Origin of the sequence: Chryseobacterium sp. MYb7, from assembly GCF_002979455.1 — a bacterium.
Lineage (GTDB): Bacteria > Bacteroidota > Bacteroidia > Flavobacteriales > Weeksellaceae > Chryseobacterium.
Window position 1 is genome coordinate 229,146 of the sequence record NZ_PCOU01000001.1, and the last position, 115,343, is coordinate 344,488.

Below are 115,343 nucleotides of genomic sequence, written 5' to 3' on the forward strand. Positions count from 1 at the left end.
TGTTGCCTGAAAATGCTCCCGACTCAATATTGAGAACAGTTTGTGGAATATGTACAGATGCAATAAGGTTATTTCCGAAAGCATAATTTTTGATTTCAGTAACGTCATCAGGAATGATTACAGAAGTAAGTTTATTGGAGCTGAATAAAGTTTCTTCAATGACTTTAAGTTTCTTTGGAAGCAACAAATCTGAAATTTCATTACCTGAAAATGCGCCGTAACCAATCGCAGATAGATTTTCAGGAAGTCGGAGCGAGGTAAGTTTATTACTTGCAAATGCAAGTTTCTGAATTTCAGTAACGGTATTAGGGATCGTAATGGAAGTAAGTTGTGAGCTTAAAAAAGCATTTTCTCCAATACTTACGATACCGTCAGGTATTTGTATATCTGTTATCATTATGCCCATTGTAAAATATTTGGGAATCCTTAAAGTTCCCGGCGGTACAATTACTTTTCTTTTTAGAAAAAATTCCATTGAGGCATTTTTATCTTTATCCATCTCAGCGTAAATGATATTATATGTACCATTCTCGAGTCCTGAAACTTTTTGTGTGGAGATTTTCTCATCCTTATGCCAGTACGAGTTCTGCCATTCCCAAAAGTCTTCCTGCCTTGGGATATCTCCATTTTCAAAATAGAGTTTGAGTTGTTCTTTTGTTTTCATAACTGTTATGGATTTTACATGTCACTGATTAGAGTTCCTCCAACAACTGTAGTTTGGGCATCAAAAGCATCAGCGTAATATTGGGTAGATCTTTCCAGCCTTACATATTGTAAATTGGGATTGTTGCTAAATGCTTTGGAGCCAATCATAACAACTGTAGATGGGATGTACAGTGAACTGATTTTGTTATAGCTGAAAGCTGAGCTTTTAATTTCTTTCAGTCCTTCAGATAAGGATAATGTTGTGATTTGATTATTAGAAAATGCACTTTCACTGATGGTTTTAACCTGTGCCGGGAGACTTATTGATTTAATAAGATTATTACTGAAAGCTTCTTTTCCAATCTTAGTTACACTATTGGGAACTGATACTTCCGATATACCGGTATTGGAGAGAAACATGTCAGGAATAGACAATGTTCCTGCTTTAATAAATACTCTTTTGACACTTAAATGAGCCAGAGAAGCATTTCCGGTTTCATCGATCTCAGTATAAAAGTCATTAAAACGAGGTAATCCGTTTTCCAGACCTGCGATTTTAGTCATGTCAATTTTCTCGTCTTTATGCCAGTATGAGTTCTGCCATTCCCAAAAGGCTTCCTGCCTTGGGATATCTCCATTTTCAAAATAGAGCTTTAATTCTTCTTTTGTTTTCATTTTTTGATGTTAATAATTTTAAACAATGACCTTTTTGAGAAAGTATTGTTGCATTACTCTTCTGTGATCCTATCCAGAATAATTGCTGTTGCCGGAATACCTGCATTACTGATATCCAATCCTATTGGCTTTGCGACGGTCTGAAGAGATGAAATGGCAAATGCATTTTTTCCTACAAACCTTACCGAATCGGGAATTTCTAAAAATGTTATAGGACTTCCGGATAACTGAAATGCTCCTTCTTCAATAGTTTCAATACCATTTTCCAATATGAGTTTAGAGACACTGGCAACTGCACTTGCAAAAGCGTATGATTCTACAGTCTTGCATGATCCCGGAATCGTTAGAGTTCCTTTCAAATATTGTCCATTAAATGCTCTTGATTTTATTCTTTCCAAGGAGGTAGGAAATTTAATTTTAGAGATACGATTTTGATATGCCACTGCAAACTGAAATCCTCCGATAGTTTTTACTCCTTCAGGGAAAACCATGATAAAATCCAATCCTGTGATTTCTGTGCTGTCTGTTGGTGAATAAATAAATTCAGGGTAAGGAGCAAAATTAAGATGTGCTTTATCTATTTTTTCATCCTTATGCCAGTATGAGTCCTGCCATTCCCAAAAATTTTCCTGTTTTGGGATATCTCCATTTTCAAAATAGAGCTTTAATTCTTCTTTTGTTTTCATGTTGTTAATTGTTAGATGTCTGCGTAGTATAAGATGGTTGCTGTTGCTGGGATACCAGCATTACTGATATCTAAACCTTGTTTCACAGAAACTTTCTTTAAGGATGGGATATTGAATGCGTTTTGCCCCACTGATTTAACTGATTTAGGGATGTGTAAGTCTGTAATGGTCGTATTTCCAGCAAGTTGAAAAGCATAATTGTCAATAGTTTCAATACCATTTTCTAAGATGAGTTCAGACACTCTGGAATTTGAACCGGAGAATGCCGATGCTTCAATTATTTTGCATGATCCGGGTATTCTTAAAGTTCCGGTTATGAATTGGTTACCAAATGCATTAGCTTTTATTCTTTCCAAAGTACTTGGAAGAGTCACTTGTGTAATAATATTTTTTGCTGCTGCCTGATACAGAAAACCTGGTCCTCCAGCTATACCCCCAATAACTTTGATCCCTTCAGGAAATACAATTCTTTTTCCTATTCCCATAATCTCTGTATTGTCTGTAGGAGAAGGTAAAAATTCTTCATAAGTTATTAGCTCGAGAGAACTGTTGGGTAATTTTTCATCCTTATGCCAGTAAGAGTTCTGCCATTCCCAAAAGTCTTCCTGCCTTGGGATATCTCCATTTTCAAAATAGAGCTTTAATTCTTCTTTTGTTTTCATAAAACTTTGTGTGATTTGTTGGTTAATAAATTGATTGTTGTCTCCTTTTTTGGTGGAGGAGATTCCACTTTTGTACTATATTTTCAGACATAGTTCTGGCTGTCCAGCATTTTGTGAATGGTGAATTCAAAGGTGTTGAGACTGTTTAATGAGATTGCTGTGCGTGTATTATAGAGATTTCAAAGGTAATGGCGGACAGCGTCAGAACTTGTCGTGTTTTTATTATTTTAATTAAAAAGTATCTTCTTCAAGCACTCCTTCTTCAAAATCTTCTCTGAAGAAGTTTTCAATGTTATTGAGATAGTTTTCATAATCCATCTCTGCATTTTCGATGTCGCTCCATTCTATGGTGTAGAGATCTTCATCGAAGAGTGTATGGGTATTGTGATTGGGTGTTTCCATGTTTTGTGTTGTAAGGTGTTGGTTATATTTTGAACATATTTCAGGCTGTTCAGCATGAGAGAATGTTGAATTCAAAGGCTTTTAAAAATTTTTAAGGATTATTGTTTTGTGTCTTTTTGATACTCCAAAGGTAGTAGGGGAGAACGACAAAACTTGACGTGTTTTAAAAATATTTTCCAATTTTAAAATATAATTTTCAGAGCTTATATTGGGTGTTTATAAGGTAAAAAGCTTATATTTTATTTTTGATGAGTTTCTGAACAATTTGGTTTAATGTTTCTCTGTTATCATCAATATAGCTCAATCCTGCCTGGATCAGGTTTTCAATATTAGACCTTCTCACATTATCCATTGCTGGAGAAGCGTTTTTCAGAGAAGGATTCAGGCGGTAATAGTTCTTCTGGTTTCTAAGTCCCAGCGTTTGAAACATCTGTTCCAGCTGGTAATCCACTGTTTCTGCATTGGCAGACATTAAAATGTCGATAATAGGACTTACCCAGCCAATTTTTCCTGCTTTTTCAAGTCTTTTGAAAGGATAAGGTCTTGCTTCAATTCCTGTTCCGATAGAAATAATAATCATGTCGTTTACACTCGGATGATTGGCTTTCTGGTGGTTTTTTAACACTTCTGCAAAAGGAATTTTTCTTGCTTCTGCATAAGCACAAAGAGCAGGATTATTAGCGAACATTCCTCCGTCAATCAGGCTGAAGATCTGTCCATACATGGATTTGATCTGCACAGGGCTAAAATAAGTAGGAGCAGCTGAAGTTGCTCTGCAGATATCCTTTACAAAAAAGTTATCTGTGCTGAGGTGGGCTTTCCATGAGTTGAAAAGCTTAGCTCTTCTGTTCTCGATATCATAACTCATTATTAAACAAGGTTTTATTAATTCTTTTAATTCTAAATTTCCAAAAAAGTCATTTAAGTTTTTTTCAAGAGCTTCCTGGGAAATTCTTTCATTCAATAATCCGAATGGATTGACCAGTTTTTCCCAAAAGGAAACCTGGAAAATGTCGCCGCCTTTTTCAGCATATAATTCTAAGCCTTTCTGAATAGAATATTTTGCTTTTCGGGCTTCATCAGGAGATAAAATAATAGAAGCAATCAGACCTCCGGTGCTGCTGCCCGCTACCAGATCAAAATAATCTCCGAGCTTGGCAGTCGGTTTATCATAATACTGGAGCTGTTCTTCTATGTAACGTAGAATAATGCAGGTGATGATTCCCCTTATTCCACCTCCGTCCAAAGAAAGAATGGTTGTCTTTTTCATGTGATATTTTTAATGGTTTGTTAAAAGGACACATGCAATCTTAAATCTACAGAATCCATTGATTTTTTCAAAAAATGTTGAGATTCCATACTTGGATTTCATTGCTTTTTTCGTTGTTTTCTTATAAAGCAAAGGTAGGCCGGGGAAGCGACAGAACGTGTCGTATTATATTTAATTTCAAATAAATGACACTAAAAAATAACGTAATTCTGTTGGTCTCTTGGCATCTTCAAAAGCGTTCTCCAACTGGTTTTTACAGGACCTTTTTTAGACGGAATATTCTTTTTTTCGAAGTGGGGAAGATCCTTAAATGTTTTCCAGTTTCCACCCCAGTCCCAGCCATGGCGGGCAAAAATTTTTACACATTCGTACCAGTCGGCCACTTTATCATTGTCCCAGTCTTTTACGGTATCCCAGCTTGCTGTTTTTCCGTCAATCATAAGGCACATATCTACGGCAAGACCATAGTTGTGAATGCTCTGTCCTGCCTTAGCATTGGTTACCTTTTTTCCTGACGTAATTCTTCCGATCGCATACAGTTTTTCCTGTTCTTCAAAAGATCTTAACCCTTGGGTGATTCGTATTTTGGCTCTTCCGGTGAGTGCTTCATCACATTCCTGTATGATTTGTTTTACTTCATCTCTTACCAGCGGGTGAAGTTTTTGAATTCGTTCTAAGGTTACTTTGTCCATATTTCTTATTTTCTTATAGGACAAAAGTATAGCGTGGAAGCGACGAAACTTGACGTGTTTTATTTGAATTTTGTTTAAAATTCCAGAGTATTCATTCTGAGACAGTAACCCTATTTATATGACTAAAATTCATCTTTCAACATAAAAATTAGAAAAAAAATTGCTTTTAAAAAATAGAAGTAGTAAATATGACAGACAAAAAACACAATATCAAATGCATACCATCTTACCCTTTTTACTTGCTATGGTCGCAGCCATCGTGCTGCTCAATATGTGGGCTACTAAATTAAAAATTGCCTACCCAATTCTGCTTGTTGTATTTGGGCTTCTCGTTAGTTTTGTGCCGGGGCTTCCGGTCGTAAAGATCAATCCGGATCTTATCTTTTTTATATTCTTACCACCTCTGCTATTTGAAGCAGCATGGTCTATCTCTTTTAAAGAAATGAAAAGATGGTGGCGTATTATTGGAAGCTTTGCCTTTTTAGTGGTCTTTTTTACTGCACTGGCTGTGGCAGTGACTGCTAATTATTTTATTCCCGGATTTACGCTTGCCCTCGGCTTTTTGCTGGGAGGGATTGTGTCTCCGCCTGATGCCGTAAGTACAGGAGCAATCATGAAGTTTGTAAAAATACCATCTACTACTTCCGCTATTCTGGAAGGAGAAAGTTTACTGAATGATGCCTCTTCACTGATTATATTTCGTTTTGCCCTTGTTGCAGTTGGAACGGGACAGTTTATATGGCAGGAAGCTTCGCTTGATTTTTTATGGATGATTATTGGAGGTGCCGGAATCGGTTTAATATTGGCCTGGATTTTTGTACAGGTTCACAAAAGACTCCCTACGGAAGCTGCTTCAGATATTGCCCTGACAATTATTGAACCTTATCTCATGTATTGGATTGCAGAACAGTTTCATGCTTCCGGAGTTTTAGCTGTTGTTGGTGGAGGTCTGTATATGTCTGGCAAACGATTAATATTTCTTAACAGTACCAGCCGAATTATGGGCTATAGTGTGTGGCAGAGCTTTGTATTTATTCTGAATGGTATTGTATTTTTAATTATCGGTCTTGAACTTCCTGAAATTGTTGGCGGTCTGCGTTGGGAAGGAATTCCTTTGGGCACAGCCATTAAATATGGGGTATTTGTGACGGGAATTTTAATTGCTGCCAGAATTATAAGCTCTTATGCCGCCATGCTGGCCACATTGATTTTTAGGCCAAGTGTGGCACCCCGTGCATCTTCTAACAGGAGACGTTTGCTGATGCCTATTATACTTGGGTGGACGGGAATGAGAGGAGTCGTTTCATTAGCAGCAGCATTAGCCATTCCTATTACCCTTGAAAATGGGCTTCCTTTTCCGAATAGAAACCTTATCCTGTTTATTACTTTCGTGGTGATTCTGTTGACATTGCTCGTGCAAGGGCTTACATTGCCATACCTGATAAAATACGGGCATGTATTTGATGATTTTTCAGATGAGGAAAAAGACAAAAAAGCAAGAGAAGAAATAAAGCATAAACTGAAACAGCATGTTTATCACTTTCTGAAAGATAAGCATGAAAATGAGCTGAATAGCCATGCCGGATTAGAAAGAATGCTGAAACACTGGGAAGAAAAAATACAGACTAATGAAACCGAATGGATGAATGAAAAGACCAAAGATATCTTTTTTGAAATGTTGGAAAGTCAGAGACAGTTTCTTTCAGAACTCAATAAAGATACTTCTGTAAATGAAGAGATTATCCGCCATCAGCTCTACCAGCTGGATCTTGAAGAAGAACGCTTGAAAATGATTTAATCTTTGTTTTAATAAATGTTTTTTTGAATACAAAATTAAAGTGCTAATGCGACAAAACATGTCGTGTTTAAAAATTTTATTTATTTGTTTTTCAGACTGTTAAATATGATGTTAATTATGGTCTAAAAGATTATTTTATTCTTTAAAAACTATAATTTTGTATAGATATTTACTATACAATTGTCATGTACGCTCTGGTAGATTGTAACAATTTTTTTGTTTCCTGCGAAAGGACTTTAGATCCTGATCTTGAAGGCAAACCCGTTGTGGTTCTTTCCAACAACGATGGGTGTGTTGTGTCCAGAAGTAAAGAAGCAAAAGATCTGGGAATTCCTATGGCAGCTCCTGCATTCAAGTACAAAGAGCTTTTTCAGAAACATGATGTGAAAAGTTTTTCTGCAAAATTTGAACTGTATAATTATAAAAGCCAGCAGGTTATTAATATTGCTAAATCCTATGTTCTAGACCATGAAGTGTACAGTATTGACGAGCTTTTTCTTGATCTGACGGGATTCAAATACATTGATATTTACGCATATTGTCTTAAAATCAGAAATGAGATCCATGAGAAAGAAAATATCCCCGTAAGCATAGGAATTGCTCCTACTAAGACCTTATGTAAAGTAGCGAACAGAATTGTAAAAGAATTTCCGGATAATTTTAAAGGAGTGTATATCATGGATACTCCTGAAAAAATTGAAAAAGCCCTGAAATGGCTCAACATAGGAGACGTATGGGGAATAGGGCGAAGACTTGCCGTCAAAATGAATGACGGTGGCGTATATAAAGCATGGGATCTTCTTCAGAAACCTGAAATATGGGTCCGAAAAGTGATGGGAATTCACGGAGTAAGAATGATTAATGAATTGAAGGGAATTCGTCAGCTTGAATTGGATGCACCTTCTCCTAAAAAATCCATAGCCGTTACCCGAAGTTTTATGCAGATGCTCACCAAGAAAGAAGAAGTACGGGAAAGAGTAGAAACTTTTGGAATGTATTGTTCGGAAAGATTGAGAAAGCAGAATACCTGCTGTAAAATGATCACTGTTTTTGTACAGACGAACCGATTTAGAAAAGACCTGCCCGAATATAAAAATGCAATGACCCGCATTCTTTCCAATCCTACCAATTCATCCATCCTGATCGGAAGAGTAGTGAATGAACTTTTTGAAGCCATTTACAGAGAGGGATTCCACTACAAAAGAGCTGGAGTTATGGTGAATGATTTTGTTCCCGAAGATCAGAGACAGATCGGTCTTTTTGAGGAAGATATACAAAACCAGCATCTTCCCGTGATGAAAGCCATGGATGCTATGAACCGGAAATATGGAAAAGATAAAGTGCGTCTCGGAAGTATGAGCGGAGAAAATACCTTTGGCCGTGCAAAACTCTCCCCGGAATATGAAGCTTTTCTGAAAAAGAATACATTACCGGAAGCAAACTTCAGATTTCATTAGACTTAAATTTTTCCTCAAAAACATAGATTCTTTAAAAATTTCTATTGAAATAAGGTTTCTATTTTATTTTAAATAGTAAAATTCCGTATTTTGATAATGTAAAATAAAGTATTATTTTATTGTTTATCAGTTGATTATGTAATTGTGGCTGGTGTAGGGCTATTGTAGGACATATGCTTTTACATTTATCTTTGGCCAAGAATTGTACACGTTTTAAAACCACAAATTACATGAAAAATCTAAGTATTTTGATGAAGGGAATCCTGATTCCCTTATGCTTTACCATAAGCCACTCGAAAGCGCAGGTAGGTATTAATACTTCAAATCCTCAAACCACTTTCCATGTGGATGGGGCAAAAGATAATCCCTCATCCGGAGCACCATCTTCTACCCAAATTGCTAATGACGTTGCTGTCACTTCTGCCGGAGAAATAGGAATTGGAACTTTAACGCCAGCTGTTAAGATAGACACACGCTCGGTAACGAATTCAGACAACTCAATCGGAATAGGAGAGACCAGCCAAACCGCTTCAGTGGCAGGTGGAGGGGCTGTAAGATATAATCCACTGAATGGCGGAAAGATGCAGTATTCTGATGGTGTAGTATGGCAGGATCTTATTTCTTCCCCTACCAAAGCGGTAGTAGTAGCCAATCTTCAGGCCGCCAACTTTGCAGTTAAAATTCCCTATCAGGTTTCTACAGGGATTGCCGGATGGACGGAGGTTTCCGATCCAACAGGAAATTTTACTCCCGGAACAGGTGTTTTTACCGCTCCAAGAACCGGAGTGTATCTTGTTTCTTTTACATATGATTTTGTAAGAATTCCTATCGTTTCAGGCTACTTTTCAGAAGCAAGATATGTTGTAAACGGAAGTAGTACCGTAAAAAAATGCGTAAAATCTTATTCAAATATTTCAAAACAGGCACAGGTTGCAGGTTCTTGCGTAGCCGGGGTTCAGCTGAATAAAGGAGATACCCTTCAGCCTTATATCTACCAGTCTGTTTATAACGGAAGCCTGAGCCTGAGAACAGATACCTCTTCTGCAAGCAATGAATACGGCTTTGTAAATCTTTCTATTTTAGAACAATAACACATTTTGATATGAGAAAAAAATTAGGACTGGCTTTACTCATTTGCTGTGGCTTATGGATGAATGCTCAGATAGGAATCAATATGTCTTCTCCGGAAGGAGCAGTACACATTGACGGACAGAAGAAGACAAGTGCTTCAATACCTTCCACTTATTATGATGATGTAGTTATTACTTCCTCTGGAAGTGTAGGGATAGGAACAAAATCTCCGAAAACACGACTTGATCTGAGATCAGGAGAACGTTTAAATGCAATAGGGATTGGAGGAACTTCACAATCTGCTTCGGCAGCAAAGGCCGGAGCGATGAGATATAATTCCGGAACCCAGGATCTGAGCTATTCTAACGGAACAACATGGGTAGCATTGGCTCATAAAGCACCTAATGATTTTGTGGATGCTGAAAATGCTTCTACACAAAGCTTCAGCGATGGAGTACAGGCTGCTGTTATCGGCTGGACTAAGAAAACGGACGTGAATAGCAGTTTTAATGCAGGTACAGGAACTTTTATAGCCTCAAAAACAGGCGTATATATCGTATCCTTTACCTTTTCACTGGCTTCGGGAAGCATTGCAGATGATTCAAGGTATGAAACATTGATTCAGACCAATTCTACATCTTCTGCAACCGGTAAAGTTTTCAAATGTGTAGGAAGTTACCCGGGAAACAATACGATCGGAAACCGCGTTGCGGGGAACTGCTCCGGAATTTTTAACCTGAATCAGGGAGATAATATTACGGTAAGCCTGAATCAAAAACTGGGAAGTTCAAAAACACTGGATACCGATTCTACACTGACTTCTCTAAGTATTTTCGGATTATAAAAAGAAAAATGATGAAAAAAAATTGTTTATTGATTCTAATGACTTTAAGCTTCCAGTTTGCATTTTCACAAATTGGAATCAATACCCCAAACCCGCAGGGTATTCTGCATATTGACGGGCAGAAAGATAATCCTGTTTCAGGATCAACATTTACTCCCGCTCAGCAGGCTAATGATATTCTTGTGAACAGCGCGGGAAAAATAGGAGTGGGAACTTTGAGCCCCGCGGTAAAAGTAGACGCCAGAAATTCCGGAAACGGAGCCATTGGTTTTGGAACTTCCACCCTCACGGCAGTTGCAGCAGATGAGGGAGCGGTGCGTTATAACAGCGGAGTGGAATACTCCAACGGAAATGAATGGCTTCCCTTGCTGACAGCTCAACCTGCCAGTAATAAAGTGATTGTGATTGCGGCCAAAACAACGAATAATGTAAAGCTTGTAACGCCTGCCACACCAACAATAACAACTGGTTTGCAGAACAGAGCAAGTAATTATCTGGTAGACTGGAGTAAAACTTTTGAAAGTAATTCCGGGACGACTTTCAATGCCGGAACAGGTATTTTTACAGCGCCCAGAAACGGAATTTATGTAGCTACTTTCACCACAGATCTGGCTCCAATGGCTATTAATTATACAACAGATCCTTTAAATCCTATTCAGATAGAGGCGATCTGGCAGCTTTATGATAATACCGCAGGATTGACTGCCGCCAATATTGTCAATACCGTGAAATGTGCGAATACCATGTCCTCAAACAGTGTCGGAAATATTGATGCAGGAAGTAACTGCACCGCTTCTTTCTACATGACAGCAGGACAGAGGCTGATGCCTTACATCTGGTTTAATTTAAATAACTCAAACGTTGCAAATTTTTCGCTTAATAATACGGGCGGTTATAATAATTTGACCATAGCAGAACAGTAATCAGGAGATCTCATCAAGGGTTTTAATAAAAGCCGACGGATGCAATCCTGTGATTTTTTTGAACTCAAGAGAAAAGGCACTGTGAGATGAATATCCTGTGATTTCAGCAAGGTGATTGATCTTGTACTTTCTGTATTGTGGCTCGTTTTTCAACTGATTAACAATGTAATTGATCCTCAAGTGATTAATGTATTGGTTAAAATTGAATTTTTTATGTTTTTTAATAACCGTTGAAAGATATTTTGTGTTGATATTCAACGTGTTTGCAAGATTGTAACGAGAAATGTTTTTGTTGTTAAACTCAAGGTTTTCTTCAAAAATTTTTAATCCATCTAGTATGTTTTCCTCTACTTCAGGCGAAATTTTTATTTCAATCGGAGTAGGGGTGTTTTTTGTCTGAATATCCTCAGAAGTTTCCTGTGGATCTTCCTCATACACTACAGGTGAAATTCCATCTTTGTAAATTTTAGCAACCGCTTCTTTATGTTTTTTTCGCAGACGAATGCTATTGAAAATCATCGCTCCTAAAACAATTAGCAGAACAATACAGGCGATAATAAGCCATTTTGAAATACTGTGGCTTTCGTTGAGCTGCTGATGGAAACTTTTCTCTTTTTTTGATAATGTTTTGTTGACAGCCATGGATCTGTTGTAAGCAACGCTGTCTTTTAATTTAAGATTTTCAATTTTATACTTCTCGGTATTGGATTCGTCGTGGAGCTGGGCATACGCTTCTTCAAGGTTTTTGGTAACCTCGATCTTTTTTTCATTAAAACCATACTGATCTACAATGGCGAGGGACTTCTGAAAGTACAGCACCGCACTGTCTGGCTTATTTTGTTTTGAAAAAGAAAATCCGATATCATTAAGAATATTGGCCCGAAGATAATAATTACTTTCTCCCACCAATGAAAGAGCATTTGCAAAATAATATTTGGCTTCCTTAAATTTTTTCACCTCAGATAAATTATACCCCATATTGGTATAAGCAGAGATCAAAAGTTCATTTCGTCTGGCTGCATTTTTAAGCTTTTGAAACTCCTGAATAGCACTTTTAGAATAAAATGCTTTCTCTTTGTATTGCTCTTTATTGAGAAGAATCAAAAAAGAATTAAAGATCATCCCTTTCAGCTCATGTCCTTCTTCTGTAGTATTGTTTTTTACTTCTACTAAAGCATTTCGGAGACTTGTAGAAGACTCTCTAAGCAATCCAAGCTTTGCATACTGGGTTCCCTGCATTCTGTACGCCAGTGCTTTTCCAATGCTGTAATTGCTTTGAATAGATATTTTCAGTACTTTATCAGCAAAATCGAGACTTTTTTCAGCATCAGATTTCAAATAGCTGTTGAAAGACTTTAGATAATAAGCTTTTGCAAGAAATTCCGGGAAATTTCTCTTCTGCGCAGAATCTATAATCTTATTCAGAACAATTTCAGAGCTGTCAGGATTTTTAGAGGAAAGCATGCGGGCATACTTATATTGTCCCTCAAAATCAAACGACTGAGCGGGTGTAAAAAATGAAATAATAAGGAAGAAAAAGAGAATATTTTTTTTCTTCATTGGGTGTGTTTTTTATTTTTTCTGGTACTTCCAGTTTCGGCCTTTACCTTCGGCTATCCATTCCAAAGACTGTTCTAATCTTTTATTTCTGGTAGCTACTGTTTTGGCCTCGGAAACCCATGCAATATACTCTTTTCTGAAAGAAGGTGTTGCTTTTTCAAAAATTTCTTTTGCTTTTGGCTGGGCATTTAAAGCTGACTGAAAATAATCCGGAACATCCATTTCTACTTTGGATGGAGGGGCTTTTTTCATCGTAACTCCCATGTCTGTAAGCTCCATGGCTTCCTGGATAGCGCTTTTTAGCTGAGGTTTGGATGGAAGATCTTCAAGGCGGGTTACTTTTCCTAAACTGAACATTGAACTTTTTTCAGCAGTTGTTTCTATTTCCTGTAAAGTTTTCATTTCCTGATGAAGCCAGAATCCCAAACTGCAATATTGCTTGAAAGCAGTGATAGAACATAGGATTTTTCCTTTATACATGAACGTAGGAAATTTCCATTTGATAGCTTCTTCTGCATCAGGACAGGCTTCATGAATGGTTTCACGAAGATATTCTAAGATAGGTTTTGCAAAATCCGGAGATTTTTCAATGTATTCATCAACTTGTATGTTGTGTTTTTCCATAGTGTTTATTGGAATAATGGTACAATTTCATTCACAAAGAATCTGACCTGATCTGGTCTTCCTCTGTCATTTTTAGGATTGTTGGAATAGCTTCCGGTTTTTACGATAACGATATTATGCTCTGGAACCATAATAATATATTGTCCCTGCAATCCCAGGAAATAATAATGTTTGATTGGGTTGTCATGATTAATCCAAAGCCCCATTCCATAGATGTTTTCCGACTTTTCCGTAGGAGTTCTCATCTGTTCAATGAAGGCTGCATTAAGAATTTGCTGATCTCCAGCTTTTCCGTTATCCAGAAATAACTGCCCCAGCTTGGCAAAATCCCTCGCATTGGAATGAATACAGCAATACGTTTTTTCCATACCATGATTGTCTGTGCTCCATTTAGCGTTCTGTTCCATTCCCAGAGGAACCCAGAATTTTTCTGATAAATAGCTTGCTAATGGTTTATTCAATGCTTTTCTAAGGGCAAAGCCAAGAAGCTGTGTAGAACCGCTTTGGTATTCAAATCTGACTCCCGGTTCTTCTTTAAATTTTCTTGAGAATACCGCTTTTACAAGGCTTTTTCCATAATATGCTTTTGCATTAGGCAAAAACGGGTTGTTGTAATTTTCATCCCAGTCCAGCCCGGCTTCCATTTGAGCCAGATTTTTAAGAGTTACCTCATTTCCGTAAGGTTTATTTTTAAATTCAGAATAAAAATCAGACAGCTTTTCATCAATATTCGGAATAATGTCTTCTTCCAAAGCTTTCCCCAAAAGCATGACAGTAACTGCTTTGGCCATAGAAAAAGAATTGGTCTGCGAGAGCTGGTTGTAACCGTCCCAATACTGTTCATGAAGAATTTTTCCATTCTTTATCACTACAAAAGCAGCTGTTTTGGAGTGTTTTAAGTTTTCAACTAAATGTTTAGGTAATTCCTTTTTATTGTAATCAGGATCTTCTTCCCAGAGTTTAGGTTCTTCTGTAGCAATAGGATTGCTTGGGAAAAGATTTCCGTCATCAATGTAGGCACTTGATTTTCCTTTAAGATAGGTTTTGGAAATACCACTAAACAAATAATCATATCCCAGAAAATAAGCCGCCGCAGCACCTGCAACAGCTCCGCCTATCATATACTTTAGTATTCTCATCTTTTCATGAATGGGTCTTTAACAAATTTAGAATAATTTGGTTATAAAAATTAAAATGAATCATCAAATACGTTATTTTTGTTCTTATTTGATGAAAACAATGACCAGAAAACTGATTGTATTGGGATGCTTCCTATTTTCGATGTTAGGAATAGCCCAGATTTATAAACCAATAGATACTGCAGATTATATACAGAGAAAAACATTTCTAAAAAATTTTGAAGGAAATAATGAAGCGACTGTAAAGAGGTTAAAGTCCCAGTATTCCGGGAAAACAGGCTCAGAATTATCCAAAATTTATAAAGAATTCGGAACCGACTTTGAAAAACAGGTGAAGAATAAGGATTTTATCTTCAAATCTGAATTTGAAGCCAGTATACAGTCTATGATTCAACGTCTTAAAAAGAACAATCCTAAAATTCCCCAGGATCTTAAAATTCTGATCGCAAAAGACAATACTCCCAATGCCTATTGCCTTGCTGACGGCACTTTTGTAATCAATATGGGGCTCTATAGCTGGCTGAATAATGAAGAGCAGATTGCTGCGGTGATTTCTCATGAGCTTGGGCACAAAATAGAAGAACATTCCCTGAAAACTTTTTTAAAAATAATCGAACAGGATAACTTGGATAAAATTGTCGTTGAGAATATCAAATCCACAACAACAAGCAGGAGCCAGAGCCAGAATCAGAAAGCTTTTGATATTTTAAAAAATACAGTGTACAAAAAAAGTGTGGAGAGAAGACAAAGCGAAATGCAGGCAGATTCTCTGGGCTATGTCATTTTTAAAAACAGCGATTTCAAAAAAGCAGAATTTGTGAATGCGCTTCAAAGACTTCAGGCTTTTGATACCATTTCACCGAGAACACTAAAGGTTGAAACGTATAAAAAATTATTTAATTTCCCAAAACAGGCGTTCAATGAAAAATGGATGAAAAAAGAAGACTTCTCTCTTTACAACTATAATTTTTACAAAGAAAAACTGAACAAAGATTCTCTGGCATCACATCCCGAAGTCTCCAGAAGAATTGAAATGCTTAAAAAGACTTTTGCAGAACTTAAAACACCTGTTAGTCCGGAAAAACCTACAGATTTGTTTGTGACATTAAAGAAAACGGCAAGGATGGAAATTCTTCCCAATTATTTTCATTCGGAAGATTACGGATTGGGAATTTATACTGCCATGCAGTTTTTACAGGATGAAGAGGAAGAAAAGTATTATAAAAGCTGGCTGGGAAGATGTTTCTCCAAAATATATGAAGCTAGAAAAAATTATAACCTGAACCGCTATCTGGATAGGATAGAGCCCAAAAATCAGAGTGAAAGCTACCAGCAGTTTCTGAATTTTATGTGGAATTTAAGCCTTGATGAAATCAAAAATATCGCAGATTTTTATCAGGCGAATGAAACTATAGCGAAGGTAAACTGACCCTGATATAAATAGTTTATATATCAATAGGAACGGTATAATCCTGAGCTTTGACGAAGGGAGCCCGTTTTTTTAATAATAAAAAATTCCACTGGCTTCAGCCAAATCATAAAAGAAAGAACCCCGATGAAACATCAGGGTTCTTTTTGTATTAATAATTCAATTTTTCCAGACGGATCTTATTAAATTTTTCTTTCTCATTATACTCCCGAAGCAGGATATAACCTTCTTTTCCTACATACGGAGTTACTGCATAATTATCTTTTTCCGAAATTGGGATAATCTCCTGCTTAAATTTTCCATCAATAATGGTATTGATAAAAAGGTTCCATCTTTTCTGTTTCGTTACTTCATCTTTTTGATAGTCGCGGTAGAAAAATACCACGTCTTTTCCACCGTTGAGGTACTGTGAGAAGAGATAATCACTGTTCACCCATTTTGATTTTTCTTTCTCAAAAACCTGAACATTTTTCACTTTGAAATCTTTATCGGTGTAGATATAGACAAGATCTGTTGTTTTTGGAGCAGAGTATTGACCTTCGGGTTTGTATTTTTCTGATAAAATACCAACACTTCCATCGTTCATGAAGTACATGTCTTTGGTCTGAAGCATGTAGCCGCTTTCTACCATACCATTTTTATTAAGTTTGGGAAGAAAAGCTGAGATATTGGGCTCATAATTAATGGCTTTCATGTCTACTGAAAAGTCAGATTTGTTGAGGATCATTCTTGCAAATCCTACGGATTGGGAATCATCATAATTTCTTCCCAATAAAACTACTTTATCATCAAAAGTTTTATCATTATCAATTTTTCGGTAATTAGAGTAGAAGGTTTCAATATTGTCTATTGTATCATCAGATAATCCGGTAACGGGTTTGTTAGACTTTTCTTTTCCTGTTTTCATATCAAGAACAAGAAGACTGAATGTTTTCTGCTTGTCATTCACTTTTTTCATGATGCAGTACATATAATTCTCGTCTCTTTCCAGAACAGACAACGTAGTGTACAGCTTTTTAGTTCCGTCTGTGTTGTATTTATATCTCCAGACTTCTTTTTTATTTTCGTCAAACCTCATAAGGCTGTTGCTGTTTTCATACTTTCCGTAATCTTTGTATTCAACAGCAAAATAACCTCCTTCTTTCAGTTCTCCTACCGCAGAAACGTAGTTATAGCCTTTCTCTTTTTTCTCATCACGGTTGTCTTTACGCTGTTCTTTCCAGCTTTTCGGTTCGTTGATCTCCTTGAAAGTACCGTTTTCCAAATAGTCGTAATAGAGTTTTTTGGTAATGGAGTTGGTTTTAGGATCAATTACCATGGAAACCGGGGTGAATATCTCTTTGCTTTTTACAAGGGAATAATCCATCATAGAAGGCTTTAGGATAATCTGTCCTTTAAAATCAACATATCCTAAATAAGAGGCAGCAGTGATGTCTCCTTCAAATTCTTTATTGGCAACAGGGTTGAGGTTTTTATCCAGTATAACGTATTCAAACTTTTTGGTTTTATCACCGGATTTTCCGTAAGAATATAGAGAAACGTAACCGTAAAGATTGTCTTTATCATCGAATAGGGCATTCATGCCTACATGGTCTCCGGAAGCCAGTGTCGTCAGGTCCTGAGTTTGGGAAAATGCAAATGTCTGGATTAATCCAAACATCATCAGCGTTATTTTTTTCATGGTTAAAATTTGAGGGATAAAAGTAATAAATTAACTCATATGTTGTGAAAAATAAAAAAGCCCTGGAAATATTTCCAAAGCTTACAACCTAAAATGCAAAATAATTATTAATAGTACTCGTAAAGCCAGTTATGAGTACTTGTTCCATAGCCTGAGATATCATATGTAGTAACAGCTTTGGTAGGATAGTTGTCTCCGTTAAGCGTGTAAACTGCGGTAATTTTGTTGGTTCCATTGGATAAACCGGAATAACTCTCTGTTTGATTCAATAGATTATTATACCCTATTTGCCCGTCACTCACATCAAATAAATTGATCTTAACAAAACCTTTTATATTCTTCATAGGATTGTTGAAGGTGTCATAAGTATTGGTAATATTATAGGTAACTCCGTTATACGTATATTTAGCTGAAGCCACATTTCCTGCATTGGTTAAATTAACATCCACCTGTGCAAATACAAGATTGGAATACGTTCCTGTTGAAGGATTATAAGTTCCGCTTTTATATTCATCAAACTGAACATGGGCATCACTGAGATACTGATAAATTTTGGTATAGATCAGCGTTCCCTGTTCTTTATCAGTTATCTTTTCCGTTGAAAGTCTTCCATTGGAATAGGTGAATTCTCTCATAAGAACCAGAGAGCCGCCAATGAACTCTTCTGTCTTAGCAATATAATCTCCGCTGTAAGTATAAATTACTCTATCATCATCTGATGCGTTGTAGGTTTCTATAAGCTTGTCTCCATTATACTTAAATTCCACCACATAAGGCTGACCGCCAGGGTTGACGTCAGTTGCTTTTTTCAAGAGTGGAGAAGTACCCGTGTTATTGTTATGAGAGTTATTGCTGTTGTCTCTGTGGTCGGCAGGATTATCATTAGACACACAACTTGAGAGCACTGCCACAGCCAGTGATGAAAGTATTAGCTTTTTCATGGTTATTATTAGTTTAGTTTTTTAATCCGCTAAAAATAATCATTTTTATGGTAGGTTGATCCGGAATGTATGAAAAATAAAAAAGCCCTGAAAACCAGGGCTTTTAATTATATTTTAGAAAGTAAATTTCTGAAGTTTGTTTTCTCATCAATGATCCTTCTCAATTCTGAAACAGGAACTCTTTCCTGCTGCATCGTGTCTCTGTCTCTGATGGTTACTGTATGATCCGTTAAAGAATCGTGATCTACAGTGATACAGTAAGGAGTACCAATGGCATCCTGTCTTCTGTAACGTTTTCCGATGGCATCTTTCTCCTCGTAGAACAAGTTGAAATCATATTTCAGATCATTGAAGATCCTTTCTGCATATTCTGCAAGACCATCTTTCTTCATCAATGGAAGAATAGCGGCTTTAATTGGCGCTAATGCCGGAGGTAAAGATAAAACCGTCCTTTCTGAACCGTCTTCCAATACTTCGTCTCTTAAACAATGTGAGAATATAGAAAGGAATAATCTGTCTAAACCTACTGAAGTCTCCACTACATAAGGAACATAGTTTTCGTTTCTTTCAGGATCAAAGAACTGAAGTTTTCTTCCTGAGAATTCTTCATGCGCTTTTAAGTCGAAATCCGTTCTTGAGTGAATACCTTCCAATTCTTTAAATCCGAATGGGAAATTAAATTCAATATCAGCAGCAGCATTGGCATAGTGAGCCAGTTTCTCGTGATCGTGGAATCTGTAATTATCATTTCCTAAACCTAACGCTAAGTGCCAGTTCAGACGTTTTTGTTTCCATTGCTCATAGAATTCAAGTTCTGTTCCCGGAGCAACGAAGAACTGCATTTCCATCTGTTCAAATTCACGCATTCTGAAAATAAACTGTCTTGCAACAATCTCGTTTCTGAACGCCTTACCAATCTGTGCAATACCGAAAGGAAGTCTGTGGCGTGAAGTTTTCTGTACATTCAGGAAGTTAACAAAGATACCCTGAGCCGTTTCAGGTCTCAGATAAAGATCCATTGCAGAATCAGCAGAAGCACCTAATTTAGTTCCGAACATCAGGTTAAACTGTCTTACTTCCGTCCAGTTTTTAGAACCTGTATCAGGATCTGCAATTTCAAGCTCTTCAATCAACGCTTTTACATCAGCAAGATCTTCATTTTCCAGAGATTTTGCCAGTCTCGAAAGAATAGCCTCTCTTTTTGCTCTGTATTCCAAAATTTTTGGATTCGTTGCAACAAACTGATCTTTATCGAAAGCATCACCAAATCTTTTCGCTGCCTTTTCGATTTCTTTGTTCTCTTTATCTTCAATTTTAGCACAATAGTCTTCCACCAAAACGTCTGCTCTGAAACGCTTCTTAGAATCTTTATTATCAATCAATGGATCGTTGAAAGCGTCTACGTGGCCTGATGCCTTCCATGTAGTTGGGTGCATAAGGATCGCCGAATCAATGCCGACAATATTTTCGTTAAGCTGTACCATAGCTTTCCACCAATATTGTTTGATATTATTTTTTAGTTCGGCACCATTCTGTCCATAATCATAAACAGCGGATAAACCATCATAGATCTCACTCGATGGGAAAATAAAACCATATTCTTTAGCGTGAGAAATCACTTTCTTGAAAACATCTTCTTGCTTTGCCATAATTTTTTTACGTCTGATGTGCAAAAATATGAATTTGGAATCAAAATCATGAGTTTCAATAAAAAAAGCAGTTAATAAACAGACAAATATTTACATTTTAATTTTCCAGGAGCCGGGAACCTGCTTTCCGCTGTATCTTTTGCTCCATTGTATTTCGCAAAAGGATGTCGCTGCAATCAGGGCTATATAAGTCGAAAATTTCTACTTTTGCATCATGTTAGAAATTCTTTATCGCGACGAGCATCTTATTGCCATCAACAAACCCAGCGGATTACTGGTTCATAAATCTTTCTATGCGGGAGAAGCCGATACCTACGCTATTCAGGAGCTGAAGAAACAGATTGGGCAAAAAGTGTATCCCGTACACCGGTTAGACCGAAAAACTTCGGGTGTTCTGCTGTTTACCTTAGATAAAGATACCCTTAGAATCATGAGCGAACAGTTTGCTTCACGCGAAGTAGAGAAGAAATATCTGGCTATCCTTCGTGGCTGGACGAAAGAAGAAGAAACCATTGATTATGATTTGGTTAATGAAAATGAAGTTAAGCAAAATGCTGTTACAAAGTACCACCGTTTGCAGACTTCAGAAATAGATTTACCCTTTTTAAAACATCAGACCTCGCGATATTGTTTGGTAGAAGCCATTCCTGAAACGGGAAGATTTCATCAGTTGAGAAAACATTTTAAACATATTCTACATCCCATTTTAGGCTGCAGAAAACACGGTTGCAATAAACAGAATAAATTGTGGCTTCAAACATTTGAGATCAGCAAAATGACGCTTCACGCACACCAATTGATTTTTAATCATCCTATTTCTAACGAAAGAATTACAGTAAATGCAACCATAGATGATGAATTCAAAAGAGTAGGGGATATTCTGAAACTAGATCTGAGTGCTTACTCTTAATTTAAACCAAACGATTAAATCTACCTAGCTTCATTCACCCTATTCTCTCTTTTAGATTTTATAAATAAAACATTTTGATAAAATATCACAGGTTAATCAAAGATTAATTTTAAAATGAGTAATTTTGTAAAACTTTTTTTCAATGTACAAATCGCTCATTCGTCCGATCCTTTTCAAATTTGACCCTGAAGATGTTCATCACTTTACATTTTCAATGCTTAAGAATTTTGGATTTCTTACCAAACTATTTTTCCCAAAACCTATTGAAGACAAACGTCTGGAAAGAGAATTTTTTGGATTAAAATTTAAAAATCCTGTAGGACTGGCAGCCGGTTTCGATAAAAATGCAGTATTATTTAACGAATTGGGAGACTTAGGCTTTGGTTTTGTAGAAATCGGGACGGTAACTCCAAGAGCTCAGGCCGGAAATCCTAAGAAAAGATTGTTCCGTCTCATTGAAGATGGCGGAATTATCAACAGAATGGGATTCAACAATGAAGGTCTTGAAGCAGCTATTGAAAAACTGAAATCCAACAAAGGAAAAATAATCATCGGTGGAAACATCGGAAAAAATACAGATACAAACCCGGAAAGTTATACCCAGGATTATCTCGACTGTTTCGAAGGTCTTCATCCTCATGTTGATTATTTTGTACTGAATGTGAGCTGCCCGAATGTAGGAAGCCACGCCAAACTTGAAGATGTAGGATATCTGAGAGAGCTGATTACAGAAGTGAAGAAAATAAACCAGTCAAAATCTGTACAGAAACCTATATTACTTAAAATTGCTCCGGATCTTAACAATAATCAATTAGACGAAATCATTGACCTGATTGCTGAAACAAAGATTGATGGTATCGTAGTGTCCAATACTTCCGTAAACAGAGAAGGGCTGAAAACTTCTCCGGAAGTCTTAGAACAGATAGGAAACGGAGGATTAAGCGGAAAACCTATCCGTGAGAGAAGTACAAAAATGATTAAGTACCTTTCTGAAAAAAGTAACAGAGCATTTCCAATTATTGGGGTAGGAGGAATTCATTCTGCAAAAGATGCTATGGAAAAACTAGATGCAGGAGCTGGCCTGATCCAGCTGTACACCGGATTTATTTATGAAGGTCCGGAACTGATCAACGAAATCAACAAGGAAATTCTAAAAAGAGCAAGCAGATTACCAAGATAATAACAAAAAGAGGGTTGATATGACTCTCTTTTTTATTTTGACTTTACGACGGTTGCATTTTTTAGATCAACGGTAAATGTATGAGCTGGTGTGCTATCGGATTTACCTATTTTATATTTGATCGTTTGCCTGTCTTTGGATTTTGTTTTGGTAGCATCATAGATGTTTTCCAGACAACTTTCTATCAGGAATTCTTGATAGTGTTTATAATTCCAGTCTTTGGTAAAATAAAGAACTCTATAGCCTTTCTCACCTTCACTTGCTCCGCATCTTCCACAGGCATTAAAATTTGATGTCTGCTCAAAATAGAGCAGAACTCTGTTTCCGTTTTCTCCTGCGGCATAGGAAATCAATTCGTTTCCACCCGCTTTATTAATGAAATCATAAGTATTGATCTTTTTATTGTTAGGCAGGAACAGGTAATTGTTGAGACGATAAATCATAGCATTACCTGTAAATAATTTAGCCGGCTGAACTTTTTTGCCCAGATAAAAATGCCCGGGAATCGGGTTGTTATTCATACTCATGTTTTCGAATATAATAGATTCCTGAGGAGCTAGTTTTTGGGCTGTCTCATCTGTTTTTTCTACTTTCTGAAGAGAGGTGATCTGCTCTTTCAGAAGCTTAGAATTTTGTTTTTGTTTGCTTCCGAAATTATACAATGACAGGTTTCCATAATAATTATATATTCCGGTAAGCGGTATTTTCTTTTTGTATTTGTCATAGTAATACCATCCGTCAACGTAATGCTGATACTGGTCACAATCTACCACACCGGTATAGTTGAGCTCTATCGTAATGGGAGTTCCGCCGATCTCTCCTGTAAAAGTCTGTGAAGAATCTATTACTTTCTTGAATTCAACCTTCTGGCAGAGAAAAAATGAGAGGGAAAAGAAAAAGAATACGGTGAAAATTTTTTTCATGGTTGAGTGATCGTGGATTTTAGTTTTTTAAATGAAAAAGTGTGTGATGGTGTAGATAATCAGTCCTACCAGACCTCCAACCAGTGTTCCGTTGACTCGGATAAACTGCAGATCTTTTCCTACTTCCAGCTCCAGCTTTTCACTCAATTCTTTTCCTTGCCAGTTCCCAACAGTTGTACTGATGAGGTTCCCGAATTGATGGGTGTTTTTCAGAATATATTTATAAGCTGTCACACGCACCCAATGATCAATTTTGTTCTGAAGGTTTTCATCAGTCTTTAAATTTTGGGCGAACTCATTCAGATTTTTAGTAAGATAATTTTTCAAAGCAGAATTCTCCTCCTGAAGTTCTTTCATCAGTGTTTTTTTAATGGAAACCCAGATGTCATTGGAATATTCATCCAGTTTATCATTTTTCAGAAGCCCGTTTTTAATGGTTTTAAATTCCTCATCCCATTTCGGATCTTCTTTCAGATCAACAGAGAATTCATGAATTTTCTGCGTAATTAATCCTCTTACTTCATGTTCAGGATTTTCTTCTATTTCTTTGAAAAAATCAGAAAGTCCGTCTGCAATTTTATCGGCAATTTTAGTGTCTACAAATGATGGAATGAAAGAATAGCTTCCTTTTTTTACCCGCTCCTGAATCATTGCATCGTTTTCAATGATGTATTCTTTGATTTGTTTCGAAAGATTGGTGATGATTCTCTGGTGGTCATTTTTTTCAAGAATATATCCGATTCCGTTTCCAACCACTTTATTAAGCTTAATATCATCCGTCATTTCAGAAACCTTTTTACTGATAAACTGGCTTACCGTAGAATCATCAAGCTTATTAAGAATATCAAGAACAATATCAGAAAGATTTTTAATCAAAATCTCCTGGCTTTTTTCCTTGCCCAGCCATTCCCCGACAAAATTAGAAACTTTAAGTTTTTGGATATAAGGACGGATATTCTGAGGAGAAAGAAAGTTTCCAACCACAAAACTCCCGAGATTGTCTCCCAATCTCTGTTTACTGTTCTCAATCAGGTTGGTATGTGGAATGGGAAGTCCCAGAGGATGACGGAATAATGCGGTTACTGCAAACCAGTCAGCAAGTGCCCCTACCATAGCAGCCTCAGCAAATGCCTGTACATAGCCGATCCAATGAGAGTTATTAGACTTCTGTAAAATAGTGGTAACAATGAAAATAATAGCCATCAGGACAAATAACCCTGTGGCAAATGCTTTATATTTTCTGAGTTGTTTTCTTTTTGCTTCGTCATTCATATTCTCAAATTTACTAAATTTGGTTATGAAACCGTTTAATCTTAATAAAAGCTTTTAAACCTCACAATTTTTGCGGTTAAAGAATGAAATTTACGATGAAATTTTTAGTTTCAGTCACCTTATTATTTTTTCTGCAGGCATGTACGCAGAAATACGAACCCCATTAAAACCCCTCCCATGGAAAATACAGAAGCAAAAAACAATCCATACTATTCCAAAGCCGATACTACAAAACTTAATGTTTCTAATGAAGAATGGAAAAAAATCCTCGCTCCGGATTTATACGCAATTGCCAGAGAGGCAGCGACTGAAAGAGCTTTTACAGGAAAATACAATGAATTTGATGAGATAGGAGAATATTATTGTGCGGTGTGTGGAAATCACCTGTTCCGTTCTACATCAAAATTTTCCAGCAGCTGTGGCTGGCCAAGTTTCTTTGAAGCTGATAAAGAAGGAGTCTATTATGTAAGAGATCAGTCTTATGGAATGGACCGTGTAGAGGTGCTCTGCAAAAGATGTGATTCCCATCTGGGGCATGTTTTTGATGATGGTCCAAAGCCGACAGGATTGAGGTATTGCATGAATTCTGTAAGCCTGGAATTTGTTCCGGATTCTCAAAAATAAATGCTTTAATTCACAAAATCAGGACGTTAAAGTTTCTTAAATAGCGTTAAACTTTTTAGAGTTATAACCCCTTGGTAATTATGTTTTTATAATTTTGCCCCACTAATTTGGATTTATATAGTATTGAATGAAAGGAATTTATAGTGTATTAGGCCTTGTTTACATGGTTACGACTTCATTCTACATTTCCCCAAGAGTGGCGGCGAAAAGTGAGAATGTAACAACAACGAAAACTGAAAAAGTAGCTGAAACGAAATCTGATAAAAGCACAACAGCTGTGTCTGCATCAGAAGCACTGTACCAATCTATTGCCTTTGACCCGGAACATGAACTGAACTATGAAGTGTTCTCAAAAGCATTAACTGGTTATGAAAATTTAAAAAAAGCAGGATTGCTTACCCAGGACTCGCATTTACTGACTATCTGCGATTTTTCTATGTCTTCTAACACAAAAAGACTTTGGATCATTGACCTGGAAGACAAAAAAGTTCTGTTCAACTCATTAGTAGCACACGGAAAAAATACAGGCGAAGAATTTGCGACGAATTTTTCTAACAAGGAAAGTTCGCTGCAGAGCAGTCTTGGATTTTATATCACGGATGCTACCTATCAGGGTGATAACGGATACTCTCTTAAATTATTAGGAATGGATAAGGGCTTTAATGATGCTGCATACAAAAGAGCAATTGTAATGCATGGTGCGGATTATGTGAGTGATGCATTTGCCAGTATGCACAAAAGAATCGGAAGAAGCTGGGGATGCCCTGCCGTTCCAAGAGAGCTTACACAGTCTATAATCAATACGATTAAAGGAAAAAACTGTCTGTTCATCTATTATCCTGATCAGAATTATCTTTCTTCCTCAGAATGGTTGAAAGCATAAAGAAAAAAAGAGCAGTCAGATTGGGCTGCTCTTTTTCTTTTAAAATAGTCCTGCAATTCGAAAAATAACAATTACATTTATATAAACCTTTTAGCCTTAAAGTATAATAGAATGATGAATGGACAAGATGAAAATCAAAAAAATATAAATGTAGCCCTGGAAACATCTATGGGATTTATTCCAGCCATAAGACTGATTAATAATCCTGATGACTCATGTACTTTTGAGAAAGGTAAAATGCCTACTCTTAAACATATAAAAGCTACCGTTTTCTGGATGAGTAATGAAACGGAAGAATGGGAAAAAAATGACCATCCGGCACCCAGAAGGCAATATGTTGTTACCATCAAGGGGAATGTAAGATTTAAAGTAACAGATGGATCTACATTTATTATTGAACCAGGAATCATCCTTTTAGCTGAAGACCTTAAAGGTGCCGGACATAGCTGGGATATGGTGAACGGTCAAAAATGGGAGAGACTTTATATCCCGATTGTAGAGAATGAGAGTGACCTTTTCATGCCTGATGCTGATTTTATGTAACAGTTAAAGATAAGATAGTATAAAAAAATCCCTGTATGGCTTTCATACAGGGATTTCTCAATTATTTGAATTCAAATTATATGAATTTCTTGAAAATTAATGTTGCATTGTGTCCTCCAAATCCAAAAGCATTACTTAAAGCATAGGTAATATCTTTTTCTTTCGCTTCTCCAAATACAATATTGATGTCCTTCGGGATATTCTCGTCAATAGAATGAAGGTTAATCGTTGGTGGAATAATTCCATTTTGAATGGCTTTAATAGAAAGAATGGCTTCCACAGCTCCCGCAGCCCCCAACAGGTGGCCTGTCATGGATTTTGTAGCACTGATGTCAAGATTCTTACTTCCTTTAAATAATTTATTAATTCCATTCAGCTCAACCAGATCTCCAAGTGGAGTAGAAGTGGCATGAGGATTAATATAATCAATATCATCTACATTGATTTCAGCTTCATTAAGAGCAAGCTGCATTGCTTTGATTGCTCCAACACCGTCAGGATGAGGTGCTGTCATGTGATAGGCATCCGCTGTCATTGCTGCACCTACCAATTCGGCATAGATTTTTGCTCCTCTTGCTTTGGCGTGCTCATATTCTTCCAGAATCAAAGTTCCGGAACCTTCACCCATCACAAAACCATCTCTTTCTGCATCGTAAGGACGGCTGGCAGTTGCAAAGTCGTCATTTCGTGTAGACATGGCTTTCATAATGGAAAATCCTCCGATTGAAGCAGGAGAAATAGCTGCTTCAGAACCACCGCTCACAATTACTTTTGCTTTTCCAAGACGGATATAGTTGAAGGCATCCATTAATGCCGTATTTCCTGTTGCACACGCTGAAACCGTTGTATAATTGATTCCCTGAAGGCCATATTTCATGGAAATCATTCCCGAAGCCATATTGGCAATAAATTTCGGTACAAAGAAAGGGTTGAATCTTGGTGTTCCATCTCCAGCTGCAAAATTCATGACCTCACTTTCGAAAGTCCACATTCCTCCTTGTCCTGTTCCCCAGATAACACCTACATCAAATGGGTCCATGTTTTCCAGTTCAAGTCCGGAATCTTTGAGTGCCTCCGCAGTGGAGTACATGGCATATTGTGAAAATAAATCACTTCTTTTGATTTCGTTGTGTGTTAAATGAACTTTTGGATCAAAGTTTTTAACCTCACAAGCAAAATGTACTTTAAACTTTTCTGTGTCAAAATGGGTGATTTTGTTTGCTCCACTCACTCCATTGATACTGTTTTGCCAAAATTCTTCGACATTATTTCCCAAAGGCGTCACTGCGCCAAGACCTGTAATGACAACTCTTTTCATACTTAGTTATTGATTTTGAATAAATTCGAGGTTCCCCTCGCTATTAAGCGGGTCTTATCTGCGTTCCATATTTCGCACTGAGCGTTTACAAACTGCCTCCCTCTTTTAATGATTTTAGTTTCGGCTACAATATTATCATTTTCTTTTGCAGTTGAAAAATAATCAATGACATTATTTATAGTGGTAATGAAAGAATTTTCATTTAAAGAAAACATCGTGGCACCGATGACATCATCTATAATGGCTGCTGTAACTCCACCATGAAGATTTCCGATCGGGTTCAGCCATTCCGGTCTTATGGTATATTGAAATTCCAGTTGCCCTTCTTCTACAGAAAGAACAATAGGATTGAGCCATTTCATAAAAGGAGATGGTGACTGGTCAAATTCTTTGCCGATAAATTGTTTTAATTGTGCTAATCTATCCATACCTGAGTTTTTTACTTTTCTAAAATCATGGTTACTCCCTGTCCACGGGCTGCACAAATGGATATAAACCCTTTTCCGCTGCCTTTTTCATGAAGTAATTTTGCCAATGTTGCAATAATTCTTCCTCCTGTAGCCGCAAATGGATGGGCTGCTGCAAGGCTTCCTCCTTTTACATTCAGTTTGCTTCTGTCTATTTTGCCCAGGGCTTTTTCCAATCCGAATTTTCGCGCAAGCTCATCATTTTCCCAGATTTTTATGGTGGCTAAAACCTGTGCTGCAAATGCTTCGTGAATTTCATAATAATCGAAATCAGACAGATTCATTCCTGCTTTTTTAAGCATTCTTTCTGCTGCGAAAACCGGAGCAAGAAGCAGATCCTGTTTATGTTCTACATATTCTATTCCTGCCAGTTCTGAAAAGCTGATGTAGGCTAAAATGGGTAAGTTGTTGGCTTTTGCCCATTCTTCACTGGCCAGCAAGACTGCTGAAGCTCCATCTGTAAATGGGGTTGAATTTCCTGCTGTTAGAGTTCCGTTCTGTTTATCAAATGCAGGTTTTAGCTGTGAAAGCTTTTCAAAACTACTGTCGCGTCTTAAATTATTATCTTTATCTAAGCCAAAAGCCGGAGTGATCATATCATCAAAGAATCCTTCATCATAGGCTTTTGCCATATTCTGATGACTTTTTAAAGCCAATTCGTCCTGTTCTTTTCTGGGAATATTATAATATTTTGCTGTAATTTCTGTGTGCTCTCCCATTACCAGCCCTGTTTTGGGTTCTTGTCCTTTGTAAGGAATTGGCATCCAGTCTTTCAATTTTGGGCTTAGCAGTTGTTTTAATTTTCCAAATGCTGATTTTTCTTTATTGGCTTTTAACAGGGCTTTTCTTAATCTTGGTGAAGACTCAAACGGAATGTTGCTCATGGCTTCCACTCCGCATGCAATACCGGATTCTATCTGTCCTAATGCAATTTTATTTCCAATATAAATAGCGGCTTCAATACCTGTATCACATGCCTGCTGAAGGTCACATGCGGGAGTTGCAGGGTCAAGAGTTGTATTCATCACAGTTTCTCTGATGAGGTTGCTTTCTGAAATATGCTTAATCACAGCACCGCCGGCAACTTCTCCCAGTCGTTTCCCTTTAAGATGATAGCGGTCTATCAATCCGTTTAGAGAAGCAAGCAGGAGATCCTGGTTCCTCTGTTCCGAATAAGCGGTATTCATTCTGGCAAAAGGAATTCTGTTGTATCCTACAATAGCCACTTTTTTTGTTTCCATATTGTATAATTTATGATGGAAGAATATTGAGTTCATGATCAATCATGTAGGCGATTTTATCTAACGCATGGTTTAGAAAGCTTTGATCACCCATGGTTTTTGAAAGCAGGATTCCGCCTTCAATAAGCATAATGAATAGGGAAGCGTATTGCTCGGCATCGATGTTTGTACCAATTTCGCCTTTTTTTTGTCCCTCCAGAATTGCTGCTGATATTTTGGTCATCCATTGTTCGAAGGATCTTCTAACCTGAGTTTTTAAGGCAGGAAAAGAATCATCAGCTTCTGTTGCTGCATTCATTAACGGACATCCGCCGTTGGCAAAGACAAACTTCCAGTTTTTCCGGTAAAAGTCTACAAGCGCATGAAGTTTATCCAATGAAGTGTGAAACTCTTCTCCAAAAGAGCGACTGAGCGTTTTACCCAGCAATCCGGCATTGTATTTATAAACTTCAATAGCTACTTCATCTTTATTTTCAAAATTTCCATAGATACTGCCTTTCGTCAGTCCGGTTATCTGGGTAATGTCAGACAGCGATGTGGAAATATAACCCTTTGTATTAAAAAGAGTTGCCGTTTTCTCGATGATATGCTGTTTTGTTTTTTCTGCCTTCGACATTATAAATGTTTAAATACAATGCAAATATACAAAAATATACCACTCGGTATATTTTATTAATAAGATTAATTGATGTAAATATTGATGGCTTAAGTTTTGGCTAAAGCCAATAGGTTTGTTTTTAAAATAGAAAAACGGGCTAAAGCCCGTTCCTATTGATATAAATTCTTTGAATCTTAATTCTCTAGAGTAGCATTCAATGTAATTTCAAAGTTGAATGCGGCACTTACAGGGCATCCTTCTTCAGCAATCTTAGCGAATTTCTGGAATTCTTCTTCCGAAATTCCCGGAACTTTTGCAGTAAGAGTCAGTTCAGATTTTGTAATCTTTCCGATGTTGGGGTCAAGAGTGATTACAGAAGTTGTTTTTAATTCTTCAGGATTGTAACCTGCCTGAGATAATTCTGCATCCAGTTTCATTGTGAAACATCCGGCGTGAGCTGCTGCCAGTAATTCTTCAGGGTTTGTCCCAACACCATCTGCAAAACGGCTGTTGAAAGAATATTGAGTCTGATTTAAAGTGGTACTTTGAGTAGTTAAGTGTCCTTTTCCTTCTTTGATGGTACCGTTCCAAACGGCTGTTGCGTTACGTCTCATAATGTTTGTTTTTGTGTTGAGTATTGTTTGATTTTGATGTTACAAAGATATATCGGTGACGGAGAGTGTTCAATAGATAAAAGGTGTTAAATCTTGTACTTTTTTCCCGAGGAGTAATTTTTTTTGAAATTAGCAGGTGTACTTCCTGTTTTATTGGTAAAAAGACGGTTAAAATAAGCAGGATCTTCATACCCAAGATCATAGGCTATTTCTTTGATTGGCTTATCTGTATAGAAAAGTAATCTTTTAGCCTCTAACAAAATTCTGTTGATGATCAACTGATTGGGAGATTCCAGATGTAAGTTTTTAAATTTATGAGTTAAAGTTTTTGGGGCTATGTGAAGCATTTCTGCATATTCTGCAACATTGTGCTTTTCTCTGAAATGAATTTCCAGATATCTGCTGAAATCCCGGAAAATATCAAGCTCACTGCCTGGAATTCTTATAGAGCTATTGTCTAAATTCTGTTTCTTCCATTTGCGGGTAGCCCGGATGATGATCTGTTTTACATAGGTTCTGATCATTTCCTCTGCGGAAGAATCTTTCCACTCAAGCTCATCCTGAATATTCTGAAACAGATCTTTTATAAGAGTGGTTTCTGAATCATCAAGCTCTACGAAAGGAATTTCAAATACATTATGAAAGAGAAGCCCGTCGCAGGCCACTTCCTTATCATGAATCTGGATGCAGTAAAAATCACGGTTGTAGAAAAGAAGGACAGATTCCTCTTTTCCTTTTTGGAGGTTCAGATGCTGGTTAGTCAGAAAAAAAAGTGAAGGCTTTTTGGTTTTGTAATGATTAAAATCTACCGTAAGTTCGTATCCTGAAGGAATAAAAAATACTTTAATATCTGTACTGAACCGATTTGCATTGAAGTTCTCCAGATTTTCTTCTGAAAATACTTCCAGTCCGAGTCTTTTATAGTGATCTTCGAAAATAAGCTGTTGCGGCATACTTTAACTTTAGTTTAAAGATACAAAAAAGCATGATTTTGACTCTATTAAATTATTGAAACGTAAATTTCTGATGTCTGACATACTGAATTGGAATAAAATAAATAGGAAATATATTTTTACATTGATATTATTTTATCATTTTTACAAAGATTTGTATCGCGACCTATATTATTTAATCTTTTTTCATAACTGCCTGTATGAGCGAATTAGAAAATATTCTGAGAGAAATAACTCCACTGTCTCCTGAGGATAGTTTTCTCGTGTTTGACAGGATTAAAGCGTCTTTCGACTTTCCGTACCACTATCATCCGGAAATTGAAATCAACTTTATCTACAAAGGAAAAGGGTATCGCCGAATGGTTGGAGATCATACCGGAGAGATTGGAAATATAGAGCTGGTATTGGTAGGTCCCAATCTGCCGCACTGCTGGGCCAATTACAGATGCAAAAACAGAAAAACCCACGAAATTACTATACAATTCAATCAGGATTTCTTTCAACAGTCGCTCATGGAGAAAAATATCCTGAAGCCCATCAATAATCTGATGAAAGATTCCATCAGAGGAATTCTTTTTTCTTCCGAAACTGCTGAGAAACTAAAAGATTCGTTTCTTAACCTGTCCAAGATGAACAGCTTTGAGTCTTTTATAGAAATAATGAAGATTCTGAACGAATTGGCTGTAGCAGAAAATAAAATACTTTTATCATCCTATAGTATTGAACTCGAGACTTTTGCTGATAATGATAAAATGAAGGTTGTTCATGATTTTGTGCATAAGAATTTTGAGAATAAAATAACGTTGGATAAAGCAGCCTCATTGGTGAATATGAGCAATGTGACGTTCAACAGATTTATCAAAAAAAGAACTGGGAAAACCTTTATTAATTATCTGAATGAGATAAGGATCAGCTATGCTGCACGCTGGCTGATGGAAAAGAATCTTACTGTTTTTGAGATCGCTTTTGAAGCCGGATTTAATAATATTGCCAACTTCAATAAGGTATTTAAATCCATCAAAAAGACAACACCAACTGAATTTAAAGAACAATTTAAAGGCGTTAAAAAAATTGAATAATACTCTTTTAAGTTTCACTTTTTCTACAAATAAAAGACATAACCGGACATAAGCATCCGGTTTTATTTTTGATAAAAATGAAGATAAATCCTCTTTTTTTGATAGAATTTAATCAGGTGTATTTTGTTGGTATTTAGAGGTTTAATCGGGTTTGAATAAAATTGCTGAAAAAATAATATCGTTTTATGATAAAATAGTATTATATCAGACTGGTTACAAAATTTAGATTTGTGAATGTGAATTAAATCTTAACAAAACTTTAAATAATTTAATACATAAACAGCAAAATTTTGCTGAAAAAACAATAATTGTTTTTGTATTGAAAAATAAAGCAATGTAATTGATTCTCAATTAAATCTAACGAATCTATACCTTATGAGAAAAGCAGTTATACCCGTTCTGTTCGTTTTTTCAATTTCTGCGAATGCACAGGAGAAAAAATCAGCCGATACTACGAAGACAAACAGTATTGAGGAGGTCGTAGTCACCTCTTTGGGGATAAAGAGGCAGGCCCGCTCTTTGACGTATTCCAGTCAGCAGATTGGCGGGGATGAGCTTACTGAAGTGAAAACTCCCAATCTATTAAATTCGATCAATGGAAAAGTTTCCAATGTACAGATCAACAGAACCAATGGTGTAGGTAGCTCCGTAAGGGTGATTATGAGAGGGAATAAGTCTGTATCAAACAGCCAGCCCTTGTATGTAGTGGATGGAATTCCTATTATCAACGGAACAGGAAAATCTGCGGATATAAGTCAGTATTCCAATATGCCGGATCCGGGAGATGTACTGAGTTCTATTAATCCTGATGATATTGAGAGCATCAACTTCCTGAAAGGAGCATCAGCATCAGCATTATACGGTTCCGCAGGTGGAAACGGAGCTATTTTGATTACCACAAGAAAAGGGAAAATAGGGAAGAGCTCGATCTCTTATAGCTCGAGTTTAACGGTTGAAAGAGCTTATAGCTTACCCAAACTGCAACATAGCTATTTATCTTATGATCCATCCTATCCTACTCAATCTCCAGGAAATAATATTGAGAGCTGGGGGGCAAAAGGAAGTTCGAAAGACTACCTTAAAGATTTTCTGCAAACCGGAACAACTTGGGTGAACAGCCTTTCTTTCCAATCCGGAAACGAAAAATCAACCAACTATTTTTCCATTGGAAATACTACCAATAAAGGGGTGATCCCAATGTCTTATTTTGATCAGTATAATGTGTCATTCAGAAACTCAAGTAAGTTTCTTGATGATAAACTGACATTGGATGCTAACTTCATTGGTTCATTACAAGATAGTAAAAACAGACAGACTCCGGGAGCATCTTTCTCTCCTTTAGCAAGTTTATACTGGCTGCCAAGAGGAGTAGATTTCGATCAATATGGACCTGATAACTATTCTTTCATAGATAAAAAGAGACTTTTACCTGCACAAAACTGGTGGGAAGTAAAGCCTGACGGAAGTTTCAAAGGAAACCCGGAAACTCAAAATCCATATTGGATTTTAAACAGAAATGCGGTTACGGTTAAAAATAAAAATGCATACAGCGCTGTTTCATTGTCTTATGAGATTAATCCATGGTTAACTGCGCGAGTAAGAGGTAATTATAGCTGGAACAGTTCAGACAGCCAGCGTGATATTTCGGCTTATTCAGCGCCAAGTTTACTGGCAGGAGGACAAAACGGAAGAATCCTTAAAAACGTATACGAAAATTCGTCTACTTATGGTGACGTTTTATTGATTGGTAGTCCAAAATTAAGCGAATCAATTTCTTTAGACTTTACCGTTGGAGGAAGTGTGAATACTACAAGTAATAAAGTAACACAGATTGATAATGCTTATCTGTCCAATCCTAATTTGTTTGCAATAAACAACCTGCAATGGAATGTAGACCGAAGCCCGGGAGATGGATATCATAATATCTACTGGAACTTGAAAAAGCAGGTGCGGTCAGTTTTTGCAAGTGCTTCAGTAGGGTATAAGAATATGTTTTATGTAGATATGACCTTTAGAAATGACTGGGATTCTACTTTGGCATTAACAGGAAGAAGCGGATTTGATTATGAGTCTGTAGGAGCGAATGCGATCTTATCTTCTATCTTTAAACTTCCGGAAGTGATTAATTTCTGGAAAGTAAGAGGTTCTTATGCAACTGTAGGGTTAGGATTACCAGCTAATATTTCTAATGCAATGGTTGCCTATTATAATGCCTATTCTTATGGAGTAGATGCAGGAACTATTGTATATCCGAAAAGTTCATTTGTTACCAGTCGCCCAGACCTTATTCCTCGTCCGGAACTTAATAAAACGTTTGAGGCAGGAACTGAGTTGAGAATGTTCAGCAACAGATTAAATTTCGATCTTACTTATTATAACTCTAATGCCAGCAATCAGTTGTTGGAGACAACGATTGGATCTAACTTTGGAGGAATTCCATCAGGTTCATATTATATTAATGCGGGGAAAATACGCAATACAGGTTTTGAAGCCTCTTTATCATACAAAGTTTTTGGGACAGAGAAATTTGGCTGGACAACTACAATAAATGCTTCTGCAAACAAAAATACAATTGTTGAATTATTTCCATCAAGCCTGCCAATATCAGAAAACCAGCTTTTCTCATTAACGGGTGGTGGAGATTTCACAAAATTGAGACTGGGAGGATCTTTTGGAGATCTTTACGGAGTTAAATTCAAAAGAGATGATCAGGGACGTGTTTTAGTAGATGAAAATGGAGTTCCATTGGGTACTACAGGTGATCCTCAATATTTGGGTAATCCAAACCCTAAGTTTATTCTAGGTTTTAATAACTCTTTTAATATTGGTAAACTGGGAATATCTTTCCTTATCGATGGTAAATTCGGAGGTAAAGTATTGTCTCTTACTGAAAAAGCAAATGATTTGTACGGAGTAAGCCAGGCGACTGCTGATGCAAGAGATGCTGGTGGAGTATCCATTCCAAACGCAGTATATGCTCCGGGAACACCTCTGGCAGGACAGGCTTATAACGGAGTTACCGATGCAAAAGCATATTATAAAAGAACAGGTGGTGCCGGTGGTATTGGGACTGGAATTGATGAGGCTTATTTATACAGTGCTACAACGGTACGTTTACGTCAGGCATCCATCTCATACAGCTTTGATATCCAATCAAAATATATGAGAAATGCAACGGTAAGCTTGGTGGCAACCAATTTGTTTTTCTTCTATAAAAAAGCACCGTTTGATCCGGAACAAGTATCAGGAAATACACCTGGTGGGGTTGGGGTAGATTCATTCGGACTGCCGGTTACCCGCTCAATCGGACTATCATTAAAGGCTAACTTCTAATTTAACGAAAATGAAATTCAATAATATTAAAACACTGGTATTGGGTGCGGCAGTCTTGATGACTGCTTCCGGATGCGGTGATCTAGATCAGTATAATCAGGAAAAGCTAGGGAATCCTGAAAACATGTATGCGGATTACAACGCGGTTGTTAATCCTTTAAAATCCCTTCAAAGAGGTCTTCAGTCGGATTATCAGCTATATCCCAATCTGAGTGCGGATATGTTCAGTGGTATGTTCAGTACCGCAAGCCAGTTTAATGGAGGCAAGAACAATATGACCTATTTTATGATGGATGGGTGGAATAACAGGATTATTGCAAGACAGCAGGATATTTTCAATTATTCTATCATCATCGATAATGCTGCTAAAAACTTCTATCCGGGAATAGACTTTACAGGAACATTTGCCGTTAAAAAGATTTTAAAGGTAATCACAGCGGCAAGAGTATCAGACAATCACGGTCCGGTAGTATACAGCAAATATGAAACACCCAATGCAAACGGGGTAACGGATTTTGATTCTCAGCAAGATGCATATCAAAACTTTATCAATGACCTTACTGTGGCTATTACAGATTTGCAAAAAATACAGAATATGCCTGCTGCCGGAAATGAAGGTGATAAAGCTGCATTAAAAAGAGCGGACTTGGTGTATGGTGGAAATATGGCACAATGGGCAAAACTGGCCAATTCATTAAAGCTGAGGTTAGCTATGAGAATGAGCTATGCAGATCCTGTGAAATCAAAACAATATGCAGAAGAGGCATTGGCTTCATCTGCAGGATTGATCACTGATAATGCAGATAATGCTTTGATCAGCGTAGGGCAGTCAGAATTAAGCTTTATCATTTATTCATGGGGAGACTGTTTGATCGGAGCACCTTTGATGGCTTATATGAACGGGTATAACGACCCAAGACTTCCGGCTTATGCTATTCCGGCATCGGATCCAAGTCTTCAGGGTAAATATATAGGAATACGTCAGGGAATAGATTTATTAAATGGAAAATCAACATACGGAGGATTCTCTCAGCCACAGGCAAAATCTGCCAACGGAGATTATTTCTCAGGAACTGATGGTAAAATGAAATTATTCACCGCTGCAGAAACATGGTTCCTAAAAGCAGAAGCTGCTTTAAGAGGATATGCAGGAGCTGGTGATATTCAGACCAACTATACTACCGGAGTTCAGCAGTCTTTCGGAGAATGGGGGAAAAGTGCAAGCGTTGCAACATACCTTGCGGATACTACTTCTACAGAAGCACCTTATGTGGATCCGAAAAATGCAGACAATAACATCGCTTTAGGGCATCCCCAGTTAAGTACCATCACGATTGCATGGAATAACGGCGATACCAACGAAAGAAAATTAGAAAGAATTATTACCCAGAAATGGCTTTCTCTTTATCCAAACGGACCGGAAGCTTGGGCTGAGCAAAGAAGAACAGGATATCCAATACTTTTCAAGGTAAGAAAAAATGATAGTGGCGGAGCCATCAGTACAGAAGGGATGATCAGAAGAATTCCTTTTACTGTTGATACCAAAACGTCACTATATAATTACCAGCAGGCTGCGCAGATGCTTAACGGCCCTGATACCGGAGGCACAAAGCTATGGTGGGATAAGAAATAAAAAATATTCAGAATCACTCATTAATAAAGAGACATCTCAACATCAGATTTTTATTTGATACATTCATTAAGGCAGGAGAATAGAGTAGAATCTCCAAAAAATTTATAGTTTCGTTTTTTAGCCTGAATGAATTGTTGAGATGTTCTCTTTTATTTAGAATCTTATTTTTAAATATGGGAAAAAACAACTCCGGAACCCGTCGGATCCAGCCAATTCTCTGGATTTCCACATTGTATTTTGCAATGGGTGTTCCCTTTGTAACCATTAATGCGGTTTCAGGAATCATGTATAAAGATATGGGTGTTTCGGATGCACAGATTACATTCTGGACAGCCCTTATCATGTTCTCCTGGACATTAAAGCCTCTTTGGAGCCCGTTTCTGGAGATTTATAAAACAAAAAAATTCTTCGTTGTTTTTACTCAGTTTGCCATAGGAATTCTGTTTGCATTAGTAGCCTTAAGCCTGCCAATGCATGATTTTTTCAAATACAGTATTGCCCTTTTTGCAGTAGTGGCATTTTGTGGAGCTACCCATGACGTGGTAGCAGACGGAACGTATATTGGTTTTCTTACCAATAAAGAGCAGGCAAAATATATTGGTTGGCAGGGTGCATTTTACAATCTTGCCAAAATTATTAGTAGTGGAGCACTGGTCTATTTTGCGGGTGTTTTAGAAAAGACAAAAGGCGTTACGCATGCCTGGATGATCATTATGGTGATTTATGCATTACTGTTTTTTGTGTTGGCTATTTATCATTACTTCATTCTGCCGAAAGAAGACAAAGAAGAACAGAAAGATGAAAAAACTGCAGGAAACGTTCGTCAAGAATTATTGGAAGTGATTACCTCTTTTTTCACCAAAAAGAAAATTCTGTGGTGTATTCTCTTCATTATTCTGTATCGTTTTGCGGAAGGATTCGCCATCAAAATTGCCCCTTTATTTTTTAAAGCTCCAAGAACGTCAGGAGGATTAGGACTATCTACTTCAGATATAGGACTTATTTACGGAACATACGGTTCTGCAGCATTTATCCTTGGTTCCGTATTGGCAGGATATTTTATCTCAGCCCGCGGATTGAAAAGATCTTTGATATGGCTATGCTGTGCATTCAATATTCCATTTGTGGTGTATGCATTGTTAGCGCACTATCAGCCAGATACCCTTTTACCTGTAGGAATTGCTGTAGTAGTAGAATATTTCGGTTACGGATTTGGTTTTGTAGGGTTAATGCTCTACATGATGCAGCAGATTGCACCCGGGAAACACAAAACAGCTCATTACGCATTTGCAACAGGAATCATGAATCTTGGCGTAATGATTCCCGGAATGTTCAGCGGAATGATCAGTGATTGGATCGGATACAAAATGTTCTTTATCTGGGTATTGATCGCTACTATTCCTGCATTTTTAGTCACTTTATTTGTCCCTTTCCCTCATCCGGAAAATCAGAAAGAACAACAAATCAATTCATAATAATTAAAAATAAAAAGTAAAAAATACTTTATGACAGCTCAATCAGTAATGATCCCTTGGCAGGATCGCCCGGAAGATTGCAATGATATTATGTGGAGGTTTTCCGAAAACCCGATCATTAACAGATACGCGATACCAACATCCAACAGTATATTCAACAGTGCCGTGATTCCTTTCGAGGACGGATTTGCCGGAGTCTTCCGTTGTGATAACAAGGCAGTACAGATGAATATTTTTGCTGGGTTCAGTAAAGACGGAATCAATTGGGACATCAATCATGATCCTATTGAAATGCAGGCAGGAAATACAGATATGATTGAATCCGATTACAAATATGATCCCCGCGTAACCTTCATAGAAGATCGTTACTGGATCACTTGGTGCAACGGATACAATGGTCCTACTATCGGAATTGGGTATACTTTTGATTTTAAAGAATTTTTTCAGTGCGAAAATGCCTTTCTTCCATTCAACAGAAACGGAGTTTTGTTCCCTGAAAAAATCAATGGTAAATATGCCATGTTGAGCCGTCCTAGTGATAACGGACATACGCCTTTCGGTGACATTTATATCAGCTATAGCCCTGATATGAAATACTGGGGAGAGCACCGTTGCGTGATGAAAGTAACTCCTTTCGAAGACAGTGCATGGCAGTGTACAAAAATAGGGGGAGGGCCGGTTCCTATCAAAACAGAAGAAGGATGGCTGCTTTTCTATCATGGAGTGATCAATACCTGCAGAGGATTCAGATATTCAATGGGAGCAGCTTTGCTTGATCTTGAAGATCCTACAAAAGTATTGTACAGAACGAAGCCTTATCTGTTGGCTCCGGCTGAATTGTATGAAATGACAGGAGATGTACCTAATGTGGTTTTCCCTTGTGCAGCATTAACTGAGGGAGACAAAGTAACAGTATATTACGGTGCTGCTGATACCGTAGTTGCGATTGCCTTTGGATATATCTCAGAAATCATTGATTTTATGAAAAAGAATTCAATTTAATACAGTAATATAAAGTTTAGGAAAATAGGTTAATCATCTTAATTTTCCCTTTTTCTGGGAATTTTATAATGGTTTTCCTATTTTTAAACCAACTTTTAAACAAAAAAATCTCCGATACCTCTCTTATCATGAAAAAAGAACTGTTAATCTGCTTTTTTACCACCCTGATTTCTGTAGCCAATGCCCAGCAAAATAAAAACGATGTTTTATCTTGGGTAGATCCTTTCATAGGTACAGGAGGACATGGGCATACGTTTCCGGGGGCAACTACGCCATTCGGGATGATACAGCTGAGTCCGGATCAGAATACAAAAAGCGGCGATTGGGACTGGTGTTCCGGATACCACTACAGCAGTAAAACCATCATGGGATTCAGTCATAACCATTTAAGCGGGACAGGATGGGCAGACCTTGGAGATATTCTGGTAATGCCTACGGTAGGACAGGTAAAAATGGTTCCCGGATCTGAAGAAAAGCCAGAGACAGGTTACCGTTCAAAATTCACCCATGAAAAAGAAATAGCTTCTCCGGGATATTATTCCGTAATGCTGGACAGCTATGGAATTAAAGCAGAGCTTACTGCTTCCCCAAGAGTCGGATTTCATAAATATACTTTTCCGAAAAGTAGCGAAGCCAATATCATTATTGATCCTACCAACAAAATCTTCGGAAACATCTACCATACTTTAGTGAGTGTAGAAGGCAATAATAAAATCAAAGGGTACTGCTACAGCAATGGCTGGGGAGGTAAACGATTTGCTTACTTCGTAATGGAGTTTTCCAAACCGTTTAAGTCTTACGGCGTTTATGCTGACGGAAAAATCAAAAACGATGAAAAAATTGCCCTTGCCAAAGATGCTAAAGCTTTTGTAAGATTCTCAACAGAAGATCAGGAAAGCATAGAAGTAAAAGTATCTTTATCTCCCGTGAGTACAGAAAATGCACAGGAAAACTTTGATACAGAAGCAAAAAATATAGACTTTGCAAAAGCGAAAGAAACTGCACAAAAGACATGGAGAGATCTTATTGGCAGATTCCAGGTGACAGGAGGTACAGACAGCCAGAGAAAAATTTTCTATACTGGAGTTTATCATACATTCATTGCCCCTAACCTTTACATGGACGTTAATGGAGACTATGTTGCTGCTCAGGAAAACATGAATACCAAATGGTTTACCAACTACAGTACTTATTCGTATTGGGATGGATTCAGAGCGACACATCCATTATTAACCATTATGGATCAGAAACATACAAAAGAATTTGCGAATTCTCTGATCAGCAGATATACAGATCGTAAAGACCACATGCCGATCTGGGAGCTTTGTGGATATGATAATTTCTGTATGCTGGGCTATCACAGTGTTTCGGTAATTTGGGATGCCATCTCAAAAGGAGTTCCGGGTATTGATGCCGAAAAAGCATTTGCAGCCATGAAAGATGCTTCTTTAACAGACAAAATGAGCAGCAGTGATGGTGGCGGAGGTCTTAATGATTATATCAAATTAGGCTACACTCCATCAGAAAACGGAGCTTCTGTTTCGGCAACACTGGAATATTCATACGATGACTGGTGTATTCAGCAGCTTGCTGAAAAATTAGGTAAAAAAGAAGAATCAGAAGTGTATAAAAAACGTTCTATGAACTTCCTGAATACCTTCAATAAAGAAAATAACCACTTCTGGCCAAGACAAAAAGATGGAAAATTCTTAGCAGATTTTACCCTTAATGATTGGAAAAAACTGCAACCACACTGGGTTTCCGGAAACATCTGGGCTTATGATTTCTTTGTTCCTCACCAGATTGACGAAATGATGAATCTGTACGGAGGTAAAAAAGGATTTGAAGAAAAACTGGATAAAACCTTTACAGAAGCGCTTCATATGCAAGGAGAGCAGCACGTAGATATTTCAGGATTTATCGGATCTTTAGGATTCGGAGATGAGCCTGGTCATCATGTTCCATACCTGTATAATTATGCAGGAAGTCCTTATAAGACTCAGAAAATGGTAAAATATATCCGCGACAATATGTATGCAGCCAAGCCAGATGGAATCGTGAATAACGAAGACTGCGGTCAAATGTCAGCATGGTATATCTTCTCATCATTAGGATTCTATCCTGTGACACCGGGAAAACCAGTTTATGCTATCGGAGCACCACAATTCCCGAAAGCTTCTTTAAAACTGGAGAATGGAAAAACATTCACCGTGATTGCAGACAAAATCTCCGACAAGAATATCTACGTACAGAAAATGTTCCTGAACGGTAAAGAATACAAAAGCTGGGAGTTAAATCACAGCGATATCATGAACGGTGGTGAATTGAGATTCGTAATGGGAAGCAAACCTGTAAAATAAGACTCATAAAAATAAACGAAACAAAGTATCAATGGAAAGGAGAAATTTTATTAAAACAAGTGCGCTGGCAGGAGCCGGATTGCTGTTTACTCAGAATGTTTTTGCTAAAAATTTAGTACTGGACGATTTTCCTGTTGTCCGTGTTCCTAAAGATAAAAGACATTTTACCAGCGAATCCGTAGAAAGTGCTATTGCAGCCTTTAAAAAGAAAGTAAAAAACAAAGAGCTGAGCTGGCTTTTTGAAAACTGCTTCCCGAATACATTAGATACTACTGTTTACTATACAGAAACCAGCGGAACACCGGATACCTATGTGATCACAGGGGATATTGATGCCATGTGGCTTCGTGACAGTTCCGCACAGGTTTTCCCTTATCTGCAGTTCTCAAAAAAAGATGAAAAACTTCATAAGCTGATCTCAGGAGTAATCCACAAACAGACTACCTTCATCCTGAAAGATCCTTATGCGAATGCTTTCTATAACGATGATCAGAAGATCAGTAAATGGAAAGAATATGATCATACCGATATGAAGCCGGGAACCCATGAAAGAAAATGGGAAATCGACTCGCTTTGCTATCCTATCCGTCTGGCATACCACTTCTGGAAAACAACAGGAGATACAAAACCTTTTGATGCCAACTGGCTGAAAGGAATTAAACTTACCCTGCAGACCTTTACAGAACAGCAGAGAAAACATGATCTTGGACCTTATAAATTCGAGCGTACCACAGCTTGGGCTACAGACGGAGTTCCTATGGGAGGATATGGTTATCCAACGAAACCTGTGGGATTGATCAGCTCTATGTTCCGTCCAAGTGATGATGCTACCATCTACGGATTCCTGATCCCTTCCAACTTATTTGCGGTGGTAAGTTTACGTCAGGCAGCGGAAATGGTTGCTCAGATTAAAAATGAAAAAACATTGGCTCAACAACTGAACAGCCTTGCTGATGAGGTAGAAACAGCCATTAAAAAATACGGAATTTACAATCATCCTGAATTTGGGAAAATATATGCTTTTGAAGTGAATGGCTTCGGAAGTTATAACCTGATGGATGATGCGAACTGTCCAAGTTTGTTAGGATTACCTTATCTGGATGCGGTGAAAGCTGATGACCCTGTGTATTTGAATACAAGAAAATTTGTTTGGTCAGAAAACAACCCATTCTTCTTCAAAGGTAAGCTGGCAGAAGGAATAGGAGGTCCACATATTGGGCTTGACATGATCTGGCCAATGAGTATCATAATGAAGGCACTCACTACCAACGATAAAAGTGAGATCAGATGGTGTATAGATACCTTACAGAAAACGCACGGAGGAACAGGCTTTATGCATGAATCCTTCCATAAAGACGACTCTAAAAAGTTCACCAGAGAATGGTTTGCATGGGCCAATACCCTGTTTGGCGAATTGTTATGGAAAACCTTTAATGAAAACCCTGAGCTACTGACATAGCCAACCTTTTTATATCGCTTATTCATCTGAGATTCCTTCCCGAAAAAGTAGGTGTCAGGGGAATGCTATATAAAATTCACACACCAAAAACACCTTAAAAAAATTATACAATGAAAAAAAAATCCATCTTTACCGCACTGATTGCCATGATGCTTCAGTCTGGTTCTCTGATTAACGCACAACAGCTTAGTCCTACAGGAATATGCTATGTGGAAGTGAATAACAACAACCTCCTGAATGCTGGAGCGTACAAACTGCAGACATCGAACAGTTATCTGTTTAATGTGGTGAATATTTTTGCGGCCAATATTAATTATGATACTAGCCGTGGAAGAGCTTATCTGTATTCCAATAACAACGTAACCAAGGTTCTTACCAATGCAGATACTTACATAAAGCCACTTCAGCAAAAAGGAATGAAAGTAGTTCTGACTATTTTGGGAAATCACCAGGGAGCTGGAATCTGCAATTTTCCTACCCGTGAAGCTGCAAAAGACTTTGCATTACAGTTGGCCAATACAGTGAATACCTATGGTCTTGATGGAATTGATTTTGATGATGAATACTCAGAATATGGAAACAACGGAACAGGGCAGCCCAATGACAGCTCTTTCGTAATGCTTGTTCAGGAGCTCAGAGCATTATTACCGAATAAAATTATTTCATTCTACTATTATGGTCCCGCAGCCTCAAGACTTTCCTGGAACGGAGCCAGAGTAGGAGATAATGTTAACTACAGCTGGAATGCGATGTACGGAACATTTTCTGCTCCTAATGTGCCTCCTCTTACCAAAGCACAAATCTCTCCTGCAGCCGTATGGATGGGAAATACTTCCAATTCTACCACCACCAGCCTGGCTACTCAAACGAAAAATGGCGGTTATGGCGTTTTTATGTGGTATGATTTACATGGAACTAATGAAACGTCACAGCTTTCAGCTGGAACTCAGACATTATACGGAGAGCCAACTGTTTTAAGCGGTACTTTACAATCCTGGACACAAGGAACCAATTGTGATGCCCCTATCGGACTTTACACAAGCAACCTTACAGGAACAAGCGCAAAACTAAACTGGTCAGCAGTAGGAACCAATACTTATGATATTGATTATAAGCCAGCTTCTTCAACAACATGGACAAATGCAGTTTCAGCGACAAGCTCCACTTATGTAACCATCTCCGGATTAACAGCCAATACCGAATATGACTGGAGAATCAGAACCAATTGCAGCGTGAAAAGCGCCTATATGTTTGCCCCAAGATTTACAAGTACTTCAGGAACAACGCCTACTGGTTCTTACGCCCTATCTTTGGATGGAAGTACTGAATCAGGAGCAGCTGGAAGTATGAATCTAAGCGGTTCAGCATTATCTTTTGAAGGATGGATCAAACCTTCGTCATTCAAATCTGCGTCTCCATATATTTCTTCTATCATGGGAACGGAAGTAAGCGACAGCAATTCTGCATTCTTAAGATTAGGAGATGCCGGTCTGGCAAATAATAAACTTCAGTTTGTGGTAAGCATCAATAACGTACAGCAAAAATTGGCGTCTGCAACAGCCTTGAATGCCAATACCTGGTATCACGTAGCAGCTACTTATGATGGATCCAATATGAAAATTTATATCAATGGAGTTCTGGATGCAACTAAAGCACAAACCGGAAGTGTGAATTCAACAGGTGCATTCAACGTAGGATATTTATATAACACATCAAGAAACTTCAATGGTAAAATAGATGAGGTAAGAGTTTGGAAACGTGCATTGAGCCAGACAGAAATCAGTCAGAATATGTGTAATGTATCGGTTCCGGCCACTTCATTGGCCGCTTATTGGAAATTTAACGAAGGAAGTGGTTCTACCGTTCAGGATACTTCAGGAAACGGAGTGACTTTAACACTAACAGGTGTTGATTCTTCTAATTGGGGAACAGATGTGCCATGTACAACAGGAAGCTCAGCATTAGCAAGAACTGCGGGACAAAAGGCGATCAATGTAAGAGAAACAAGCATTAAAAATCAAATAAAGTTATATCCTAATCCGGTAAGTAAATCTTCATCATTGACAGTTTCTGTTCCGGATGAATACAGCAAAGGAAAATTGACGGTTTATGATTTTAATGGAAGAATCTTAGATACAAAATCACTGAACTCAGGAGACAATCAATACGAATTGAGCAGAGTTTCAGCAGGAAATTACATCATCCAGTTTGAATCTCACGATGGAAACTTAAAACAATCCGAAAAACTAATCGTAAAATAATAAAACTCAATCATTGGGCTTCGGCCCAATGATTTTTCTACTACAAAATTGATATACTATGAGAAAAAAATCCTTTTTTATTCCCTTAATGGCCCTGATGCTTCAGTGTGCCCCGTTGCTCAAAGCACAGCAGCTTAATCCTTTGGGAGTCTGCTATGTGGAAGTGAACAACAATAATATGCTGAACGCAGGTTCATATACTCTGCAGAATACGAACAGACAGCTTTTTGATGTTGCCATTATTTTTGCAGCGAATATCAACTATGATGTTTCCAAAAGCCGTGCTTATATCTCAAACAATAACAATGTTACCAAAGTTCTGAATGATGTTAATACCTACGTAAAACCTTTACAGCAAAAAGGAATTAAAGTATTACTCGATCTTTTAGGAAACCACCAGGGAGCCGGAATTTCTAATTTTCCAAATCGTGAAGCAGCTAAAGATTTCGCTTTACAGGTTGCTCATACCGTTTACACCTACGGCTTGGATGGAGTAGATCTTGATGACGAATACGCAGGATACGGAAATAACGGAACAGGACAGCCTAATAACAGCTCTTTTGTCATGCTTTTGCAGGAACTGAAAGCGGCAATGCCAGATAAACTGATTACATTCTACTACTATGGTCCGGCTACAACCAGACAAACATATAATGGAGATTTAGCAGGAAATTATATTAATTATACCTGGAATGCAATGTATAGCACGTACAATGCACCTGTTGTTCCACCTCTTGATAAATCTAAAATTTCTGCCGCTGCAACATGGATTCTTAATTCTAATTCAGGTTCAACTTCAGCGACTACTTTGGCAAGTTTAGCAACCAGTACAAAGAATGATCAATATGGGGTATTTATGTGGTATGATTTGGGTGGAACGGATGTAGCCAGCTATCTGAGCACAGGCTCCAATATCCTTTATAATGAAAATACCCTTTTAAGTGGTCAGCTGTATTCTTGGTCTCAGGGACAGGCTTGTGATCCGCCATTGGGACTTGATGTTTCCAACGTGACAGGAACTTCAGCAAAACTGAACTGGGCTTCGAATGCTTCACAGTCTTATAATATTGATTACAAACCAGCAAATTCAACGGTTTGGACGAATGTAGCCAACAATTATTCAGGAAATAATATTGTCATCAATAACCTCACTCTGAATACAGATTATGACTGGAGAATACAGTCTAATTGCACTCCAACATTAACAAGTACTTATATTTTCGCACCAAGGTTTAACTCCGGAAGTGGCTGCACTACGCCATCAGGATTAACTTCCGGAAGTTTCCTTGGCAATACCACTCAGTTGTCATGGGATGCAGGAAATGCAACTTCATATACACTGCAATACAAAACTGCAGCGGCAACAACCTGGTCTGAAATTCCAAATATTACAACCAACACCTATTCATTGCAAAATCTGACCGCTAATACAAGCTATGTATGGAAAGTACAGGCTTCGTGTGCGGGCGGAACTACAAGTACTTATTCAGCAGAAGGAGCCTTCAACAGCGGTTTCGCACCTGTTACAAGCCCTGGAGCAAGATCCCTTGCCTTCAACGGAAGTACCAATTATCTTAATGCAGGACAATTTAATTTAAGCGGAAATGCAGTGAGCTTTGAAGGATGGGTAAAAGTAAACTCATTTAAATCAGCTTTTCCTTATATCTCATCAGTGATGGGAGTTGAAGTAGGCGATAATAACTCGGCTATGCTTAGATTCGGAGACGGAAACCTGGCGAATAACAAACTTCAGTTTATATTGAGTTTCGGTTCATCACAGGTGAAATTGAATACGAATACAGCATTCAACACTAATACATGGTATCATATAGCAGCCACTTATGATGGTGCAGCCATGAAAATTTATGTCAATGGTAACCTTGATGCTACTTTTGCCGTAACAGGTAACTTTACAGCAAACGGAATTCTTTATCTTGGAAGAAATTATGACAATTCCCGAACAATTAATGGCTTCCTTGATGAATTCAGAGTTTGGAAAAAAGCATTAACACCGCAGGAAATTTTAAATAACAGCTGTAATGTTCCTGCCAACTCCGCAGGTCTTGAAGCGAATTGGAAAATGGATGAAGGAAGTGGTTTAGGTGCTTTGGATGCTACTACAAATACGCATTTTGCAACGCTGGTAAGTATGACAGATTCGAACTGGAGAACAGATGTTGCCTGTGCTTCATCTCTTGCCGTGAAAGATGTTGAATCTGTAAAAGAGAACAGCACAGTCTATCCAAACCCTGTGAAAAGAGGAAATGATATTCATTTTGCCATAAGCGGTAATTCGGCAGTTGAAGTGGCATTATATGATGCTTCAGGAAAATTGTTCAAAAAACAGAATATTAATCAAAATAATAACGCAGTGAATACACAGGATTTAATCAGTGGTACTTATATTTACAAGATTACATCCGCCAACAGTAAAGTATTATCAACCGGTAAAATCATTGTGAAGTAAAATTCAGATAATGAAGTAATTACTGGATTCGATAAAATAAAGTCTGAAATACAAAGCAGACAGACAGGAGCTTACTTCTGTTTGTCTGTTTTTTCAGTCACAGGGATGTCTTGAATTTAAAATAAAAAATAATGCAGAATATAGTAGGAATCGATATTGGAGGGTCACACATCACTTTGGCTCAGGTAGATCCGGAAAAACGTGAAATCATTTCATCAACCTATGTAAGAGAACATGTAGATGCTTTCGAAAAGAAAGAAATTATTTTCAGTGCCTGGGTTTCAGCCATTGAAAAAGTGGCTCATAATCTGGTGAAAGAAGACCTTTTAATCGGTATTGCAATGCCCGGACCTTTCGATTATGAAAATGGAATATCTCTTATGCAGCAGGGTAAATTTATAGATATCTATCAGGTCAATATTAAAGAAGAACTGGCAAAAATACTCGATATTTCTCAGGAGCAGATTCATTTTGTAAATGATGCGGCTGCGTTTATGGAAGGAGAAGTATTCGGAGGATGTGCCCAAGGTTTCAAAAGTGCTTTTGGAGTCACTCTTGGTACAGGATTAGGAACTACTTTTTTTAACGGAGAATTTGCTACTGATGAAGATTTATGGGATTCTTCTTTCAGAGATTCTATCAGTGAAGATTATCTGGCAACACGCTGGTTTGTGAATCGTTACAAAGAACTGACAGGGGATGAAATTTCAGGAACCAAAGATTTGCTGGATAAACCCAAAGAAATACAAACCCAAATGTTTGATGAATATGCAGACACTTTCTCAGAATTTATTGTGAAATACGTAGCTCATTACAAACCGAAAGTTTTAGTTATAGGAGGAAATATTGCCAAAGCATATCCTTATTTTGAACAACAATTTATTAAGAATTTAACAAAGAATAATATTAACTTGCAGGTGAAGATCTCTGCGATATTTGAAGATGCAGCCATTCTTGGAGCTGCCAGTTATGCATTAAAAAAAGCGTATATAAATTAACAAACGAAAAGATACAATGAAGTTTATATTTTCTACTTGCTTACTTTTATTACAGGCCTGGGCGTTAGGTCAGAACGTATCTCCCGTAGACTATGTGAATCCTTTAATGGGAACCCAATCCAAGCCTTCATTATCCAATGGAAATACTTATCCGGCTGTCGGACTTCCATGGGGAATGAATATCTGGACGCCACAAACCGGTAAAATGGGCGACGGATGGGCATATACCTACGATGCAGATAAAATAAAAGGATTTAAACAAACCCATCAGCCCTCTCCATGGATGAACGATTATGGTGCTTTTGCCATCATGCCGGGAGTAGGAAAAGTGAAATTTAAAGAAGACGAAAGAGCAAGCTGGTTCAGTCATAAAGCTGAGGTTACTACACCTTATTTTTATAGTGTTTATCTGGCAGATATCAATGTTACTACAGAATTTACTCCTACGGAAAGAGCTTCTTATTTTAAATTCGATTTTCCAAAAACAGACAGTGCTTATGTAGTGGTTGATGCTTTGAATAAAGGTTCTTACATCAAAATTTTACCAAAAGAAAGAAAAATTCTGGGATATACAACGAAATATTCTACCGGGAAATATGAGAACTTTAAAAACTACTTTGTCATTCAGTTTGATAAAGATTTTGAACTGACAAAAACCTGGAAAGACGGTAAACTGATCAATGATCAATTAGAAATAACCAGCGATCATACAGGTGCTGTAGTAGGGTTTAAGCTTAAAAATAAAGAAACGGTGTATGCAAAAGTAGCCTCTTCATTCATCAGTTTTGAACAGGCAGAACTGAATCTTAAAAGAGAAATCGGAAACAGAAATTTTGAACAAGTAAAAACCGATGCTAAAAATATCTGGAACAAAACATTAGGAAAAATAGATGTAAAAGGAGGAACAGATCAGCAGATGAGAACTTTTTATTCTTCTTTATACAGAACGTTATTCTTCCCGCAGAAATTATATGAAATTGATGCTCAGAACAAAATAAAACACTGGAGTCCTTACAACGGGAAAATTGTTGACGGAAGAATGTTTGCCGGAACTGGCTTTTGGGATACTTTCCGTGCTCTATATCCTTTCCTGAATCTTGTGTATCCAAGTATCAATGTAGAAATGCAGGAAGGATTGGCCAATGCTTATAAAGAAGGAGGCTTCTTACCAGAGTGGAGCAGCCCGGGATATTCTGATATCATGATTGGAAATAATTCCGCATCTGTAGTAGCAGACGCTTACATCAAAGGACTTCGAGGATATGACACGGAAGCACTGTGGCAGGCTGTAAAACACGGAGCGAATAATGCAGGTCCTATAGAAGCGGTAGGCCGTGCAGGAGTTGAATATTACAACACGTTAGGCTATGTACCTTACGATGTGAAAATCAATGAAAATGCAGCAAGAACATTAGAGTATGCTTATGATGACTTTTCAATTTATCAGCTAGGAAAAGCACTTGGGAAACCTGCTTCAGAGATTGATATCTATAAGAAAAGAGCTTATAATTACAAAAATGTATTTGATAAGGAAACTGGTTTAATGCGTGGTAAAAATAAAGACGGTAACTTCCAGAAACCTTTCAATCCTTTCAAATGGGGAGATGCTTTCACAGAAGGAAACAGCTGGCATTACACATGGTCTGTTTTCCAGGACATTGACGGTCTGGCAGAATTAATGGGTGGAAAAAAGAAATTTGAAGCCAAATTAGATGAGGTATTCTCATTACCTCCGGTTTTTGATGACAGTTATTACGGAGGCGTGATCCACGAGATCAGAGAAATGCAGATCATGAATATGGGACAGTATGCCCACGGAAACCAGCCTATTCAGCATATGATTTATCTGTATAATTATGCAGGAGCACCTTATAAAACCCAATATTGGGCAAGACAGGTGATGAACAAATTGTATCATGCCACTCCGGACGGATATTGCGGTGATGAAGATAACGGACAGACTTCTGCCTGGTATATTTTCTCAGCTCTAGGTTTTTATCCGGTGACGCCAGCAACAGATCAGTATGTACTGGGAGCACCATTGTTTAAAGAAGCAACAATCCATTTAGAAAATGGTAAGAAAATTGAAATAAAAGCTCCGGAAAATACTGCTGAAAATCTATATGTAAAATCATTAAATGTAAACAAGCAGCCCTATTCCAAAAACTGGCTCAGCCATCAAGAACTGATGAAAGGGGCTGTTTTAGATTTTAAGATGGATAACAAGCCCAATAAAGAAAGAGGTTCACAGGAAAAAGATTTTCCATATTCAATGTCAAAAGAAGAATCAAATAAATAATTTTTAAATTAAAAATATAGCTGTATGAGTACAGAAAAAAAAGAAATATTCGAGAGAGTAGAGAGCATGCTGCAGACACAAGGTTTTAACATTGCAGCTAAAGATGATACAAGACCATGGGGAGGATTTTTTGTGATTGATGAAACACAGGCACAGGATTTTGCTAACCAATATTTCGATGGGATTGATGTAGACAACCTTAGAATAGGAGGGATGCTAAGCCCGAAAATTCTTATCGTTGCTCCGGAAGCAAGACTAAGCTGGCAGTATCACCACAGAAGAGCCGAGATCTGGCAGGTAGTGGAAGGAACGGTAGGAATCAAAAGAAGCAATACTGATGAAGAAGGGGAATTGGGAGAATATGGACCAAAAGATCAGGTGAAGCTTCAGCAGGGAGAAAGACATAGATTAATTGGCCTGGCAGGCTGGGGAATCGTAGCCGAAATCTGGCAGCATACCGATGCATCCAATCCATCAGACGAAGATGATATCGTAAGAGTACAGGATGACTTTGGAAGATAAATAAAAAAATCCGCTTCATTGAAGCGGATTTTTTTATTTGTAAGGAAGCTTGAGGCTGGAAGAAGGATGTTTCTGGAGGTTACTGGAACCTCTGAATATCATAATTAAGCTAATTTTTATTTAAAATTTTTATGACAGAGGTTTGTCCCCAATAAGAAATTCACCGACTAATGATACTCCAGGCATCATTCTTCCAGCTTCCCGCCTTAAAACGTCACATCCAGTCCCACATAGAAGTTAGCCTTCATAATAGGAGCATATACCATTCCTCCGTCAAAATAATTTCCGAAAGGATTTTTAAAATCTACAATCGCATTTTTCTGATAGTAAGAAGTAAGGTTTTCACCTCCTACATAAGCTCTGATCTTTTTATTGAAATTTCTTGAGACTTGAGCATTAAGAACAGCATACGATTCCGAATACGTTGGCAGTTGAAACTCTGCCGGATTCGTTGACGTATCAGGAAGTCTTTGCTTTCCAACCCAGTTTAAAGTTGTATCAAAACTCCAGAATCCGCCTTTATCTGTTTTATTGGTTGAATAAGCCAAGTTCACAAACCCTCTGTGTTTAGCCATAAAAGGGACTTCTCTTCTTCCACCGATATAATCCGCCTGTACATCATAATACTTATAAGCAAGTCTTACTTCAAGGTTTTTTATAGGCATAAAATCCCATTGGGTCTGGAATGAATTCGCAAACGATTTTCCATCAAGATTATAAAATGTCAGCTGTTGAGGAGATTTATCCAAATCTACCAATACCTGATCCTGGAAATCTGTTCTGAAAAAGTCTGCAACAATACTCGATTTTCTTCCGAATAGCTTAAATTCCTGTTGTAAACTTGCTCCATAATTCCATGCAATTTCAGGTCTTAATCCATAAATATTTCCTCCGTTTGGTAAGATACTAATAGCTCTGTTGGAAGCAAAATACTGCTGGCTTTCCGCAAAAACATTCGCTGTTCTGAATCCTCTTCCCGCAGAAAGTCTCAAAATAGTCTGAGGCGTGAAATCATACTTGAAATTAAGTCTCGGTGTAAACTGAGTTCCTGCCAGATTGTGGAAATCTACTCTGGAACCCGCTACTAAAGTATATTTTAAACCTGTTAAAGTATATTCAGCAAAAATTCCCGGTACAATTTCATTCCTTCTTATATCATCCAGCAAATACGTTTCTTTATAACCGTCATATAAGAAACTTGCTCCAGCCTTATACTTATGGTTGGTATTTCCGATAATACTTTCAAAGATTAAATTGGAATAATACGTATGCTGCTGCCCTGCATAATTTCTCAATCCAAAGAAACTGTCCTGTTGGTGGTAAACATATTGGTTCATCCATCCGATACTCTGATAAGGTTTTCCTTTAAAAACATATCCTGTCTTATTCCAAACCTGAAATCTTGAAATGTCTATTCCTACCCCATAAAAAGGTTGTTTATCCTGACCCAGTTTTTTATCAAAACCAATCTGTCCGGCAGTTCTCTCATCTCGGATAAAATTAATTCCAAAGTGAGACCCGAATCCTGATTTTTCAAGATCGTTATAATTCAACAAATAAGCAGCATTAATTTGAGTTCCTTTCGGTCTGTCCAGAAAACCGTCATGGTTCATGTCTGTGTTTCCAAACGTTCCGTTTCCGTGAAGAAGGAAAGTCTGTGACCATTTATCGTTGATAGGAGAAACATTGGTAATATTTATTTCTGCTCTTCCATTGAAGTCAGAAAAAAGGTTCAGTGATGTTTCAGGAGTCTTTGCATTCTTCAGAAGCTCAGTATTAATCTGCCCTGTGATGCTTTCATAGCCGTTCGTTACCGTACTTCCTCCTTTGGTAAGCTGAATACTTTCAATCCATCTTCCCGGAATAAAGTTTAATCCGTATGCGGAAGCCAATCCTCTGATTTCAGGTAATTGTTCCTTCGTTAAGCTGGTATATTTCTGATCTAGACCAAGCATTTTCAATTGTTTTGTTCCTGTAACCGCGTTACTAAAAGAAACATCTACTGTTGCATTGGTTTCGAAACTTTCAGACAGATTACAACAAGCAGCTTTTAAAAGCTCTTTTTTATCAATATTGAAAACAAGTCCGGCTTCTTTCTTGCTTAAAGCGGTTGCAGCTTTAGAACCCGTTACCACAACTCCATCTATGCTTTTTTCATGCTGAGAGTGATCTTCTTTAGTTGCAGAGTCATTGTCTTTCTGACCTTCATGTTTTGTCTCTTCTTCATAATGTACTTTTGGATTGGGTTCACCAAAAGTAAAGTCTATGTCATACAGGCAGCATCCAGGAAGTCCATTGTAAACTGCATCTGAAGCCTTATATTTTTCATTATCATGACCAGCATCAGCAATTGCTTTTAAAATTTTGTCTGATGAGGTTTTTGAAGGGTCAAAATTTAAAGTAACCGTTTGTTTCTCCGCATTCCATTCTGCAGTATCAGCACCGGCATCTTTTGATGCTTTTTCAATTCTTGCTTTACATGAAGCACAGTTTCCTCTTACGTAGAATTCATTTTCTTTTTTAGCAGAAGTAGGAGCGCTTACATGATGCTCATGATTGGTTTCTGCTTGTGAAGTCTTTGCATCTCTGTCGTAATGACAGCATCCCGGAAGTCCTTCATACGTTGTATCAGTTGCTTTGAACTTCTCATTATCATGACCTGCTTCTGCTACTTTTTTCAAAATATCATCGGGAGAAACCTTATCTGTTTCTAGAGTTAATGTTTGAAGATCAATGGAATAAACTGCTGTTTTTGCGCCAGCTTTTTTCGCGGCACTTTCAATTCTTGTTTTGCACATTTCACAGTTCCCTTTTACCTTGAACTGGTTTTTTGAAAGTGTCTGAGCAGATATAAATTGTGTAAATAGGAATAATGCACCAAGTATCAACCTGGAAATATATAATTTCATTTTGTTTAAAAGTTTAAATTAATTAAAAAACAGTTCACTATAGAACATAATGAACACTTGATATTTTAATTAACCTATCTTGGGCGGCTGCCAGATTTCCTTTAAACGGTCTGAAAGATAAGGATCTGAATAGTGAAACTGAGGATTCTTATTGGCTTTGTAATAAGACAGTTCCAGACGTAGATTCTTTGAGAAAGGGGTTTCAATAAAAGTATAGCAGGCAACACATGATGAACAGCAGTCATCTTTACATGATTTTGTTTTATCATGGTTGCTGTCTTTTTTTGAAGAATGATTTTTACAGCAGTCCATTTTCTTGGAAGACTCTGCTTTACAGCATGTTTCCTGCGCCCCTTGCGCATAGAAGTTATACTTGGGAATCAGAAAGACTCCCAGGCAAAACACTATTGCAAGTATGTGAAACAGCTTCATCTCTGCAAAAATACAAAATTTATGGCAAAGGATCACCAACTTTTAGAGAGCAGCTATGCCAAGGTTCACCGTGTGCTGGATTCAGCTTAGGTTTTTCACCCATGGCAAGATTCTGTGCAACGGGTGACGGAGCCGGACTTTGAGAAGGCTGAACTACATTTTGTGCTGGCTGTGGGGCAGGAGCGGGCTTACTGTTTAAGGGTTGCCCTACCTGAATATCACATCGGTGTCCGGGTTGTCCGTGTGGAGGGTTCATTCCCGGAGCCGTTTTTACCTGTTTTCCGTTGTTATCCAGTGTGATTTTTCCTGGTGATACTGCATTCGGGTCAACCTGGATGGTATTGCTTCCGCTCACATTTACATTTTGTGCACCAGGAGTAGCTGCTGCAGGTTGGCTATTCAAAGGTTGTCCTACCGGTATATCGCATCGGTGTCCTGGCTGTCCGTGTGGAGGATTCATTCCCGGAGCTGCAGCCATAGGAGCGGGAGCAGGGCTGGATTGGATGCCTGCCTGATCCATCAGTGCTGTTTTTGAGGTGGTATTAAGTGCTACGTTGGGTTGTCCAGCGTTGGCTTCTTCTTTTAAATAAGTCGCTCTTTCATCCTTTTTACAAGATGCAGCTAATAGTGATACGGCGATCAAACCTATAAATGTATTCTTCATATCCATGGGTATGAAACAAAATTAGCAAAACATTTTCAACTGTTTTGCTAATTTTATACTTATAATTTGATTTTTGAATTAATTTTTTACCAAAAGTCTAAATCCTTCTCCGTGAACGTTGATAATTTCCAATCCTTCGTCATCTTTTAATAATTTACGAAGCTTTGCAATATAAACGTCCATACTTCTTGCAGTAAAGTAATTTTCTTTTTTCCAGATCTTTCTTAAAGCAAGGTCTCTCGGCATGAAATCGTTTCTGTGGATGCAAAGAAGTTTTAATAATTCATTCTCTTTAGGAGAAAGTTTGTATTCTTTATCACCTACTTTCAACTGTCTCAACATAGAGTCGAAGAAAATATTACTGATCTTGAACTGCTCTTGCTCTTCGTTTTCCAACGTAGAACTTCTCTGAAGAATTGCTTTTATTTTGTATAAAAGAAGCTCAGTATCAAAAGGTTTTGTAATATAATCATCTGCGCCCAGCTGGTATCCTTTCAGGATATCCTCTCTCATATTTCTTGCAGTAAGGAAAATGATAGGTGTGTTTTTATCAATCTTTTTTACGTCTTCTGCTAATGAAAATCCATCTTTTTTAGGCATCATTACGTCAAATATGCAGATGTCGAATTCATTTTCTGTAAATTCTTTTAGTCCCTGCTCCCCGTCAGTGGCAAGAGTTACTTCAAAATTATTGATCGTCAAATAATCTTTAAGCACCGCCCCGAAACTCTGATCGTCCTCTACTAATAATATTCTGTTGCTCATAACTTTTAATAATTAATAATTAACATTAAGAATGAACTTCCTCACTCTATCTTCTATATTTTGATATTTGGTTTAATTTTATAATTGATGAATGATCATTGATAATTGATGTGAAGGAGAAGTTTTATCATCTATCATTGATATTCTATCCCATCGGCAATTTTATCGTGAACATACTTCCTTTTCCTTTATGAGAATCTACGATAATCTGTCCTTTGTGCAGTTCTACAATTTTCTTGACGTAGGAAAGGCCTAATCCCTGTCCTTTTACGTTATGAATATTTCCGGTTTCTTCCCTAAAGAATTTTTCGAAAATTTTCGTTTTATTCTGGGTATCCATTCCCATTCCCTTATCGGAAATCTCAATTACATACCAGTTCCCTTCATTTCTGGTTTCCACATGTATTTCCGGTGCTTCAGGAGAATATTTGTTGGCATTATCGAGTAGATTGACCAGCATATTGGAGATGTGGAATTCGTCTATTTTAAAATTATAATGGGTTGCATTAAATTTCTGGGTAAGAGAACCATTTCTTTGCTGTACAATCAAATTGAAAGATTCTGTAGTCCTTTTGATCAATTCCCTTACGTTGGTTTCTCTTAAGAATAATTCCACTTCATTCCTTTCAAGTTTAGACATGTTGAGTACATTTTCCACCTGTTTTTTCATCCTTAAATTCTCCTGCTTAATCAGCTCCGAATAGTATTTTACCTTATCTGGATTGGTGGCGATTTTATCATTTGCTAATGAATCCGTTGCTACAGAAATGGTTGCCAGTGGTGTTTTAAACTCGTGGGACATGTTGTTGATGAAGTCTGTTTTTACTTCAGCAAGTTTCTTCTGCCTCATCATATAATTGATGGAAATAATATAAATTCCAAGAATCGTAAGGAGAGACAGGAATGTTCCTAAAAGCATCGGCCAGTTGTTCATTGCCAGAGAATATTCTTTTTTAGGGAATACCAATGCAAGGCTGTATAATGTATTTTTCTTATCGGCAAAAAGAGGAAAACTGTAGGTATTGCTGTCTTTCTTTTCTTTGTAAGCTTTATTGGCAATGCTTGTAAGTTTATTATTGCGGTCAAGAACTCCATATCCGAACTTGGCGGTTATACCTCTTATTTTAAGTTCTTTTGCAATAACAGAGTCAAGCGTTTTCGGATCTACTCTTTTGGTGATAGGAAGATTATTTCCATATACTTTTACAAACTCTTTCATGGAGTAATCTCCTGTTTCAATCTCCTGATTGATATCTGTCGTAAGAAGTTCACGATTGGTGGTATCTCTTTTTATTTTATAGGCAGCTTCGTCTGTATACAAAGTGGTCAGCTTGATAGAATCTCCTTTTTGAGAAATCGGAAGCTGAGTTTTTTCAATAATATTTTTAGAATAGATAATCTGTCTCTGAGTGCCGGAGTCTGCTACCTGCTGAATTGTAGTTAAAGACGGCTGTTTGCTGTTGGCCAGAATGTTTTTTCTGAAATCTTTATAATCCTGATTCAGGTATTTGTCTGCTTCTATCTCTTCAATACTTTTTGAAGTACTTTCCAAAACCGCATATACTTTATTTGAAAAATCCTGTTCCAGTACGCCGTAATAGCCTTTCAACCAATAAAATTGGAGCGTTACAAAGACAATCAGTGAGATCGTCATAAACACTGAAATTATTGGGATGAATTTGTTATTCATTATTTAATTATATATGTTTTGGAAAAATGAATGTTAAAATTAATTGTTTTAAGACTACATAAACAAAAAACGAGCCAAAAAATTGTTTTTTTTCTCTTAAAAGAGTGTTTTTTAACAATTATTTATGAATTATCCTCTCCTTGTCATATGAAAAGTCCCTTCGAATGAAATAAAGTGCTAACTTTATTAAAAATAATTATTTATGGAATCGAACTTCATTTTCAACAAAGATTTTGATGCTGCCAGTACGTATGTCATGAAGATTTATAAAGCTGACGTTTCAACAGTGTGGAATCATTTTGCCCAATCCGAATTATTGGATCAATGGTGGGCTCCCAAGCCCTGGAAATGTGAAACGGTAAGTCAGGATTTCGAAAAAGGAGGATTTTGGTTCTATGCAATGGTAGATCCCAATGGTGAAAAAGGATATTCAAAGTTTGAGTATGGAGAAATCATGGAACATAGAAGTTTAGACTGGCTGAGTGCCTTTTCCGATGAAAAAGGAGACATCAACGAAGATTTTCCAAGATCAAAATGGCTGATCGGCTTTACAGGGGTAGAAGAAGGGACCAAACTGACCATTAATATTCATTATCACTCTCAGGAAATGATGAAAAAAATTATGGAGATGGGATTTGAAGGTGGTTTTACAATGGGACTTAACCAATTGGAGGAACTCATTGGATAAATCTGGAATTATAAAATAAACGATTAATAAAAGAATCCGGATCTTTCCAAGGAAAGATCCGGATTCTTTATTCTATATTGAAGATTGGCTCGTCAGTGATTAACTTTCAGCCTCAATCTCTCCGCTTCCAGCCTATATAAGCTCTTCCTCCTGAAAGTACTGAATGATTGCCTTTTTCATAAGCAAAGACTGTTCATTTGGTCTTAATTCAGGCAGGTCTTCTATTTTTTCAAAATGGGGCCAGCCATCTTCGTAATGCGTAAATTTATAATATCCAAAAGGTTCCATCAATCTACATACTGCAATATGAAGAATATTTAATTTATCGTCTTTCGTATATTTTTGTTGGCCGCTTCCTAATTCCTGAAGTCCAATTAAAAACAATATCGTTTCAATGGGTGGATTTTTTTCAGTCTGGAAATTATCTTCAAAGAATTGTTCTATTTTTTTCCAGTATTCAGCTTCGTTAATCATTCTTTTTGATTTTCTAATTTTAATAAAAATGCGAATTCCAGCGCATCTTCTTTCAGTGATTCAAATCTTCCGCTTGCTCCTCCGTGTCCGGAGCTCATGTCTGTTTTAAAGACTAAAATATTATCGTCTGTTTTTAATTCTCTCAGTTTTGCTGTCCATTTGGCAGGTTCCCAATATTGTACCTGAGAATCGTGGAATCCAGTAGTGATCAGCATGTGAGGATAATCTTTAGCTTCTACATTATCATAAGGAGAATAATCTTTCATATAATGATAGTATTCCTCGTCATTTGGATTTCCCCATTCATCATATTCTCCGGTAGTCAAAGGGATTGTATTGTCCAACATGGTGGAAACAACATCTACAAAAGGTACCTGTGCCACAATTCCGTTGAATAACTGAGGCTCATAATTCACCACAGCACCAACTAACAATCCGCCGGCACTGCCTCCCATCGCATACATGTGTTTCGATGAAGTGTAATTTTCTTTGATTAAATATTTTCCTGCATCAATAAAATCGAAGAAGGTATTTTTCTTGAATAACATTTTGCCGTCTTCATACCATTCTCTTCCCAAATATTCTCCACCACGAATGTGAGCGATAGCATAAATAAAACCTCTGTCCAGAAGTGATAGTCTTACATTTGAGAAACTGGCATCAACAGTATGTCCATAACTTCCATATCCGTATAGAAGAAGTGGAGTATCTGCAGATTTTTTGGTGTCTTTATGATAGACTAAAGAAATAGGAATTTTAGCTTTTCCATCTCTTGAATCTGCCCAGATTCTTTCTGAAACATAATTTTCAGGGACAAATTTTCCACCCAAAACTTCTTGTTGCTTCAACAGCTTTGTAGTCTTCTCCGTCATATTATACTCATAAGTAGAGCTTGGCTGTGTAAGAGACGTATAGCCGTAACGTAAAATATCTGTATCAAACTCAAGGTTGATTCCTATATAAGCTGTATAAGTGGGATCTGAGAAAGGTAAATAATAAGATTCCTGCGTCTTTTCATCAATGATTTTGATCTGAAGCAATCCTCTTTCTCTTTCTTCAAGTACCAGATAATCTTTAAAGATTTCAAAACCTTCCAGTAAAACTTCTGCACGGTGTGGAATCACATCCACCCAGTTTTCCATACCACAATTGTCAATTTTTGCTTTTACAATTTTGAAATTGATGGCATCGTCCGCATTGGTAATGATGTAAAATTCATCTTCATAATGCTCTACAGAATATTCAAGGTCATCTATTCTTGGCTGAATGACTATCCATTCCGCAAATACATCATCAGAAGGAATAAAACGGTGTTCATCAGAAATAGTGCTTGAGCTGGCAATGAAAATATATTGTAAAGATTTTGTTTTAAATACGTTTACATCAAAAGTTTCATCCTCTTCGTGGAAGATCAGAACATCTTCTGCAGAATCCGTTCCCAGCTTATGTCTGTACACTTGAAATGCACGGAGACTCTTATCTTTTCTGATATAAAAAACATGCTGGTTATCATTGGCCCAAACTGCTTTTCCCGTTGTGTTGGGAATAGTGTCTGGTAAAATTTCCCCAGTCTTTAAGTTTTTAAAATTAAGCGTATAAATTCTTCTTCCTACATCATCCGAAGAAAAAGAAGCCAGTTCGTTACCTGGGCTTACTGCTACGCTGCCTACTTCAAAAAAATCTTTACCATCTGCATGGATATTTACATCCAGTACAATCTCCTCTTCGTTGTCAAGGCTTTTGTGCTTTCTGCAGAAAATAGGGTATTCCTTACCTTCTTCATACCGTACAATATACCAGTACTCGTTGAAGAAATAAGGCAGAGATTCATCATCCTTTTTATAACGGGCTTTCATCTCTTCGAAAAGCTCTTCCTGAAGGGCTTCCGTATCTTTCATGATGAATTCTTCGTAGGCATTTTCTTCCTCAATATATTTGATAACTTCAGGGTTTTCCCTTTCATTAAGCCAAAAATAATTATCGGTTCTTATATCGCCGTGGGTTTCTAGTATTTTTTCTATTTTTTTTGCCTGTGGAGCTTTCATCCGGGTATTTTATTTTTTTTATTGAATAGAGTATGTCTTTATACTTTTTCTTCTGAAAGTAAGTAATATAAGAAGAAATCCATTCAATATTAATTTTCGTTCAAATTTAGGTAAAAAAAAACCATCTTTCCTTTATTGAAAAGATGGTTGATGGTATTTTTATAATTAAAGACTATTTGTGAAGTGCTTTAATATACTTTTCAAGGGCCATTGTCATGGAAGGAGTTTCCTTCGTAGGTGCCATTAAATCTACTTTTAAGCCTGCTTCTTCCGCAGCTGCTAAAGTCGTGTTTCCAAAAACTCCGATCTTTGTTTCATCCTGCTTGAAGTCAGGGAAGTTTTGCTGTAGAGATTTGATTCCTTGCGGACTAAAGAAGATCAACATGTCGTAATCTTTAATCGTAATATCTGTAAGATCACTGCATACAGTACGGTACATAATTGCTCTTGTCCAGTCTACATTAGAGGCATCCATGGTTTTTACAATATCCGGACTTAAAACATCTGAAGATGGTAACAGATATTTCTCAGTTGGGAATTTTTTGAAAAGAGGAAGCAGATCCGAGAAGTTTTTCTCCCCAAAGCTGATTTTTCTTTTTCTGTACACGATATGCTTTTGAAGGTAGTTGGCAATTGCTTCCGACTGGCAGATATATCTCATTGTATCCGGTACGGCAAAACGAAGTTCTTCCGCAAGTCTGAAGTAATGGTCAATCGCATTTTTACTGGTAAAAATAATACCGGTATACTGCGTCAGATCTATTTTCTGTGTTCTGAGCTCTTTATTGTCAACCCCTTCGACGTGGATAAATGGACGGAAATCAATCTTTATTTTTTCCTTCTTCGCTATATCCAAATATGGAGAAGACTCACTAGGCGCTGGTTGAGAAACCAATATAGACTTTATTCTCATCATTGACATTTATTAAAAAAATAACAACATCCAAAGCAATAATAATGGTGCGATTTGGAGGGTGCAAATATACAAAAATTTATAATACCATTTCTCGGGAAGAATCTTGTTCTTGTGAAATAAATAGAAAAAGACTTTGAAAATGAAGACAAAAGAAAAGAAGCAGATATAATATAAAAACATTTTATTTTTGTCGATAGGGAAATAATAGTGGACTACACACAAAATTATTAGCAAAAATGAAAGAATGAAATAGAACTTTGTGGAGGTAAAATAGAATATTGTCCATTTTTTTCCGTCCCCTATACTTTGATAAAATAAAAACCCTAATGTTGATTTTAATAAATAAAAAAACAGCACGGCCAGCAAAGTATATCCGAATTTGTTGAGCTGATACCCCAAAAGCTGAAGGTCGGCAATATATTTCGGTACAATTGGAATGTACTGCGAAATTAAAACGGAGAGCGTAAGAGTTGTTACACATGAGGTGATGATCCAGCTGGGAAGGTTATTGCTCGCATCAAAATACTTTTGTAGCAGAAAATCTTTGAGACTGGCATCCCTTTCTATGACGTTCATCATAAAAACATATAAAAAGATACAGCCCACGAGGATAAAAATTACCCAATCATTATTCTCAGGTATTCTTATTTGATTGACGAAGTGTTGTGATGATGGCAAAATTTAAGTTTTTATTATTTATTATTTAACTTCAGATAACATAACCCGGCACAGATTTTCCTATCACCTGATTCATAATTTTGAAGTTAAAATATTTGCTCTCATCGATTTTGCGTATTGTCCAGATCTGTTGAATAAAAGTTTCTGTTTCATCCGCTTAATCCCCGAGAAATATTTTTGCAAAATTATAGATTATTTTGTATAAAATAAAAAGGTTAAATAAACTATCTTTGCAAACTGAAATGAAAAAACTCGTCATCATCCCAACTTATAACGAAAAGGAAAATATTGAAAATATTATTTCCGCAGTTTTTGCATTGGAAGATGACTTTCATATCTTAGTAGTGGATGATACCTCTCCGGACGGAACAGCAGGTATTGTAAAAGAACTGCAAAAAAAACATCCACATTATCTGCACCTGTCAATTAGACATGTGAAAGACGGGCTTGGGAAGGCTTATATTCATGGGTTTAAATGGGCGATCGAAAATAAATATGATTATATTTTTGAAATGGACGCCGATTTTTCACATAATCCTAATGATTTGCCGAAACTTTTTGAAGCTTGTAAAAATGCAGATATGGCCATCGGATCCCGTTACTCAAAAGGAGTGAATGTGGTCAACTGGCCTATGGGAAGAGTGTTGCTTTCTTATTTTGCATCCAAATATGTAAGGTTTGTATTAGGACTTCCTATTCATGATACGACAGCCGGATTTGTCTGTTTTTCAAGAAAAGTATTGGAAGAAATAGGACTGGATAATGTAAAACTGAAAGGCTACGGATTTCAGATTGAAATGAAATTCAGAGCATTCAAAAAAAGTTTTAGAATTGTAGAAGTTCCTATTATATTTACCAACAGAATTTTAGGAGAAAGCAAAATGAATGGTGGAATTATCCATGAAGCCGTTTTTGGAGTACTGAACTTAAAATGGAAATCAATCATCAACAGATTATGAAACTGATGAAAAAGTTAATCTTTATTTTCGTTTTGCTGAACCTATTTTCGTGCAGCGATTATATAGATAAGCCTAAAAATCTGATCGATAAAGATGTGATGGCGGAAATCATTGCAGACCTTGCGATCAACGATCAGGCAATCTATGTGTATCCTGAAAAAAATATGGAAGCCGGCACAAGAGCTGTTTTGAAATCATATAAAGTAAAATCTGAAGACTTTGTAGAAAGTTTCAAGTATTATGTGATCAAAGAAGAAATGGAGGGGATCACCAATGATGCACAGGAAATACTGCTGAAGAAAGATCCGAAAGCAGATAAATATGTAAAGGATAAACTGAAACAAAACGGAGCTGTACTACCTTTAGTAAGGTAAAAAAACACCAAAGTTCAGTTTGTACAAAAAATCACTGATAAAATAGTGAATTAAAAAGGATAGAGATGAAATTTTTTAATATAGAAAAAACCTCTGAAGGAAAAGCAAGAGCAGGGGAAATTACCACAGATCACGGAAAGATTCAAACTCCCATTTTTATGCCTGTGGGAACTGTAGCAAGTGTGAAAACAGTTCATCAGAGAGAATTAAAAGACGACATTAAAGCTCAGATTATTCTGGGAAATACTTACCACCTTTATCTTCGTCCGGGCATGGAAACGATGCAGGATGCCGGTGGTTTACATAAATTCATGAACTGGGATCTTCCTATTCTTACCGATTCAGGAGGTTTTCAGGTATTTTCACTGGCGAGTAACAGAAAAATGACAGAAGAAGGAGCGAGATTCAAATCTCACATCGACGGAAGTTACCATATGTTTTCCCCGGAAAGATCAATGGAGATCCAAAGACAGATCGGAGCTGATATTTTCATGGCTTTTGACGAGTGTACTCCTTATCCTTGTGACTACAACCAGGCAAAATCATCCATGGAGCTTACCCACCGTTGGCTGAAAAGATGTATTGAATGGACTAATGATAATCCTGAATTATACGGATACAAACAAAGACTTTTTCCTATTGTTCAGGGATCTACCTATTCCGACCTTAGAAAAATTTCGGCAGAAGTGATTTCTGAAGCAGGAGCAGAAGGAAACGCCATCGGAGGACTTTCTGTAGGAGAGCCTGAAGAAGAAATGTACAGAATCACTGATGAAGTGACAGACATTCTTCCAAAAGAAAAACCAAGATATCTGATGGGTGTTGGAACTCCATGGAATATCCTTGAGTCTATCGGACTGGGAATTGATATGATGGATTGTGTAATGCCAACAAGAAATGCAAGAAATGCAATGCTTTTCACGTGGCAAGGGGTTATGAACCTTAAAAATGAAAAATGGAAGCGCGATTTTTCGCCTTTGGACGAATTTGGAACCAGTTTTGTAGATCGTGAATATTCAAAAGCGTATCTTCGCCACCTGTTTGTATCTAAAGAATATCTGGCAAAACAGATTGCTTCGATTCATAATCTGGCATTCTATCTGGATTTAGTAAAAGTGGCCAGAGAACATATTATTGCAGGAGATTTTTACGAATGGAAAAACTCTGTAGTACCGGTTCTTAGACAAAGACTGTAAGAGAATATGCTTAAAATTGTAGACAGATATATCATTAAAAAATACCTTGGAACTTTCAGTTTCATGTTGGTATTATTGTCTATAGTCGTATTGGTAATCGATGTTCAGCAGAAGATTCCAAGGATAGAAAATGCCAAGGCTATTGATCCTAAACTGGATCTTACATATTTCCTTATCCATTTTTATCCCTTCTGGATCATCAATCTTGTGGTAACATTCCTTTCCATTCTGGTATTTATTTCAGTAATTTATTTTACCTCCAGAATGGCAAACAATACTGAAATTGTTGCTATTATCAGTAGTGGAGCCAGTTTTCACAGGTTTTCCAAACCTTATCTGTTTACCTCTATTTTTATTGGGATGATAGCCCTTGTGGTATATCATATGGTGCTGCCATGGGCCAATATCAAGAAAAATGAACTGGAAGCATATACCTATAATGCCGCCAATAAAGAAAAGATTCTAGGAACAGCTCCAGCCTCTTCACAGCTAAGTAAAACAGAATATATCTTCGTGGATTCCTGGAACAAAAGAGAAAAAAGAGGATCAAGCTTCGTCTATCAGAAATATGATAAAGACAGAAAAATGACCTATGAGCTTAAAGCGAGCGAAGTATATTGGGACAAAACCAAAAAGCAGTTTGTTTTAAATAACTATCTGGAAAAAACCATCAATAAAGATAATACCGAAAAACTCGGAAACGGGATAGAATTAAGGAAAAACTATGGACATACACCAGAAGAACTTTTCCCTAATGAGCTTTTAGGGCAAAATAAAACGACTCCGGAACTTCTGAAGTTTATTGATCGAGAAAAAGCAAGAGGAAACAGTAACCTGAACTCTTACCTGAATGAACTTCACCAAAGAACCTCAATGCCCGTTTCGATCATTATCCTGACGTTCCTGGCGCTTTCCCTGTCATCACAAAAGAAAAGAGGGGGGTTGGGCGTAAACTTGGCAATAGGGATTTCATTGGCCTTTATTTTCGTGTTTTCATTTGAAGCTCTAAAGGTTGTTTCAGAAAATAAAAGTTTGTCTCCGGCTGTAGCCATGTGGCTGCCTAATATGGTGTTTTTGCCGCTTACTCTTTATCTTTATATCAAAAGAGCCAATCAATAAAGTAATTTTATTTCCTTGTGATAAAAGGAACGCATTCCGTCTTCCAGTTCGATCCAGAGTTCACCCTTTTCGTCTGCATGTCGGATGATGCCATTTTGTCGCTCTTTTTCAATTTCAAAGACGGATACCTGATCTTTTCTGAAAAGACTTTTATTAAATCCGTCCAGAATTTCCTGATCGGAAGGAATATTTCTAAATTTTTCAGACAGATATTCATGAAAATTCAAGGAGAATTCTTCAAGGTCAAATCGTACACCTGTCTGCGTCAGAAGTGATCCTGCATTGGATATTGCATCAAAATTATCCTGAAGAATATTGATTCCGGCCCCGATGATGAAATAATTATTTTGATTAATTTTTTTCTTTTCTATTAAAATTCCAACGATTTTTTTACCTTTAAGGATAATATCATTAGGCCATTTGATTTTTACCTCAGAGTCAGACAATTTGGCAAGGAAATCCCGGATAATCATTGCGGTATAATAATTGAACATAAAGTCGGAACACAGGATGTTCTGAGTATTCACTGCCAGCGTATAAGCCAGATTTTTTCCGGCAGTCTGAGTCCAAACATTTCCATACTGACCACGGCCTTTTGTTTGATTAAAAGTATGAAGTCCTATAAAATTTGAATCTCCGTAAAGTAAAAACTTTGATATTTCGTCATTAGTAGAAGAACATTCTTTCAGGTAGAAGAGTTGGCTCATTTAAGAAAACTTTAAGACATTAAGAGGGTAAAAGTAAGGTTAAAGTAAAGAAAAAACAATAAATTTGCAGATTATAGTATTTTTTTAATGAATAAGACAGCAGAAAAACAAGCGTTAATAGATAAAATCGTTGAAGCTATCCAGGATGTAAAAGGAGAAGACATTATGATCTTTGATCTTTCCAACATCGAAAACTCCGTAGCAGAAACGTTCGTGATATGTAGTGGAAACTCAAATACACAGGTATCTGCATTGGCGGGAAGTGTAGAGAAGAAAGTAAGAAACGAACTACAGGACAGACCTTGGCACGTAGAAGGTACTGAAAATGCGATGTGGGTATTGGTGGATTACGTTTCAGTGGTGGTTCATATATTCCAAAAACAGGTACGTGAGTACTACGATATAGAAGAGCTTTGGGGTGACGCAGTCATTACCAAAATTGAAAATGAATAATAAAAATTTAAAAAGTCTAAATGAATAATAAAGGATTCAACTGGTTCTTTCCTATTGCAATCATAGCTCTTTTGCTATTTTTTGGCTCCAATTTCCTTGGGGGTGATGCCGCAAAATCTATTGATGAAGATGGTTTCTTTAGAGAAATGCAGGCGGGCAAAGTCCAGAATATAATTATATACAAAGACATAGAGAAAGCTGATGTTTTCCTAACAAAAGAAGCGAAATCAGCAATGGTTTCCAAAACCGGTAAAGAAAACAACCCTCTTTCTGCCTTCGAAATGGCTCCTAAAGCAGATTTTTCTGTGAAATATGGAGACCTTCAACTTTTCCTACAGAAATTTGAACAGGTTAAAGCCAGCAATCCGGTTATTAAAACAACAAAAGATTACGGTACAGGCAAAAGCGCACTAATGGATATCTTAGTTCCTGCGCTGGTTTGGATTTCCATTCTTGGATTATTCTACTTCCTTCTTTTCAGAAAGATGGGCGGTGGAGGAGGTCCTGGCGGACAAATCTTCTCTATCGGAAAATCTAAAGCGAAGCTTTTTGACGAAAAAGAAAGAATTCAGGTGACATTCAAAGATGTTGCAGGATTGGAAGGAGCTAAGGAAGAAGTTCAGGAAGTGGTAGATTTCTTGAAGAACTCTGAAAAATACACAAAACTGGGAGGTAAAATTCCTAAAGGAGTCCTTTTAGTAGGTCCTCCGGGAACAGGTAAAACCCTATTGGCAAAAGCTGTTGCAGGGGAAGCTAAAGTTCCGTTCTTCTCACTTTCAGGTTCTGATTTCGTTGAAATGTTTGTGGGAGTAGGGGCTTCCAGAGTAAGAGACCTTTTTGCTCAGGCTAAAGCGAAATCTCCGGCGATTATCTTCATTGATGAGATTGATGCTATCGGACGTGCAAGAGGAAAAAATAATTTCTCTGGCGGAAACGACGAAAGAGAAAATACATTGAACCAGCTTCTTACTGAAATGGATGGTTTCGGAACAGATGTCAATGTAATTGTAATGGCAGCAACCAACAGAGCAGATATTCTTGATAAAGCATTAATGAGAGCAGGTCGTTTTGACCGTTCTATCTACGTGGACCTTCCGGAACTTCACGAAAGAAGACAGATCTTTGATGTTCACTTGAAAAAGATCAAGCTTGATGATAATGTAGATAGAGATTTCTTAGCAAAACAAACTCCTGGATTCAGTGGGGCAGATATTGCTAATGTTTGTAACGAAGCTGCTTTAATTGCGGCTAGATATAACCATACCTCTGTTACAAAACAGGATTTCCTGGATGCGGTTGACAGAATTATCGGTGGACTTGAAAAGAAAAACATGGCAATCAAACCATCTGAAAAGAGAAGGGTTGCTTATCATGAAGCAGGTCACGCTACAATCTCTTGGTTGGTAGAACATGCATCACCGCTTTTAAAGGTAACAATTGTTCCAAGAGGACGTTCTTTAGGGGCAGCATGGTATCTTCCGGAAGAAAGACAGCTTACTACTACTGAGCAGATGTTGGACGAAATGTGTGCAACATTAGGAGGTAGAGCAGCAGAGCAGGTGATCTTCAATAATATTTCTACAGGAGCACTTTCTGATCTGGAAACAGTAACGAAGAGAGCTCAGGCAATGGTAACAATTTACGGTTTAAGCCCGAATATCGGTAACATTTCTTACTATGACAGTTCTGGCCAGTCTGAATACAATTTCGGAAAACCTTATTCTGAAGAAACGGCTACCAAAATTGATGCAGAGATCAAGTTGATTATCGAAAATCAGTATGAAAGAGCAGTGAGAATTCTTGAAGAAAATAAAGATAAACTTGATGCTCTTGCAAATAAGCTATTAGAAAAAGAAGTGATTTTCCGTGAAGACTTGGAAGAAATATTCGGAAAAAGAGCATGGGATCCTGAATTGACAGAGAAGCCTGTTACCAATACTATTCCTGAAAAAGATCAGCCGGTAGTAGCGGAAGCACCTCAAATCAAAGAAAAAGAAGAAGAAAGCGAAATACAGGCTCCAGAAAGCCCAACACAGCTTTAAGACTCTTAAAAATAAATATTACAAAGACCTGACAACCTCGAAAATTGTCAGGTTTTTTCATATTTAAGGAGATATTTAGGACACTATTGTAATTTATTTTCTATTTTTGTATAAAGTTGACTAAAAATAGATTAAGTTGAATTTATTCAAGAGGATTGTAAGCAAACTTACCAACCAGCCTGAAGAAGAGGACAAACAGAGCCTGGAGAAGCTTGGGGATTCGCTGAAAAATGCGGATCTTGACTATAAGTTTGCGCAATTATTTACGCATTCGGGGGGATTTTTTAATTATTGTGCAGATGAAGCGGAGGCTCTACAAACTTTAAATCAAATTATCAAAATTGAAGGTATACACAACCTTTTCTGTTGGGATAAAGAACTTCAGAACTTTTTGAACGTTGTGAAGTCTACCTATACCTCAGAACTTCAGCCGTCTAATGACGCCGCATTCATCACCTGTGAATACCTGATTGCCTATGATGGCAGAATCATGCTTTCGCATAATAATATTCTTCATTATCATTCTTCAAGGCTTCCCGACAGAATTATCATCATTGCCAATGTTTCACAGATTGTAAACAACCTGAATGATGCTATGGGGAAAATAAAAAGAAACGGAAATATCAAGAACCTTACTTCCATCAGCGGAAGCCAGTCTAAAATGGACAGTTCTTCCAATTCCAATACAAAATTATTTTTACTGCTGCTTGAAGATTAAGCAACCACCTCTAAATTTTAAATCTTGGACAAAAATCTCATTCAAAGAACCGTATCAGGTATCGTTTATGTAGCCATCATTATTCTTTGTTCTACTCCATTGGGAGCACAGCTGCTGAACAGTATTGCGCCTGGTCTTGCCAAGCAACAGTATCTTTATCATGGGTTAATGAGCTTGCTGCTGATTGTGGGAACATGGGAGTGTGTCAAAATCATGAAATTTGGAAACGGGTATGAAAAATGGGTAGTGTATCCGCTGGTCATTTTTATATTCTACATGTTTTCCAAAAGATATTTTAATCACGATTTCTTTTTTGATTTCAGGCTTAGTGAAATACTGGCGCTGGCACTCATTGGGATTGCTGTGGTTACTTTATTCAAATATCCCAACGAATTATACTTTGACAGCGGGAAACTTATTTTTACGGTTATCTACGTTGCGCTTCCGTTTAGTTTTGCATTAGGACTTCCGAAGTTCTCCAGCTATTCAGAAAATTTCTCTCTTGAGGTGCTGTTTCTGTTTATCCTGATCTGGAGTAGTGATACCTTTGCTTATCTGGTAGGGAAATTCTTCGGAAAACATAAAATGGCTCCTAAAATTTCCCCTAAGAAAACCTGGGAAGGATATGCGGGAGGTGTGGTATTAACATTAGTGTTATCTTATTTTATAGAACATTATCAGCCAGAGCTGAGAGGAAACTGGATGGTCGTAGGGTTTCTGGTAGCCGCTTTTGCTCCGCTAGGTGATTTGGTGGAGAGCCAATTGAAAAGAAATTTCGGTGTGAAGGACAGTGGAAACATCATTCCTGGGCATGGCGGAGTTTTAGACAGGCTGGATAGTTTTATTATCTGCGTTCCTGTTGTATATTTGTACTTTATTTTAGAAAAATTTATTTAGTCTCATGAAATTACATAGAGAATCAAAAGGAACAATTACTGTTGCAACCCTGGCTTTTATTATCCTGGGTGCGCTAGCAATTTATTTCCTTAAAATATGGTCCCTGCTGATCATCATCCCACTATTGGTTATTTACGGTTTAGTTTTCTGGTTCTTCAGAGTTCCGGATCGTAATATTCTTGATCACAAAGAAAACGTAATAGCTCCGGTAGACGGAAAAGTGGTAATGATTAAAGAAGTGGATGAAGATGAATTTATAAAAGGAAAAGCCATTCAGGTTTCTATTTTTATGTCTCCACTGAATGTACACATCTGTAGATATCCGGTTTCCGGAGAGGTGATTTACAAGAAATACCACCCTGGAAAATACCTTGTAGCATGGCATGAAAAATCTTCTACAGAGAACGAAAGAACTACTGTTGCAGTGCAAACAATGACCAATCATAAAGTAGTCTTCAGACAGATTGCAGGATATGTGGCAAGAAGGATTGTTTTCTACTGTAATGAAGGAGATAAAGCAAAAGCGGGGCATGAGTTCGGATTTATTAAATTCGGGTCCAGAATGGATGTATTCCTGCCTTTGGATACGGAAATCATCTGCAAGATCGGAGATATTACAAAAGGAGGTGAAGATATTATTGCCAAACTGAAAGGAAATTAATATTCTTTATCGTATATAAAAATTAAAGAGAGCTGATTAGCTCTCTTTTTTATGTTGAATTAATGAGTATATTTTATTGTTTGAGTTTAATTACGCACGCGTAATATTGCGTATAAGAAGATTAATGATATTCCGTTGAGATCAATATTTTTGCATGCTTAAAAACACAAGCTTTCGCTTTTTAGGTGATATGAGATAAATGATTATTAAATTTTATTGGGAATGGTATTTTATTTGATAATTTTAATGTTGATTTTTAGTAAATTAGAACTAGAAAAACACCTTAATCATACCCTTTTTAATGCTGGAAAAGTACTGACATATTTCGTTTTGTAAGTTTTTTATTTGCATGAGAGGCTGTTAATATGGGAGAATTTATACTTTCAGAAGTACAAATGCCAACTTAAGCTTGTGAAAGCACAAAAAAACAACATGATGATTTATAAGTTTTTCTTTAAAGTGATCAACGACGAAGCGGAGAATATGGATGATGATTTCGAAAGTAATTATCTTCATCTTATTAACCGTTATCTGCTTTTACTGTTTTTCATATTTCTGTTTTATTCTATTTTTATTATTACTTTTTTCGGAGATATGTTTATCTCGATATTTCTCACTGTTATTACCTTTTTCTGGCTGTTTTTAATGGCAATGAAGGGCAAGACGAAGCGGTTTAGAAATGTATTGAAGGGAACCGTCATCTTTATATTTGTTTTGCTGACTTTTATAGTGAGTTTTTTTAATATTTATACCTACAAAAATGCAGGTGTAGAGTATTTTTATTTTTGCCTTTTGTTTGCCGTACCATTCTTCCTGAATTATAAAAAAGATGCTTTTGCTATTTTTCTTATTACTTTCATGATCAGTATTAACTTTATTGCATGCCTTTACTTTGATTTTGATTTTCTTCCTAAAAGCAGATATATAGAAAAAGAGGACTTTAAAACCATAAAGCTGCTGAATATTTTATTTTCCGTGGCCTCTTTCCTGATGGATATTGTTTTTATTACCCAGAAAGATGCGCTTATTCATGGATTAATTTCAGATAAAAAGGAGAAAGATTCTACCATCAAAGATCTGGTAAAAACAAATACGGAACTCATGAAGCATCAGATGCTGATTAACCATCTTTCAGAAGAAAATATTCAGGAGATTTTAAATTTAGCAGAAAGTAATTCGCCTATGTTTTTTGAAAAGTTTCAGGTGTTTTTCCCTCATTTTATTCCTGATATTTTAAAAATAAATCCTAACCTCATTCATTCTGAATTGTATTTCTGTGCTTTGATGAAGCTTGATTTTGATACCAAGAAGATTGCACAGTGTACGAATAACAGTATTAGGGCTGTGGAAAGTAAAAAATACAGGATCCGGAAAAAGCTGAACATTTCCTCAGAGATCAATATCAATAGCTTTCTCATTAAAATTTAAACAAAATTCCGATTTTTATTACCCATACGTAGTGTTGAGTAGTCTTTAATGGTACTTTTTGTTTTTCTTGTCGATATTTTTACTTAAAAATATTGTGATGAATATTAAGAACATTCATATTGGGAGCCTGATCAGATCCAAAGTGGAAGAACATCAGATTTCAATAGAAAGAATCTGTAGATTTTTTGAGAGTACAGAAGAAGACGTGGAAAAAATGTATCGTGCAAAAAGTATGGACACGGAGATCCTGCTGAAGTGGTGCAAGCTTTTAAAATTCGATTTCTTTAGATTTTATACCGGACATTTGATTTTGTATTCTCCGCAATCCAGAATTGATAATGTGTTCAGAAAAAAAGAAAATACCCTGGTTTTCAGGAAAAGTATCTATACACAGGAGGTAAAGGATTTTATACTTGAAAAAATAAAAACCGGAGTAATGACTGCTAATGACGTGGTGGAAAGGTATAAAATACCCAAAACAACGCTGTACAAATGGATGAAAAAACTATAACATGATCCCTGATTACAAACAAATTTATACTGACATTCTTGAAGAAAAATTCCCGGAAAAATTAACAGAAGCCGCAATCAGGCATAAGCTGGAAGCATTGAATTCGGCGTTTGACATTCTGAAATTTAATCAACTGATTTTTGGTGAACCTGAATATAGAGTCGGGTTTAATAATCAAAGGCTCCGTTCCTATGATGAAGAATCTATTTTGAAAATTTTAAAATATCAAAAACAGTGTGGGCTTAACAACTTTCAGTTGGGTAAGCAATTTAAAATAAGCCGAAATACCATTGCTAAATGGAAGACCATTTTTAAAGTGTAAGAAGTGTTGGTTTTTGTTTAATAAAGGCGGATTATTTTTGGCAATAGTTATAGTATAATTATTATTGTATTGTTTTGGTTTTTATTTTTTAAATTATGGTTGGGTTTTGTTAAATAATTCAACTTTTTATTTGTACTTTTTTAAGGTGATAAGGTATTGGTGTTTTGTGAGTTTTACTACGCGTGAGTAGTATTGCGTAGAGAGAATTAATTTGTAATTGTCTGTGGTTGATAATTTTGTGGCAGTTAAATGATTTAGCTGGAAATTTTAATGATCAAACAATTATAAATTAAACAATGATGGAAACAAAATTTACAATGCCCTCAGTCAAAGTCTTGTTAATAGCAATGCTCTTTGTTTTTGGGAAATTTTATTCACAAACCAATAATGGTGCAGTAGGGATTAATACAACTGCGCCCAATTCCAATTCTGTTTTGGATGTTGTTTCAGGAAATAATAATAAAGGGATACTGATTCCCAGATTAACTGAAGCGCAGCGAAATGCCATTACAATTAACCAATCCAAAGATGATGGTTTAACAATTTACAATACCACAGAAGATTGTTTCAATTACTGGAGTCTTGCGGATAACGAATGGAAAAGTGTCTGCGGACAAATGGGGAAAGCTGTTTTTACGATAGACTGCTCCACTTCCAAAGCAATGGGAAGTTATGTGAAAGGTAAAGAACTTACCAATTCGAATTACCTGAATATTGCGGTGAACGTTACAAAACCGGGAAATTATACTATATCCGGAACTACTAGCAATGGATATAATTTTTACGGAACCGGAGTGTTTCTAAATACCGGAACACAGACAATACAGATTCCGGGGCAGGGAACACCTGTAAATATCCAGATAGATAATGTGTCCTTAGAAGCCAACGGGACTGCTGTTACCTGTACTCCTGCTATTTCTATTGCTGTGCTAAGTCCTGCGGGAACCTATACCATGAGCTGTGGAAGTGCAACTGTAAACGGTATTTACAAAGTAGGAACGGCTCTTACAGCTTCCAATACAATTACTTTACCTGTGAACGTTTCGGCATTGGGAAGTTATACCATTACTACCAATACGGTGGATGGCATTTCTTTCAGTGGATCAGGAACATTTACGGCTACAGGAAATCAGAATATAACATTAGGGGGAACAGGAACTCCTACATCTACCGCAGTGAAAACAATTACGATTACTTCCGACAGCCAGGGAGGGGTATCCACAACATGCTCTGTAAATGTGATTGTGGTGGTTCCAAAGAAAAAACTTTTAACAATCGGAACAGCACCAAACGGTTGTGGATATAATGTGTCAGGAACCTCTCCATCTGGTATGGTAACTAAAGCAGCTGCTAACTTTGGAACATTGGCCAATAGCATCGTAAAATACGAAGGATGGGATCAGATCATAGATGGTACAGACAGCCCAAGTGCTGCACAGCTGACCACCTGGACAACTGGATCTAATCCTGTGGATATTATCGTCATAGGATATGCATGGGGGATGAATGCAGCAGAAGCACAGGTGTTAAAGAATTATTTGGCAAAAGGAGGAGTAATCGTTGCTTATTCTGAAAGTAATGCCGGAATGCAGAACCTGTTCAGAAATGTTTTTGACGGATCAGTAAATACCGGAAGTGTAAACAGTGCAGGGGCTATCTATAAACTGCCAATGACCAATGATGAAATATTGAACGGTCCTTTCGGAGATATCAGAGGATTGCAATGGGGAGAAGATGCTTCCGCCACAACGTATGCAACGGGTCTACCTTCCAGTGAAATTACAGTGTATTCAGGTGATACAAACATCTCAACAGCTTCACCTTCAGGAACTGTAGGTCGTGTAACGGCATTTAAACATAATACATTAAACTTCATCTGGGTAGGTGATGGTGGATTCAACTCTCAGTGTGGAACGGTTACTTCTCCAAATACCTCAGATACGATATGCCCGTTCTATGCAGATACGAACTATAAACCAATTGCTAAACCCAATTACGGAAATGGAGCTGCAGCTTATGAAATGAATGTATATAACTCAATATTCTATGCCAACGCTCTTGCGTGGGCAATTAAAAAGGCTGAATTCAGTGGAATAAACACACAATGATAAAAGGTTTTTAAAGAGTGCTCCGGTATGATAATTCGTACCGGAGTTTTTTTTATTTTATATATCTTTTAACCTCCTGAGTCAGGTTTAATATCAATTCAACAGGAAGATCTTCATTTACATCAATGAGAAGGATTTTAAACTTCTTTCTGCCATCCTGGATCAATTCCGGATAATCGAGTCTGTCGCCATGATAAAAACTAAGATAATGTTTCTGGTATTTTTTGCTGTAATAGAAATAGCACAGCATTTTCTTTTTGTATTTGATAAATGGAAGCCCAAAACTGAACGTTTCTGTAATATTTTCAGGATCTGACGCTAAAATAGCATCACGTAAAAATAAAAGAGTACTTCTTTCAGGCTCATTGATTCTGTAGAAATACTCTTGTATAGGGTTCATTTTAATTCAATTAAAAGATTAGTCGAAGTTTTGAAGTTCAACAAGTTTGTGATAGGTTCCTCTTTTTGCAATCAGGTCATGGTGTGTTCCCTGTTCTACAATATCACCTTTTTCCATTACCACAATCCAGTCTGCTTTCTGAATAGTAGAAAGACGGTGGGCAATGACTAAAGAAGTTCTGTTTTCCATCATTTTCTCCAGTGCGTCCTGTACAAATCTTTCGGATTCTGTATCCAATGCAGACGTCGCTTCATCCAGGATCATAATAGGTGGATTTTTCAATACTGCTCTGGCAATAGAAACCCTTTGTTTCTGACCTCCGGAAAGTTTTCCTCCATCATCTCCGATATTGGATTCGTATCCTTCAGGAAGTTTTGTGATAAATGCATCTGCATTGGCAATTTTTGCGGCTGCAATCACTTCTTCTCTGGTAGCATCAGGTTTACCCATCAGAATATTATTGTAAACGGAATCATTAAATAATACAGATTCCTGTGTTACCATTCCTAATAGCTTACGGTATTCCTGTAGTTTTAAATGTTTGATATCTGTTCCGTCAATCAGAATTTCTCCTTCCGAAACATCATAAAATCTTGCTAAAAGGTTAGCAATGGTTGTTTTACCGCTTCCACTTTGTCCAACAAGAGCAACAGTTTTCCCTTTTGGAATAGAAAGTGAGAAGTTTTTAAGAATCGTGTGGTCTTTATCATAGTAAAAACCAATATTATTAAATTCGATGGAACTATTTAATGTGGAGATAGAAACAGGATTTGGTATTTCGTCTATTTTCACATCAGCATCAAGAATGGCTAAAACCCTTTCAAGAGAAGCTTCTCCTTTCTGTACATTCGAAATAGATTGGGATAAAGTTTTCACAGGAGGTAAAATCTGGAAGAAAATACCCAGGAAAACCAGGAAATCAGCAGGCGAAATACTTTGTTCTACAATAATTTGTTTACCTCCATACCAGGCAATAATTAAGAATGTAACCGAACCTAAAAATTCGCTCATCGGAGAGGCTAATTCTTTTTTTCTTCCTAAGCTTATTGAGCTGTTAATCCATTTCTGCATAGACTGCATAAAACGGTTGTCCATTATTTTTTCTGCACTGAAAATCTTAATCACCTTTGTAGACTTTAATGTTTCATCTACGATTGAGAAAATATTTCCCATCTCATTTTGAGCCTGGTGAGAATCTTTTTTCAGACTCTTTCCAATTAAAGCAATCATTGTTCCCATTACAGGCAATACTAAAAGCGAGAAAAGTGTCATTTCTGTACTTAAAAAGAAAAGCGTTACCAATGTACTGATCAGCATGAAAGGTGCGTTGATCAATTCAACTAAGCTTCCCAAAATATTACCTTCAACTTCACCTACGTCATTTGACATACGGGACATCAGATCTCCCTTTCTGCTTTCTGTAAAAAATGAAACCGGTAAAGAAAGAATCTTTCTGTACATAGCTCCACGAAGATCTTTAGTAACACCTACACGATAATTAATCAATAAAAACGAACCTAAATATCTGAAAAGGTTTCTTAGTAAAAACATAAAAGCCGTGATCACACAAAGCCAGGCCAAAACGTTAAGTGCTCCATGCTCAGTTACTAAGGTTTGAACATAATAATTGGCATATTCTTTTGCGTAAGAGAAGAAATCTAAAATCTCTCCCGAATACACAGGTGGATGGCTGTATTTTTTGGCCTCAATGGTTCCGAAAAGCATCCCCAAAACCGGTAGGATAGTCCCTAAGGAAGCAATCTGAAATACAGAGTACATAAGGTTGAAAAACAAACTTCCGTAGATGTATTTTTGGTGAGGTCTTGCGAACTTTAGTATTTTAATATATTGGTTCATTCAATGAAAAAATTGGATAACAAAATTACGTAAAATTAAAAGATAAGACGTTCTTAATCCTGTTTTACTTTAATGGATAAGTTCCAAAAAATGTCTTTTTGTTACAACTCAGGGCAATTAGACTTTGTTTTTTGAATCAATAAGCCTGAAAATGACTTAAGAATAAAAGATAAAAAAAGAAGATGAATTAATGAAAAAAACCGCTGAAATAGCGGTTTTTATATGATGGTTTTATTTAAAATTTGACCTGGTCATTATATTTTGGTGCAAAATTTTTAGGACTCAGTTTGTCCAGTGTTTTTCCAAAGTTATTGATGATCTGTGTCATATTATCGAAATTTACAATGTTGATATCGTCATTTTCGTGGTGATAATGAGAAGCTTTTGTCATATCAACGGTAGAGAATGAGTGAGCAATGATTTTCTTTTTTACAAAGCTTACATTGTCTGAACGGTAAAATAATTGTTGCCTTGCATAAGGATCTGCATTTATTTTTAATCCGTTCACTGCATTTTGATTAAAAAGTTCATCAAGATCTGAGAATCCGTCTCCCGTCATATATAATGCATTTTTCCCCCATTGAGATTCTGTTGCGACCATTTCAAAATTGAAAAGTGCGGTCATCTTATTATAAATAGGATCTAAGTTTTTATCTGTTGAAATAGCTCTTGAACCCAGCATTCCTTTTTCTTCACCATTAAATGCCATGAAGACCATGGAGAATTCCGGTTTTTTGTTTTTAAAATAATCGGCGATGCCTACCAGAGTTGTAATTCCGCTGGCATCATCATCTGCTCCGTTGTAAATATTGTCTCCTGTTTTATCACTGGTTCCGATATGATCAAAATGTCCTGAGAATCCCAAATACTGATCTGTTTTTCCTTTTTTGACACCGCAGACATTGTATACTGTTTTTCCATTATAGTCAAATGGTACTAAATAGGATTTTCCTGTACAGTATTCCAGATTGTTTTCTTTGAAAAGTTTAGCAATATAATTGGCGGCATTTTCATTTTCCTGAGTTCCGATTTCACGGCCTTTCATTTCATCTGAGGCCAGTGTAGAAAGGACTGTTTTTACCCTTTCTTTGGAAACTTCCTGTGCAAAGGTAAATATGGAGAAAAGTGATAAAGTAAAATAAGTTAGCTTTTTCATTGTCTTTAATTGAAAGTTATATGATCTGTCGTGGTTTCAGTTAAAATGTTGCATGAATGTACATAAATTAATTGATCTGACAGAGTAGAAGTATAAAATAGGAGTAGATGAAAAATAAAAAACAGCTCCTAAAAAGAAGCTGTTCTCACTCAAAAAATCGTTGTAAGGTTATCGAAGTCTGTCTACAGATTTTACGAGCCTCTCATCTTTACGGATGTAAACATTTGCTATAAGCAGACATATCACCGCAATTAATGGGAAAATTGGCTCAATACCCTTCTCAGGAAAATGAATTCCTCCGGATAAGTTGAGTAACCAGTACGCCAATACACCAATCAACAAAACGTTTATAATGATGCTGATGGTATTCAGCAAAATTTGTCTTTTTCTGTTTTTGAAACTAAAAATACTTAATGCTCCAATAATAACAAGGATTATACATCCCATATTAAGTAAAGGAATACTGTCTGAAATGACAACATCCTGTCCCGTTATAAAAAGGAAAACAGCAGCTAAAACTGCTAATAATGTCCAAATAGTTTGTATTCTCTGTAGCATTGAATATTAAATTCTTGGCAAAAATAACATAAATTTTGCACAATTCAAAAATAAGTGTAGATTTGCACTATACAATGTACTTGAAAACCAAAGTCGCCGGACTTACTTTTCTTACTCACAATTAATTACATTTTTACATAAATATGTTTAACATAGAAACGTTAAGGTCAAAATCCGTAACGGAACTGACTAAAATCTTAAAAGATTTGGGCGTTAAAGTTGCAAGAACCAGCAATGAAAATGACAAGATCTTTGCTATTCTTGACTTTCAGGCTTCTAACCCTAAAGTTGCAAAAGATTATTTCAACGCCACAGAAACTACCAGTGTAACCACTGAAGAGGCTCCAGCAGAAAAACCTGCTAAAGCCCCGGCAAGAAAAGCTGCTCCTAAAAAACCAGCAGCCAAGCCAAAAACAAACACAAATACAAAAGCTCCGGCAGAAGAACCTAAAGCAGAAGAGAAAGTAGAAGAAAAGGTACCCGCTTCTGAAGAAATAAAACCGGAAGAACCCAAAGCTGAAGTAGCCGCAGCAACTGAAGAATCAGCAGCAAGTGCTCAAGCTAAAAAGAAAAGAAAAAGAGTTTCTACCAATACAGCTAATACAGAAGTATCTCAGGAAAGACCAGAAACTCCAAAAAACACAGAATCTCAAGAGCCTGCTCAGGCTGATGAAAAGCCTAACAATCCTCAACAACAACAGGCTAACAGACCTCAAAAAGGACACAACCATCCACAGAACAGTGGAAACCAACATAAAAACCAAAACCAACACCAGCAGCATCAAAACCAAAATCAGAATCAAAACAGACATTCTGAAAAGGCAGAAGAGCAGCACGACCATAAAAAAGAATTCAATTTCGATGGATTGGTAAGCATTGAAGGTGTTTTGGAAATTTTACCTGATAACTACGGATTTTTACGTTCCTCAGACTTCAGCTATATCTCTTCTCCGGATGATGTGTATGTATCTACAGCACAGATCAGGAATTATGGGTTGAAAACCGGAGATACCGTGAAAGGAATTGTAAGACTTCCGAAAGAAGGAGAGAAATACTTTTCATTATTAAAACCAACAGAAGTTAACGGACGTGATCTTGCATTCATCAAAGACCGTGTTGCTTTTGAGTATCTTACTCCGCTTTTCCCGGAAGAAAAATTCAATTTGGCAGGAAGCAATTCTACGATTTCTACCAGAATTGTAGATCTATTTGCCCCTATTGGAAAAGGTCAGAGAGCAATGATCGTTGCACAACCTAAAACAGGTAAGACGATGTTGCTAAAAGATATTGCAAACTCTATTGCAGCCAACCACCCGGAAGTGTATATGATGGTTCTTTTGATTGATGAACGTCCGGAAGAGGTTACTGACATGGAAAGAAGCGTAAATGCAGAAGTAATTGCTTCTACATTTGATGAAGCAGCAGAAAAACACGTGAAAGTAGCCAACCTTGTTCTTGCAAAAGCACAAAGAATGGTAGAATGCGGACATGATGTAGTGATCTTACTGGATTCCATTACAAGATTGGCAAGAGCGTATAACACGGTAACGCCTGCATCTGGTAAAGTACTTTCCGGTGGGGTAGATGCTAATGCTCTTCACAAGCCAAAAAGATTCTTTGGAGCTGCAAGAAAAATTGAAGGAGGAGGATCTCTTACTATTATTGCAACAGCATTGATTGATACAGGATCTAAAATGGATGAAGTAATCTTTGAAGAATTCAAAGGTACAGGTAACATGGAACTTCAGTTAGACAGAAAAATTGCTAACAGAAGAATCTATCCTGCTATTGATCTTATTTCTTCCAGTACACGTAGAGATGATCTGCTTCTGGATGAAGTGACTTCTCAGAGAATGTGGATCTTCAGAAAATATCTTTCTGAAATGAATCCCGTAGAAGCAATGGAATTTGTTAATAAAAACATCAAAGGAACTCTGAATAATGAAGAATTCCTGATGTCTATGAATAAATAAATAAATTTAATTTAATATTGTTAAATAGAAAGCACGGATCATTTTGATTCGTGCTTTTTTAGGACTTAATCCAAAGATTAGAAGCCGCAAGTCTAATATTTAAATTAAAAAAAGCCTTTTAAATATCCATCTTCCCCCTTCAAACTTCCTTACTCCCAAAATTTAATTCATTCTAAATCAATGTATCAATGTTAAAGATTTATTAAAGTAATCTACAATCCTTGATAATACCTTAAATATTGGCTATTTTTGGGTTATAACATTAAAAATAAAGATTATGTCATTTGAATTACCAAAACTAGGATATGCATATGATGCATTAGAGCCGACTATTGATGCAAAAACTATGGAAATCCACCATACAAAACACCACCAGGCATATATTGACAATTTAAATAAAGCAATTGAAGGAACTGAGCTAGCAGGAAAAACAATCGAAGAAATCTGCCAGACAGGTACTGACAAGCCAGCTGTAAGAAATAATGGAGGAGGACACTTCAACCACTCTTTATTCTGGGAAATTTTAACGCCAGGAGGAAGCAAAGAGCCTGTAGGAAATGTAAAAGCTGCCATCGAAAACTACGGTGGTCTTGAGAAATTCAAAAATGATTTTTCTGATGCTGCTAAAACAAGATTCGGTTCAGGATGGGCTTGGTTGGTAAAAAATGCTGACGGTTCTGTATCTGTATCTTCTACACCAAACCAGGATAACCCATTAATGCCTGTAGCAGACGTTAAAGGAACTCCGGTTTTAGGATTAGACGTTTGGGAGCACGCTTATTATTTAAACTATCAAAACAGAAGACCTGACTATGTTTCTGCATTCTTCGATGTAGTAAACTGGGATAAAGTAGAAGAATTATTCAATAAATAATTTTCAGCTATTATAAAAATGAAAAGGTTCAGAATTACTCTGAACCTTTTTTATTAGATGTAATGGTGAAACTATCTTATTGCATCGCTTCCGGATAATCCGTTCATTCTTAATTTATATTTCCAGTTCACATACACGAAGACCTGGTATAATTTATATTCAAACTTGATCCCGTAGTTTTCCTTAGGATCGTAATCTATTCCAGATTCTATAACATTTCTGTATCTCCCGGAATTATAATAACTGTTCCATTCGTTGACCAAAAATGTGTTTTTTGTTTTCAGATAAGATTCTGTATACTGGCTGATGGGTTTGGCTACAGCACTCAGAAAATAATCAAACTGGGTGTCAATAACCGTAAGATCCCATTCTCCTTCTTCATTTTTAGAAGGCTTCATTTCATGCTGCTCTTTATCTTTCTTTGGTGTTTCCTGAGAAAAACAACTGAAAGGTACCAATGCAATCATTACTAATAAAATACTATTTTTCATGATAAAGGTATTTACATAAAAAAAGCACTCCAATAAGAGTGCCTAACTTTTTTATGGTTCTTTCTGGAGAACTACAAATGCCGGAAAGTGGTCACTGTAGCCTCCTGTAAACTGGTCACCATTCCAGGATCTGAAAGGATATCCCTTGTAATTTCCTTCTTTATTGACTAAATAAGCCGGAGCAAAGATTTCTGCTTTGTACACAGAATATTCTTTAGTTACCTGATCTGAAATAACGTTTTTAGAAACAATAATCTGGTCAAACAGGTTGGGTGCATCCTGATACGCAAGAGAAGCGACTCCTTTCTTATATAAAGGATACATCAGGTTAAGATAAGGTGTTTCTTCACTTAAATCTTTAGGGCTTGCCTGAGCTTTCAAATGATTTTTTAAACTTGGACTTACAGGATCATCATTAAAATCTCCCATTGCAAAAAGCTTAGTTGTTGGATCCGCAGCTCTTACACTGTCCATCTGTTGTTTTAACAAAGCAGCGGCAGCATTTCTTTTAGGTAAAGAAATAGCTTCACCACCTCTTCTTGAAGGCCAGTGGTTCATGAAAAATGCTACTTTCTCATTATCTAAAAAACCTGTTACCACAAGGATATCTCTGGTATATTCTCTTCTTCCGTTGTCACCATAAATGACCAGTTCTTTTTTTAATGAATTAGTTGGGGTGAATCTTCTTTTCTGATAGATTAATGCAACATCAATTCCTCTATAGTCATAAGAATTGTAATGAATGATTCCGTAATCATATTTTTTTAAAGCAGGTTCATTCACAAGATCCTGGATTACCTGTCTGTTTTCAACCTCAATTAATCCAACTACTGCAGGAGCTGTTTTGGTATATTGTGCTCCCATTTCAGAAATTACCTTCGCTTCGTTAGCCAGTTTTGCTTTATAAATTTTTGACCCATAGTTCTTTGCACTTTTAGGCGTAAATTCATCAGAGCCACTTTGTTCTCTTACTACTTTTTTCCCTTTTAAAGCACTGTCACTCCACGGCCCATCATATTTTTCAGATTCCAGAATTTTGATAGAATCTATAGGAATACTTCTGTGGAAAGCAGGATTCTTAATGTCTTTGGTTCCGTCGATATAATCTGCTGATCGAATAGTGTCCCAAAGGTTTTCAACGTTTAAAAAACCTACGGTAGCTACTTTTCTCAGTTTTCCTTGTTGTGAGAATGCCATGATTGAAATAAGGATGGCAAACAGACTTAAAAATCTCTTCATTTATTTAGAGTTATTATTAATACTATTTAATTTGCAAATTTACTTTTTTTTAATTCACTGTATTTTAAATATTTGTAAATTTAAAAGCAACAATCTTATCATCATTTATATAATGATTCTTAAAAGTTTGCAATGTTAAGAAAAATTTACGTTAAAAAAGTTGTGAATTATAAAATTTAACTAAATTTGTGCCCCCAACTTTTAAACTGTTGAGAATTAATAAGAAAAGTATTAAAAAATTAATATACTCATGATTAAAAAACTATCATTGATCTCTTTATTTACTTTGCTGCCTGCGTCGTATTATTATGCGCAGACAACAGTGTATGCGTATCTTAAGGATGCGGATGGCAAGCCTGTGGAGCAAGCAAGTGTAGATTTAAAAGGAGCAGGAAATGATGCAAAGGCAGACAAGATCGGTTATTTCCAATTTACTGACTTGATGCCCGGACATTATCAGATTATGGTTACAAAACCAAATTTCGAAACGAAAATTTTTGAATTTGACGTAACTAGTGATGAGAAAAGAAAAGATCTTGGAGTAATTACTCTTTATTCTGCATTGAATGGTGCAGATCAGGGTTTGGCTATTGTAGAGGATTCAGGAGAAAGTGACAGCGGTGGAGCACAGCAAACTGCAACAGTAGGATTGCTGCAGTCTTCTCAGGATGTATTCAACAGAATTGCAAGTTTCGATTTAGGGCCATACTGGTTCCGACCGAGAGGAATTGATAGCAGAACAGGTGAGAATATGATCAATGGGGTTTCTATGGCCGCTGCAGATAATGGAGACGTAGACTTCAGTACATGGGGAGGATTGAATGAAATTACCCGTTACCCGGAAATTTCTGCTAACCATGCGCCTTCCGAATATGCTTTCGGAGGAACTACCGGAGTATTTTATAAGAATACTAAAGCCAGTGAATACAGAAAAGGAAGTCAGTTGACCTACTCTCTGACAAACAGAAACTATACCAACAGATTATCTTACAGATTCTCTTCCGGAATGAGCAAGAACGGATGGGCATTTACAGGAATGATTGCAAGAAGATGGGCACAGGAAGGGATCCAGGATGGTACTGCCTACGATGCATACAGCGGATATCTTGGTATTGAGAAGAAATTCAGCGACAGCCACACCATGACGTTGAATGCCATTGGTTCCAAATATTCAAGAAGCTCTTCAAGTCCAAGTACTCAGGAAGTATATGACTTCAGAGGAGTTCATTATAACTCTTACTGGGGATGGCAAAACGGAGATAAAAGAAATGAAAGAGTGAAAAGAGGTTTCCAGCCGATGATCCAATTACAGGATTTCTGGAAAATCAATAAAAACTCTCAATTATGGACGTCTGTTTCTTACCAGTTCGGTAAAGAATACAGTTCAAGGTTAGATTGGTACAGAGCCAATAACCCATCTCCAACCTATTACCGTAATTTACCAAGCTATTGGTTAAACTATACAAACCCAGCACCAGAACAGGCTGCGAACATCGGAATTACCAGAGACTGGTGGACGAATGATGATCAGTCTCATACGCAGATCAACTGGGATAATCTTTACAATGCCAACAGAAACGTAGAATATAATGCTACGCTTGGTGGTAGAAGAGCTGCTTATTATCTTGTGGATGATGTAAAAGATGATAAAGTATGGAATCTAGCTACTCACTATACTTATAACTTTAATGATACATCCCGTTTCATTTTAAACGTATCTTACCAAAACTACAGATCTGAACAGTACAGAGAAGTAAACGATCTTTTAGGTGCTGATTTCGCCCTGAATATGGATCCGTTTGCATCCAATACCACTGCAGGAAGTGTTTGGGGTAAATTTAACACAAGAGAAAGCGATAGAGATGTTGCCAAAAGAGAAGGTGACAAAATAGGGTACAGTTATATTTTCAGAAGACAGGAATTTAAAATTAACCCTGCTTTCAAATTTGCAACAGGGAAATTTGATGTTTTCATTTCCGGACTTTTCGGGTATACAACAAACAGCAGAGAGGGATTGTTCCAACACTATCTGTATGAGTCTTCTTACGGAAAAGGTGCAGACCAGAACTTCTGGAATGCAGGGATTAAAGGTCAGGTTACGTACAAAATCAACGGTAGAAATTTCTTAGTTTATAACGGAGCTTACTTTTCGCAGTCTCCTTTCTTAAATGATATTTATTTTAATACAAGAGTAAGTGGTGTTACGACTCCGGGTATCAAGAACGTTGTTGTTGATGCAAACGACTTGAGTTACGTAATCTCTACCCCGATCTTAAAACTTAGATTGACAGGTTACCTTGTTAATACTCAGAACGAAACAAGTGTACAAAGATATTTTGCACAGGGAGTTAAATTGACAACGCTTACTGAAAGCGGAGATCAGGCTCCTATTCAGGATGGTGCTTTCATTACACAGGTATTGGCTGGAGCTAATAAGAGAAACATGGGTATTGAGCTTGGTGCACAATTGAAAGTTACTCCTACTTTGACAGCGAGTGGATTATTAAGCTTAGGACAGTATACCTATACAAACAATCCTACAGTTTATTTTGCATCTGATGCTGTGGGAACATTCAGAGAGCTTGACGGAAGTGGAAATATAGTATCAAGATCTTATACGAACATGGGTGAAGCTACTCTTAAAAACTACAGACAAGGGGGAACTCCTCAGGAGGCATATACTTTAGGTCTTCGTTACAGCAGCCCTAAATACTGGTGGTTGGGAGCAACATGGAACTATTTCGGACATTCGTTCTTAGATCCGTCTCCGGTAACCAGAACAGCAAGATTCTATACCAACCCTAATACACCGGGAGTACCTTATGACAACGTAAATGAGGAAGAGCTGGCAAGAGTTCTTACGCCTACAAAACTACCTTCAGCATTCTTCTTTAATGTAAATGCAGGTAAGTCCTGGATGATTGGTAAGTATTATGTATTGGTGTCTGCATCGGTAAATAACATCCTTAATAACAGAAACTTTATTACAGGAGGATTTGAGCAGACGAGAAACGTTAACTATACTGACTATGCTAATGATTACGACAGCGGAAACATGGTATTCGCTCCTAAATATTGGTATAACCAGGGTAGATCTTATTTTGTGAACCTTCAATTCAGATTCTAAAAAAATTAAATTAAAAATCGAAAACAATGAAAAATATATATTTTAAAGCGGCGATCTTTAGTGCCATTTCAATGCTGGCATTCTCGTCTTGTGTAAAAACTGATGATTATGACGTGCCGGAAATCAAATGTACCAACAAATTTGCAGCCGCTAACCACCAGTTATCAGAGCTTGCAACGATTGCAAAAGTAAAACCTGCTGAAGCTGATATCATTAAAGAAGATTATATTGTTGAAGCTTATGTTTCTTCAAGCGATGAGTCTGGAAATATTTATAAAATGATGTTCCTTCAAGATAAACCTGAAAACCCAACTCAAGGTATCGAAATTGATATCGATGGTGGTAACCAATATCTTGATTTCCCAACTGGAGCTTTAGTTAGAATCAACCTTAAAGGATTGATCGTTCAAGGTGTGAATGGAAACATTAAAGTAGGTTCTTATGATCCTAACTATCCAATCGGTAGAATTAATCCAAACAAAGTTTCAAATTATGTTGCAAGAGTGTGTGACGGACAAAAGCCAGTTGTAGCTGCAATGAAGCCGCTAGAGTTCGCTTCTATCTCAGATGCATTGAAAAATGGTGCTCACATCAACCAGCTTGTAAAAATTAAAAACGTTCAGTTTGAAGACCCGGAATTAACAAAAACTTTTGCTGATGAGTCAGCTACAGGTGACCGTTATATTACAGATAAAAAGGCAGGAAGATTAGACCTTCGTTTCAGTAACTATGCGACTTTTGCGAAGTCTCCGATTTCTCCTAAATATGCAAAAAGTGGTGATATCGTTCTTCTTTTAAGCCGTTACACAGGTACAAGCAACACTACAACTTATACAGAGCAGGCTTATATCAGAACTCTTGATGATATCAACTTCCCGAATGACAGATTCAACCCAGGTGAGCCGGAAGCTCCTTCTGCTTCTGCTGTAAACCTTTTTGCAGGATCTGATTTCGAAAACTGGGCAACTTTCTTAACAAGTGTAAACAGCTTCGGACTTAAGCCTTATGCTACACAAGGGGTTGGATTAGGATACAATGGTACAAATTCACTTCAGATTAAAGGAACACCTACAGCTAACGATTATGTATTTACATCTATCGCTACTACAGGAATCCCGGCTGTACCGAAAAGAATCACTATGTACATAAAAGGTACTGCAACAGGAAAAACACTTTCTTTCAACGTATATAAAGCAGGTGGAGGTTTCTATGTATTTAACCTAGGAACATTCTCTACAGGTGCTACTTTAGGTGTAGAAAGTGCTAACTCTTACACAGGATCCATCAACACAAACGGACAGTGGAGATTAGTTGAGCTTACTCTTACAGGTATTGCTGACATTAACACAACAGCTGGAAAAGATATGTTCGCTATCAAAACCGGAACTGGTGGAGTTTATGATGTTCAGATTGATAACATCAAAATTGAGTAGTACATTAGGATAAAATATAGTTCTAATACACTTTATAAAAATCCGGCAGCTTGAAAAGCTGCCGGATTTTATTTTTGATAGTTAGGATAAAGCTTAGTCAGCAGAGAATTTATACTTTTATTCCTGAAAATAAATAGTATTAAAAAATTAAGATGGAATATTTTATCTACGCATTGAATCATACTTATACTGATGAATCCCATACTGATACTAAATTTCTCGGTTTTTCCAATAGTATTGAAGACTTGGAGGAGTTAAAATCTAAAGCAGTTATTCTACCCGGATTCAGAGATTATCCGGAATGTTTTGTTACAGATCATTATATTTTAGATAAAGTACACTGGAATGAAGGATTTGAAGAGGTGATAGGAGAGATTGGCCGTGATTACATTGAAAAAGGTGATGACATAGATGAAAATTGTATTTCAATGAAAGGGCTAGGCTTAAATACTTTTTTCAGCGTAAGCCATTATTATACAATACACAAGTTTCTGGATGATGAAAGATATATTGGAGTATTTTCATCTTTAGAAAAAGCAGAAAATGCTATTGAGGAACTGAAAAACAAGCCTGGTTTTAGAGACCATCAAGATGATTTTAATATAAGTGAGCTTGATCTTGCAACACTTTTATGGAATACAGGATTTGGAAGCACATAAAAAACAAAAACCACCGCATCAGCAGTGGTTTTTTATTTTCTTTTATTTAACTGTAATTGTTGGATCCCAGTAAAAGTATCCGTAAAGGATTTGTTTATTACTATCCTTAGGATCTAAAATATAAAGCCCAAACTGTACATAAAAGTTCTCTGTCCCAGTAGATCTTACTTTTGAATCGATACTGGCAAAGCTGATATCTGCAGAGGTTGCAGGGAGACCGTTTAAAGAGTTTACATCCGGTACAGCAGCTTGTTTTCTTCTAACAGAATTGTATACGAAATTATTAAAAACCTGATCTCCGGACCAGTATTTAATATTATAAATAATAACCGCGTCATCCGAATTCTGATAAATTGAAGTTCCTCTGAATGAAACTACATCTCCGGCTCTTGCACTGAAGTTGAGGTCAGCAGAACCTTGTCCTGAAATAGCATTGGCATTTGAAACAATCATATGCTGGCTGTTGTGGTCAATTCCTACAGGTTTATTAGGATCTGTACTTGGATTTTTATATTTTTCCCGTACATAATCCGTGTCAATTACGATCAGGACATCTATTGCCTGACTGGACGATTTAAGTTCTATATCTTCCATGATATTTAGTTTTGTTTGGTGTTTTCTTACTCATTGGGCTTTTCAGATTCCGCCCCGTGATTAAAGTGATGCGGCTTCACCTGTTTGTAATTACTATACAAATGTACATTCCTGAAAATGAAAATATTAGAGTGAAAATGCTGAAATTTGAGATTACGTATTTGTACTTAATTAATCTCTCTGAAGTGATTTTTTTTATTCCCAAAAAAATACCCTGAAAAGTTCAACTTTTCAGGGTACCCATTTATAATGGTTAAATCTAATTCACGTTTAAAAAGAAACCTCGTTTACTTCTTTTCCTCTTTGGAAGTTCATTGTTTTCTGGCTGCCTTTGTAGGCAATATTCACCAGATTGATCTGCTTAGGAAAAGCGCTTAAAAGGATCGTATTTTTAATCTTTAAGGTGCTGATATCCGAAACGCCTCCGGTTTCAAAATACACCCATACAGTTTCTCCGCTGACCTGACTTCCTGTGAAGGTAATCGTTTTAGGAGTGCCATTGACAAATACATCAAAATTATTGTTCACATATTTCTTTACCTCTGCTTCAAATCCTGCCGTACTAGGGTTGATTTTAATAGCGTCAGAGATATGGCTTGTATTCATTTTTGTGGTAAACTTCAATGTCTTGCTTCCATCAATATAGTCCACTTTGGTCATTGAAGAGAAAAAGTCTACATACATAAAACTCATTAACACAAAAAATGTTAAAATTCCTGATATATATAAAAGTTTTTTCATCTTAATTAATAGATTTACAATCATGCTTGCTAGTTTTAAGTCACAAATAATATGCCAATTAGAAATTTACATTCACAGAATATTTATCATAAAAAGCCTTAATGTGTGCTACAGCCTCATCAGCAGTATCTACCACACGATAAAGATCGAGATCATCTTCAGCAATCATGCCTTCTTTTAACAGAGTGGCCTTGAACCAATCCAATAATCCTCCCCAAAATTCACTTCCTACCAAAACAATTGGGAATTTTCCAATTTTGTTGGTTTGAATCAGGGTCATCGCCTCAGTAAGCTCATCCAAAGTACCAAAACCTCCCGGCATTACTACGAATCCCTGAGAATATTTTACAAACATTACTTTTCTTACGAAAAAGTAATCAAAATTCATGGAGTAAGATTTGTTGATATAAGGATTAAAATGCTGTTCAAAAGGAAGATCAATATTAAGTCCGATAGATTTTCCCTTTGCATTAAAAGCACCTTTATTTCCTGCTTCCATAACCCCAGGACCGCCTCCGGTGATAATTCCGAAGCCTAGTTTGGTGATTTTTTCAGCAATATCTACCGCCATTTCATAATATTTGTTCTCCGGTTTCAGTCGGGCAGAACCAAATATAGAAACACACGGGCCGATTTTAGCCAGTTTTTCATATCCGTCTACAAATTCAGCCATGACCTTGAAGACCATCCAGCTGTCTTTAGCAATTGTCTCGTCCCAGGTTTTTTGTCTGAAACTGTTGTGTAGTTTTGTTTCGTTAATGTCAAGTTCCGGATTTACTAAACTTTCATCCCTCGTTCCATCAATTTCCATTGCAAAATTTATTTAAAATGTTTTTCGGCTTCTATTATGGACGAAGGTCTTCCAACATCAATAAGAATACTGTCATGTACAAAACCATGTATGTGCTCGGTCTGCATCAGATCCAGATATTCTTCCATAACAGAAAATTTGCCTGTTCTTTTTATTTTTTCAAAGATGACAGGATTGATGCAGTGAATTCCGCTGAAAGCTAGAGCTTTAAAGCCTTTATTGAATTCTGCCAGCCTTTGTTCACCTGTTTGAACATTCAGCCAGCCTCTCAAAACCAAATCATCATTGAAAAGGAGTTTTCTCGAACTCTCTCTGTCCGAAACCGCTAAAGTAGCAAAATCTTTTATCTTTTTGTGGTATTCTACCAATGCATTGATGTTCAGGTCTGTAAGAATATCAGCATTCATGATTAAAAAATCTTCTCCATGATCAAGAAATTTTCTTGCAAAAATCAAGCCGCCACCTGTTTCAAGGAGTTCATTGGTCTCATCAGAGATTTCAATCTTGCATCCGAAATTATTATTTTTATTTAAAAAATGAACAATCTGATCTCCAAAATGATGAATGTTGATGACAAAATCATTTATTCCGAAACTTTTCAGGTATTTGATATTTCTTTCCAGAAGCGGAACTTCGTTTACTTTGGCCAACGCTTTTGGATGGTGGTCTGTAAACGGTTTAAGCCTGGTTCCTTTTCCTGCTGCGAAAATTAGAGCTTTCATAATATTATAAGTAATGAGTGATTGGTAATGAGTAATATAAGTATAATTAGAAAATTACTTATTGCTCATTACTGATTACTAATGTTCAGTTGTGGTTGTTCATCGTGATGAAGAGTTACCTCTGTTCCTTCAGGATATTTTTCTTTGATAAATTCTGCAATTTTGATAGCGGAATATACGGATCTGTGCTGCCCGCCAGTACATCCGAAATTAATTTGCAGATGCTCAAAGCCTCTTGCAAGGTAGTCGTCAATATTAATGGAAACAAGAGATTTTATCAGTTCTAAAAACTTTGGCATTTCCGTTTTTGTTTCCAGATATTCCTGAACTCCAATGTCATTTCCGGTCTGGATTTTATATTCTTCGATTCTTCCTGGATTTAAAATTCCACGACAGTCAAACGCGAAACCTCCGCCATTTCCTGAATTGTCTTTAGGAATTCCTCCTTTTTTGTAAGAAAAACTGTGTATCTCGATGTTTAGCATATTTTCTATATAATTTTTAAACCATTAAGGCTTATTTAGCTATCTTAAAATTGCTTCGTATTGGCTCAGATATTTCGATCTGTCAGTCTGAGCGGAGCCGAAGACTTACTTATTTATAATTTCCTCAATTTTTTGCTTTGCCTTTTCTGATGTCAGCTGCTGAATTACTTTCTTCAGTTCCGGATAATGATCCATCAGTTCCCATGTATCAGCAAATTGGGTGATATTCTGGATTCCTTTTTCAAGACTGGCGATGAAATGTTGCTTTCTTTGAATCAATCCTCGGAATCCATAAGCTCCTAAAACCTGTAAAAATCTCATCATCTGAATGGGCATCACTGCATTTTTCAGTTGAATTCTTGTTTCAGAATCTTCGAACTGCTGAATATAGAATTCCAGCATTTCCTGTTTGAAATCTTTCGGGAAATTGGCTTTAGCTTGAAAAAGAAAAGAGATGACATCGTATAGTAATGGTCCCTTCATGGCGGATTGATAATCAATGAAAGAAACTTCATTTTTTTCATTCACCATAATATTTCTTGCCTGAAAATCACGGATCATAATTCCTTTAGGTTCAAGATTTTCAACGAGTGCTGCAATCTTTTTGAACTCTTTCAGGAGTGTTGATTTGTGGTATTCAAGTTCCAGAACATCAGCCACGAAATTTTTAAAATAATAAAGATCATGAATCACGGGAAGTTCATCATAACTTTCATATTCAAAGGTTCTTGAAAAATCAATTTTCCCCTGTGTTTGTATCTGCAGTTGGAAAAGCCTTTCTAAGGTCTGTTGTACCAAAGCTCTTACAGTTGGAGATAATTGTTCCTTTGTAATTACCTCGGAAAGTGTTTGTTGGCCCAAAAACTCCTGAATGTACATCTTTCTGTCATCAGTAACAGCAAGAATGGAAGGCGTATTAAGGTTCAGACTTGAAAATATTTCAGAATAATAAAGGAAACTTTCATTTTCCGGAATATTCTCATTGTAGGTGATGATGTATCTTTCAGAACCGGCTGCGGCCAGAAAATTGACCCTAGCAGAGCCGCTTTGAGCTAATGTGACGAATTCGGAAGATTTTTTACCCAAATGGTTTTCAAAAAATCGTTTTGCGTTTTCAGAAGTCATAATATGGAAACAAATATACTAAATTAACATGAGTTGGAAATAATCGTTTAAAGAACTGATATATAATGAAAAAAGAGGATTGCTATCAGGCTGTAAAATATTGATTTTATTAAATGTTTTTGAGAAAATTATTGCGTTTTATCTAGATAATTATCGGTTTTGGTTTTTGATTTTTAACTTTCTTTATTCAAATTCAGGATATTACATGCTAATTTTTATCTTTGCATTATGTTGAAAGACTTTAAACCTGTTTTAGGTATTTTATTGCGTTTTATTATTGTTTATCTGGTGCTGCTTTTTGCCTACCAGCTTTATTTGAATAGCGGTAAAGATTCCGGTTTGGATCCTTTCTCAAGGATCATTGCTAATCAGGTAACGTCTATACAGAATGTAATAGGATATCCTACGCAGCTTTATGATGATGTAAGGAATGAACAGGTTTGGTTTTATGTCAAAGAAAGATATGAAACCAGAATGGTGGAAGGCTGCAATGCTATTTCTGTCATTATCCTGTTTGTGTCTTTTGTTTTCGCATTTTACAAGGGATCAAAAACTTTTGTTTTTGTGGGAGTAGGATTGGTTTTATTGTATGTGATGAACCTTTTGAGAATTGTTGGACTGAATATCGTGATGGCTGATTATAAAGAGTATGGAAAGATATTTCACGATTTCATTTTCCCGGCTGTTATTTATGGAACTGTTGTGCTACTTTGGCTGGTTTGGATTAAATTTTTTGCTTTAAAACATGAAAATTCTTAATTGGCTTCTGATTATAATAGGAATCTGTGGATTGATAGGAGTGAGAGTTCTGGAGGATACTCTTTTCTATGATCCTTTCCTTAACTACTTTCATGAAGCAAATAAAAATATTGAATTCCCTGCATTTGAATGGGGAAAACTGATTGGAGGGCATCTGTTTAGGTTTCTTTTGAATCTTCTGTTTTCCTGCATGATTATTCATGGGTTATTTCGAAATAAACAATGGACATTGCAGGGAGCTGTGATGATTACGATTGTATTTATAATCTCTCTGCCAATTTATCTATATTGCATTTCAGACAAATTCGAGATAGGTTATCTTTTTTCTTTTTATATGAGAAGATTTGTTATCCAGCCTTTGATTATCCTTTTGATTGTTCCGATGTTCTATTATAGAAAGCAGATGATTGGTAAAGAAAGTGTAGGAAATTAGGAAGATTATTGTTTCTATAAGCTATTCTACAGTGTGTTTATCTACACTGGTTACATTTTCCGGAGTCCATTCTATGCGTTTTACAAATTCTTTTTCCCGGACAGGGCATTCTTTGATTTGGCAGATTGAACATGATATGGGTTTACAGTCGTCCATATGGAAATTAAACTCAATAGTTCGTTTAATGTTTTTCGCAAGAAGAATTATTACTTTTTCCATTTCGCCATGGGCATCCCGAAGATCATAATACCAAGGAAGTGTAATATGAGCATCAATATGCAAAGAAGAACCAAACTGCTGAATTTTCATATTGTGTACATCAATCCATTCTACGTGTCTATTTTCTTCAAGAATTCTAATGACCTGATTTAATATTTCAGGATCCTGTTCATCCATTATGCCACTTAAAGATTTTCGGACGATTTTGTAGCCTACAAATATGATATAAAGTCCGAAAGTAAGTGCTACCACAGAGTCTAGCCAATAAATTTTAGTGAAATAAACAATGATTAAACTGGCAACCACTCCAAGGGTCGTAATCGTATCAGACTGTAGGTGTTTACCGGATGAAATGAGAACCAGAGAGTTTTCTCTTTCTCCTTTTTTTATGGAAATATATCCCAGAAGATAGTTGATAATGGCTGTGGCTGCGATAATCCATATTCCCAGATCAATTTTACTCAGTGTTTTTCCTACAATAAGACTGTGAATTCCTTCATAGATGATCATAACGCCGGCTATGGCAATCAAAGCTCCTTCAATACCGGAAGTCACGAATTCTACTTTTCCGTGGCCATACGGGTGGTCGTCATCTTTAGGTTTGGCCGCAAGATGGAGAGAATACAATCCCATGAATGCACTGATGACATTGACGATACTTTCCATGGCATCGGAAAATACAGCGTCGGAATTGGTAAGTTTCCAGGCAATAATCTTTCCGATAAAAAGGATGATTCCAAACACGGCAATAAGTTTTTGAAATCCTATTTTCTCTTTGTGGGTATTTTTCTGGGTAGTCATATGAAGAGTTTGATAAAAAAAAGAATCTCAATTTTGAGACTCTTTTTTATTTTGTTAGTTTATACTAAGTTGTTTGCTACAAGGTATTCTGCGATTTGTACAGCGTTTGTTGCTGCTCCTTTCCTCAGATTGTCTGCTACAATCCAGAGGTTGAGCGTTTTGGGCTGTGACAGATCCCTTCTGATTCTTCCTACAAAAACTTCGTCTTTTCCTTCAGAATATAATGGCATTGGGTAGTGGTTGTTTTTCACATCGTCCATTACGATTACCCCTGGAGTTTCTGATAAAATCTTTCTTACTTCATCAAGTTCAAATTCATTTTCGAATTCGATATTTACACTTTCAGAATGTCCTCCCTGAACCGGAACTCTTACAGCAGTTGCTGTTAAGTTAAAGGTATCATCTCCTAAAATTTTCTTAGGCTCCTTCATCAGTTTGATCTCTTCTTTTGTGTAATCATCATCTGCAAATACATCACAGTGTGGCAATGCATTTTTGAAGATTTGATAAGGATATACTTTTTCAGTAGAATCATCTCCGCTGATTTCACCATTTAATTGGTCTACAGCAGCTTTACCAGTTCCTGTTACAGACTGATAAGTAGAAACGATTACTCTTTTTAAATCATATTTCTTGTTCAAAGGTCCAAGAACCATTACCAATTGAATGGTAGAACAATTCGGATTTGCAATGATTTTATCTTCTTTAGTCAAAACATCAGCATTGATCTCAGGAACGACTAATTTTTTATCAGGGTCCATTCTCCATGCAGAAGAATTATCAATTACTGTTGTTCCTGCTTCTGCAAATAAGGGAGCGAATTCAAGAGAAGTAGAACCGCCTGCAGAGAAGATCGCAATATCCGGTTTGGCAGCTATAGCGTCCTTCATGCTTACGATGGTAAATTCCTTCTGTTTATACTTCACCTTCTTGCCTACAGATCTTTCGGATGCTACCGGGATTAATTCTGTTACAGGGAAGTTTCTCTCCTCCAAAACTTTAAGCATTACTTGTCCAACCATTCCTGTTGAACCTACTACAGCTACTTTCATTGATTTAATTAAAAATTTAAGATTAAACTATTTATAAATTATAACGCATATAATTTTTCTTTATTTTTTAAGCTCCAAAGACTCTTACCCAAGGGAATGCAAATGCAAATAAACCTGCTGCAATCAGTCCCATAAACACTACTCCTAAAGAGATCGTATCATTGGATTTTACTTTTTTGTTAACAATAGTCATCAAAACTGCTGCCACTAACATTGAGAATGGATGCTCAACAAATGTTTGTCTGCTGTAAGCATCTTTCATTAATGTTCCTGCATCTAAAGCAGCTTTGAAACCTGGAGAAAATATGAATAGCAAGCATATTCCTAATAAAAACTGAACGTGGAAGAAAATCATCGTGAAGAGCGTTGTCTTCTTCAAAAACTTGTTCACTTTTCCACTGAAGCCAAACATAGTAGCTAAAAGTGCAATGATAAATAGTGCCACTAAAAGAAGTTCTAAATACCCGAATCCTTTGTGTGCACTAAGAAAAATCTTGTAAAAATCCATAATCCTATTTTTTTGTACACAAAGATAACAAAAATCCCGGCTCAAAGCCGGGATTGATATTTATAAAATCTAATATTGTGATATTATTAGAAGTTGAATGATAAGTTAGCCGCCCATGTTCTTCCGAATCCGAAAAGTACACGGTTAGAAGGATCCATTCCTTTGTATAGAGTAGATTGATAAGCCTCATATTGAGCTGCTGTAGCAAACTGATCACTAGTTTTTGTGAATACGTTTGTAGATGCATCAGAAATATAAGTAGTATCAAACAAGTTGTAAACATTTGCACCGATAGTGAAATATTGAGAACTGTCTCTTAATCTGATTTTGTAAGAGAATCCTACATCAAAAAGGTTGAAATCCGGTAACTTCATTACTCCTTTATCCTGCGCAGCCTGGTTCGAGAATGTAGCGATATCAATTGAAGAATACAATTTACCTACATATCTCCAAGTTCCGAAGATGCTAAGATCTTTTACAGGTTTTACAGTAGCTCCTAATGATGCAGTCATCTGAGGGATACTGTTATTGCTAGTTCCTCCTACTTTTACTTTATCTAGGTAAAGTGTTGTAGATGTAGAAGTTCCAGCTAGTGTAAGTGGGTTGTTGTTATCATCAAAAGCAGCACCTGTAGCGTTTCCTTTATAATAATAATCTCCCCATGAGAACATACCCTGGAATTCTAGGTAACTAGTTGGTCTGTAAACAGCATCTACTTCTACTCCCTGGTGGATTTCAGTAATACCACTGATTTCAGCATATCCTGTAGTAGTTGTATTATCAGGTAGAGTAAATGTCTGATTTGTTCTTCTTAACCATCTGTCTCCCCATGAAGTTCTATAAAGATTTACGTTTGCACTAAATTTTGGTGATCTGAAACCATATCCTACTTCAGCAGAGAAGATTTTTTCGTTAGTTAAAGTAGGATTAACTACCTGGAAGTTACTTGGGTATACAGAGTTGAAGAATGGTTGCTTGCTATAGTATCCAATGTTTGCGAAAACATTGTGGTTTGCATTGATGTTATAGTTAGCTCCTCCTTTGATGTTATATCCAAAAAGGTTTTTGAATCCTGTTTTTGTGTTAACAGTTTGTCCTTGTTGTTTAGTTATACCATCTTGAATGAAGTTATCAATTCTTTGGTATCCTTGGTTAGAAACTGATCCCTGTAAGAATGCAGAGAAATCATTTTTATTAAATTCAACCTGACCAAAACCACTGTACCAGATAACTTCTCCGTCATTACTATAACCAATTTGATCTTGGATAGGAGCTGTTTTTCCTCCAAATGGATTCCAAGCTAGTTGTTGATAATCATACGTTTTGTTAACAATATTAGGGGCAATATTTTTGTTATTGCTGTCCTTATATCCTGAAGCTCCATATAAATCAGAAGCTACCTGATAATGGTATCCATAATAATATCTGTCATCAGTACCTACTGAGAAGTTCCAGTTATCGTTAATTTTATGTTGGAAATTTGCTAATATACCGTACCAGTTATGAGAGTTAATACTTGATCTACGGATCAGAGTACTACCAGCAGCTGCAGTATTTACATTAACAGCTTTGTTTGCAGCAAAAATAGCATCGTAGTTGAAGTGACCACCTCCATCAATGAAAGAAGCGTCTGTGATTCCTTTTCCGCCAACTCTACCGATCTCACCTGTTCCACCTCCTCTACCATTAGACATGTATAAAACAGTACTTAACTTTGACTTTTCACTCATTGTCCAGTCCCAGTTTACCATCATTACAGGCTTAGAGTAATAGTTTGCTCTGTTAGCCAATGATACTTTATTTCCGCTTGCGTCAGTGTAGTAACCATAATCAGAGTTATATTGTCTGTATGGTGTTCCATCTTTATCCGGATTGTACTTGATATAATTTTGGATTGTTGGAGAGAATGTTCTCTGATTATGCCATTGAGGTGCAGAAGTTAGGGTAAATTGGAAGTTGTGTTTTTTATTTGGCTCCCAACCTAATGCGAAATAATAAGCATAAGATTCGTATTGTGTATTTTCTATATAAGTGCTACCAGCCTGTCTGCTCATTAAGATGGAAGATGACCATCCGTTTTCAGATTTTCCTGTGTTGTAAGCAAAAGAAGTTTTAAGATAGTCATTGTTACCAACTCCAAATCTCAGAATTCCACCTCTTTTCATATCGGCTGATTTTGTCAAGAAGTTCATAGTACCTCCTACAGAAGCAATAGCTAGTTTAGAAGAACCTAAACCTCTTTGTACCTGCATTGTACTTGTAACGTCGGAAAGACCAGTCCAGTTTGAGAAATAAACAGTACCTCCTTCCATGTCATTAACAGGCATACCGTTTACCATTACTGCGATGTTTCTGGATTCAAAACCACGCATAGTGATCTGAGAATCTCCAAATCCACCACCACCTTTTGTAGCATATACTGAAGGTGTTGTGTTTAGCAATTCTACCAACTCCTGGTTACCTTGTCTCTCAAGGATCTGAGCAGCTTTAATTGTAGATACTGCAACTGGTGTCTTTCTATCTTTAGCGATATCCGTTACACCTCTTAAGATTACCTCCTCAATATCTTTAGATTTAGCTTTCGCTGTATCCTGAACTTGTTGAGCGTAATAAACACTAGCTGTAGATAAAGTAATAACCGCAGTTAGTATCGATTTGTTGATTAATTTCATAATCGTTAGTAATAGTTAGATTTAATTTTCTGCAAAATTCGCAAAATAAAATTTAACTATTATTAACTCAATGTTAATTTTTAATCAGTCTTAATAATGTTAATTCATTGAAAATCAGTTTTTTGGCTAAAAACTGAATTTTTGTATGAAAAAAGTCATGTTATTGAATTTTTAACAAAGTGGGGGTGTTTTTGTTAAAAATTCAACGCTATTTCACTGCTTTGAGACTCAAATCTATATTCTCAGCAGAGTGTGTAAGGGCTCCTACAGAGATAAATGTAACTCCTGTTGAAGCAATTTCTTTAAGCATATCCCGGGTGATTCCCCCTGAAGCTTCGGACTCGCATGAACCGTTGATCATTTTTACAGCTTGCTTCATGGTTTTTACATCCATATTATCAAGCATGATTCTGTCAACTTTTGCGTTGATTGCCTCCTGAACTTCTTCAAGGTTTCTGGTTTCAACCTCTATTTTTAACTTTTTCTTATTCTTTTTAACGTAGTCCTTTGCCATTGCTACTGCATTGGTAATGCTTCCGTTATAATCTATGTGGTTGTCTTTCAGCATGATCATGTCATAAAGACCATATCTGTGATTGGTTCCTCCTCCAATGGCAACAGCCCATTTTTCGCACATTCTGAAATTTGGAGTGGTTTTTCTAGTATCTAAAAGTTTAGTTTTTGTACCAACTAATCTTGAATCCCAGTCGTGAGTAAGGGTCGCAATACCGCTCATTCTTTGCATACAATTAAGAACAAATCTCTCGGTAGAAAGGATAGATCTTGCGCTTCCTGTTACGATGAGGGCTACATCTCCAAACTTACAAGGAGTTCCGTCTTTAATAAAAACTTCAACTTTTAAATTTTTATCAAAAGTGATGAAGATAATTTCAGCCAGCTCAACACCTGCAAGGATACAATCCTGTTTAACTAAAAGCTTTGCACTCTGTACAAGATCTTGTGGAATAGTTGATAGGGTAGAATGATCACCATCCTGAATGTCTTCTTCAAGGGCATTTTTTATGAATGTCTTTAATGTTTTATCTGTAACGTATGCTGGTCTTTTCATTGTATGATGCTTTTAGACTAAATCTTTATTATAAAACGCTCCCTTGTTCTCTGTCATTTCCATAGATTGGGTAATGATGAGATGGGCAACGGTTGTTAAGTTTCTTAATTCTGAAAGTTGTGGGGAAAGAATGGAGTAGTGATAGATTTCATCCACAGCCGCTGCAATCTCCTGATGTTTCTGCAAAGCCATATTCAGACGTTTGTTGCTTCTTACAATCCCTACAAGATCACTCATCATTTCCTGAAGCTGTTTTCTTAGATAGCTCACGATGACCATTTCGTCCATGATTTTCATTCCTTCTTCATTCCACTCCGGAACGGCTTTCAGATCATCAAAGTTGAAATTGTTTTCATTCAGAAGTGCGACTGTTTTCATAGCGGCATTATGTCCAAAAACTAAACCTTCCAACAATGAGTTAGATGCAAGTCTGTTGGCACCATGCAATCCTGAGTTGGTGCATTCTCCTACGGCAAAAAGATTTCTGATGGAAGACTGTCCGTCTCTGTCTACTTCAATTCCTCCCATTAAGTAATGGCAGGCAGGAACCACAGGGATTAATTGAGTAAATGGATCAATTCCTTCGTCTTTGCATTTTTTATAGATATTCGGGAAGTGCTCCAGAAATTTTTCATGATTCATTTCCTTACAATCTAAACCGACAAATTCATCTCCGGTAATTTTCATTTCGGCGTCGATAGCTCTTGCAACAATATCTCTGGAAGCAAGTTCTTCACGTTCATCATATTTATGCATGAATTTTTCGCCTCTTTTGGTTCTTAATTTTGCTCCGTCTCCACGAACAGCTTCTGAAATTAAAAACAGCATTCCATCCATTTTACTATACAAAGCTGTTGGGTGAAACTGATAATATTGCATGTTGGAAACCATTCCTTTAGCACGGGCTACGAAAGCAATTCCGTCTCCTGTGGCAATCGTTGGATTGGTTGTATTTTTATAAACATGTCCGGCACCTCCTGTGGCAACCAGTGTTATTTTAGAAGTAATTTTTTTGATTGTTTTGGACTTTTCATCCAGAATATAGGCACCGTAGCAATGAATATCACCTTCATTAAGTTCTTTTCCCGGAACATGGTGCTGTGTAATGATATCAATGACATAATGATGGTCAAGGATTTCAATATTCGGGCTGCTATTGGCTGTCTGCAGTAAAGCACGCTCAATCTCAAAACCTGTGATATCTTTGTGGTGGACGATTCTGTTTTCAGTATGACCTCCTTCTCTTCCTAAAGCAAATTTGCCGTTCTTCATATCGAACTGGGCTCCCCATTCTACAATTTCGTTGAATCTTGCAGGAGCTTCTCTTACCACCATTTCTACAACATTGCGTTTGTTTTCTCCGTCACCGGCACGCATGGTATCATCAATATGCTTTTGAAAATTATCATTCTGGAAATCTGTAACGACAGCCAGACCGCCTTGAGCGTATTTGGTATTGCTTTCGTCTTCGTCAGATTTTGTTACAATAATGATTTTCGCATCAGGGAGCTGCTCAGAAACTTTAATGGCATAGGAAAGTCCGGAAATGCCGGAACCGATTACTAATACATCCGCTTTTATCATATGCTTACTTTAGGTACAATCGTTTAAAATATTAAATAAATTTAAACAATTTTTCGTTTGGTTTTCTTACTTTTTTCATGTGCTGGAAGAGGTCTTCCTCAGAACGGTAGCCTAAAGCGAGGGTAACAGTTACTTTTTCTGCTTCAGGATTGATATCTAGAATTTCTTCTATCAGTTCCTGACGGAAACCTTCCATGGGGCAAGAGTCTATATTTTCAATAGCCGCAGCATACATAAGATTGGCTAATACGATATAAGACTGTTTTTCTGCCCAATTGAAAATTTCATCCTGTGTTTTTTGTGTAATGTGTTGATTAATACTATTTCTAAATGGATCCAGTTTTTCAACAGGAGTATCTCTTACTTCAGAAATATGATTAAAATAACCACGGATATAGTTCTCTTCAATGATTTTCTTGGAAATAATAACAATAAGATGAGAACAGGTGGAAATCTGAGAGGGATTATAGAAAGCCGGAATCAGTTTCTGCTTCATTTCCTCACTCTCAACAATCACAATTTTATAGGGCTGAAGTCCCAGCGAACTGGCAGACAGTTTTCCTGACTCAAGAATGTTGTGAAGAGTTTCCTGAGGAATAATCTGATGATTGAATTTTTTTACAGAATATCTTCTGCTTAAAGCTTCCAAATAATTCATAGGACAAATTTAAGAATTGAATATGAATAAAGGGTCCTTAAAATGAAATATCTCCTGCCTGTTTACACAAAAAATCACCCCGCCAGCCGGGGTGATTCTTTTGATGTGTTGGAAAGTGTAATTATTCTCTGTTTTTTACAACAATCCAGCCTGAGAATTTTATAGGAGTACTGTTTTTATTATTTTCATTCCATGAAACAGAATACCAATAATTTCCTGTAGGAACTTTTTTGCTTCCATTAGTGGTACCTGCCCATTTGTAACCATTGGTTTTATCTGCCTGGAACATTTTGTAACCATATCTGTCGAAGATGGCTATTTCCAGATTTTGTTTGTTGGCCAATGCAGAATAGTCAACAAAATCATTAATACCATCATCATTAGGGGTAATCACATTGATAAGATTAGGAACCGTAATATTTATTTCAACAGGAACACAATTATACCCGTCTTTTACGTATACTTTTGCTTCTCCTCTCGCAATGTTGGTAAATATATTAGAATCCTGCCAGCTGATATTATCCATAGAATATTGATAAGGAGGAGTTCCTCCATTAGCATATACTGTTACCGTGCTCCCTGAAATATCAACAGTGGTAATGACCGGATTGTCAGAAGGGTAAACCGTTACTTTCTGTGTAGCAATACAATCTCCCGTTTTAAGTTTTACCCAATAAGTTCCTACTCCTACATTCTTGATAGATTGAGTGGTAGCTCCTGTGCTCCATTCATAGTTTTTGAATCCGGCTCCTGCGTCTAAAGTTGTAGTATTTTCAATACAGATCGTCTGATCATGTAGAGTTCTTGAGAAAACAGGAGGGATTACAGTTAATGTAACTTTAGCAATAGCATAACATCCATTTGCACTAAATACTTTAATATAAGCAACTCCATTAGGAGCAATATATGCATTCGGAGTCGAGATTGCGTTAGTTCCACTGATAGCATCAGTCAAAGATGGATAATATTCTTTTGTAAGCCCGCCTTGAGAAACTACAGCTGCTACAAGATTGAAAGAAGCCATAGATGGATTGGTCTCAATAAAACATGATTTTATCTCAACATCATTCACAACTACAACGGGGTAAATGTTCAGAGTGATTTTAGATGAGCTAACACAACCTTGTGGAGTAGTTACCTTTACATATATTGTTGCTGCAGCGGAAGCATAAGCAGAAGGATTTGTAATCAGGTTTGTGCCATTATTCAGATCATATAATGTAGGGTAGAATTCCTTGGTTACTCCGGCAACAGTGGTGACAGTTGCTGTGTTAAGATCAAAAGTTGCTGTCCCGGCATTGTTGTTATTACATCCGGTAAGGCTGGCATCCGTTGCGGCAAATGGAGTAGGGTTAAGTTGAATGACCCCGTCACCATTATCACAAAGAGTAGAGGTAGGGTCTTTTACAACCACCTTAATAGTTGTGTTTCCTGAATATTGGAAAGCTGCAGGATTAGCAATAGGAGTTGAACTTCCCAATACATAATAAGTGAAAATATAATTTCCGGGATTATTTACAAATTGAGAATTGTAAGAAGTAAGGTCTACTGTACCATTTCCGGTAGCCGGATTTGTACATACGAACGGAGAAATAGTATTGCTTAAAATAGGAACTTTATCTACAAATACCTTAACGTCTTTAATAGAATGTCTCGCACTGGCACCTCCCGTTGCTGCAGAAAAACCAAAATATCCTTGTGACATACCTACTGCACCTCCGGAAGGAGCAAAAGACTGGTCTACAATAAGTACTCCGTTGATTCTTACTTTGATAATCCAGTTTGTTGGGTTGGTAAGATCTGTTTCTCCATTTACTTCAACGTGTCTGTAAGTGTCACCTACAAATGGTTGAGTAGCAATAAGGTCCGGAGAATGAAATGTACTTCCTGGCGTAGTATTGTATTCAATATTGTTACCTGCTGTATTATTAGTTCCATAAAGAATGTGAACTTTACTCATCTGGCCTTCAGTGGTATTGTTGAAAATGTCAAAACCAACCATTAGTCCGGAAGCATTGGCAGGAATACCTAATCCTCCTCCGGATACAAAGCCTGTTGGTGGATTAGCAAGATACCAGAAGGTAAAGCCGTCTCCTTTTCCGAATTGTGTGGTTCCATTTCCGTCAATTCTGAAGTCGAATTCCACTTTCCATTTATCACAATAGCTAAGGGTGATTGGGGTGGATAATTTTACCGCTCCATATTTGCTGATCTGATCCGTTGTAAGTCTTACAAAGTCTCCGCTTACGATGGCATCAGAGACAAGATCCCAGCCTGTTGTATTTACAGGGTTTCCGGTAAGTTGGTAGGTTTGTGAAAATAATCTTCCCGGCAAGCATAATAAGATAGTCAGTACAAAAATGAGTATATCTTTTTTCATAGTGGATGGATTGTGATGTTATACTTAATCTTAGATTTAAAATTGTTTTTTTAAGTTTGAATTGGTGATAAAAAGCAATATTAATTCCCAATCTCTGATTGGGTAGATCCTTTTTTTAATACCGAAACTACCCCCAAATGAGGTAGTTTCTGATAGTAAAATTTATTCTCTGTTTTTAACCAATACCCAGCCTGAGTATTTAGTTTCAGTATTGTCTTTATTGTTTTCGTTCCATGAGATGGTGTACCAGTAAGTTCCTGTAAGAACTTTTTTACCGGAAGCGGTTCCGTCCCAAGTGAAGTTTCTCATTTTGCCAGCTTCGTACAGTTTATTACCATATCTGTCGTAAACAATGAAGATGAGATTTTTCTTGTACGCGAGTGCTGAGTAATCAATGAAATCGTTTACGTTATCGCCGTTTGGTGTAATGGCATTAATCAGATTTGGTACGGTAATCTGAACTTCAACAGGAGTACAGTTGTAGAAATCTTTTACATAAACTCTTACTTCTCCTCTTGCCAAGCCGGTAAATACATTGCTGGTCTGCCAGTTGACACCATCTAAAGAGAATTGGTATGGAGGAGTTCCTCCTGCTGCATTCACTGTTATTATGTTGTTGTCAATATCAATGCTGGAGATCACAGGATTTGCAGATGCTTTTACATTGACGATTTGCGTAGTGATACAATTTCCGGTTTTAAGCTTTACCCAGTAAGTGCCTACTCCTACATCTTTAATAGATGAGGTAGTTGCCCCGGTGCTCCATTCGTAGCCATTAAATCCAGGACCTGCATCCAGATCTGTTTTTCCCCCAATACAAATAGTTTTATCTTTCAGAACGGAAGATGTCACAGGCGGCAATACAATAAGATTGATTTTGGCAATATTAAAGCATCCGTTGGCATCAGTAACTTTTGCATACACAGCAGTGCTTGTAGATAGATACTGAAGAGGATTCATGATTTCATTCACTCCGTCTAAAGCATTTGCTGTGGAAGTGTAATATTTTTTTGCGGCACCAGCTGCTAAAGTCGTAACGTCTGCTGTAGTTAAATTAAAGATAGCACTGGTGATATTATTTTCAATAAAACATGACCTTAGAGTAGCTTCTTTTACAGGGGTATCTGCATAGAATGCCAATGTAATTTTCGCGGAGCCTGTACATCCCTGAGGGGTTGTTACTTTTACATAAACCACTCCGGGAGCAGATATGTAATTGTCGGGGTTTTGAATCTCATTCGTATCTGCATTGAGGTCTGCCAGCGTTTTGTAATATTTCTTAGTCACCCCCAAAACGGTGGTGACAGGGGCGGTGTTCAAATTGAAAGCGGCAGTTCCTGCTTTGTTGTTATTGCATACCGTAATGGTTTTGTCCTCAGCTTTGAAAGGAGCCAGAACCAATAAGATTTTAGCATCAGGATTATCACAAAGGAGTCCTGCATTATCTTTAATAACAACGGTAACGGTTGCGTTAGCATTGAACTGATAATTGGTTGGATTGGAAATAGGTGTTGAACTTCCCAATGGATAGTAGGTAAATGTATAATTCGAAGGGTTGCTTACAAATTGCGAATTGAAAGTAGTCAGGTTTACAGATCCATATCCTGTAGTAGGATTGGGGCAGAAAGACTGTGTTGCTGAATTCTGTAAAATAGGAACTTTATCAGTATAAATTTTTACATTTTTAATAGAATGTCTTGATCTTGCAGCTCCTGTAGATGCTGAAAATCCAAAATATCCTACAGTCATTGCTGCGGCTGTACCAGAAGGAGCGAAAGACTGGTTACAAATTACATTGCCATCTATAGTTATTTTGATAATCCAGCTGGTAGGAGCGGCAGGATCTACCTGAGCAGTAACTTCTACGTGCTTGAAAGCAGTTCCCTGAAAAGGTTGGGTTGTATTCAGATCTGGTGAGTGGAAAGAGCTTCCCGGAACATTGAAAAACTCAACGTTATTGGTGTCTGTAGTATTTTGAACCTGTCCGTAAGCAACATGTACTTTACTCATTGTTGCGGCGGTGGTATTGTTGTAAGTATCAAGTCCTACGACAAGTCCTACTGCGTTTTGAGATACACCAAGACCGGATCCTAATACACTTGAAACAGGTGGGTTGGCTAGATACCAGAAGGCAATTCCATCTCCGTTAAAAGTCTGATTGGAGTCCATTTTGAAATCGAATTCCACTCTCCATTTGTCACAGTATTTTAAGTTGATTGGGTCATTCAGTCTGATAGAGCCTGATTGGTTGTTGGTATCTGGGGTGAGCTGAATAAAATCTGTGTTTACCTGAGTAGGGGAAACCATCGTCCATCCAGTAGTCGTCACTGGGTTTCCGATAAGCTGATAAGTCTGAGCAAAGGACTTCCCGGCTATACAGAGTAAAAAAACAGATAAATACAATAATAGATTTTTATTCATATAAATGGGACTTAGATTAATGTGTAAAGATATTAAATCCCAATTAAATAATATGTATTTAATGTTAAATCTGTTAAAAATTTTAATTATTTTTTAATAAAACTTGTTTCTTCTGTTGAAATGGTAAATATTGAGCAGGGGCTTTGGATTTGTTTTAAATAAGACTAAAAGAGAGAATTGGAGTCAAGTCCTTCAAAATAGGTGTCAATTTCAAGATCGCTGGAATTGGCTGCTGCAACGGCCAGCTTGTCGCAGAGCTCGTTTTCAAAGTGACCTGCATGTCCTTTTACCCAATGCATTTTAGGGGTATGTTTATTATACAGCTCAACGAATTTTTTCCAGAGATCCGGATTTTTTACGTTTTTCCAGCCTCTTTTGATCCATCCTGCAATCCAGTTTTGATTGATTGCATCAGATACGTACTTGCTGTCCGTATACACATGGATTTCGTTTTCTGTTGATTTCAATTTTTCCAGTGCAGTGATGACGGCCAGAAGTTCCATTCTGTTGTTGGTTGTTTTTCGAAAACCTTTGGAAAATGTTTTCTGGTAATTTTTCTCAGGAACGCGCATGAGAATTCCATATCCGCCTTTTCCAGGATTTCCGCTGCATGCTCCGTCGGTATAAATTTCGATTCTCAAATTTGCTTTTTAAAAGTTGAGTTATGTAAAATTAAACTGAATTGGGTTTAGATCTCGTTATTTTAAAACGGAAAATCATCATCGTCATCAAAGTCATTCATTGATGAGCCTGAAAGTTTTGAACTGTCCGGAAGGTCAAATGCTGCCCCTGGCTGAATCGTTGTTTTGATTTTGTCGAAGCCGCTCGGTTCTCCAAAGTTGGAAGGGTATCCACCTCCGGCACCGTCCATTGCTGCTTCAATATCCCCGAATTTTGCAAAATGCTTTAAGAAAGATAATCTGACATCCGCTGTAGCACCATTTCTGTGTTTTGCAATAATCAGTTCAGCCTGGTTTTCTGTAGAAGTTTCCTGTCCTTCTTCATCATTATCCCAAACAGTAATTTTATAATATTCCGGTCTGAAGATGAAAGATACGATATCCGCATCCTGCTCAATTGCTCCGGATTCCCTCAGGTCAGAAAGCTGAGGTCTTTTTCCGGGACGTGCTTCCACACTTCTTGAAAGCTGGGAAAGAGCAATTACCGGAACGTTAAGTTCTTTTGCGATAGCTTTTAATGAACGTGAAATCATGGAGATCTCCTGTTCACGGTTTCCGACTCCTTTTCCGCCACTGCTTCCTGCTGTCATCAGCTGAAGGTAGTCGACCATGATGATTCTTACTCCATGCTGCATTACCAATCTTCGGCATTTTGCACGGAAGTCAAATATCGAAAGGGAAGGAGTTTCGTCAATATATAAAGGGGCATTTTCCAATTCAGATACATTGGAGAATAATCTCTGCCATTCTTCATCATCCAAAGTTCCTTTTCTTAATTTCTCAGAAGAAATCCTTGTTTCGGAAGCGATCATTCTGGTGATCAGCTGCACAGATGCCATCTCGAGAGAGAAAAGAGCCATAGGTACTTTGTGTCCTACTGCAATATTTCTTGCCATGGAAAGAAGGAATGCTGTCTTACCCATCGCGGGACGGGCTGCAATAATAATAAGGTCAGAATTCTGCCATCCACCGGTTTCCTTATCTACATCTCGGAATCCTGAAGGAACCCCTGAAAGTCCCTCTTTATCTTTTAAAGATTTAATAGTATCAATAGCCTGTTTTACCAATGAGTTGGCAGTATCAAATCCCTTCTTAATCGTTCCGTTGGTGATTTCAAAGAAGGATTGTTCTGCTTTGTCTAAAAGTTCAAAAACATCAGTTGATTCTTTGTAGGAAGAATCAATAACGTTGGCAGAAACATTGATAAGGCTTCTTAAAATATATTTTTCAAGAATAACACGTACGTGATATTCAATATGGGCAGATGAACTTACCCCCATCGTCAGGTCAATGATATAGTGATCACCTCCTGCCTGGCTTAGTTTATCTTCTTTTTTTAAATTCTGAATGATGGTCATTAAGTCTACCGGTTGGTTTCCCTCATAAAGCTTCAGGATGGTAGAAAAGATGACCTGATGTCTCGGGTCATAGAATACTTCCGGGGTAAGAAGGTCAATGGAATGGTCAAGACCTTTTTTGTCAATCAAAAAAGTTCCGATAACAAGTCTTTCAAAATCCACTGCATTGGGAGGCATTTTTCCATCCGCAATAGACAATTCTTTTGCAAAGTTTCCGTGTGTCAGGGATGATAATGTTTCTTTCTGCGCCATGTTGCAAAGATAGTTTATTTAAAAAATAATAAAAAAATAGTATTCAACAAATTATTAGCAGTCTTTCGGAAAATACTGTAGACAGGAGGTTGGTTGTGTTGATAAAAAAAATCACCCCGTTCTGAGGTGATTTTTTAAAAAGATTCAGTAAAACTTATTCTTTATTTTTTACCAATACCCATCCGGAGTATTTAGTTTCTGTACTGTTTTTGTTGTTTTCGTTCCATGAGATCGTATACCAGTAAGTTCCTGTAGGAATTTTCTTACCGAAGGCAGTTCCGTCCCATGTGAAATTTCTCATTTTGTCAGCTTCATGAAGTTTGTTTCCGTATCTGTCATACACAATGAAGACAAGGTTTTTCTTGTATGCAAGTGCAGAATAGTCAATAACATCATTGATGTTGTCTCCATTAGGAGTGATTGCGTTAATAAGATTAGGAACCGTAACAGTCACCTGAATAGGAGTACAGTTGTAAGTATCTTTTACATAGATGGTATTCTCTCCTCTTGGAAGTCCACTGAATGTATTAGAATCCTGCCATTTGATACCGTCTACAGAATATTTGTAAGGAGGAACTCCGCCTGTAGCAGTAACTGTAATGTTGTTATTTGATATTTCTATTCCTGAAATTACAGGCTGAAGACTTGCATGTATACGTACTTCCTGAAGAGTGAAACATTTTCCGGTCTGAAGTTTCACCCAATATACACCTACTGGTACATTGTTAATAGATTGTGTTGTTTCTCCGGTACTCCATTCGTAGCTGACAAATCCAGGACCAGCATCCAATGTCGTTTTGCTTTCAGCACAAATTGTTTTGTCTTTTAATACTGCTGATTTTACAGGCGGAAGTACTTTCAATTCTATTTTGGCAATTGAATAACACTGCTTGTCATTATCTACTCTTGCATATACCGTTTTACTTTCTGAAAGATAGTTGAATGGGGTTGCAATCGGGTTAGTCTGTGCTTTAGCATCAGCTACTGATGTGTAATATTTAATAATCGTTCCTGTAGGAGTTGGAACTGCTACACCAATATCTGCTTTAGAAAGATCGAATGTTGAACGGGTAACATCGTTATCAATATAACAGTTTTGGATTACAGCATCTTTTAATACAACCGTTGGGTAGAACAATAGTCTTATCGTAGTAGTTGCTATACATCCGAAAGTAGAAACTACTTTCACGTATATCGTTGTTTCCGGAGAAACATAGTTAGCAGGATCAGTGATTTCGTTGATCCCTGCATTCATGTCAGCAACAGTAGCATAGTACTTAATGGTTGCTCCAGGGCCGCCAAATACATTGGCTGTTGTTAAATTATATTTTGCGGTACCTGCTCCATTATTATTACAAGAATATAGAGTAGCGGTGTTTGCTGAGATGCCTACATTTACAAACTTAAACTTCCCTGTTATGAAACATCCGTTGATAGGATTGGTAGGGTTAGTTGGGTCTTGGTATACAATTCTGTAATAATATGTTGTTGTTCCGTCTACAGTTGTTACCGTAAGAGGGTTTTGTCCTGTAAGAGCGTCATTGGTTGTTTTATGATAAGTAACCTTGAAATTAGAGCTGTTACCATTAATAATAGCAGCGGTAAGTGTTGTAAAATCAAACTGTGTAGGTAGTGCACAAACCATCACCTGGTTAGGATCATTAGGAGTAGCTCCCGGTATTCCCGGAGCGATAAATGGGTAAGGCGAAAGCACAGGATCGTTAAATGCAGAGCTTAAGCTCGCAGTACCAGACCATTCTAAAGAAAATCCATTGGTGGATCTACTGAAGTTGTCAATCACCAAATAATATGTTTGACCTACTAATACATTCAAATAAGGGCTCCATTTACCGTTGTTCATACTTGCTGTAGTACCAGGAGGGTTGGTAGGAAATACAGCCGGTGGAGCAAGAGCAAGGTCCAGACCTGTGTCTCCCGGAGTACCGCTATAGTTACATCTTATTGGCTGTATGAATACGTGATCCGCATTCTGTAAAGAAGCACATCCGTTTGCTGTAGGTCCATAGACTGCGAAATCATAATCATCACCCTGATCGTTAGGTTTTATTTTAAATGCCAGTGTTCCTGGTGTGGATACAGTAAAGGTATACCAAACGGTATATCTCTCATTCGTACTAAGACATCCTCCGTTTTGGTTAAGGATTTCTATAATATTCCCTGGGCCTGAAGGAGTGTACGAAATGTCAGAGTTACCACAGATGGGGATGGCCGTGACACAGTCTGACTGTGAATAAGCCAATTGTGTTATCAATAAAATAAAAAGGAGTAGTATTTTTTTCATTGTTAAAAGTTTTTGTTAAACCAAACTGAAATCAATAATTTTTTTTCTATGATTTGTAAAAGAAAAAGCCGCCAAAGCGGCTTTTTCTTATTATATGATGATTATTCTCTGTTTTTTACAACAATCCATCCTGAAAACTTGAAAGGAGTATTCTTTTTGTCATTCTCATTCCATGTTACAGAATACCAATAGGTACCTGTCGGGATTTTCTTCCCGGCAATAGTTCCGTCCCATTTGTATCCGTTAGATTTATCTCCCTGGTGGATTTTTGTTCCGTATCTGTCAAAGATACTTAAAACAAGGTTCTGTTTATCTGCTATTGCAGAATAATCTACAACATCATTCACACCATCCCCGTTTGGAGTAATCATATTGATAAGGTTAGGAACCACTATTGTCACTTCAATAGGGTCACAATCGTAAGCATCTTTTACATATACTTTGTAAGTTCCTCTTGCGATATTAGAGAAAATGTTAGAGGTCTGCCACACAATTTTATCCATTGAATACTGGTAATCCGGTGTTCCTCCTATTACATTGATTGTTAGTGTAGTGTTGGATATATCAACACCTGTTACCACGGGCTGTTCAGAAGGATAAACAGTTACTTTTTGAGTAGCGATACATTCTCC

At 37.0% G+C, this 115,343-nt stretch carries 100 protein-coding genes (2 of these 100 cut by a window edge); 44 read left to right on the plus strand and 56 right to left on the minus strand.

Annotated elements, in window-relative coordinates; all coding sequences use genetic code 11:
* From CQ046_RS01070 to CQ046_RS01100, 7 genes are all read right to left on the minus strand, one after another.
* Positions 1–664, minus strand: partial view of a leucine-rich repeat domain-containing protein gene (locus CQ046_RS01070; RefSeq protein WP_105700479.1) — the 5' portion only. It extends 95 nt beyond the left edge of the window; 664 of the gene's 759 nt are visible here — the first part of the coding sequence; its start codon is at positions 662–664; its stop codon lies off the left edge, out of view.
* A 14-nt stretch (positions 665–678) separates the two neighbouring features.
* Positions 679–1,320 (minus strand): leucine-rich repeat domain-containing protein, encoded by a 642-nt coding sequence (locus CQ046_RS01075; protein ID WP_105700480.1) that lies wholly within the window; start codon positions 1,318–1,320, stop codon positions 679–681.
* A gap of 53 nt (positions 1,321–1,373) precedes the next feature.
* Positions 1,374–2,006: a leucine-rich repeat domain-containing protein gene (locus CQ046_RS01080; RefSeq protein WP_105700481.1), complete on the minus strand. Its 633-nt coding sequence runs from the start codon at positions 2,004–2,006 to the stop codon at positions 1,374–1,376.
* A gap of 11 nt (positions 2,007–2,017) precedes the next feature.
* On the minus strand, positions 2,018–2,668 hold the full coding sequence (locus tag CQ046_RS01085; RefSeq protein WP_105700482.1) for a leucine-rich repeat domain-containing protein: 651 nt from the start codon (positions 2,666–2,668) through the stop codon (positions 2,018–2,020).
* Positions 2,669–2,899: 231 nt separating this feature from the next.
* Positions 2,900–3,145, minus strand: coding sequence for a hypothetical protein (locus CQ046_RS01090; protein ID WP_105700483.1), 246 nt, complete (start codon positions 3,143–3,145; stop codon positions 2,900–2,902).
* A 157-nt stretch (positions 3,146–3,302) separates the two neighbouring features.
* On the minus strand, positions 3,303–4,340 hold the full coding sequence (locus CQ046_RS01095; RefSeq protein WP_105700484.1) for a patatin-like phospholipase family protein: 1,038 nt from the start codon (positions 4,338–4,340) through the stop codon (positions 3,303–3,305).
* 191 nt (positions 4,341–4,531) lie between these two features.
* A complete protein-coding gene (locus CQ046_RS01100; protein WP_105700485.1) occupies positions 4,532–5,032 on the minus strand; it encodes a M15 family metallopeptidase in 501 nt (166 codons plus the stop codon).
* A 214-nt stretch (positions 5,033–5,246) separates the two neighbouring features.
* Here CQ046_RS01100 and CQ046_RS01105 point away from each other — a divergent pair, with 214 nt between their 5' ends.
* The 5 genes from CQ046_RS01105 (at position 5,247) to CQ046_RS01125 (ending at position 11,125) form a co-directional block, all read left to right on the plus strand.
* A complete protein-coding gene (locus tag CQ046_RS01105; protein WP_105700649.1) occupies positions 5,247–6,830 on the plus strand; it encodes a Na+/H+ antiporter in 1,584 nt (527 codons plus the stop codon).
* Between the two features lie 185 nt (positions 6,831–7,015).
* Complete coding sequence (locus CQ046_RS01110) at positions 7,016–8,287, plus strand: Y-family DNA polymerase (protein ID WP_105700486.1); 1,272 nt, start codon at positions 7,016–7,018, stop codon at positions 8,285–8,287.
* Positions 8,288–8,517: 230 nt separating this feature from the next.
* Positions 8,518–9,378, plus strand: a complete 861-nt coding sequence (locus CQ046_RS01115; RefSeq protein WP_105700487.1) for a hypothetical protein — start codon at positions 8,518–8,520, stop codon at positions 9,376–9,378.
* An 11-nt stretch (positions 9,379–9,389) separates the two neighbouring features.
* Positions 9,390–10,202, plus strand: coding sequence for a hypothetical protein (locus CQ046_RS01120; protein ID WP_123906550.1), 813 nt, complete (start codon positions 9,390–9,392; stop codon positions 10,200–10,202).
* Positions 10,203–10,213: 11 nt separating this feature from the next.
* Positions 10,214–11,125: a hypothetical protein gene (locus tag CQ046_RS01125; RefSeq protein WP_123906551.1), complete on the plus strand. Its 912-nt coding sequence runs from the start codon at positions 10,214–10,216 to the stop codon at positions 11,123–11,125.
* Here the strand turns inward: CQ046_RS01125 and CQ046_RS01130 are convergent, their stop codons facing one another.
* From CQ046_RS01130 to CQ046_RS01140, 3 genes are read right to left on the minus strand one after another with little or no spacing between them, the layout of a single operon-like run.
* On the minus strand, positions 11,126–12,685 hold the full coding sequence (locus CQ046_RS01130; protein ID WP_105700490.1) for a helix-turn-helix domain-containing protein: 1,560 nt from the start codon (positions 12,683–12,685) through the stop codon (positions 11,126–11,128).
* Positions 12,686–12,697: 12 nt separating this feature from the next.
* Positions 12,698–13,309, minus strand: a complete 612-nt coding sequence (locus CQ046_RS01135) for a YdeI/OmpD-associated family protein (protein WP_105700491.1) — start codon at positions 13,307–13,309, stop codon at positions 12,698–12,700.
* 5 nt (positions 13,310–13,314) lie between these two features.
* Positions 13,315–14,448 carry a serine hydrolase domain-containing protein gene (locus CQ046_RS01140; RefSeq protein ID WP_105700492.1) on the minus strand — a complete coding sequence of 378 codons (1,134 nt, stop codon included), beginning with the start codon at positions 14,446–14,448 and terminating at the stop codon, positions 13,315–13,317.
* Between the two features lie 55 nt (positions 14,449–14,503).
* Here CQ046_RS01140 and CQ046_RS01145 point away from each other — a divergent pair, with 55 nt between their 5' ends.
* On the plus strand, positions 14,504–15,877 hold the full coding sequence (locus CQ046_RS01145) for a M48 family metalloprotease (protein WP_228406831.1): 1,374 nt from the start codon (positions 14,504–14,506) through the stop codon (positions 15,875–15,877).
* A 151-nt stretch (positions 15,878–16,028) separates the two neighbouring features.
* Here the strand turns inward: CQ046_RS01145 and CQ046_RS01150 are convergent, their stop codons facing one another.
* From CQ046_RS01150 to CQ046_RS01160, 3 genes are all read right to left on the minus strand, one after another.
* Positions 16,029–17,558 carry a hypothetical protein gene (locus CQ046_RS01150; protein ID WP_105700494.1) on the minus strand — a complete coding sequence of 510 codons (1,530 nt, stop codon included), beginning with the start codon at positions 17,556–17,558 and terminating at the stop codon, positions 16,029–16,031.
* 107 nt (positions 17,559–17,665) lie between these two features.
* A complete protein-coding gene (locus CQ046_RS01155) occupies positions 17,666–18,499 on the minus strand; it encodes a hypothetical protein (protein WP_105700495.1) in 834 nt (277 codons plus the stop codon).
* A gap of 107 nt (positions 18,500–18,606) precedes the next feature.
* Positions 18,607–20,148 carry a glycine--tRNA ligase gene (locus tag CQ046_RS01160; RefSeq protein WP_105700496.1) on the minus strand — a complete coding sequence of 514 codons (1,542 nt, stop codon included), beginning with the start codon at positions 20,146–20,148 and terminating at the stop codon, positions 18,607–18,609.
* 214 nt (positions 20,149–20,362) lie between these two features.
* Between CQ046_RS01160 and CQ046_RS01165 the strand changes: the two genes are divergently transcribed.
* Positions 20,363–21,058 (plus strand): pseudouridine synthase, encoded by a 696-nt coding sequence (locus tag CQ046_RS01165; protein WP_105700497.1) that lies wholly within the window; start codon positions 20,363–20,365, stop codon positions 21,056–21,058.
* A gap of 142 nt (positions 21,059–21,200) precedes the next feature.
* Positions 21,201–22,238: a quinone-dependent dihydroorotate dehydrogenase gene (locus CQ046_RS01170; protein WP_105700498.1), complete on the plus strand. Its 1,038-nt coding sequence runs from the start codon at positions 21,201–21,203 to the stop codon at positions 22,236–22,238.
* Between the two features lie 32 nt (positions 22,239–22,270).
* Here the strand turns inward: CQ046_RS01170 and CQ046_RS01175 are convergent, their stop codons facing one another.
* Positions 22,271–23,161: a hypothetical protein gene (locus tag CQ046_RS01175; RefSeq protein ID WP_105700499.1), complete on the minus strand. Its 891-nt coding sequence runs from the start codon at positions 23,159–23,161 to the stop codon at positions 22,271–22,273.
* A gap of 27 nt (positions 23,162–23,188) precedes the next feature.
* Positions 23,189–24,433: a DUF445 domain-containing protein gene (locus CQ046_RS01180; RefSeq protein ID WP_105700500.1), complete on the minus strand. Its 1,245-nt coding sequence runs from the start codon at positions 24,431–24,433 to the stop codon at positions 23,189–23,191.
* Between the two features lie 177 nt (positions 24,434–24,610).
* Between CQ046_RS01180 and msrB the strand changes: the two genes are divergently transcribed.
* The 3 genes from msrB to CQ046_RS01195 all read left to right on the plus strand — a co-directional run bounded on the left by msrB (position 24,611) and on the right by CQ046_RS01195 (position 26,483).
* Positions 24,611–25,057, plus strand: a complete 447-nt coding sequence (gene msrB, locus CQ046_RS01185) for a peptide-methionine (R)-S-oxide reductase MsrB (RefSeq protein ID WP_105700501.1) — start codon at positions 24,611–24,613, stop codon at positions 25,055–25,057.
* A gap of 127 nt (positions 25,058–25,184) precedes the next feature.
* On the plus strand, positions 25,185–25,940 hold the full coding sequence (locus CQ046_RS01190; protein WP_105700502.1) for a murein L,D-transpeptidase catalytic domain family protein: 756 nt from the start codon (positions 25,185–25,187) through the stop codon (positions 25,938–25,940).
* Positions 25,941–26,051: 111 nt separating this feature from the next.
* Entirely contained in the window at positions 26,052–26,483 is a 432-nt protein-coding gene (locus CQ046_RS01195) for a hypothetical protein (protein WP_228406832.1), read from the plus strand.
* Positions 26,484–26,559: 76 nt separating this feature from the next.
* Here CQ046_RS01195 and fabF read toward each other — a convergent pair whose 3' ends face one another.
* The 6 genes from fabF to CQ046_RS01225 all read right to left on the minus strand — a co-directional run bounded on the left by fabF (position 26,560) and on the right by CQ046_RS01225 (position 31,674).
* Positions 26,560–27,801, minus strand: a complete 1,242-nt coding sequence (gene fabF, locus CQ046_RS01200) for a beta-ketoacyl-ACP synthase II (RefSeq protein WP_105700503.1) — start codon at positions 27,799–27,801, stop codon at positions 26,560–26,562.
* Between the two features lie 2 nt (positions 27,802–27,803).
* On the minus strand, positions 27,804–28,229 hold the full coding sequence (locus CQ046_RS01205; protein ID WP_105700504.1) for a PaaI family thioesterase: 426 nt from the start codon (positions 28,227–28,229) through the stop codon (positions 27,804–27,806).
* A gap of 11 nt (positions 28,230–28,240) precedes the next feature.
* Positions 28,241–29,509: an acetyl-CoA C-acetyltransferase gene (locus CQ046_RS01210; protein ID WP_105700505.1), complete on the minus strand. Its 1,269-nt coding sequence runs from the start codon at positions 29,507–29,509 to the stop codon at positions 28,241–28,243.
* 10 nt (positions 29,510–29,519) lie between these two features.
* On the minus strand, positions 29,520–30,125 hold the full coding sequence (locus tag CQ046_RS01215; RefSeq protein ID WP_105700506.1) for a TetR/AcrR family transcriptional regulator: 606 nt from the start codon (positions 30,123–30,125) through the stop codon (positions 29,520–29,522).
* A 176-nt stretch (positions 30,126–30,301) separates the two neighbouring features.
* Positions 30,302–30,721: an OsmC family protein gene (locus tag CQ046_RS01220; protein WP_002982623.1), complete on the minus strand. Its 420-nt coding sequence runs from the start codon at positions 30,719–30,721 to the stop codon at positions 30,302–30,304.
* Between the two features lie 86 nt (positions 30,722–30,807).
* Positions 30,808–31,674, minus strand: a complete 867-nt coding sequence (locus CQ046_RS01225; protein WP_105700507.1) for a helix-turn-helix domain-containing protein — start codon at positions 31,672–31,674, stop codon at positions 30,808–30,810.
* 200 nt (positions 31,675–31,874) lie between these two features.
* Here CQ046_RS01225 and CQ046_RS01230 point away from each other — a divergent pair, with 200 nt between their 5' ends.
* The 12 genes from CQ046_RS01230 to CQ046_RS01285 all read left to right on the plus strand — a co-directional run bounded on the left by CQ046_RS01230 (position 31,875) and on the right by CQ046_RS01285 (position 52,562).
* Positions 31,875–32,753, plus strand: coding sequence for an AraC family transcriptional regulator (locus tag CQ046_RS01230; RefSeq protein WP_105700508.1), 879 nt, complete (start codon positions 31,875–31,877; stop codon positions 32,751–32,753).
* A gap of 375 nt (positions 32,754–33,128) precedes the next feature.
* Positions 33,129–36,086: a SusC/RagA family TonB-linked outer membrane protein gene (locus tag CQ046_RS01235; RefSeq protein WP_105700509.1), complete on the plus strand. Its 2,958-nt coding sequence runs from the start codon at positions 33,129–33,131 to the stop codon at positions 36,084–36,086.
* Between the two features lie 10 nt (positions 36,087–36,096).
* Positions 36,097–37,719, plus strand: a complete 1,623-nt coding sequence (locus CQ046_RS01240) for a SusD/RagB family nutrient-binding outer membrane lipoprotein (protein WP_105700510.1) — start codon at positions 36,097–36,099, stop codon at positions 37,717–37,719.
* 173 nt (positions 37,720–37,892) lie between these two features.
* On the plus strand, positions 37,893–39,194 hold the full coding sequence (locus CQ046_RS01245) for an MFS transporter (RefSeq protein ID WP_105700511.1): 1,302 nt from the start codon (positions 37,893–37,895) through the stop codon (positions 39,192–39,194).
* Positions 39,195–39,224: 30 nt separating this feature from the next.
* Positions 39,225–40,196 carry a glycoside hydrolase family 130 protein gene (locus CQ046_RS01250; RefSeq protein WP_105700512.1) on the plus strand — a complete coding sequence of 324 codons (972 nt, stop codon included), beginning with the start codon at positions 39,225–39,227 and terminating at the stop codon, positions 40,194–40,196.
* A gap of 128 nt (positions 40,197–40,324) precedes the next feature.
* Positions 40,325–42,556 (plus strand): GH92 family glycosyl hydrolase, encoded by a 2,232-nt coding sequence (locus tag CQ046_RS01255; RefSeq protein WP_105700651.1) that lies wholly within the window; start codon positions 40,325–40,327, stop codon positions 42,554–42,556.
* Between the two features lie 31 nt (positions 42,557–42,587).
* Positions 42,588–44,015, plus strand: coding sequence for a glycoside hydrolase family 125 protein (locus CQ046_RS01260; RefSeq protein ID WP_105700513.1), 1,428 nt, complete (start codon positions 42,588–42,590; stop codon positions 44,013–44,015).
* A gap of 110 nt (positions 44,016–44,125) precedes the next feature.
* Positions 44,126–46,276 carry an endo-beta-N-acetylglucosaminidase H gene (locus CQ046_RS01265; protein WP_105700514.1) on the plus strand — a complete coding sequence of 717 codons (2,151 nt, stop codon included), beginning with the start codon at positions 44,126–44,128 and terminating at the stop codon, positions 46,274–46,276.
* 58 nt (positions 46,277–46,334) lie between these two features.
* The gene (locus tag CQ046_RS01270; protein WP_105700515.1) at positions 46,335–48,743 is read left to right on the plus strand and encodes an endo-beta-N-acetylglucosaminidase H; all 2,409 of its coding nucleotides are present in this window, start codon (positions 46,335–46,337) and stop codon (positions 48,741–48,743) included.
* 131 nt (positions 48,744–48,874) lie between these two features.
* A complete protein-coding gene (locus CQ046_RS01275) occupies positions 48,875–49,741 on the plus strand; it encodes an ROK family protein (protein ID WP_105700516.1) in 867 nt (288 codons plus the stop codon).
* 16 nt (positions 49,742–49,757) lie between these two features.
* Positions 49,758–52,040: a GH92 family glycosyl hydrolase gene (locus CQ046_RS01280; protein WP_105700517.1), complete on the plus strand. Its 2,283-nt coding sequence runs from the start codon at positions 49,758–49,760 to the stop codon at positions 52,038–52,040.
* Between the two features lie 24 nt (positions 52,041–52,064).
* The gene (locus tag CQ046_RS01285) at positions 52,065–52,562 is read left to right on the plus strand and encodes a phosphoheptose isomerase (protein WP_105700518.1); all 498 of its coding nucleotides are present in this window, start codon (positions 52,065–52,067) and stop codon (positions 52,560–52,562) included.
* A gap of 206 nt (positions 52,563–52,768) precedes the next feature.
* On the opposite strand, the gene CQ046_RS01290 is transcribed toward CQ046_RS01285, so the two are convergent.
* From CQ046_RS01290 to CQ046_RS01310, 5 genes are all read right to left on the minus strand, one after another.
* Positions 52,769–55,471: a TonB-dependent receptor domain-containing protein gene (locus tag CQ046_RS01290; protein ID WP_105700519.1), complete on the minus strand. Its 2,703-nt coding sequence runs from the start codon at positions 55,469–55,471 to the stop codon at positions 52,769–52,771.
* A 69-nt stretch (positions 55,472–55,540) separates the two neighbouring features.
* Positions 55,541–55,903, minus strand: coding sequence for a hypothetical protein (locus CQ046_RS01295; RefSeq protein ID WP_165790438.1), 363 nt, complete (start codon positions 55,901–55,903; stop codon positions 55,541–55,543).
* A 19-nt stretch (positions 55,904–55,922) separates the two neighbouring features.
* On the minus strand, positions 55,923–56,573 hold the full coding sequence (locus CQ046_RS01300) for a hypothetical protein (RefSeq protein ID WP_105700520.1): 651 nt from the start codon (positions 56,571–56,573) through the stop codon (positions 55,923–55,925).
* A 72-nt stretch (positions 56,574–56,645) separates the two neighbouring features.
* Positions 56,646–57,332 (minus strand): response regulator transcription factor, encoded by a 687-nt coding sequence (locus CQ046_RS01305; protein WP_002982671.1) that lies wholly within the window; start codon positions 57,330–57,332, stop codon positions 56,646–56,648.
* A gap of 145 nt (positions 57,333–57,477) precedes the next feature.
* Positions 57,478–59,022 carry a sensor histidine kinase gene (locus tag CQ046_RS01310; protein ID WP_105700521.1) on the minus strand — a complete coding sequence of 515 codons (1,545 nt, stop codon included), beginning with the start codon at positions 59,020–59,022 and terminating at the stop codon, positions 57,478–57,480.
* 202 nt (positions 59,023–59,224) lie between these two features.
* On the opposite strand from CQ046_RS01310, the gene CQ046_RS01315 reads away from it, so the two are divergent.
* Complete coding sequence (locus tag CQ046_RS01315) at positions 59,225–59,710, plus strand: SRPBCC domain-containing protein (RefSeq protein WP_105700522.1); 486 nt, start codon at positions 59,225–59,227, stop codon at positions 59,708–59,710.
* 132 nt (positions 59,711–59,842) lie between these two features.
* On the opposite strand, the gene CQ046_RS01320 is transcribed toward CQ046_RS01315, so the two are convergent.
* The 4 genes from CQ046_RS01320 to CQ046_RS01335 form a co-directional block, all read right to left on the minus strand.
* Entirely contained in the window at positions 59,843–60,184 is a 342-nt protein-coding gene (locus CQ046_RS01320; protein WP_105700523.1) for a hypothetical protein, read from the minus strand.
* On the minus strand, positions 60,181–62,229 hold the full coding sequence (locus tag CQ046_RS01325) for a S9 family peptidase (protein WP_105700524.1): 2,049 nt from the start codon (positions 62,227–62,229) through the stop codon (positions 60,181–60,183). The genes CQ046_RS01320 and CQ046_RS01325 overlap by 4 nt, the downstream gene beginning before the upstream one ends.
* A 172-nt stretch (positions 62,230–62,401) precedes the next feature.
* Positions 62,402–63,142, minus strand: coding sequence for a uroporphyrinogen-III synthase (locus tag CQ046_RS01330; RefSeq protein ID WP_105700653.1), 741 nt, complete (start codon positions 63,140–63,142; stop codon positions 62,402–62,404).
* 12 nt (positions 63,143–63,154) lie between these two features.
* Positions 63,155–63,823, minus strand: a complete 669-nt coding sequence (locus tag CQ046_RS01335) for a DUF4271 domain-containing protein (RefSeq protein ID WP_105700525.1) — start codon at positions 63,821–63,823, stop codon at positions 63,155–63,157.
* A 242-nt stretch (positions 63,824–64,065) separates the two neighbouring features.
* On the opposite strand from CQ046_RS01335, the gene CQ046_RS01340 reads away from it, so the two are divergent.
* The 4 genes from CQ046_RS01340 to CQ046_RS01355 all read left to right on the plus strand — a co-directional run bounded on the left by CQ046_RS01340 (position 64,066) and on the right by CQ046_RS01355 (position 67,471).
* Positions 64,066–64,782: a polyprenol monophosphomannose synthase gene (locus CQ046_RS01340; protein WP_105700526.1), complete on the plus strand. Its 717-nt coding sequence runs from the start codon at positions 64,066–64,068 to the stop codon at positions 64,780–64,782.
* Between the two features lie 5 nt (positions 64,783–64,787).
* Positions 64,788–65,156: a DUF4296 domain-containing protein gene (locus CQ046_RS01345; RefSeq protein WP_228406834.1), complete on the plus strand. Its 369-nt coding sequence runs from the start codon at positions 64,788–64,790 to the stop codon at positions 65,154–65,156.
* 65 nt (positions 65,157–65,221) lie between these two features.
* Complete coding sequence (gene tgt / locus CQ046_RS01350) at positions 65,222–66,352, plus strand: tRNA guanosine(34) transglycosylase Tgt (protein WP_105700528.1); 1,131 nt, start codon at positions 65,222–65,224, stop codon at positions 66,350–66,352.
* A gap of 6 nt (positions 66,353–66,358) precedes the next feature.
* A complete protein-coding gene (locus CQ046_RS01355; RefSeq protein ID WP_105700529.1) occupies positions 66,359–67,471 on the plus strand; it encodes an LptF/LptG family permease in 1,113 nt (370 codons plus the stop codon).
* Here the strand turns inward: CQ046_RS01355 and CQ046_RS01360 are convergent.
* Positions 67,465–68,178, minus strand: a complete 714-nt coding sequence (locus CQ046_RS01360; RefSeq protein ID WP_105700530.1) for a biotin--[acetyl-CoA-carboxylase] ligase — start codon at positions 68,176–68,178, stop codon at positions 67,465–67,467. The genes CQ046_RS01355 and CQ046_RS01360 overlap by 7 nt on opposite strands.
* An 87-nt stretch (positions 68,179–68,265) precedes the next feature.
* On the opposite strand from CQ046_RS01360, the gene rsfS reads away from it, so the two are divergent.
* From rsfS to CQ046_RS01405, 9 genes are all read left to right on the plus strand, one after another.
* Positions 68,266–68,631: a ribosome silencing factor gene (rsfS, locus tag CQ046_RS01365; RefSeq protein WP_105700531.1), complete on the plus strand. Its 366-nt coding sequence runs from the start codon at positions 68,266–68,268 to the stop codon at positions 68,629–68,631.
* A 20-nt stretch (positions 68,632–68,651) separates the two neighbouring features.
* Positions 68,652–70,673, plus strand: coding sequence for an ATP-dependent zinc metalloprotease FtsH (ftsH, locus tag CQ046_RS01370; protein ID WP_105700532.1), 2,022 nt, complete (start codon positions 68,652–68,654; stop codon positions 70,671–70,673).
* Between the two features lie 136 nt (positions 70,674–70,809).
* The gene (locus CQ046_RS01375; RefSeq protein WP_165790439.1) at positions 70,810–71,391 is read left to right on the plus strand and encodes an LUD domain-containing protein; all 582 of its coding nucleotides are present in this window, start codon (positions 70,810–70,812) and stop codon (positions 71,389–71,391) included.
* A 24-nt stretch (positions 71,392–71,415) separates the two neighbouring features.
* Positions 71,416–72,288, plus strand: a complete 873-nt coding sequence (locus CQ046_RS01380; protein WP_105700533.1) for a phosphatidate cytidylyltransferase — start codon at positions 71,416–71,418, stop codon at positions 72,286–72,288.
* 4 nt (positions 72,289–72,292) lie between these two features.
* Entirely contained in the window at positions 72,293–72,949 is a 657-nt protein-coding gene (locus CQ046_RS01385) for a phosphatidylserine decarboxylase family protein (RefSeq protein ID WP_105700534.1), read from the plus strand.
* Between the two features lie 432 nt (positions 72,950–73,381).
* On the plus strand, positions 73,382–74,377 hold the full coding sequence (locus CQ046_RS01390) for a helix-turn-helix transcriptional regulator (protein WP_228406835.1): 996 nt from the start codon (positions 73,382–73,384) through the stop codon (positions 74,375–74,377).
* 97 nt (positions 74,378–74,474) lie between these two features.
* A complete protein-coding gene (locus CQ046_RS01395) occupies positions 74,475–74,888 on the plus strand; it encodes a transposase (RefSeq protein ID WP_105700535.1) in 414 nt (137 codons plus the stop codon).
* 1 nt (position 74,889) lies between these two features.
* On the plus strand, positions 74,890–75,210 hold the full coding sequence (locus tag CQ046_RS01400) for a transposase (protein WP_105700536.1): 321 nt from the start codon (positions 74,890–74,892) through the stop codon (positions 75,208–75,210).
* A gap of 299 nt (positions 75,211–75,509) precedes the next feature.
* Positions 75,510–77,318, plus strand: coding sequence for a hypothetical protein (locus CQ046_RS01405; protein ID WP_123906552.1), 1,809 nt, complete (start codon positions 75,510–75,512; stop codon positions 77,316–77,318).
* A gap of 52 nt (positions 77,319–77,370) precedes the next feature.
* On the opposite strand, the gene CQ046_RS01410 is transcribed toward CQ046_RS01405, so the two are convergent.
* From CQ046_RS01410 to CQ046_RS01425, 4 genes are all read right to left on the minus strand, one after another.
* Positions 77,371–77,718: a DUF1801 domain-containing protein gene (locus tag CQ046_RS01410; protein ID WP_105700538.1), complete on the minus strand. Its 348-nt coding sequence runs from the start codon at positions 77,716–77,718 to the stop codon at positions 77,371–77,373.
* Positions 77,719–77,736: 18 nt separating this feature from the next.
* Positions 77,737–79,575: an ABC transporter ATP-binding protein gene (locus CQ046_RS01415; protein ID WP_105700539.1), complete on the minus strand. Its 1,839-nt coding sequence runs from the start codon at positions 79,573–79,575 to the stop codon at positions 77,737–77,739.
* Positions 79,576–79,810: 235 nt separating this feature from the next.
* Positions 79,811–80,731, minus strand: coding sequence for a M28 family peptidase (locus tag CQ046_RS01420; protein WP_105700540.1), 921 nt, complete (start codon positions 80,729–80,731; stop codon positions 79,811–79,813).
* Positions 80,732–80,899: 168 nt separating this feature from the next.
* Positions 80,900–81,289: a DUF4293 domain-containing protein gene (locus CQ046_RS01425; protein WP_105700541.1), complete on the minus strand. Its 390-nt coding sequence runs from the start codon at positions 81,287–81,289 to the stop codon at positions 80,900–80,902.
* Between the two features lie 143 nt (positions 81,290–81,432).
* Here CQ046_RS01425 and rho point away from each other — a divergent pair, with 143 nt between their 5' ends.
* Positions 81,433–83,262, plus strand: a complete 1,830-nt coding sequence (rho, locus tag CQ046_RS01430; protein WP_105700542.1) for a transcription termination factor Rho — start codon at positions 81,433–81,435, stop codon at positions 83,260–83,262.
* 277 nt (positions 83,263–83,539) lie between these two features.
* Positions 83,540–84,136 carry a superoxide dismutase gene (locus CQ046_RS01435; RefSeq protein WP_105700543.1) on the plus strand — a complete coding sequence of 199 codons (597 nt, stop codon included), beginning with the start codon at positions 83,540–83,542 and terminating at the stop codon, positions 84,134–84,136.
* Positions 84,137–84,207: 71 nt separating this feature from the next.
* Here the strand turns inward: CQ046_RS01435 and CQ046_RS01440 are convergent, their stop codons facing one another.
* Positions 84,208–84,627, minus strand: coding sequence for a DUF6146 family protein (locus CQ046_RS01440; RefSeq protein WP_105700544.1), 420 nt, complete (start codon positions 84,625–84,627; stop codon positions 84,208–84,210).
* Between the two features lie 51 nt (positions 84,628–84,678).
* Positions 84,679–85,866 carry an endonuclease gene (locus CQ046_RS01445; protein WP_105700545.1) on the minus strand — a complete coding sequence of 396 codons (1,188 nt, stop codon included), beginning with the start codon at positions 85,864–85,866 and terminating at the stop codon, positions 84,679–84,681.
* A 250-nt stretch (positions 85,867–86,116) separates the two neighbouring features.
* Between CQ046_RS01445 and CQ046_RS01450 the strand changes: the two genes are divergently transcribed.
* From CQ046_RS01450 to CQ046_RS01460, 3 genes are all read left to right on the plus strand, one after another.
* Positions 86,117–88,993 (plus strand): carboxypeptidase-like regulatory domain-containing protein, encoded by a 2,877-nt coding sequence (locus tag CQ046_RS01450; RefSeq protein ID WP_105700546.1) that lies wholly within the window; start codon positions 86,117–86,119, stop codon positions 88,991–88,993.
* 26 nt (positions 88,994–89,019) lie between these two features.
* On the plus strand, positions 89,020–90,426 hold the full coding sequence (locus CQ046_RS01455; protein WP_105700547.1) for a DUF5689 domain-containing protein: 1,407 nt from the start codon (positions 89,020–89,022) through the stop codon (positions 90,424–90,426).
* A 152-nt stretch (positions 90,427–90,578) separates the two neighbouring features.
* Positions 90,579–91,085, plus strand: coding sequence for a hypothetical protein (locus CQ046_RS01460; protein WP_105700548.1), 507 nt, complete (start codon positions 90,579–90,581; stop codon positions 91,083–91,085).
* 42 nt (positions 91,086–91,127) lie between these two features.
* Here the strand turns inward: CQ046_RS01460 and CQ046_RS01465 are convergent, their stop codons facing one another.
* From CQ046_RS01465 to CQ046_RS01490, 6 genes are all read right to left on the minus strand, one after another.
* Entirely contained in the window at positions 91,128–91,679 is a 552-nt protein-coding gene (locus CQ046_RS01465; RefSeq protein ID WP_105700549.1) for an inclusion body family protein, read from the minus strand.
* A 270-nt stretch (positions 91,680–91,949) separates the two neighbouring features.
* Positions 91,950–92,420: a DUF6702 family protein gene (locus CQ046_RS01470; protein ID WP_185126126.1), complete on the minus strand. Its 471-nt coding sequence runs from the start codon at positions 92,418–92,420 to the stop codon at positions 91,950–91,952.
* 58 nt (positions 92,421–92,478) lie between these two features.
* Positions 92,479–93,231, minus strand: coding sequence for a TIGR00730 family Rossman fold protein (locus CQ046_RS01475; RefSeq protein ID WP_105700551.1), 753 nt, complete (start codon positions 93,229–93,231; stop codon positions 92,479–92,481).
* 8 nt (positions 93,232–93,239) lie between these two features.
* A complete protein-coding gene (locus tag CQ046_RS01480) occupies positions 93,240–93,953 on the minus strand; it encodes an NDP-sugar synthase (RefSeq protein ID WP_105700552.1) in 714 nt (237 codons plus the stop codon).
* Positions 93,954–94,021: 68 nt separating this feature from the next.
* Positions 94,022–94,438, minus strand: a complete 417-nt coding sequence (locus tag CQ046_RS01485) for an RNase adapter RapZ (protein ID WP_105700553.1) — start codon at positions 94,436–94,438, stop codon at positions 94,022–94,024.
* 105 nt (positions 94,439–94,543) lie between these two features.
* Positions 94,544–95,563, minus strand: coding sequence for an aminoglycoside phosphotransferase family protein (locus CQ046_RS01490; protein WP_105700554.1), 1,020 nt, complete (start codon positions 95,561–95,563; stop codon positions 94,544–94,546).
* A 228-nt stretch (positions 95,564–95,791) separates the two neighbouring features.
* Between CQ046_RS01490 and xrtF the strand changes: the two genes are divergently transcribed.
* Complete coding sequence (gene xrtF, locus CQ046_RS01495; protein WP_105700555.1) at positions 95,792–96,322, plus strand: exosortase family protein XrtF; 531 nt, start codon at positions 95,792–95,794, stop codon at positions 96,320–96,322.
* On the plus strand, positions 96,309–96,755 hold the full coding sequence (locus tag CQ046_RS01500) for an exosortase F system-associated membrane protein (protein ID WP_105700556.1): 447 nt from the start codon (positions 96,309–96,311) through the stop codon (positions 96,753–96,755). The genes xrtF and CQ046_RS01500 overlap by 14 nt, the downstream gene beginning before the upstream one ends.
* A 21-nt stretch (positions 96,756–96,776) precedes the next feature.
* On the opposite strand, the gene CQ046_RS01505 is transcribed toward CQ046_RS01500, so the two are convergent.
* The 13 genes from CQ046_RS01505 to CQ046_RS01565 all read right to left on the minus strand — a co-directional run.
* Positions 96,777–97,775 carry a cation diffusion facilitator family transporter gene (locus tag CQ046_RS01505; protein ID WP_105700557.1) on the minus strand — a complete coding sequence of 333 codons (999 nt, stop codon included), beginning with the start codon at positions 97,773–97,775 and terminating at the stop codon, positions 96,777–96,779.
* Between the two features lie 59 nt (positions 97,776–97,834).
* Positions 97,835–98,827, minus strand: coding sequence for an aspartate-semialdehyde dehydrogenase (locus CQ046_RS01510; RefSeq protein ID WP_047427247.1), 993 nt, complete (start codon positions 98,825–98,827; stop codon positions 97,835–97,837).
* A gap of 67 nt (positions 98,828–98,894) precedes the next feature.
* On the minus strand, positions 98,895–99,335 hold the full coding sequence (locus CQ046_RS01515; RefSeq protein WP_105700558.1) for a hypothetical protein: 441 nt from the start codon (positions 99,333–99,335) through the stop codon (positions 98,895–98,897).
* An 86-nt stretch (positions 99,336–99,421) separates the two neighbouring features.
* Entirely contained in the window at positions 99,422–102,007 is a 2,586-nt protein-coding gene (locus CQ046_RS01520; protein WP_105700559.1) for a TonB-dependent receptor, read from the minus strand.
* A 208-nt stretch (positions 102,008–102,215) separates the two neighbouring features.
* A complete protein-coding gene (gene nadC, locus CQ046_RS01525; protein WP_105700560.1) occupies positions 102,216–103,076 on the minus strand; it encodes a carboxylating nicotinate-nucleotide diphosphorylase in 861 nt (286 codons plus the stop codon).
* 12 nt (positions 103,077–103,088) lie between these two features.
* Complete coding sequence (nadB, locus tag CQ046_RS01530) at positions 103,089–104,660, minus strand: L-aspartate oxidase (RefSeq protein WP_105700561.1); 1,572 nt, start codon at positions 104,658–104,660, stop codon at positions 103,089–103,091.
* A 31-nt stretch (positions 104,661–104,691) separates the two neighbouring features.
* Positions 104,692–105,318 (minus strand): NAD(P)H-dependent oxidoreductase, encoded by a 627-nt coding sequence (locus tag CQ046_RS01535; protein WP_105700562.1) that lies wholly within the window; start codon positions 105,316–105,318, stop codon positions 104,692–104,694.
* Between the two features lie 121 nt (positions 105,319–105,439).
* On the minus strand, positions 105,440–107,698 hold the full coding sequence (locus CQ046_RS01540) for a T9SS type B sorting domain-containing protein (RefSeq protein WP_105700563.1): 2,259 nt from the start codon (positions 107,696–107,698) through the stop codon (positions 105,440–105,442).
* Positions 107,699–107,860: 162 nt separating this feature from the next.
* A complete protein-coding gene (locus CQ046_RS01545; protein ID WP_105700564.1) occupies positions 107,861–110,119 on the minus strand; it encodes a lectin-like domain-containing protein in 2,259 nt (752 codons plus the stop codon).
* Positions 110,120–110,283: 164 nt separating this feature from the next.
* Positions 110,284–110,760 carry a ribonuclease HI gene (gene rnhA / locus CQ046_RS01550; RefSeq protein ID WP_047422277.1) on the minus strand — a complete coding sequence of 159 codons (477 nt, stop codon included), beginning with the start codon at positions 110,758–110,760 and terminating at the stop codon, positions 110,284–110,286.
* Positions 110,761–110,822: 62 nt separating this feature from the next.
* The gene (gene dnaB / locus CQ046_RS01555) at positions 110,823–112,409 is read right to left on the minus strand and encodes a replicative DNA helicase (RefSeq protein ID WP_047376434.1); all 1,587 of its coding nucleotides are present in this window, start codon (positions 112,407–112,409) and stop codon (positions 110,823–110,825) included.
* A 154-nt stretch (positions 112,410–112,563) separates the two neighbouring features.
* The gene (locus CQ046_RS01560; RefSeq protein ID WP_105700565.1) at positions 112,564–114,711 is read right to left on the minus strand and encodes a T9SS type B sorting domain-containing protein; all 2,148 of its coding nucleotides are present in this window, start codon (positions 114,709–114,711) and stop codon (positions 112,564–112,566) included.
* 101 nt (positions 114,712–114,812) lie between these two features.
* A protein-coding gene (locus tag CQ046_RS01565; RefSeq protein ID WP_228406836.1) for a T9SS type B sorting domain-containing protein crosses the window boundary here: on the minus strand, positions 114,813–115,343 show its end. It continues 1,566 nt past the right edge of the window; 531 of the gene's 2,097 nt are visible here — the last part of the coding sequence; the start codon falls outside the window, past its right edge — the gene reads right to left on this strand; the stop codon is at positions 114,813–114,815.

What these genes read in the sequence shown, in the direction of transcription:
- CQ046_RS01560 (WP_105700565.1), bottom strand. Translation starts at nt 114,711, where the DNA reads ATGAAAAAAATACTACTCCTTTTTATTTTATTGATAACACAATTGGCT.
- CQ046_RS01325 (WP_105700524.1), bottom strand. Translation starts at nt 62,229, where the DNA reads ATGAAAGCTCCACAGGCAAAAAAAATAGAAAAAATACTAGAAACCCAC.
- CQ046_RS01435 (WP_105700543.1), top strand. Translation starts at nt 83,540, where the DNA reads ATGTCATTTGAATTACCAAAACTAGGATATGCATATGATGCATTAGAG.
- CQ046_RS01245 (WP_105700511.1), top strand. Translation starts at nt 37,893, where the DNA reads ATGGGAAAAAACAACTCCGGAACCCGTCGGATCCAGCCAATTCTCTGG.
- CQ046_RS01140 (WP_105700492.1), bottom strand. Translation starts at nt 14,448, where the DNA reads ATGAGAATACTAAAGTATATGATAGGCGGAGCTGTTGCAGGTGCTGCG.
- CQ046_RS01450 (WP_105700546.1), top strand. Translation starts at nt 86,117, where the DNA reads ATGATTAAAAAACTATCATTGATCTCTTTATTTACTTTGCTGCCTGCG.
- CQ046_RS01540 (WP_105700563.1), bottom strand. Translation starts at nt 107,698, where the DNA reads ATGAAAAAAGATATACTCATTTTTGTACTGACTATCTTATTATGCTTG.
- CQ046_RS01345 (WP_228406834.1), top strand. Translation starts at nt 64,788, where the DNA reads ATGAAAAAGTTAATCTTTATTTTCGTTTTGCTGAACCTATTTTCGTGC.
- CQ046_RS01410 (WP_105700538.1), bottom strand. Translation starts at nt 77,718, where the DNA reads ATGAACCCTATACAAGAGTATTTCTACAGAATCAATGAGCCTGAAAGA.
- CQ046_RS01395 (WP_105700535.1), top strand. Translation starts at nt 74,475, where the DNA reads ATGAATATTAAGAACATTCATATTGGGAGCCTGATCAGATCCAAAGTG.
- CQ046_RS01230 (WP_105700508.1), top strand. Translation starts at nt 31,875, where the DNA reads ATGAGCGAATTAGAAAATATTCTGAGAGAAATAACTCCACTGTCTCCT.
- CQ046_RS01170 (WP_105700498.1), top strand. Translation starts at nt 21,201, where the DNA reads ATGTACAAATCGCTCATTCGTCCGATCCTTTTCAAATTTGACCCTGAA.
- CQ046_RS01465 (WP_105700549.1), bottom strand. Translation starts at nt 91,679, where the DNA reads ATGGAAGATATAGAACTTAAATCGTCCAGTCAGGCAATAGATGTCCTG.
- CQ046_RS01160 (WP_105700496.1), bottom strand. Translation starts at nt 20,148, where the DNA reads ATGGCAAAGCAAGAAGATGTTTTCAAGAAAGTGATTTCTCACGCTAAA.
- CQ046_RS01455 (WP_105700547.1), top strand. Translation starts at nt 89,020, where the DNA reads ATGAAAAATATATATTTTAAAGCGGCGATCTTTAGTGCCATTTCAATG.
- CQ046_RS01150 (WP_105700494.1), bottom strand. Translation starts at nt 17,558, where the DNA reads ATGAAAAAAATAACGCTGATGATGTTTGGATTAATCCAGACATTTGCA.
- CQ046_RS01520 (WP_105700559.1), bottom strand. Translation starts at nt 102,007, where the DNA reads ATGAAATTAATCAACAAATCGATACTAACTGCGGTTATTACTTTATCT.
- msrB (WP_105700501.1), top strand. Translation starts at nt 24,611, where the DNA reads ATGGAAAATACAGAAGCAAAAAACAATCCATACTATTCCAAAGCCGAT.
- CQ046_RS01180 (WP_105700500.1), bottom strand. Translation starts at nt 24,433, where the DNA reads ATGAATGACGAAGCAAAAAGAAAACAACTCAGAAAATATAAAGCATTT.
- CQ046_RS01460 (WP_105700548.1), top strand. Translation starts at nt 90,579, where the DNA reads ATGGAATATTTTATCTACGCATTGAATCATACTTATACTGATGAATCC.
- CQ046_RS01165 (WP_105700497.1), top strand. Translation starts at nt 20,363, where the DNA reads ATGTTAGAAATTCTTTATCGCGACGAGCATCTTATTGCCATCAACAAA.
- dnaB (WP_047376434.1), bottom strand. Translation starts at nt 112,409, where the DNA reads ATGGCGCAGAAAGAAACATTATCATCCCTGACACACGGAAACTTTGCA.
- CQ046_RS01285 (WP_105700518.1), top strand. Translation starts at nt 52,065, where the DNA reads ATGAGTACAGAAAAAAAAGAAATATTCGAGAGAGTAGAGAGCATGCTG.
- CQ046_RS01490 (WP_105700554.1), bottom strand. Translation starts at nt 95,563, where the DNA reads ATGACTTCTGAAAACGCAAAACGATTTTTTGAAAACCATTTGGGTAAA.
- CQ046_RS01190 (WP_105700502.1), top strand. Translation starts at nt 25,185, where the DNA reads ATGAAAGGAATTTATAGTGTATTAGGCCTTGTTTACATGGTTACGACT.
- CQ046_RS01235 (WP_105700509.1), top strand. Translation starts at nt 33,129, where the DNA reads ATGAGAAAAGCAGTTATACCCGTTCTGTTCGTTTTTTCAATTTCTGCG.
- fabF (WP_105700503.1), bottom strand. Translation starts at nt 27,801, where the DNA reads ATGAAAAGAGTTGTCATTACAGGTCTTGGCGCAGTGACGCCTTTGGGA.
- CQ046_RS01155 (WP_105700495.1), bottom strand. Translation starts at nt 18,499, where the DNA reads ATGAAAAAGCTAATACTTTCATCACTGGCTGTGGCAGTGCTCTCAAGT.
- xrtF (WP_105700555.1), top strand. Translation starts at nt 95,792, where the DNA reads ATGTTGAAAGACTTTAAACCTGTTTTAGGTATTTTATTGCGTTTTATT.
- CQ046_RS01225 (WP_105700507.1), bottom strand. Translation starts at nt 31,674, where the DNA reads ATGCCGCAACAGCTTATTTTCGAAGATCACTATAAAAGACTCGGACTG.
- CQ046_RS01305 (WP_002982671.1), bottom strand. Translation starts at nt 57,332, where the DNA reads ATGAGCAACAGAATATTATTAGTAGAGGACGATCAGAGTTTCGGGGCG.
- CQ046_RS01100 (WP_105700485.1), bottom strand. Translation starts at nt 5,032, where the DNA reads ATGGACAAAGTAACCTTAGAACGAATTCAAAAACTTCACCCGCTGGTA.
- CQ046_RS01425 (WP_105700541.1), bottom strand. Translation starts at nt 81,289, where the DNA reads ATGCTACAGAGAATACAAACTATTTGGACATTATTAGCAGTTTTAGCT.
- CQ046_RS01315 (WP_105700522.1), top strand. Translation starts at nt 59,225, where the DNA reads ATGGAATCGAACTTCATTTTCAACAAAGATTTTGATGCTGCCAGTACG.
- CQ046_RS01110 (WP_105700486.1), top strand. Translation starts at nt 7,016, where the DNA reads ATGTACGCTCTGGTAGATTGTAACAATTTTTTTGTTTCCTGCGAAAGG.
- CQ046_RS01215 (WP_105700506.1), bottom strand. Translation starts at nt 30,125, where the DNA reads ATGTCGAAGGCAGAAAAAACAAAACAGCATATCATCGAGAAAACGGCA.
- tgt (WP_105700528.1), top strand. Translation starts at nt 65,222, where the DNA reads ATGAAATTTTTTAATATAGAAAAAACCTCTGAAGGAAAAGCAAGAGCA.
- CQ046_RS01440 (WP_105700544.1), bottom strand. Translation starts at nt 84,627, where the DNA reads ATGAAAAATAGTATTTTATTAGTAATGATTGCATTGGTACCTTTCAGT.
- CQ046_RS01355 (WP_105700529.1), top strand. Translation starts at nt 66,359, where the DNA reads ATGCTTAAAATTGTAGACAGATATATCATTAAAAAATACCTTGGAACT.
- CQ046_RS01125 (WP_123906551.1), top strand. Translation starts at nt 10,214, where the DNA reads ATGAAAAAAAATTGTTTATTGATTCTAATGACTTTAAGCTTCCAGTTT.
- CQ046_RS01295 (WP_165790438.1), bottom strand. Translation starts at nt 55,903, where the DNA reads ATGAAGCTGTTTCACATACTTGCAATAGTGTTTTGCCTGGGAGTCTTT.
- CQ046_RS01205 (WP_105700504.1), bottom strand. Translation starts at nt 28,229, where the DNA reads ATGGATAGATTAGCACAATTAAAACAATTTATCGGCAAAGAATTTGAC.
- CQ046_RS01545 (WP_105700564.1), bottom strand. Translation starts at nt 110,119, where the DNA reads ATGAATAAAAATCTATTATTGTATTTATCTGTTTTTTTACTCTGTATA.
- CQ046_RS01095 (WP_105700484.1), bottom strand. Translation starts at nt 4,340, where the DNA reads ATGAAAAAGACAACCATTCTTTCTTTGGACGGAGGTGGAATAAGGGGA.
- CQ046_RS01255 (WP_105700651.1), top strand. Translation starts at nt 40,325, where the DNA reads ATGAAAAAAGAACTGTTAATCTGCTTTTTTACCACCCTGATTTCTGTA.
- CQ046_RS01535 (WP_105700562.1), bottom strand. Translation starts at nt 105,318, where the DNA reads ATGAATTATTTGGAAGCTTTAAGCAGAAGATATTCTGTAAAAAAATTC.
- CQ046_RS01480 (WP_105700552.1), bottom strand. Translation starts at nt 93,953, where the DNA reads ATGAAAGCTCTAATTTTCGCAGCAGGAAAAGGAACCAGGCTTAAACCG.
- CQ046_RS01405 (WP_123906552.1), top strand. Translation starts at nt 75,510, where the DNA reads ATGGAAACAAAATTTACAATGCCCTCAGTCAAAGTCTTGTTAATAGCA.
- CQ046_RS01310 (WP_105700521.1), bottom strand. Translation starts at nt 59,022, where the DNA reads ATGAATAACAAATTCATCCCAATAATTTCAGTGTTTATGACGATCTCA.
- CQ046_RS01445 (WP_105700545.1), bottom strand. Translation starts at nt 85,866, where the DNA reads ATGAAGAGATTTTTAAGTCTGTTTGCCATCCTTATTTCAATCATGGCA.
- ftsH (WP_105700532.1), top strand. Translation starts at nt 68,652, where the DNA reads ATGAATAATAAAGGATTCAACTGGTTCTTTCCTATTGCAATCATAGCT.
- CQ046_RS01080 (WP_105700481.1), bottom strand. Translation starts at nt 2,006, where the DNA reads ATGAAAACAAAAGAAGAATTAAAGCTCTATTTTGAAAATGGAGATATC.
- CQ046_RS01475 (WP_105700551.1), bottom strand. Translation starts at nt 93,231, where the DNA reads ATGGAAATTGATGGAACGAGGGATGAAAGTTTAGTAAATCCGGAACTT.
- CQ046_RS01105 (WP_105700649.1), top strand. Translation starts at nt 5,247, where the DNA reads ATGCATACCATCTTACCCTTTTTACTTGCTATGGTCGCAGCCATCGTG.
- CQ046_RS01195 (WP_228406832.1), top strand. Translation starts at nt 26,052, where the DNA reads ATGATGAATGGACAAGATGAAAATCAAAAAAATATAAATGTAGCCCTG.
- CQ046_RS01415 (WP_105700539.1), bottom strand. Translation starts at nt 79,575, where the DNA reads ATGAACCAATATATTAAAATACTAAAGTTCGCAAGACCTCACCAAAAA.
- CQ046_RS01360 (WP_105700530.1), bottom strand. Translation starts at nt 68,178, where the DNA reads ATGAGCCAACTCTTCTACCTGAAAGAATGTTCTTCTACTAATGACGAA.
- CQ046_RS01145 (WP_228406831.1), top strand. Translation starts at nt 14,504, where the DNA reads ATGAATCATCAAATACGTTATTTTTGTTCTTATTTGATGAAAACAATG.
- CQ046_RS01115 (WP_105700487.1), top strand. Translation starts at nt 8,518, where the DNA reads ATGAAAAATCTAAGTATTTTGATGAAGGGAATCCTGATTCCCTTATGC.
- nadC (WP_105700560.1), bottom strand. Translation starts at nt 103,076, where the DNA reads ATGAAAAGACCAGCATACGTTACAGATAAAACATTAAAGACATTCATA.
- CQ046_RS01400 (WP_105700536.1), top strand. Translation starts at nt 74,890, where the DNA reads ATGATCCCTGATTACAAACAAATTTATACTGACATTCTTGAAGAAAAA.
- CQ046_RS01340 (WP_105700526.1), top strand. Translation starts at nt 64,066, where the DNA reads ATGAAAAAACTCGTCATCATCCCAACTTATAACGAAAAGGAAAATATT.
- CQ046_RS01485 (WP_105700553.1), bottom strand. Translation starts at nt 94,438, where the DNA reads ATGCTAAACATCGAGATACACAGTTTTTCTTACAAAAAAGGAGGAATT.
- CQ046_RS01390 (WP_228406835.1), top strand. Translation starts at nt 73,382, where the DNA reads ATGATGATTTATAAGTTTTTCTTTAAAGTGATCAACGACGAAGCGGAG.
- CQ046_RS01420 (WP_105700540.1), bottom strand. Translation starts at nt 80,731, where the DNA reads ATGAAAAAGCTAACTTATTTTACTTTATCACTTTTCTCCATATTTACC.
- CQ046_RS01320 (WP_105700523.1), bottom strand. Translation starts at nt 60,184, where the DNA reads ATGATTAACGAAGCTGAATACTGGAAAAAAATAGAACAATTCTTTGAA.
- CQ046_RS01260 (WP_105700513.1), top strand. Translation starts at nt 42,588, where the DNA reads ATGGAAAGGAGAAATTTTATTAAAACAAGTGCGCTGGCAGGAGCCGGA.
- CQ046_RS01385 (WP_105700534.1), top strand. Translation starts at nt 72,293, where the DNA reads ATGAAATTACATAGAGAATCAAAAGGAACAATTACTGTTGCAACCCTG.
- nadB (WP_105700561.1), bottom strand. Translation starts at nt 104,660, where the DNA reads ATGATAAAAGCGGATGTATTAGTAATCGGTTCCGGCATTTCCGGACTT.
- CQ046_RS01300 (WP_105700520.1), bottom strand. Translation starts at nt 56,573, where the DNA reads ATGGATATGAAGAATACATTTATAGGTTTGATCGCCGTATCACTATTA.
- CQ046_RS01085 (WP_105700482.1), bottom strand. Translation starts at nt 2,668, where the DNA reads ATGAAAACAAAAGAAGAATTAAAGCTCTATTTTGAAAATGGAGATATC.
- CQ046_RS01330 (WP_105700653.1), bottom strand. Translation starts at nt 63,142, where the DNA reads ATGAGAATAAAGTCTATATTGGTTTCTCAACCAGCGCCTAGTGAGTCT.
- CQ046_RS01500 (WP_105700556.1), top strand. Translation starts at nt 96,309, where the DNA reads ATGAAAATTCTTAATTGGCTTCTGATTATAATAGGAATCTGTGGATTG.
- CQ046_RS01270 (WP_105700515.1), top strand. Translation starts at nt 46,335, where the DNA reads ATGAGAAAAAAATCCTTTTTTATTCCCTTAATGGCCCTGATGCTTCAG.
- CQ046_RS01240 (WP_105700510.1), top strand. Translation starts at nt 36,097, where the DNA reads ATGAAATTCAATAATATTAAAACACTGGTATTGGGTGCGGCAGTCTTG.
- CQ046_RS01210 (WP_105700505.1), bottom strand. Translation starts at nt 29,509, where the DNA reads ATGGAAACAAAAAAAGTGGCTATTGTAGGATACAACAGAATTCCTTTT.
- CQ046_RS01470 (WP_185126126.1), bottom strand. Translation starts at nt 92,420, where the DNA reads ATGAAAAAACTTTTATATATATCAGGAATTTTAACATTTTTTGTGTTA.
- CQ046_RS01130 (WP_105700490.1), bottom strand. Translation starts at nt 12,685, where the DNA reads ATGAAGAAAAAAAATATTCTCTTTTTCTTCCTTATTATTTCATTTTTT.
- CQ046_RS01505 (WP_105700557.1), bottom strand. Translation starts at nt 97,775, where the DNA reads ATGACTACCCAGAAAAATACCCACAAAGAGAAAATAGGATTTCAAAAA.
- rho (WP_105700542.1), top strand. Translation starts at nt 81,433, where the DNA reads ATGTTTAACATAGAAACGTTAAGGTCAAAATCCGTAACGGAACTGACT.
- CQ046_RS01280 (WP_105700517.1), top strand. Translation starts at nt 49,758, where the DNA reads ATGAAGTTTATATTTTCTACTTGCTTACTTTTATTACAGGCCTGGGCG.
- CQ046_RS01250 (WP_105700512.1), top strand. Translation starts at nt 39,225, where the DNA reads ATGACAGCTCAATCAGTAATGATCCCTTGGCAGGATCGCCCGGAAGAT.
- CQ046_RS01120 (WP_123906550.1), top strand. Translation starts at nt 9,390, where the DNA reads ATGAGAAAAAAATTAGGACTGGCTTTACTCATTTGCTGTGGCTTATGG.
- CQ046_RS01075 (WP_105700480.1), bottom strand. Translation starts at nt 1,320, where the DNA reads ATGAAAACAAAAGAAGAATTAAAGCTCTATTTTGAAAATGGAGATATC.
- CQ046_RS01290 (WP_105700519.1), bottom strand. Translation starts at nt 55,471, where the DNA reads ATGAAATTATATATTTCCAGGTTGATACTTGGTGCATTATTCCTATTT.
- CQ046_RS01175 (WP_105700499.1), bottom strand. Translation starts at nt 23,161, where the DNA reads ATGAAAAAAATTTTCACCGTATTCTTTTTCTTTTCCCTCTCATTTTTT.
- rsfS (WP_105700531.1), top strand. Translation starts at nt 68,266, where the DNA reads ATGAATAAGACAGCAGAAAAACAAGCGTTAATAGATAAAATCGTTGAA.
- CQ046_RS01265 (WP_105700514.1), top strand. Translation starts at nt 44,126, where the DNA reads ATGAAAAAAAAATCCATCTTTACCGCACTGATTGCCATGATGCTTCAG.
- CQ046_RS01515 (WP_105700558.1), bottom strand. Translation starts at nt 99,335, where the DNA reads ATGGATTTTTACAAGATTTTTCTTAGTGCACACAAAGGATTCGGGTAT.
- CQ046_RS01135 (WP_105700491.1), bottom strand. Translation starts at nt 13,309, where the DNA reads ATGGAAAAACACAACATACAAGTTGATGAATACATTGAAAAATCTCCG.
- CQ046_RS01275 (WP_105700516.1), top strand. Translation starts at nt 48,875, where the DNA reads ATGCAGAATATAGTAGGAATCGATATTGGAGGGTCACACATCACTTTG.
- CQ046_RS01510 (WP_047427247.1), bottom strand. Translation starts at nt 98,827, where the DNA reads ATGAAAGTAGCTGTAGTAGGTTCAACAGGAATGGTTGGACAAGTAATG.
- CQ046_RS01220 (WP_002982623.1), bottom strand. Translation starts at nt 30,721, where the DNA reads ATGAGACGTAACGCAACAGCCGTTTGGAACGGTACCATCAAAGAAGGA.